Origin of the sequence: Eudoraea chungangensis (assembly GCF_029360665.1) — a bacterium.
In the GTDB taxonomy this organism is placed as follows: Bacteria; Bacteroidota; Bacteroidia; order Flavobacteriales; family Flavobacteriaceae; genus Eudoraea; species Eudoraea chungangensis.
The window spans coordinates 115343-230685 of record NZ_JARDUB010000004.1; the positions used below are offsets into that span (position 1 = coordinate 115343).

The window sequence follows — 115343 nt, forward strand, 5'->3', positions numbered from 1 at the left end:
CGGCTACATAGCCAGGAGAGAGTATTTCAACCCCTGCTTCGTTAAAGGCATTTAAAATATTCTTGTGCACCTCTGAATAAATAAATGGAATTTTTTTTGATTCTAAGGTATATACATTTAGCTCATAAGAGACATAATAATCATCTAAGCTAGTTTGTAATACAAAAGGTTTGGGTTCCTTTAAAATATGTATAGTATTAGAAGCTGCCTGCTGCAATAGAGCCTCAGCCGTCTCCCAAGGCAAATCGTATCCCAAAGTTATCGTAGTATGTAATATTACAGGTTCGTGTTTTTCATTGGTATAGTTCACGATGGTACCCGTTAAAATCTTGGCATTGGGAATGGTAACCTCTTCCTGTTTCGTCGTTCTAATGCGCGTTACCAGTATTGTTTTATCTATAACATCTCCTACGATATTGTCAATTTTTATGCGGTCATCTAATTGAAACGGTCGCATATAGGTAATAACAATTCCTGCAATAATATTAGCAATCGCGGAGGTTGATCCAAAAGAGATTAGCGCACCAATAAAGATAGAGATCCCCTGAAAAGCAGAGGAACCAGAACCCGGCAGGTATGGAAAGATTAAAATAAGTGCCAAGGCGTAAATTAGTATAGAAAGTATCTTGCCTGTGGGTTTAGCCCAATCCTTGTGAAAGTTTTTCAGTTTAAACTTTTCCAGTTCCACATCTATGGCAATTTCATTGATAATTCTGGAAAAATATCTTGCAAAAAATGCAATAATCAATATAAAGAATAGGGATGGGATAAAATCCACAAAGCCATAAAAAACATATTTAATAGGTTTAGAAATATACCCATAAAAGAGGTTGACAATATTCTCTGCCCATGGGAAAAAACTAAACATAAAAGGGGCATAAATAAATAAGGTAAGGGCTATAATTCCTATGCGAACAATATTCGATGCAAAAACAAATATATTTACCGTGTCTTTTGGAATAAAATATTTTAATACGTTTGTTTTCTTTCTTAAGAATTTACGCTCAATTTTAGACAACCTTACGGTTATCTTCTTGAAGAGCCAGTTTACCAGTCTTATATAAAGCACTAAAACTAAAAGTAAAAGGGCAAAATATCCAATTCGTATGGCCCATTCTCTGGGAGTTAAGTCTTCGGTTCCCTTTAAATTGGCTTTAATCCTGTTTAACCTAAACTCTGCCAAGTCTCTTACCGTAGTGCTATCTGTCCTAGCATCTTGAGGTGTAGTTACCAAAGCCAAATCCTCATTTAGCATAATCTGAATGAGTCCCTTATTTTCTTTTAACCACAGACTATCTACCAATGGATTATACCCTTTGGTTAATCGTTCTAACCTAAGGGAAGCTTCCTTAGCCCTAAATTCTGTTGAATAGGTATCCGTTCCATTTGAAATATAAAAAATAGTATCCTTTTTAATAATGACAGGAGAGGCCTCTTTTATTACTATTGGCTTTTGAGGGCTTAAACTATCTTGGGAAGCTAAAGCAAAATGGGATAGAAGAAATAGAAGGAATACTTTTTTAAATAACATATTACAGAATTAAGAACTTACTTTCGAGTAACTTAAAATGAAAATAAGGAAAAAAAAGACAAGACTAACAAGTAATAAAAAATAAGCCACTATTGAATCTAATAGATCCCTCAATTATTTTCTTACAAAAGAATGGCATTTGGAAAAAAAACGAAGAGAGCCTTCTGCAAAGATATTTTAGATTTTGAGTATTTCGAGCTGCTTGGAATCTCTTGTACTAAACTTTTGTTTTAGTTGTAGCCATAGCCATATCGCCAATAGAACTCTCATTAGAGGTTGATAAAATAGACTAAAATACTCTATATATACATTGATAGTTGTGGAATGCCAGAATTCATTTCCAAAGGCAATAAGATTTAATATTCCCCATATAAGTAAAAGAATAGCTAAAATATTATCAAGCCTTTTATTTCCAAAAAGAGCTATTCCATAACATATGTTTCCCAATGAAAAAGCAAAAATAAACAATCCAAAAAGGGCATATCCGAAGAGTCCGGCACTATCCATATTTTGCACCAATACCTGTTTAACAGTTGTTTCTGCCACCATATAAGACTGCCTTATACCGTTTAAATAAAAAAAGACAAACATCTGTCTAAAGATCTCAGTAAAACAGAAAACCGCGAAAAAAACAAAACCTAGTCCGGTAAAACCCGGAGATTTTCTAATTTGAAGCAGACAAAATCCCCACATAGAAATTAAAACGAACAGGCAATGAAGAATAACCCAAAAACGATTAGCTAAATAGGTTGTATTTTGATAAAGTAATAGTCTTTCTTCAAAACTTAAAGTACCTAAGTCAAATAAACTGGAATGGATGCCAAGAGTGGTTATGGCAGATAGGAAGCAGCTAACTATGGCCACTATCAAAAACTTTTTTGGTAATATCATATTATGCAGGTAATACTATTAGGTGTTCAGATGGGTCTTCAGTTTATTACAAGTCCTTTATTTTCGTTTCATTATTTTAGCTATTGCAACAATCCTTAGGTAAATGAAAAATACATTGAAATTATTCTGGGTATATTTATTTATTTCAGCGCCGGGATTTTTTATTTCTAAGCCTTTGTTTTCATGACGAAATTTTCCAAGATTCTTTTAGGAGAGGAGTATTTGTTTCAATCCAGAATAGTTACGCACGTCATTTTCTGGCTTTTCTACTACATTCTTTTCAGTTTGTTATGGGTAAAAGACGGCAATTACTTTCGTTCGTTTGAACTAGAGTTTATTTTAATGCCCCTAAGAATTGCCGCTTCATACATCTCGGTATATTATTTAATCCCCAGATTTCTTTTAAAAGAAAAAGTGGTCTCTTTTTTTGGTTTGTATGTTTTATTAATAATAATCGCAGGAATTCTACAGCGAATTTTAACCTATTTTTTTTATGATAGTTTTTTTTCAGAGACTTCAGGCCTTTTAAACATAGCTTCCTATGTACGTTCGATTATTTTAATAAATTCTACCGTCCTTTTACTTTCTTCTCTGAAAATGTTTAAAGTTTGGAGCGATGAAAAGAAAAAAAATGAAAATGCCACGGAAAGCTTTCTGGAAATAAAATCGAATAAGCGTTTTTATCGAATCTTACCCTCTAAAATAACCTATATAGAAGGTATGGGGAATTACTTAACCATCTATGCAGTAGATCGAAAACCGGTAATAAGTTATATGTCATTAAAGGAAATGAAAAAAAGTCTTCCGGCAAACTTTCTGCGGATTCATAAATCCTTTATTATCAATAAATCTTTGATTGATTCTTATAATAATGAGAGTGTAGAAATTGACGGTAGAATACTACCAATTGGCAAGTCTTTTAACGAAAGTCTCTAAATAGCATTTCCTTACAAGAATTCGCATAAATGCCATACTGACAAACTGAAACGCTTTTGGCTAAACTTCATTTTCATACGAAACTCATATCTAAAGGTCAAGAGGTTTTATGCGTCTTAAATAGCTAAGACATCACACCGCTATAATCTTTATATAACGAACGTATCCTAAGAAAAATATTACATAAAATATGGTATTTCGTCGATAGTTTAGGTAATAAATCCTATCTTCATCTCGTTAGTGGTAAACCAAACTATATTCTACTTATGCAGCGATCAAAAATCTATATCAGATTTTCGACCATTCTATTTAGCTTATTAGCCCTTTCCATAGGGGCTATTATTCAGGCAACAACTCCCGATTCCGTAGAGGAACCCATACAATATTCTGCTAAAGCTTATTTTCCATCTCAAAAGGAAAAAGAAGTTTTTGGTTTAAAAAAACAACAATTAGAAAAGGCTTTAAACAAGTATTTTAAAAATGCTATAGCAAGTGGTAAAATAGTTGGTGCAGGTGTTAGTATTGTTAAGGGAGACTCCCTTCTTTTTGCCAATGGTTTTGGGAAAAGAAATTTTAATAAGACCAAGAAGGTCAATGGGGAGACCGTATTTCGTCTCGGATCTCTCTCTAAAGGGTTTACGGGAATATTGGCGGCAAAGGTAAAGAATGAAGGGAAACTAGATTGGAATGATAAGGTGATTACTTATATTCCAGATTTTGAGTTAGGAGATGAAGCGAATACCGATAAAGTAACTTTTGGCACCCTATTATCTCATACTTCAGGCACACCATATCATAGTTATACCAACCTAATTGAAGCCGGGCTACCATTGTCTGAAATAGCTAAACGCTTTAAAGATGTTGAGCCAATTAGTGTTCCTGGCGAAATGTATAGTTACCAGAATGCCATGTTTGCGTTATCCTCGGAGGTTATGCTAAAAGCGACAGGAGATGATATTGTTACTTCCCTAGATGAAGGTTTTTTTAAACCTTTAGAAATGTGTTATACAAATATGACCTTTGAAGGTATGGCAGCTATTGAAAACGTAGCACTGCCACATTCACCGAGGGGAAAAGGGTATAGAACTTTGAAGCTTAGAGATAGTTACTATAACGCTGTTGCTGCAGGAGGAATTAATTCTAGTGCCTCGGATATGGCCAAATGGATGCAATTTCTGCTGGGGAAAAATCCGGAAATTATGACGTCATCAGCGATTGAAGAAGTCTTCAATCCAGTTATTGAAATTAAGGGCCATCAGAAGTATTACCAACGTTGGCCAGGGCATTTGTCTTCCCATTATGGATATGGCTGGAGAATTCATAACTACCTGGACAAGAATAATCAAGAAAAAATTATCTGGCATCATGGGGGTAGTGTTAACAACTATAGAAATGAAATTGCTCTTTATCCAGACAGTGATTTAGGAATCTGTGTATTATTTAATAGCAATAGCAGACTTTCTAAAACTGTAATTCCCGATTTACACGAAATTGTTGCGAGTATTTTTGAGCGTTCGGAATTCGAGATGGGACAGGGAGATAATGCCTCACTCTCGGAATCTACGAACTAAAAAAACGTTCTCCCTAATAATTACCTCTAACAGCTGTTTGTTAAATTATCTAATGACTTAGTATGGCTAGTCTATAATGATAGTTTTTAAATGTTCTGGAATAAGCACTTTAGATTTAGGAGAGAGTCTTTTAACATCTTCTTTAAAGGGTATTAACTTTTGTTCAATTCCGGCTTCTTGAGAAAATCCGTACGGCAATCTAAAATTATCCCAATGCGTTGGAATAATAATTCCAGGGTTGTTCGTGACCTTTAAGAGACGTTCATTGTACTTATATAAACCCAATTGTGATCTATTTACCCCAGCCAACAAAATATCTGGTTCTTGTCCTAATAATTCTCTTTCAATAAAGTTCATCGATCCCATAGTTAAAACACTGTGTCTTTTAAAACGTATTAAAAACATCAAGGACCCGCCCTCGATAAATTCAGATACTTTTAAAGGGGCCTCAGGAACTTCTGTATAGGTTCTTGAATCAATATAATGCTTGTCATTCAGGGCCGAATGTAGGGTAGGAATCACCTTAATCGAAAAATTTTCAAACTGATAATCTTCTCCACCCTTAACCGGATATAATTGCTCGTTCGGAATGCCGTAAGCGCGTAGTATGTTGCAGCTAGTTTCTGTTCCTATTACTTTGGCACCTGTTTTCTTGGCGATATAAGGTACATCTCCCAAATGATCAAAATGCGAGTGATGCGCCAATATAAAATCGGCTTTAGTAATTATACTATCAATCAAAAGAGTATCCGAAACATAAGCATCTGAGCGTTCCACGGTTTTTCTTTTGTCCTTTGGACTTACTCCGGGTCCAGTACCCAGTTTTAAGCGCGAAATATACGGATCAATTAAAACAGTTAAATTACCGTCCTGAATCTCCCATCCGGCAGCCCCGAAATACTTTAGGCGTAAAGATTCTTGCTGTGCCACTGCGGTATCACAAATACCCAAAGCAAGGAAGATAAGAACACCTAGCATCTTCGTCATTATTGTTGTTAAGAAATGTGCTTTTAACTGTTTCATATGCTAAATATTTATAGTAAGGATTGTATTAATGTCGATTAAAATAATACCTATTAATCCCATCCGAATTGGCTTCAATAATGTCTATAGTTTGATCGTTATTTACATCTACCCCAATAATATCGTAGGTATCTAGTTTTTCCCTGCTCAGTCTTCTGGGAGTCCAGCTTAGACCATCCCCATTATTGAAATAAACATAATTGGGACTCTCAAAATTTCCAACTACAATGTCTAGGGAATTATCACCGTTCAAATCTTCTAGGAAAATGGAGGAACTACTATTTTTGGAGGAATCGAAAATGACAGAATTACTATAAGATAGCTCCCCGGATCCGAAGTAAATCACATTTGGTTCCCCTATATTGGCCGTGACAATATCTAAATAACCGTCGTTATTTAAATCCCCTACACCAAGGGCACGGGTATTATCTTTACCGGTGCCAAAAGGCAGTTTTTCTTCAAACCCTTTCTTGCCATTGTTTAAATAAATATAATTGGGCTGCCCATCTCTATTTGCCAATACTAAATCTATATAACCGTCCTTATTTAGGTCTGCAATCTCTACGTCGATAGTAGAATCTTTATTATTCCCGAAAGATGTGTTTTCTATAAAATTTCCCTTCCCGTTATTCCAACAAATTTCATTAGGCTGTCCTCTATTCGTAATAACAATATCTACAGAACCATCCCCATTTAAATCGGCCAATGTAATATTTCTCGTAGAGGCATAATCCCTACCAAAATTTCCGTTTTTGACAAAGTTTCCCTTCCCATTATTTAGAAAAATTGTATTTGGTGCCATATCATTCCCCACCACTATATCCAAGTCTCCATCCTTATCCAAATCCGCAACCTCTGTAGCATAGGTAGTTTCTCTTTGGATTCCCAGATCTATTTCCACCGTAAAAATTCCTCGTCCATTATTAAAAAAAACTCGGTTTTGTCCCGGCCAGTGCCTCCCATTGGCGACAAGAATATCCATATCTCCATCCATATCCAAATCCCCGCTGGAAATAGAGGCCGTTCTCTCTTTATAGGTCCCAAGTATTAAACGGGGACTATCCAAAAACTCTATTTCCTGTGCTCTTAGGGCGCTTCCTAAAAACAACCATAGAAAACCTAATAGTATGTTTTTTACAGACATTATTCAGTGGTTAAGCAATAATATATTGCTCAAGTTAATTGTATTAAGGGATTTAAAAAAGTCTAATCAGAAAGAATCCAAATAATACGTCTACTCATAAGTTAAACCATAGCCAAATGGATATAGAGGGTCTTTAGAATCATATGGAACATCTTCTAGTTGGTTTTCCACAGCCTCCTTAGAGGAAGGTAGCTCAAATGGCAGTTTTCCTTGGGGTGTTTTTTCAGCAAAAAGTACTTCCATCAGAACCTCATCGCTTGTGCCAAACTCACCGAACAATGCAGAGGAAGCGGCTGATACCTCCGTTAGTATTGCCGCTCGTTCTAGGTTTACCACAACTATAGAGGGTTTTTGATTTATTAAATCCAGGATTTCTTTCTTTTCCTCCTCATTGTAATAAAGTCTTCCTTGGTGGAAGAAGCTTTCCAGAAAATAGTCAGAACGTTCGTCAAAAGGTGTTTGTAATCGTTTTAGAATTACATCTGCCTCCCCAGGTTCAGTAACGAAAATTACCTTTTCATTACTTTCCATATCGGTAAGCATACCTTCTGCATAAATCTTTGTTCCTTTTCTCAAAGGTAATAAGTCATTGTTTTTAAGCAAGACCATAGATTTGGCCTGGGCAATTCTACCTTTTTCGCGAAAATCATCCCTCCCAGTTATTTTGGTGGCTTTGCTGCTATCTACATAAGGGTTATCAAACAAGCCTAAACGAAACTTATCACGCATTATTCGCTTTACGGAAACATCGATTCTTGCCTCCGAAATAGTCCCTTCCTCCACTAAATCAATGATTAATTCTGGAATACTTTCCCCTCCAAATTGATCACAACCTGCTTCAATAACTTTTTGTACACGCTCTTTTGGAGATAATGCTTCCACCCCCCAAGCTCTGCCTTCACCCATTCTTGTTTTGGAAATTATATTCCAGTCCGTACAGACGACCCCTGTGTAGTTAAGGGAGTCTCTGAGCAGGCCTTGAATTATATCCTTGTTAAAACCAAATGCCACGTCTTCGCTGGTCTGCCCTACGGGAATTCCGTAATAGGGCATAATTTGGGCGGTATTCGCGGGGAATGCACCTTCTGTAAAAGGAATCACATGGTAGTCAAAATTGTCCCCTGGATATACCTGATTTTTGCCATAGGGAAAATGTGCATCTTCACCATCCTCCTGAGGCCCGCCACCAGAAAAATGTTTGGTCATACAAGCAACACTATTTTTGTTAAGAGAGTCGCCTTGAAAACCTAAAACATAAGCCTTGGTCATTATTGCAGATAGCGTGGCATCTTCTCCAAAAGTACCGTTGGCCCTACCCCATCTTGGTTCCGTCGCCAAATCCGCCATAGGGTGAAGCGCAAGGCGTATTCCTACTGCATTGTATTCTTGCCTAGCGATGTCTCCAAATTCTTGAACCAGAAGGGAATCTCTTGTCGCCGCCAAACCCAAAGAACTTGGCCATTTTGAAAATGCGGGAGTATATAGGCCGGCTCCGGGATTATTTTCCGTACCATGCCGTGGGTCTGTAGCAATTGTAATAGGAATCCCCAGACGAGTACGCTCTGCCATCTTTTGAATAGAATTGGCATAATTCGCCATTAGTTCGGCATCTAAAGAAGCTAAAACATTAAAACTATTCATCTTTTTTCTGGCAATCATTTCTGAATTTGACGGTAACATCATAGACATCATAAGGGTCATAGGGTCTGTAGAAATAACTGGCCTTTCCATTGGTTTTCCTTCGGGTGTGGTCCCAATCATATTGACAAACATGGAACCCGCCTTTTCTTCTAAGGTCATTTTAGATACCAAATCAGAAACACGACTTTCTATGGATTGGTTTACGTCTTCATATACATCGAGTTCTCCATTTTTGTTTAAATCACGGAAGGGCTTACCATCCTGACTTAACAATGGGGCTTCTTTTCCTAAGAGATCCAGATTTCTCTTAGAGACTATAGACTTTTTTATGTATACAACCGTTACTAGAATCAACGCAGTTCCAATAATCGCTAAAATACTGTATTTCAATATTTTAAATACTTTTCTCATAACTGTATCTCTCTATAAGGCAGTGAATTAATTTATTATGTTAATTTGACACAATAATACAAAAAAAATATTTAATGTGTCGTTATAATACAATAAGTTATATATTTACCTATGACCCAAAATTCTAATGCCGCTCTATTTTTAGAAAAAAAACTATTAGGTTCTCTTCCCGGGCTCTCCATAGATTGTGTGATTTTCGGATACAAAAATCATGAGCTTTTTATTTTACTACTGCAATGGAAACACGATAATATGTGGTCTCTTCCAGGCGGGTTTATCCACAAGGATGAAGATATGGATAAGGCGGCCTATCGTGTCCTAAAAGAAAGAACAGGACTTGATTCCATCTTCCTGAGTCAGTTTCACACTTTTGGAAATAGAGACAGAATTGGCAAAGAACACGAGAATAGTCTAAAAAAAAGACAGCTACTTCTTAAAGAATTATATAAAAACCAACCAAAAATAATCGAATGGCTAAATAAAAGATTTATTACAACTGGGTATTTCGCCTTAGTAGATATTAACCAGACCAATCCGAAACCAGACTTTATGACCATTCAGTGTGCTTGGCAATCTATTAAGTCTATTCCATCCACCATCATGGATCACAGAGAAATTATTGAAAAAGCCTTACAACAACTTCGGATTCAATTAAACTATCTTCCGGTGGGATTGTCCTTACTACCTACCAAATTTACTATGCAAGACCTGCAAAAGTTATACGAAGCTATTCTTCAAAAAAAATTAGAACGAAGTAATTTTCAGCGTAAAATGCTGAAACTAGATGTCTTGGTAAGACATGAAAAGCAAATGACCGGGGCAGCCAATAAGGCACCATATTTATATAGTTTTAACCAAGAAAAATACGACTTACTTTTAAAGAAGGGCATTGGGTTGAGCTTTTAAATTTTTCTCGGCCTTTTCCAATACATTTTTCTTTATCTCTTTTGAAAATTAGAAAGTTTATAGGTTTCTAAAATTAGGCTAATTCCATGCTCGTACAAACCCCATGTCCATTTCCAGAAACAATAGGCTATGTTCTGTGGGCAAGAGTGCACCACTTTCCATGGTCTTCCATGTTTTCCATTTAGCTTCTAATCCGCCAATAGGAATTATACTAACCCACATTTTATATGCCCTAGGCAGGCCAGAATCGTCCAATAGCCATAAATAGGAATCCCCAGGGGTATTGCCGCCAGTAGTATAGGTAACTAGTAGGGCTTCTTTACCGTTCTCCAATGTAACAAGCCTTCTTTCGGTCCCAGCATCAAAAACCTTGTGGGGAGCAACTAACCAAAAAGAATCGTTATTAAAATAAGCCATTGCCTTTTTAATAAACTCTTCTTTCTTGGAATCATGTAGCTGTTCGCCATTCCTAAGAACAATGCTATTTTTCGCTTTAAGTAGGTCCAATTGCACTACATAATCCTTCCAGCTAACCGTAACTATACCTTCTTTCTTATCCCACAAATAATGATTCCGTCCCTTAAATGTCCACTCCAGAAAGCGGGTGTTTTTATAGGCTTCATTATTTACAGCTTGGAGCATTTTAAGAGCTAAAAAATCGGCCTCTTCTGAGATTTCACTCTCGGGCATACTTTCATTATAGACAAGAAAAATACCGCTACAAAGGACTACTATTAAAACAATTAAAAATGCAATTGTCTTTCCAACTACTCTTAGATACTTCATAGGGAAAACCTCAAACATGCTTAAATTTTAGACTCTTTTCCTTTACACATCTTCGGAAATGCCTTTTGTCTTAATTATCTTCACCAGCACAAAAAGCAGATAGCCAACGGGTCCAAACATAAAGGTAAATGGAAGAATTAACGTATAAATCCACCGCGAAATATTTAACTTCCTGGCTTTCTTAACGATATAGGCGCCCACCAGCAAATCAAAGGCCAAATAATGAAACCAACCGGCCGCCACCGCGGCATCGTGCTGAAAAAGGGCTTTTACGTTTTCTAAGGTACTAAAGCTTTCTAAACTAAAATTTCCTAAGTCTCTTACTATTAAAAAAGTATAAACAGTTGCAAGAATAAGTACCACCCCATTTAAAACTATAGTTTGGGTATGCCGCCATGCCGGCAGAACTAAAAGTAATATCCACCCAAGGAGGACAAAAGTATTACCGAATGCAAAAATTTCTGAAGGTGTCATAGGATAGGTTTTGTTTGTATCAATTAGTATTCCAGTTCGCATCAATTACCTTTTGAATATGGGGGTAATGTTGATCGGTTTCATTTAGATTTTTGCGCATTTCTAAAAGCTGGTTCTTAAGGTCGGCAACTATTTCTGCATAATTTTCATCCCTATATACATTGTTCATTTCGTAGGGATCCTTTTTTAAATCATAAAGCTCCCATGCCGGAGGAGTGTGGTTCGTGAAATCATTTCCCCAACTCTCCTTGTTCCACTCCGAATCGGCCTTATCGGTATCTACCCAATATTTTCCATAATAAAATATAAGCTTATACTCTTTCGTCCGAATTCCAAAATGCGCCGGATTCTGATGACGGTGCGCCAAATGCATCCAATACCGGTAATAGGTTGCCTGTGGCCATGCCTCCGGCTCTTTACCCGTTTCCAGGATCACATCAAAACTATTCCCCTGCATATAAGCTGGTTTTTCACCTCCGGCCAAGGCAATAATGGTTGGGGCAAAATCGGTATTATTAATAATGGCTTCAGAACTGCTTCCCGCCAAGACTTTTTTAGGATAGCGAACAAAAAACGGCATACGCATGGATTCATCATACATCCATCTTTTGTCTATATAGTCGTGTTCGCCCAGCATAAACCCCTGGTCGCCGGTATAAATGATAATGGTGTTCTCCAATAAATTTTCTGCTTTTAGGAAATCTATGAGACGCTTAATATTATCATCAACCCCTTTAACACATCTCAGATATTTTTTGAGATAATCCTGATACACTTTACTTGTATATTCCCTTTCGGGAGGATCTATTTCCCATTTTACTAGCTCTTCAGCGCCAATATCTTGTGCGTTTCTGTACTTTTTATAAATACTGGTATCCTTCCAATAGATATTCATTGCCTGATTGCGAATAAGATTTCTATGGGAAACTGAGGAACCTATTATTCTCGTAAGGGAGTCATTACGTCCTCTTATTGCTTCAGATCCGTGATTTCCAATTTCATAAAGACTTTCGGGCTCTGGGATAAAGGTGTTTGCAAGATACGACTCGTATCGTGGGGCATATTCAAAATCGTCATGGGGAGCTTTATAATGGTGCATTAAAAAAAAAGGCTCCTCCTTATTTCGTATGTTCTTAATATAATTAATGGCTATATCTGTAATCTTGTCGGTAGAATGTCCTTTTGTTTGTACTAGGTTTTCGGGCCATGGTTTGTCGCCCCTTAATCTAAATTCAGGGTCGAAATACTTTCCCTGGCCGGGAAGCACCTGATAATAGTCGAAGGCAGCCGGTTCGTCATGAAGATGCCATTTCCCAACCATTGCCGTTTGATAACCCAAGGCCTTCAATTCCATAGGCAAGAATTGCTTTTCTGGGGCTATTTTACCTTCTAAGTCGATTACCCCATTAGTTTGCCCTCTTTGCCCTGTTATTATGGCGGCTCTGCTGGGAACACAAATGGCATTATTAACAAAGCAGTTGTTAAATACCATTCCTTCCGATGCAAGCTTATCTAAATTTGGTGTGGGATTAAGTATTGCCAGTCTACTTCCGTACACTCCCAGAGCCTGTGTAGTATGATCATCCGACATTATAAAAATAATATTTGGAGGACGATTTACTTCTTTAGAGGTACAGGCCGATAAAAACACAATAAAAAGGCCTAAAATAAAAATCTGTTTGTTAGACCTCAACAAGCCATCCTTGAATTTATCCTTCAAATGGATAGTTAATACCTTTGAAATAAAGATAAATATGTAATACTTTACCCAAGCCATTACTGAAATCTTATTTAGTTACTTCCACTCCCTTCCAAAAAGCAATATAACCTTTTATTCCTTTGGCCAATTCTGAGGTCTCCGGGTAATACCATGCAGCATCCGGATTCTCTTTCCCATACACTTCAAGGGTATAATAAGATGCTTCCCCTTTCCAAGGACAGGTGGTATGAGTATTGCTCTTTACAAAAAAAACTTCTTTAATACTTTCTGGTGGAAAATAGTGATTTCCTTCAATAACTACAGTGTCATCACTTTCAGCAACGACTTCCTTATTCCATATTGCTCTCATAGTTCTACTTTTTAATTTCAATTAATGTCTATTCTGTCAGATAAACCAAGTCTTCTATTAGCGAAAAGTTCCAAAGGAAATAAGCTCTTCCTTTTCCCCATTTAAATTCAACGTATTCCGCAAAGGCCTTCCCAGACCATCCCATTTTACTTCCATAATATCTCCTTGCTGTAATGAAATGCCTTCTCCAAAACTAAAGGCATCTGCTCCAAAAAAATGAATATGTGCCATCCCAGCTAGTCTATGATTTTTATACTTAAAATGATGGTATTCCAGATTTTCCAGACTATGGGACATATTCGCCTCCCCTGTACTTATATTTTTGGTCCAGAATACCGAATCCTTTCTATAGATACTGACTTTTCCGTCAATACTATCAAAAGATGCATCTATGGACAGTTCAGGTCCCACACTACAATTTCTAATCTTAGAAGGTGCCAGATACAAATAGTTTTTACGTTCCATTATGTGATCAGAAAACTCATTTGCTATCATCAACCCAAGTCGAAAAGGTTTTCCGGTATTATCCACAATATAGGCAGCCGCAACTTCGGGTTCCTCTCCCCCATCCTCTCCGTAGCTTGGTATTTCCAAGAGTGCATTATGAGCACGCAAAACGCTACCGTTTCCTTTATAAAACCATTCTGGCTGTACTCCTATTTCTCCTTTTTTGGGATGCCCCTCTTGTACACCCATAAGATACATTTTCATACTATCCGTCAATTCCTTTTCTGCTTCTGCATGGTGCATCTTCTCACGATTCTCTGCACTGGCCTTATGGGTTAAACCTGTTCCGGCCAGCATTAGTTTTAAGGGATTTCCTGGACAATCGAACGGAGGTAGCAGGGAATAATCAGATTCTCCCTGGTAAACGAAATCATAAGAGATTATACGGTCCGAAAGACAACTCTGTACTAAATCAGTAATATTGCCATTGTCCTCTATAGCCTTAGTTGCAAGGTCATATACAGAGCTATACCGGTCTAAAAGGCGTAAACTTGGTTCTTCCACCAGAGCAACACAGCGTCCGTTTATTCTATGGCTTAACTGAACTAATCTCATTTTGGAAATTTCATTAATTTAATAACTTAGAAGGCTATTACTATTACTCCTTTTAAGAACTTATTGAGGAATATACCAAATATCTTTCTCGAGGTCTACTCCGCCATTTAATTCTTCCTGCACTACCCTGTCTACAATATACACCCCAATTGTCGCCATGTTTTCGAAAGTATCTAATCCATTGTTTGGAAAGTTCTCCCTGGTACGATGAATATTAAACTTATTCGAAAATGTACGTCCAAAAGCTTCTTCCACTCCCTTCTTGCCGTACATAAATCCTAACATGCCACCCCAGGTAGCCGTAGGATTGTCTGAATCCCAACCAGATAAGGCACCAATTTTTATAGTTTCAACAAGGTCTCCCTCTCCGTAGAACAAACTAACCATACTAGCGGCAAAATTAATCCCCGCAGCAAAACAGCCATTACAGAATATCTCCTTAGATGTAATGAGGTATCCGTCTTCCTGATCTACTTGATATCTTTGGTAAACGGCATCTCTGGCTTCCTCCCAAGTATCTCCCGCATCATATCTGCTTTTTACAAAATCGTACATTTTAGAAGCATAAGAATCCTTTGGTAATACTTCCCTGGACCGATTAGCCATCCACATAATCTGATCTTTTTTACTTAAATCTTCTGGTACTGCCGAGGCTAATGAATACATGCTAACGTAAAATTCTGAAATCCATTGGGCATTTTCACGTGCCGTAGTTCTTATAGGTAATTCTGCCATTTTTAAGGCTATATCCACTCTTGTTGGAGAATAAAACCCAAAAATTTCTGTGGTAAGCTGTGCATCGATCATCTCGTGGTAGTTATCATAGATAGAATCTTTAGTAAGTGCAGGGTCGCTGGTAGCTGGAGGAACTACACCTTCTTTCATCATGTCTAGTGCTTTTTGATTTGCTACCCATAAATAATTCTCTTCCTCGGCCTTAATATGCTTTAGCCAACCTTCTTTTATTTGTTCTCCACTCAAAAAAGAAGTTTTTAGAGTATATAATAAATGTTGGTACATATATTCAATATCGGTATCGTCATCCGCTCCCCATACTTCATCTTCACCTCTAAAGACAAAATCAATATTCTCCGATAAATCGCTTGGAATTCCCTCAGACCAAATACTGGGTTGATCTGGAGTACCCCAATCTTCTCGCGTATAAAAATCTCCGGTTTTTATTTCTCCAATATTTCCAACCTTATCCATTTCCGTTACCAGGCCCGTCCAATTTGCAATACACTGTCCCAACCAAAAACCATATAGTTTTTCGGCATAGGCAGCTCTAGAAATCTGTATATCCGCAGGCTTGGGAGTATAGTCCTTGTAAACCAATGTACTATCATAAAGAGGGTTAGAAATCGTCTTATTCTCTTTCTTGGGGTTTCCGCAGCTAAATAGGTTAGCTGCCAAAGTGAAAATCAGAATTTTGTTTAGGAGGTTTTTCATACGTCTAAAATATTTAGTAAACTTGGTTATGATATATTCTATTTCTATTTAGTAGTCATTAATTCAATTCCCTTCCAATCATCTCCCAACTCTTTGGTAATCAGATGAGCAGAACGATTTAGAAATAATTTAGCCGTATGGTCCTGATCATTACGTTTAAAAATCCGCTGGAAAGTCACCGCCGCCATTGCAAAATCCTGATTGAAATATAAATCCATTCCTTCCTCAAATGTTTTTTTAGTAGCTAGTTTATGCTTATACAATTTGGGAAGGTCTCCATTTATACATTCAAATAGCTTGATGGGTTTTTGCTTTCCCTTTACTTTGACTGGTCCCAAATACCGAAACTCAAATTCTTCCGGATTGGTTAGGTTATCCTTGCATACCCCAGTTAATAAAATGGAGTTTCCGAAATGTTTGGAGAGTCCTTCAATGCGGGCTGCTGTGTTAACGGTATCGGCAATAATAGCGGCATCTAGTCGCTCTACATCTCCCGTAATACCCATGATAAGATTTCCACTTTGCATGCCAATCCCAACTTTTACTGGTAACCTATTCTTTTTTAACCGCTCTTTATTATAAGACTGAAGGGCCTGTTGCATTTCTACAGAAGCTCTTAAAGCATCCTGGGAACCGCCTGGAAATAAAGCCATGAATCCATCGCCCAAATACTGCATTATAAAGCCCTGATTTTTTCGAATAAAAGGGCCCATTCTACCATTAAATCCGTTTACAAACAGAAAGTTGTCAGTTGGGTTCAGAGTCTCCGAAATAGTGGTGAAATCTCTGATGTCCACAAAAACCACCGTTACTTCGCGCTCTACCAAATCTCCCAGAGCCACTTCCGTTAGTTTATCCTTACCTAAAGAAGTAATAAATTTAGAAGGCACAAACTTCTGACTTACGTCATGTATTTTTCTTATCGCTTCCTCTCTCTCCTGAGCCTCTTTTAGTCCCTTTTCATAAAGATGGGCACTTTCAATAGCCGCTGCAGACTGCAGGGCAATAGTGGTTAGTAATTTAAGTTCTGCCGCAGTAAAGTCTATGGGATCCTGATGCCCTAATATCATGATGCCAAGATTTCTATGTTTAACTTTAAGCGGGGCATACATTACCGACTTAAGATGTTTTATTGCCGGATTATTCGGTATTCTTTCGGGAGGTACTATGGCGGCGGTTCCTCTCAGAATCAGTTCCTTAATAAGGTCATTTTGTGCCTTAAGATTGGTTAGTCTGTTTGGATTATCGCCCAGAGAAGATACTTCGATAACCTTGTCTATTTCGGCGTCGTACATAAGAAAAAGACCATGTGTAATTCCAATAATCTGGGAGGCTTCTTCAAGGGCTATTTCAGCAATAGCCTTAGAATCTATAGTCTCGGAGATCATTTCGCTTAAACCATAAATCATGTTTATCTCCCGATAAAGTCCAAGAACTTCTTTCCCTATATTTTTCTTCTCCCATTCTTTTCGAAAAAGAAGTTGTAATGTTTCTAATACGAGTTTTCCGGTTGGTGAGGTAGCATAGAAAGTTCCTAGATCCATTTCTTCAAAATGAATCTGTTCGGAATACCCTGTCAGAATATCATCACCCCAAATCCAGCGCTGCTCAGTATCCTGAAAGCTAAATCTTACGTCTAACTGTTTGGAAAGATTTTCTAAAAGAAGTTTGGCATCTTTATCTCTCTTTAAAACATAGCGTAAGGCTTTTAATGCAGTGTTTAGCCCCATACTTTTTCTTAATCTTTAAGAATTTCTTCTGCTATTTCAAGCATTTCATCCGGATCGAAGGGTTTCGTCATATATTTATTTGCACCCATTTCCAGACCTTTCTGCCTATCTACTTCCTGTCCTTTAGCAGTTAATAAAATAATATAAACTTCATTTAAATTCAATTCTTTCTTGACCTTCTGACAGACCTCCATCCCATTCATCTTAGGCATCATCACATCGAGAAAAACCAAATTAGGCTTCTCCTCCTGAATAATTTCTAAGGCTTGCTCCCCATTCTCAGCAAAAAGTAATTCTACACCCTCATCTTCGAGGTCTTCAAGGGTCTGCTCAATAAGCATTCTTATATGGGCTTCATCGTCTACTATCAGCAATTTTTTATCCATGTCTTTTTCTTATGAGTTAGTCTTTTTATTGGTAAACAAAGAACATAACATTCTCCATACCTTTCTGAAATTTTAGTTCTTTTATTGTTTTCTCATCGCCATTTAATACGGAATTGAGCATAATAATATCAGGCTTTTGCGCAGTTGCTGTCTCTATTAGGTTATCCGGGTTTGCTTCCATTACCTTATAACCTCTTGCCGTTAAAACATCCGTTAAGGTTTTTACCGCAGAAACATCATCGTCGACCACCAAAACTTTTTTCTTGGATACTCCTTGCTCTAAAAGTTCGTCTACTTCATGAAACAATTTTTCTGTATCTATAGGTTTGGTGAGATACCTGTCTACTCCTATTCTAAGGCCTCGTTCTTTATCCTGCACTATTGATAAGATAATGATAGGGATGTCCATAGTAGCCGGATCATTTTTCAAAACAGCTGCCACATCAAATCCATTGATCTCCGGCATCATAACATCCAAAATAATTAGATCTGGTTTACTAATCCGTACCATATCTAAGGCTGCCTTGCCGTTGGCTGCTTCCTTTACCTGATAGCCAGCTTCTCCCAATTCTTGTCGCAATAAAGATCTAATCGGAGTATCGTCATCTACCACCAAAATGGTAGGTGTTTCTTCTAAATTCTTAAGTGAGGTATGTTTTATCTGTTTTTTAAGGCTCGTTAGAATTCGATCCAGTTGCATAGGCTGTTGGGAAGCTCCATCTCCCAGAGTAGGAATAGAAAAGAAGAAAGTACTGCCCACATTATACTCACTATTTAACCAGATTATACCTCCATGATGCTCAATAATCTCTCTACAAATGGGCAGTCCAAGTCCGGTTCCCTGAGGTTTGTCTGTAAGGGTATCCCCGGCCTGTCTAAAGCGCTCAAATATTTTATGCCTATCGTCGTCAGCTATGCCAATACCCGTATCCTGAATCTCAAAAATCACCTGTCCTTTGTCTTCATAGGCATCGATAGTAATCTTTCCTTTCTCTGTAAATTTTACGGCATTAGAAAGTAAATTAATGACCACCTGAATTAGTTTGTCTTCGTCTCCACTTATCAAAGGCAGGTCTTCAGGAATATTTTTAATTAGTTCCAATTTTTTTTCCTCGAACAAACTAGAAGTTGCCGATACTGCTCTGCCAATGACGTCTTGTATAAAAATGGGTTTAAAATTCCATTCCATTCTGCCAGATTCAATTTTAGCCAGATCCAAAACGTCATTAATTAAGCTAGTGAGACGTTCCCCCTCAGAAACCACTACATTTAGGTTTTCACTTACCTGTTTCATGGTACGTTTTATTTTCTGATCTTCTACATTAACTGCCGGGAAGATTTTATCTTCTAAACGTTTCCTGATTATTTTGGCAAACCCCAGAACAGAGGTGAGAGGAGTCCTAAGTTCGTGACTTACGGTAGATAAAAAAGCACTTTTAGCCTCGTTAGCATCTTCTGCTTTGGCTTTGGCAACCTTGGCATCTTCAAAAAGTTCTGCATTATGCAGGGCAACACCCACATTAATTGCAATAGTATTTAAAAGACGTTTATCTTCATCGTTAAATCTACTCTCCTGTTCTGTACTTTGTACACTTAGCACTCCAATAATGCTATCTTCTACTGGAATAGGAACTCCCAAATATGATATGGCCTGTTTCCCTGTTTGTTCAATACCACTTTTCTCATATTCGGCAGTGATATCCGTATCCTTATTGATTAATAAGGCTTTTCCGGTTTGAATTATTTTGGAGGTAAGACCTTCTCCATATTTCATTGGTTCCATATTATCTCCATCCTGGTAGGGGAAATCAATAATATTGGTAGCCGGGTCCAAAAGAGCCAAGTAGGTAATGTCGGAGTTAAACAAGTCTTTCATCTTGTTACCCACCAACTGAATTAATTCCTTTAATTCAATTTTTTCGGTAAGCGCCTTACTCACCTGATTTACAGTGGCTAATTCGTTAAGACGTTGGTTGGCTTCTCTGGTACGTTCTTCTACCCTTTCCTCCAATTCCTTTTGCTGCTTAATTAATATATTGGTACGTGTTTTTACAATAGCGTACACTATGGCTAAGAAACCTAGTACATACAATACATAAGCCCACCAGGTTCTATACCAGGGTGCCGCTATGCTAAAGTCAATTGATTTTTCTTCAGAAATATTACCATATACATTCTGTGCCTTTACTTTAAACGAATATTTTCCCGGGGGTAGATTGATATATTCCCGTGAACTTTGTTTACTCCATTCTGACCAATTTTCATCAAGACCTACCAATTGCGTACTGTATTGCATTTCCTTTTGTCCAATAAAAAGAGGGGCCGCATAACTAATGTTAACACTGTTATTCGCATAGGGCACCTTCAGATTTTGTGGCACCTCTATATTTCCTGCATATAAAGTAGAATCACCAGCAATAGAAAAGTTCCGGATTTCAACATTGAAATTAGGAACAAAGGGTTTGGATAGATCTCCTTCATATCGTATTACTCCACCTGGTCCAATAAACCATGCTAATTGCGTATTGTCGTCTTTCGTCTTCTCCAAATAAATATTCCAAATTCTATTATTCTTGAGTTCTTTGAAGGTTTCTGTATTAATTGAAAAGTCGCCATTTTCATCCTTGGATGCCACCATTAATCCGCCACCAACATCGAACCAATAATTACCCCTATCATCTTTTACTAATCCTGTTCCTTGCCTATTAAAGTCTATATATTCTTGAAAAAAGAAATCTTCTCTTTTCACAAATCGATTATCTTCCTCATTAAACGCATATACTTCCTCTACCTCGCTTGCCCAAAAGGCTATTTCATCATCAATTCTTCCAAAAAACATTCTAGAAGCAGGTAGGCCATCTTCCCTATCGTAATAAACAAACTCGGAAGCAGCGAAATCTAAATTTCCATCAACTATCTTGGGATAAAACCGTATTACCTGATTATCCTCTGTTGATTCTACCCACAAGCTTCCGTCACTAGCTTCGGTCATATTAGCACTACTTCTAATTCTTTCATTTGTTGAAGATTCCTCGTTTAATTGATTTTTTATCTCGTCGTAATAAAAACTTATAATACCCTGTTGATGAGAAACATATATGCGGTTTGGATCCGATTCGGATTGATATAGCACCCCTGCCCTAAAATCATAATCAATATTCTCTCGAATATAACGAAATGTCTTCCCCGTAATCTCGATAAGCCCCATTCCATTGGTCCCAAGGTAAAGTTTGTCATTTAACTCCAAAAAATTCGTCCCCTGCCCAAAAGTCCCCGGAATAGACTTAATCATCTTTTCTTTTTCATCTAAATAGGCAACTCCATCATTATTACTTAAGTACAAGACCCCATTAAATCTGTATACATCGTTTACAACATTTGTTGACAGGCCCATATCGGAGTCTATCAAGGTAAAATTGGAACTTAAATTGGATGTGGATATCCCATTTAACAACATCAACCAAAGAACCCCCCTCGAATCCACATAAACATAGTCTACACTACCATCCTGTAATCCATTTGCCGTAGTGTACTTCTGTATAAGTTTGCCATCATGACTCATTAAATACGCCCCATCGCTAAACGTATTTAGAATGTAGCTTCCATCATCTAATGCAACGCCAGGCAAATACAACCTGTCTTTAACATATTCATCTAGTTCCGTCTTAAAGGGACTGAATTTCTCGCCATTATATAGGTAAAAACCTTGTGTTCTTGTTCCAATTAGAAGATTTGTGTCATCATAGGGCAGGATGGAATAAATACGCTCACTTGCAAAAGCTTCACCACCCGGAACAAGTTCAAAAGTATCATCATCTTTTAAAATACAAAGGCCAACTCCCCAAATTCTGAGATAGTAAACATTATTTACTACATTACCTACATGATAACCATCTTTTGAAGTAATTACCTTCATCGTTTCGCCATCCCATGCGTATAGTTTAAACTCTGTACGGAATATAACACGCCCTTTGTAATAGTCAATTTCCCAAACGTCTTTAAATACGCGATGCTCTTCGGGGATTTCATCTAATAAAGTCTTATAGTGATATTCTCCTTTTTCATCTGTTTCTATATAACCCATTTCGCCCACACCTCCAACATGAATCACACCATTGCCATCTTTTCTTAAAGACCGAACACCACCTATTCTGGTGAGTTCTATAGTGTTCCAGTTTATACCATCATACTGTAAAATACCAGATCCATTGGCAAAATACATAACTCCATTATTATCTTCTAAGGCCCACCAGTTTGAAGGAGATGCACCATAGTCCTGGTATCTATAATTGGTGATTAAAGGTTTCCCCAGCTGTTCTTGCGCAAAACTGCTGCTAATGGATAAACAAAAAAGAAGGAAGAGAATAAAGGAGACAGGGGTTTTTAAAAGAGAAAACGTGGTCTTTTTCATATAGGTGGTTGGTTTAATTCTTATCTGATTAGGAGGCTCATATCTCCTATTCTCTAAAAATAGGGAATAAACTCCTTATAATATAATTTGTTAAAAAAAACATCCAGAGGTAATATCCCCAGAAAAATTTAGTTGCGTTTAACTATTCAAAAAAGCGTTTAAAACCATCCATTTTAAAGACGTCCATTCATCGGATAAAGTGACTTAGTTTTTAGTCGTACGGTTCTTTCTAAGGGCTTTTGCTCAAAAACCTATGAATTTTTGCTAGGGTAAAAGCCCTACTTTTTAAAAAACCTATGAATTATTACTAAGTACCTAAAGCAGTCAATTCTGCAACTTTGAATTCATAAATAACCCAAATCTCAATATACTATGAATACAGTTCTACTTAACAGACTTACTCTTTGTAGTTTTCTGATGTTCTTTAGTCTTTCGGTTTTTGCACAGAAGACGAAAAGCTCCCCTGCCCATGCCGATCTTATTAAGGAGGCGAATAAACGTATCAGTGACTACCAGGAATTATCCTCGATGGGATACGATGATGTTCAGATTTTTCAAGACCTGGGAAATGTAAACTTTCTAGTGGAAAACTTTGAAGCAGCCGTATTCTGGTATAATAAATTAATACAAATCAGTAAAGACGGTGTTATTGGTCCCGGATACTACGAAAGATATCAGTATGCGCTGGAACAGACCAACCCAACCACATCGGCCTCCTCCCTTCCACCAGGAAAGGATTGGTATACCTCCATTAAGGCAGATTATGAAAAAAGAAATAAATCGTATAAGGATTTGCCATATGGAGCATTGGAAACTGCATCTTTTGAAACCAATTCCAGGGATAATTCTACCCCTAGTCATGAAGATTTTGCAGCGCTCGATTTTACCGATGAAGAATTTAGTTACCCCACATCTGGTAAAATGGATCCTTTTGAAAATATCATGGAAACCGCCATTAGTGTTACCAAAGATGGGAATACCGCCTATTTCAGCAAAGGGATCTACATTGAACCTAAATTTGGAATCTTTTCTAAAGATCAATTAGTTCACAAAATATATGAGGCCAAACGCGTTAATGGTAAGTGGAGCCAAATTAGGGAAATAGCCCTGGCTCCCAAATATTTTTCGTCTATGAATCCTACTATTTCCGCAGACGGAAAACGCCTTTTCTTTGCCTCTAATATGCCTGGTACTTATGGAAAATTCGACATTTATGTTGCCGATAAAAATAAGGACGGTTCTTTTGGAGTTGCAAAAAACCTGGGAGAAAAAGTGAATACCAAAAAAGACGATCTCTACCCAAAACTTTCCAATGGTAATCTCTTGTTTTTTGCATCGAATGGCAGAAAAGGCTATGGTGGCCTAGACGTTTACATGGTACAGGTAGACCAAAAAAAGGTTGGAAAATCTGTAAACCTTGGTGCACCCATTAATAGTGTGCAGGACGATTTTGGGATCATGCTAGAAACCGATACTAATTCGGGTTATGTGATGACCAACAGAGGAAATGCGGATAAGAAACTACACAAAGTGGCATTCACTATTCAGCCAGACCGCGATAAAGAAATAAACACACAAAGAAATCAAAAGATTTTTAACGCCCTTCACAGCGATATTCAGATAGACTATTCGAACACAGTATTTGAAGACCAGTAATAAAACGCCATAGTATGATCCAGAAAAACTACTTTTTAAGAAGGGCATCTATCTTTGTTTTATTTAGCATAGCCCTAGGTATAAGCACAATTTTTGCTCAGGAAGGAATTCCTGAACTGAGCTCCAGTACTTCGTACCACAATCAATTGTTCTTTAACAGGTTTCTGATTAACCCTACTTTTTCTTTGGTAAGAGAAGACAAGTCTTACTTGAATATCTTACATAGAAACGAGTACGCCACCTTTGATGACAATAGACAAAACTATTTTATTGGGTTTAGCAATAAACTTAATAACAATACTGCTCTAGGGCTTAGTCTTTATAGCCAATGGTCTGGTGTAATACAGGAATTTGGTATTAATGCAAATTATGCCACTTCGGTTCAATTGGGAGAAAAGAGCAAGTTAACTTTTGGTACCAATGTCACCTATTTAACCGAAGGTATTGATTCTAACCGAGCTATATCTACGGTAGACGATCCCGAATTGCTAGGGTCCAGAAAAGAAAACAAGCTGGCCATACAGCCTGGAGTAACCTTGTCTATGGGACAATTCGATTTTGGTCTTTACGCTGAAGATTTGTTAAAATACAATCAGACCACCGATGAATTCTCTACCAATTTAAACGCCCAAAGTGTAAAAGCATCACTGCAGTATACACATGCCTTTATGGCCAGAACCGGCCTATTCGCCTTTGCCCGACTTATGCCTATGGTACAAATAGGCCAAAATTTAGACAATAGCATAGCCTATTTGGGAACGGTTTTGTTAGACCTTCCTAAATATGGATGGCTTCAGGCAGCAGTGGATGACGAATTTGGGATGTCTATGGGATTGGGTTTTAATTTAAGTAACAAACTTTCCCTAGGCTATTTAATGGAGAAAAACTTTATGCAGGATACGGGCAATCTGGGATGGAACCACGAGCTTTTACTCGCATATACCTTTAAAAATACAGGTCCTATTGGGGAGAAAGGGATAGTAATGGATACAGATCAAAACAGAATTGATGAAATAGTTCGAAATTACGAAGAGCAAATTGCAGCTTTAAAAGCCGAATACGAATCAGCGAATAATAAGGATCCTTACTTAAGAGAAGATATTGCTATGTTAGAACAAGAAAGTAAGGAGTTCGTGAAAAGCGAAAAGAGTACGTCTAACACTGAAATCAAATCTGATAATCTTGTAGATAATAGTAAAAAGAGCAAAAAGAAATCAAAAAAATCCGGTCTTTTAAAAGAGGATATAAACCTTGCTATGGCAGATGCTGAAGCCATGGGATATGAGAATACTTCAGAAATAAATTCAATGGTTTATGAGAACAGACTAATACTAGATCAGCTTATTCTACGACAAGACTCTATTGAAAAAGCGAGGAATCAGGACATGGAAAGAAGGTTTGAAACCATTGTCAGGCTTTTAAGAAGTGATGTAGAAAAAAAGAAAACGGAAAGTCCATCTGACTTTATAGCACCACAAAAGCAAGAAATGGTTGCAGAAGCAGCGCCACAACGAGTTAAGAAAACAGAACTAAAAGAAATAGTTGCAGAAACCAAGCCCGTACGTAGTATAAGGCCAGAGTATAATGATCCTAAAGACTTTGTAACTCCACCAATTAAAATTCTAAACCAGGCAGATATTGTTGGTGCCAAGACCGGATATTATGTAATTGCTAATGTTTATAGCAATAAAAAATATCTGGAAATCTTTGTTGAAAGCCTAAAGACTCAAGGGTTAAATCCAAAAAAATTCTATAATAGAGAGAATGGCTTACACTATGTTTATTTAGCCGATTATGAGGTAAAACAGGAAGCAGAAATGGCTTATGTATCTCATTTGGATGGAAAATACGCTGAAGAAAAATGGATTATGTCTGTAGAGAATCCTACTACCACGGCTCAGATTATGTTCGAAGATGAATGATTTGGGTTTCCGGACCTAACCTACAACTAGTCTCGCTGCGTTTATATCCACTAGAACTGAGGCTAGTTGCGTTGGTCCATTTGCTCTCAACCAACGACATCTTTCGATAATTATTGTTAAAAAAGAAGTGCATTTGAACGAAAATACGGACGAAAAGAGTAGGCTACATACAATTTTTGGTATATTTCGACAACCAAAGAATAAAAAAAGAATAAATAGTAACCCCAAAACCTTACCGTATGGAATCTAATTTTTACCTACAAAAATCTTCCGAGAATTGCTCCTTACCAACAGGCAACTCGCCAACTCTTTTTAATAACAATTTAAGCAACTGCTAAAGTCTATTTGGATTAATAGTAAAAGCGCAGACCGAGTATTTTCTATTCTCAAAACTTAGATTCTTTATCTTCCTAAACTACCCTTAGGAGTCTTGTATGCTGCGTTTTTTATGATATACTCTTTATGGTTGAGGTCTATAAACAATAGGCCAATTGACCAATAGGGGACAGAATGAATTTTTTAAAAACAAAATTTCACTCAAAAAAACTATCATCATGAAATCTAATATATTACGAATTATTGTTATCGATCATGACTTGCTTTTCCATCAGGCGTATCAGTACTATTTCGAAACCTATAAAGAATATGACTTAGCTGGTATTTATGGTAGCGTTAAGGACGCCTTGGAGGAATTTGAATTAACCAAACCAGATATTATTGTCTCGGAAGTAAATCTGCCTGAGGTAAACGGAATTGATGGCATTCAAATGTTCAGAAAAAAAGATCCAAATGTGAAAATTATTATGGTTTCGGCCGAGAATGATTATGAAGTAATAAAAAACGCTTTTAAAAGCATGGTGAACGGATACTTGGCGAAACCGGTAAGCATCAAAGGCTTGTACCACGCCCTCAATTCAATTAAGTATGAAGGTGCTGTTATTGGAAATGATATTGCCAAAAAGGTCATAGCCATGTTCCAACGAAAAAATTATAAATCGTTTTCTGAAAGAGAGAATCAGATTATTGATTATTTATGTCAGGGTGCCACCTATAAAACTATAGCAGAAAAACTTTTTGTAACTACCAGTGCCATCAACTTTCACATACAGAATATATATTTAAAACTCGACGTAAACTCAAAATCAGAAGCCCTAAACAAGCTCCAAGAATTAGAGTATTAAAATAAAAACAGATTTATCCCCGGGTATTGATTTTAATAAGGACTGCAAATTGAGGTTTAGAGTCAAGGACTTATAAACTCCCTAATAAAGATCATAAGGTTCCCCCAACCCGGGGTAATTTATAGCAGATTCCGTAATACTGTGATTAGCGTGTCTCAACTCCTTAAATAAAAGCCTTATTTGGACCTTTTTAATAGTAAATTGAAAACATTGCATAAAAAAGCCCTTGACTTCTCAAGGGCTTTGCAAATTTTATGAGTGCTAAACTATTCTTCTAAGAAAGGAATTCCTTCTAAAATACCGTATCTAATTGCACTTTGAATATAATTCTCTATCTGATAGAATTGAGCGGCCCTTTTGGCTCCGGACACTTTTTTGATCTTCTTGTAATACTGATCAATCAGTTTATCATGTGCTTTTCTTAGGGATATGGCCTCTTTTACCATAGCATCTGTTGCAACGCCATCCATAGTTTCGTAATTACTTACATAATCATCTAAAAGATCTACCCTTCTTTTTCCTAATTCCTTTCGACTTACCTCGTATTCGTCATAAAGTGGCCAAAAGGCATTAGAAGAATCCAGATCTAAAAATTCGGCTACCGCTTGTTTTTTTTCCATTCCAAAAATAGACTGCACAAAATCTACTTCCTCCTGATTACTCTGCGCATTTACCGCAACAGCAGATAAAAATACCAAAGCAAGACTTAATCCTAATATTCTTTTTAATTTTTTCATATATAATTCTTAATGGTTACTATTCTCTATTTAACTTGTGCTAAAATAAGGTATTAGGGACATTTAAACTACCCAGAAATTATATTTTTTTTGCCTTCCCAATTAGTTGTTTTGACAAATTTTTCAGCCTCCCCTTAGGTTAGACTTCCCATTGTTTTAGATAAAAATTATGTTAGGCTTTACTTTCTTTGTGGTGTTCTAACGCATCTTTTTCAGTACCTAAGACAATGGCAATCCATCTGGTCCGTGGATTTTGCTGCAGCATTATTTTAATGGCCATGGTAAGAGGTACAGATAAGAACATCCCTACAGTACCTAAAACAAAACCCCAAAATATCAAGGAAATAAAAACTATAAAAGTAGATAGCCCCAGACCCTTACCCATTATCTTAGGCTCTACAACATTACCAATAATCATATTTACCACCACAAAAACTACCACGGTACCAACGGCTCCGGGAACACCTAGTTGTATCAAGGCAAACATAACAGCAGGTAGAGCGGCAATTATACTTCCAACGTTGGGAATAAAATTCAATAAAAATGCTATCAACGCCCATAGAATGGCGTAATCAACCCCGAGGAACCATAGAGAAACCCAAATTAGTAAACCGGTTAGCAAACTAGTTAATGTCTTCATGGATAGGTAGTCTCTAATACTTTGCCCTATAACTCTTAGATAGTCGAAAGAAGATTTAGAATCTTTTAAAATGGCTTTGGATTTTATATCAATTTCATCTTGCTCGAAAAGAAGAAATAAGGACAAAAAGAAAATAGTTATTCCATTGCCCATAAAACCTCCCAGCTCCCCTAGAATTCCAGCTGTCACGCTCATTACCCGTGAAGGTTGAAGAGCATCCTCAACTTTATCTACAGACAAACTAAAGCCCATATCGTTTATAAAGCTTATGGCAGAAGTACCAAATTCTTCTAAACTCCTTTCGTATTCGCTGGCATTTTTTGAGAAAGAAGATACGGTTTGTGCAATAATCTCCCCAAATCCTACAAAAACACCCGTTAAGGAAAGAAAAACTATAAGTATAGCAATGCCTTGGGGCACTCCTTTTGATTGTAGATATCGTATGGGCCTGGCACAAATTATACTTATAAAAAGTGCCATTAGTATTGGGTTAATGATAGACTTAGCATAAATCATCCCCCCAATAATGATAACAAATGAAGCCCACAACAAGGCGGAAGGCATTTGCCAGAAGACTTTTCTACTTTTCATAGGCTTTGTTTAAAAGACATAATTTTAAGTAAAATACGGCATTCTTAATACAATCCCGGAAAAGAACTAAAGTTTTTGAATAATTTATAATAGACACGCCTTAAAAATCATAATAAAAAAGAGCCCATAGTCTACTGGCATTTCCACCTCTGCCATCAAGGTTCCATCGTCTTCCCCAGGCATATTCCACCCCCAGTCTTGCCCCATCTATAATCTCCCAAAAAGTATCTACGGAAATACTCATACTCTCATTATAATTTGTATCTGGTTCGTAACTGCGATTAGACAAATCTGCATATCCCACAGAGAAATTGGATACTAAATCTTCTTTCCAGTCCTTACCATAAGACAAGAAGCCCCCAAAAGAACTAAGTGCATCAAAATCTCCGGTGGCAGGATTATAAATTGCGTCTTTTCCTGTACCGCTAAAGGTGGTAATAAACCTAGAGATAGACTGTCCGTAGGTAATTTGATAAAGAAGCTTATGATCTTTCGAAAAATCAATAGAACCGGATAAAGACCCCCCAATACCAAATTTATAACTCACATTGTCTTCCGTATCGATAAGCGACAGGGTACTGGCCACCAGAGACAATTGTACGGCGCCTAGATAACCGGCTCTTTCTATCCTAGCGGTGAAATCAGGAACTACCTGCACAGTAGACAGGCCAACGGTATCCAATTCCTGATTGTCAAGATCAGGCTGCGAGTATTCCAGTGCCACCGCCCACCTGTCTCCTTTTTTTGTAGTACCACTATATCTAATTTGAGGTGTTCTTAGGGTAACACTTCCTGTAGGTCCATTTGGATCTACCGTTGCCGGCAAAGAAGAAACATTACTAAATAAAGACCAAGTCTGCCCAACTAAAAATCGGCCCATTTGTCCATAGGCATGCCTTATTCGATAGGCATCATTTACCCCCGCGAAGTCCGTTTCTAATCTAACAAACACATTTTGATCCTTAACTTTTCTTGTAACCTCAAAACCAATTCGTGATTGTCCCAAGGTACTATTAAAACTAGGTACTCCTTTGCGCTCGTCTCCTATTGGTATATAATAGGTATTAAAGGCATTTTTTACTGGTAAGTCCACAAAATCGTAGAGCACGGAAAAACGAACCGATCCTAAAATCCGCAATTGCATATTGCCATCTTTCGTCAGAATGTATAGTCCTCTGTCTGAAGTAATATCTGTTGGACTATTTTCTTGCCTTACCGTTGAGTCTTTTGCAAATATTTCTGCAGACTGACTAGACATATTGATAGTTTTTGTAGAATCCGCTTGTCCGGCTACCGTTAATGCCATCAAAATCAATAAACTAGATAAAAGTCGAAGTTTGGTTGTCATTGTTAATTGGTTTAAAGACCTAGGTAAATACAATTTTTACTAATATCCGGTTTACTTTGATCTAACCATAAAACACTACTTGAGAAAGTAACTTACTATCTCTAACTAGTACGTTCTAAACTGTGAAACAATCCAAAAAGATCAATATTTTTGAATGATTCAAAATCTAATTACTCAATTAGAACCACTTTGTATGGGTCTCGTTTTATTTCAAATTTAGGCATCGTATCCTCAAAAAAGCCATCTATTTGAAGTAGTAAAAAGGTATACTTTATTCTTATTTCTTCTCTTTTGTGACCTCATGGAAAAGGACGAACAGCCACTGAGAACATACGTAAATAGGCGTTTAACCCTTTATGATCTGATGTTTAGATTCTAAGCCTGTCCAAGACACCTAATACGGACTATTCCAATACATTACGGTAACTTCCTTATTACTCCGCGAGGTCTATTTCATCCTTTAAATCCTCCATTTTGGCTTTTACCCATTTACCTCCTTTACGAAGTTTTAAAGATACCGCAATGAACAATACTCCTATGGCAAAAGCAAAAAAGGCGATTAGGTACATTAGAGACCCCACGCCTAGCGCGGGACGAGCAAATATTATTAGTCCAAATATCACCGAGAGAATGCCCCCGGCTATGAGCCACCCTTCACCTTCTATTTCTTTTCGGAGCTGTATGGCCATAGAAATCCTGCTAACTCCTATAAATACAAACCAGAAGCCTATAGCAAAAGAAACAAGAAGCAAGGTAATTCCAGGAGTACTAAAGAGTATCAGTCCAAACACCAAACTAACAACTCCCTCTAGTAAAAACATCCATTTATCTTCCCGTTCTTTCCAACTACTAATGGCAGAAACCATGGTGAAAATTCCAAAAATGGCAATTAAAAGGGCGAACCACATAGTAAGTGCAGAAGCACTCCACAGCGGATTAAAAAAAGCCATTAAGGCAAATATAATTAGCAGTACTCCTTTGATTGTTAATAAGTACCAGTTTTTGATGAGAACATTTGACATTAGAGATAGTTTTTAGGGTTTGCGTTTGATTATTTCTAGAAAACGAGTTTTTCCTTCCAGAGCAGGAAGATATTAAATAATCGGCATAATAATCTAAAAACTTTTATGTAACCCAATGCCAATACTGAAGGTATCGTATTCCTGTTTAAAGTCATAATTAAAGTATGGGGCTAAGGCAAAATCATTTCCAATTTCAAAGGCATAATCGGTATTAAATCTAAAAACAATGATATTTTTATTTCTCTCGAATTCCAATCCAGGACCAAATCCTATGGTCCACCTCGGTAAAATTTCATAGCCTATTCCTAAACCAGTTACTATTGCCCCTTCCCTTTTAATTTCCTCTCCATCAAAGTTAACTTGGTATTTCGCTAACTCAAAATCTAACACAAAAGCTAATTTCCATTTCTCATTAAGCTTATAATAATAGTCAAAACCAATTGTGGGAAGGTAGATTTCCTTTTCTGGCTCCCCTTCTTCAAAAGCGGCAGGAATATGGGAGAATCCAAAAACAAAAGCTACTTCATGGGGTTTTTCAACCCCTTCTTTAATTTCTTCTTCCTCTTCTTGCCCAAAAGTTAAGTTGGTTAGGAAGACACACAGAATAGTGGCGAAAATTCGGAGTTTGCTAGTGTTGAAAATTATCAAAAGAATTGTTTTTATGAAATAGATTAGAAAGATATAAAAATAGTTAATGGGTTAGTGCCGATTGTTGTAAAAGCGCTTAGCTACATATCAAACCGCCTTCCAATAATAAAACGAAATTGTTGGGTAGACAAATCAAAGTCGTAGGGACTTAAGTCGATACTACGAAAATTAATACTACCGGTTATTCCTAAATAAAACGCTTTGAACTCATACCCCAGGGACATTTTGGTAAGAATTTGGGCAGCAGGCTGGCCTTATTTTTGTCCTGTACCGTCTAATTCTGTAGTTTCCACACGTTGGTATCCAAAACCTGGAGCAATAAAAACACCAAGCAGAAAGCGTTGTTTTACCACAAAATTATACGCATATCCCGCAGATACTCCAATAGCAAAATTTTTGGGATAAATTAGTTAGGGCCCTTGGTTCTAATTCCTGTTAATGAATTGATAAGAGTATAGAGAAAGTGGAAAGAAAGAAAGAAAGAAAAGACTTCGTAAACTGCACCTCATCTAAGCATGTTTAATCCTCAAGGCACTAAAATTGAATGTAAAATTTGAGCAATAAAATAATTATTGCAACTAATTAGCAAAAACCAAAAAAGGAGCCAAATGGCTCCTTTTCTATTATAAAATAGTTGCTTTTTATTCTGCTAATTTCTCTAAAGAAACAGCCATTGCTTCGGCATAAGTTAATATTACTACCTGACCAATACTAAGTTTTCCCATAAAATCTGAATCTTCCATTGGAATGGTTAAATAATTTCCGTTAGGACCCTTCACTGTAGCAAGCATTTGTGGTCTGTTTAAAATTTCAATAGTAACCAATGCTTTTACCATGGCACCAACAGCACCCGCCGGAGCCATATCATCTGGAGCTACTCCTTCTTCAGCAATCGCAACTATTGGATTTGCTTTTTCCTCTTCTGTAGGTTCTCTAAACTCGGCTTTTAAGTAAGTGTAGTAGTCAAATGCTATAGCATCACCTACAGCAATTTCATTAAAACGCGCAACCTCAGCTTCTGCTTTAACGGTAACTAATTCTCCATCTGGTCCTTTTAGCGTAATATTTCTAGTACCTTTATCAATAGCAGTAACCGTACCTTTTGTGCTTATTTTGCTTAATTTTTCTCTAGGCTCCCAAGTGGTATCTTCTTGTCCTAAAGCAATACCTGTTAGCATCAATGCCATAACGGCCAATACCGATTTTTTCATCAAATTCATTCGTTATTTATTTTTATTTGTTTTTAGTGTTTATACGTTTATAGTAAACGTTGCCAAAAGTAATTTATATCTGTTAATTGTACACCACTTTCACCAAATATTTATTAATCCAGCATAGATTACTGTTAATTACCAAAAAGATATTCAAGGGAGTTGTATTATTTGTTCTTCTCGAAGAAAAGAATCTTATCTTTTAATATGCTTCGCGACTAGGAAGTTTCCTGTAACGATAAGCTGCAATAGGAGTTAATCTGATCCAGGAGAAGATCCGTCTGGTCTGAATTTGAAAAATTTTTGGGGATTTTACTTCTAATAATATTGGCCATCTTCCTGTAGATTGCGATTACTTCCTCTATGCTATTTGCATTGAGGATAAGGCTTGCAGCCATACCTTTCCTAATTTTTACATTCTCTGTAAAGACTTTTGGATTGTTATAAACCTCTGCCAAGGTCGCCATAGCCATTACCTGAGGAATAGCACAAAACCTAAAAACACGGTCATTCCTAAGCATTTTTAAGTAGTCCAAACAATCTGTAGCGTGCACTAAAGCATTATTTACTAATTCATTTAGGCAGGCCAAGGATTCTTCCTTGCTTGGTTGTAAGGAAAAATCTTCTAATTTATTCGCGTAGATACTCCAGATTTCTTTAGGCCAGAATACCCTACGCTCGTCTAAATCTTCCTTATAATCTCTAACAATATTTGTTTTCTGTAGAAAAAGTCCCATTGCGTTAGAGCGGGCTTCCTCTAATTTCATACCAGAATTCTCTAAGCCTGAAGCAGAGAAAATCGAGGAAAGACCCATGCCTACCAAACCTGCCACATAATGACAATAGAGATCGTAATCTTTTATGGTATTGATTTTCTTATCCGAAAAATCGGCCATCCCTTCTCCCATTTTTGCACAAATGTCAGAGATTATGCTCTGATATTTTGGGTCTAGGCTGGCAAAAGCTTCAATTACCAAATGGTAATTCGCTAAAAGCTCTCTATACTCCTGTTTATCCCCTACTCCGGTTATAGACCACCCTGCCTCATAATTTTTTAAATAAAAATGTCTTAATAGTTCTATTTTGATATCGTTTTGCAAACTCATATCATCCTCGATAGAGTCTAAGGCCCTCAGAATTAGATAAAAAAGACATACCGCATCATCCAGGCCTTGAGGTAATTCTCTTATAACCACTGCAAAAGATCTGGAAACTTTATTTAGTGTATCATAGCAATATCTTAGACTTTTTTCCTTTTCCTTTGCACTATTTTGATAAGACTCATTGCTCCGTTTAGCCTCTAATCTAAACTTCATTAGGGCAGACAGTTCTTTGGGTTTAAAAATCGATTTCCGTATAGACATGTCTCAATATTAAAATGGCAAAAGCCGATTGTTAGTTAACTAGTTTGTTTACTTCAAAATCCACTTCCTCTAAATTGGGTCTTGGATTAATTTGTAAAACTGCAATTTCACTCTTCTTGGATGACTTACTATCCAAATGAATAATTTGCATTGGTTGAATTTTATTTGGGGCACTTGCTACTTTCTTATAATTAGAAAGCATGGTTGTGCTTTTCTCGGAATTGTCTACATTAAATTCTGTGACAAGGTAAATATAATGGGTCCTCTGATCTACCAAATATACTGTTTTGCCTTTTGAATCATCCTTTTTGTCCCAAATTGTAATTTTAAAACAATCTTTCTCTTCATACCTTTCTCTCTCCAATGGATCAAAACGCATATTATCTAACTCTATATTACCAAAATTACTAATTGAACTTCCGGAATTTACCAAGGCCATATTTTTTGGTGTAGCCTTCAATTTTCTAGTTTTACCATTGGCCGGAGTATAAATCTCAATTATACCCGTTCCTCCTTGTGTCTTTTCAATTACAATAGTAATTCCTTTTGCCTTTTCCGGTTGTTGAATTACGGTTTTAATTCTATCCACATCCTTAAACTGCCCCATTAATACAGCATATTTTTTAAGCTTGAATTTTTCATTGGAAGACCATTCTTTAATTTCTATGGTCATTTCCATATTCTGAGTCATTAGTTGACTCAAAGCTTCGGTAAACTCCTTTTTTGCCTCTTGCTGACTGCTTGCAGTAAGTAGACATAAAAAGGTAAAAAAAACAACATATACTCTATACATTCTCAACAATATTAAAGCCTCCGTACTAATGGGATTTCTAGCTAAATTTCAAATCTTCCATTAGGTTACTAATACCTCTGTGATACCACCCACCTTACTAATAATGAAAGATACGGAGAAGCCCAGCCACCACCAATTAATAAAAGTAGTAAAAAAGTGTTATTTCCGGTTTATTTATGGGCTATTCTTGAATGGTGAATTTGTTAGATGGGATTAGAAACTTAGGTTTCACGATTAAAATAATAGAAGGTACCAAAAATAGAGAACTAAGCAGGCACGCCAATATTGAAATAACTATCAAGCCTCCAAAAAATCTAAGAGGAGTGAAACTAGAAAAAATAAGGGGTGCAAAACCTACTACAACAGACAGAGCATTTATTATAATTCCCCGTCCGGTTGTTGTTAAAGTATTATATACCGCCTCCTGCTCGGTTATGCCACGGCTTCTTTCTTTTTTAAACCGCCATAGAAAATGTATGGTATAGTCTACCCCAATACCTATCATAATGGAAGACAAGAGGGCTGTGGCAATGTCTAAAGCAATTCCAAAAACTCCCATAAGACCAAAAAGTACAAGGGTGGCTATACTTATTGGTAAGGCAGAAAGCAGACCTCCCTTTAAGGATTTAAAAACAAAGCTCAAAAGAACAAAAACAATAAGAATAGCGATGAGCAATGATTTTAATTGCCCATCTACTACCACGTCTGCCAATTCTATATCAGTTAAACTGGCTCCAGCCGCATATTGCATATTTGGATCATTAGCAGTTAAGCTTTCTAGCCTTTCTACTACTCTCTTACTGGCAGAATTACTTCCATCTTTTAGGCTAATAATCATTCTGGCATTCTCATAATCATAATCCAAATATTGAGATAAATCCTCTGCCTCCTCTCCCATGCTAAAGATTTCAATGAACTGATAAATTTCGTCAGAATTTTTAGGTAGACGATGGTATCCTTCTTCTTCAGGAGAATAAAAACCTTTACTCAACTCCTTTACTAAGCTTACCGGAGAACTAATGTTTCCAACTGCCGGATCTTTCAATAGTTCCTCTTCGTAAGATTCCATACGATGAAGCACATCTGCAGACAAAACATCCCCAGTAAATAAAACAGAAATAAATTGAGAGCCTCCGAATTTCTCGTTGATTAAACTGGTAGATCTACCTACTTCTGATTTTGTAGAAAAATAGTTTTCAATGTTAGTATCCACTTTTAACTGGAGCACACCAAAGATGGATATTATGCTAATCAGAAGGGCCAAACTGGTTATTGTCCTAGGCCGCTCGCTTACCCATAAACTAAGATAATGCAGGCTTGTTTTTTTTTCTAACGTCCTTTTTCTAATATGCCGTTGCTCATCTCTTTTTGGTACAAAATAAGAAAGCATTGCAGGAAGAAACCACAAACTTAACCACAAGGCAAACGCAATTCCAGTAGCTGTAAGCACACCTAATTCTGCAGCAGGCTTCATGGTATGGCTTAAAAGACTCAGAATTCCACCTATGGTAGTTACTCCGGTAATAAGGATTGGCACTCTAAGATCGCTGTAAATTCTTTTACAAATGCTTTTCATGGGTAAGGAGGTAGTCTGGGCTAGTTCCTGGTAATGGGCGATAAGGTGTATCCCGTAGTCGTTTGCAATAGCGATAATCATAATTGGCATTATGATGCTAAAGAGAGAAATCTGCCAACCAAAAAGCGACATAGTGCCAAAGGACAGAATTATACTCATTAAGACAATTACAAAAGGCATAAATACACCTTTCCATTCTTTAAAGGAGAAATACAGCATTCCTACCATTAGAATCATGGCAAGAGGTAAAAGAAATATCAGGTCTTTCATTATATTTCCTTCAATAGAATAGCGAATAAATGGCAAACCGCCAAGTAACATTTCTTCTTCCCCTGGGTGGTTCGAAACAACCTCCTTAATCTTATCTATTATGAGATCGGTGGTGCTGGTGTTCTTAATTAAGACCAAGGAAGTCAGGGTAAAATCCTCAGAAAAAAAACGCCGAGCCATTATATTAGATTCTATTCTAACTTTGAGATCTTCTATTTCCACTGGCTCATACGGTAAACCTTCAAAGAAAGGTGTCATGGTTAAAAAGCCATCTTCCGAACGAATTTCCTGTACGGAAAAGGGAGAAATTACTCTATCAAGACCTGGGAGCTCTCCAAGCTGAATAGAAATCTCTTCTAATCGCTTTAGGGTTCTGTTGGTAACTACATCTTCAGAATGGAGCATAAGTAAAATCATCTCACTCCCGCCAAAAATGCTGTCTAGTTCTTGTAAATAAACCTTGTTTTTTATGCTGTCTGGCACATAGTCTCTTACATCAGAATTAACCGTAAGTTTTGGAATAAGTAGTAATGCCCCTAGCATTAGTGCCAAAGCCACGGATATAATCCAGAAACGGTACTTAATAATATATTCTTGCATGCTAATTTACTGAGGGAACAATAACCTCAAATTTAGTATTTCCATTTGGGTTTTAATTATACTAATGCGGATTAATTGCTGCTAAATACTGTATAAGCTATCTGGGTAAATATGGATATATGCCAGACTTTTTAAAAAAATTTAAGTTCCGATATTTAAATTTGCTTTATTAAGTAAATAAAGTTTTATACTTCGTAATACCTTACTATATTTGCACCGCTAAAAAATCGGTCGCGTAGCTCAGCTGGATAGAGCATCTGCCTTCTAAGCAGACGGTCACAGGTTCGAATCCTGTCGCGATCACTAATATTCCTAGAGTCTCAGAGGTTTTACACTTTTGAGACTTTTTTATTTGCAAACAATTTGCAAACACGTGAAGATTTATCAAATTTTAACATTTATTGAATCAAATAGAGTCAATAAAAATGGATTCTTCATTTTCAATTAATCTTCTTCTATCTTAGGATAAGACGAAATTTATTTCGTTCCAAATCCTTACCCTTAACTTTTGCGGATGGTTCCTGTTGGGTTTTTGTAGCGTCCCGATAGGTAAGCGTAATGCAAAAATCCAATAGGGTGCGACCTACTTCTTGGATGAAAAGTACTTCATCAAAGTTTACAAATTTTAGGAGCGAAGCGGATAAGGTTTGTTAAGCAAGAGGGTAACACGATAAAGCGGTGTTACGAATCATAAATCATTGATTTTCAATGTATCGAAAATAAAGCGCGAATATTTTTTTTCAAAAACTCAACAAACACCCTCTAAGACCGGGCACATACATAAAAGTTGAGGGAATACTCAAATGGACATTTCCGATTTGAATTATGATAAATGCCACTAGTGAAAGAAATAAACTCTTTATTGCAATTGAAATTTGAACTAGCTGATTTCAAGTTTTAAGAAATTGGACTAGTATGATTTTGATTGATGTTTTTAGTTCCCAATAATTATTTAGGTATTCTTAGAGTGTTACATTTTTTTTCAAAAATGAATAGTTCTTGAGAATAATTTAATTTTCTAAATGTGTTTTCAAAAGTTAGTATTTACTTTTCCTTCATTTCAATTTCTCCAATCATTACCTTCGCCACAATGGCCGAAGAAGGAAGAAACATAGTAGACACGACCCGTTGATCGATGACCACCTCGTGTTTATCCTTTAAATCAGCCTTGGATTGAAAAAAAGCCCCGTGTTCCCGCAATCGGTCTTCCAATAAAAAAGGTAACAGGGTACCTTCCTTGGCCCAGGATTTGGTTATTTCGGTTGAATTTGGAAATCCAGTTAGCTTTTTACCTTTCACCATATACTCCCCATTACCCAATACAACGTTGGCAAAAGAAGCTGGCCCATGTCCGCAACCTCCTATAACACCCCCATTGTCATAAACCTTAGCCATAACCGACAATAATTTTTGATTGTTGGCCACATCGAAGATCGGCCCATACCCACCTCCGACAAAGACCGCATCATATTTGGAATAATCCACTTGGTCGGGAGTAAGCGAACGATTCACCTTTTCCATAAAACACTCGTACTTTATGGTATAGCTGCTGATGTCAAGAGGATCCATGGAAAACGGGATTTCGCCGCCTTTTGGGGAAGCAAAATCCACTTCATAACCATGAGACACAAAAATGTGATAGGGGGGCGCCACCTCCCAAAGATTATTGCCGGCAAAATGTTTTTCAGGGTCACCCATGTCCTCCGTATTGGATACCAGGATCAAAACGCCTCCTTTAACATCATCCTCGCTATCACAGGAATGGAGTAGAAGACCAAGGGCCAGGATGTAAAAAATGATTTTCATGTCTTTTGATTTAATTTAAAGTAATCGTCATTATTTTAATATTTTCTAGAAAAGGTATGTACAGATTATTCATATAAGTAGATGGCTGCAGCCCCAGCCATTTTCTTTTGATTGTGACCTACATCCGGTATAATTTGTAGCCTCCAATTGAAAGTGGCATTCATTGTCTTGGCAGTTTCCTGACTTTTCCAATAGAAATATTTCCCTCTTTGCAGTCGATGTGTCCCCTGCTTATCTACCGTTGGGGAGCGTAGCATAAGCCCTCCAGTTTCATTTTCGTTATCTAGCTCTCCAAGAAAAAGCACCAGTTTTTTTCTAAAGGATTGCTTCAAATTCTCTTCTTGTAACCCAATATTTTTTATCCCGAACGGAAAGTCTTCTGTAGAATCCGGTGGGGTGTAGGAACCTGAGTTCGAAGCAAGGATTCTGTTTGCTTTTGAGTGTGGGGCAAACAGGGCAAAACGATGTAAGATCTGTCCTCCGGCCGAATGTCCAAAAATATCATATGCCGTTTGCGAGGATCCAACGGCAATCGCGACTTCTTCAAATAATCGATCAAAATCGTCATAGATCCATTCCCCGGGTGTCAAGTTTAACTCGTACTTCACTTTTTCTTCATTCAATTCAACAATATTCGAATTTTCTTTAAATGTGACACTTTCCAATATATTTAGGTTTGAAACAATTCCCCCTAAATGATAATCCCCGTATCCGTAGTTCTTTTCGGCATACGACGGAGAAATAATCAATACGCTATGCTTTTCCGAAGCTTCGATCCACGAATCCCTATAATCATCCCCATTTCTGCCAGACCCCGGGATAACCAGTAAAATTTTGGACTGAGCAGTAAAGTTTTTCGGCTTGTGATAGTACACTCTAATGGTATCTTCCTGATGGCCTAAACCACCCATTCGTTCGAAATATCCTGACCCCTCGTTAATTCTTAGTGCGGGATGGTTTTGTGTTTTAAGGAACTCTTTTTCGGCTATCGATGCCTCATTAGTTGATGATTGCCCATGGGTTTGGTTTAACAATCCAATTATTGCACTTGCCATTATAGGAATTAATTTCGTTTTCATTTTTCCTCTAGTTTAAAGTAATAGTTTAATTTCTAGTTTCAGTTTCAAAGAAACACCGTACTTTGCTCTCTAAAGCGGATTTTCGACGGATCGGCCTTACTGCCATCTATATGAGCTAGAAATTCTGATTTTTGAAACTTATCATTGGATTGGACCTATTCATATGGAGTTGATGAATGTTCGTCGCCCGAAGTATTTACCGGGCTAGTTTATGTTTACTTTTGAGAAAGTTTACACGCCTTATGAACCGATCAAAATCCAAATGGGTAGATACCCTTCTTCAATCGAGATGGCAAAGTCATATTTTGTTCTGGGTTTTGGGTTGGATTTTACAGGCTCTTGTTTCTGGCACTCCCTATGGTAGTTACTCTAGAACCTTTATTCACACTGGCATTATGCTGCTGCCACAAGTACTTGCCTCTTATTTACTGGTGTACTATCAAGTACCTCATCTATTATTTAAAAGAAAGTACCTCTTATTTGGTCTATCATTCCTTATTTCTGCTTACTTTTTTAGTGCTCTTGCCCGCATCATGGTCGTGCACATTATAGAAGAGATCTACAGAACCCCTCCTTTTAGACAAGAACCGGTTTGGGAAATATTGACGGATTTAAGAGAGCTGGTAAGGCCCAATTTTTTTAGGGTATACTCGGTGGCTTTTACAATGCTTATTATAAAGCTTTTAAAGGAAAATTTTGAAGAAAAAAGTAAGCGAGAACTTTTGGAAAAGAAAAAGATTACGGCAGAGCTTAAATTTTTCAAGGCCCAGATACATCCACACTTTATGTTCAATACCCTGAACAATCTGTATGTACTCACTTTGAAGAAGTCAGACAAAGCGCCTGAAATGCTCCTAAAGCTTTCTGAAATATTGGATTATATGCTATATCAATGTAATGATCAATTTGTTTCCATAGAAAAAGAAGCCAAACTAATTCAAAACTATATCGATTTGGAAAAGCTGCGATATGGTAGCCGGTTATCATTGACCTTGAAGGAGGAAATTGATAATTCGAAAACCCAAATTGCTCCCCTAATTTTAATCTCCCTTATAGAAAATGCATTTAAACATGGAGCAAGCGGAAGTTTGGTCGATCCAGTTATTGAAATTGAATTGACCGTTAAAGACAACATTCTTCTATTTTCTATCTTTAATACCAAGAATAAGCTAACACAGGAAGATCAAAATAACCACAAAGAAGGGATTGGTTTGAGCAACACCAGAAGTCAGTTGCAATTGATTTATCCTGACAAGCATTATTTGGAAATTGATGAAAAGGATGAATCCTATATGGCAACTCTTAAAATAGACATGAACAAATGAGCATCCATTGTTTAATTATTGATGACGAACCTTTGGCCGCCGAGCTGATTGCCGATTATGTAGGGAAAATTCCGCTATTAACCTTGGTTACGACCTGTAATAATGCCATAGAGGCAATCGAGGTTATCAAGAATCAACAGATTGATCTGCTGTTTCTGGATATCCAAATGCCAATGATAACGGGAATAGAATTTTTGAGGTCACTAATTAACCCGCCAAAAGTGATTTTCACAACGGCTTATCGCGAGTATGCCCTTGAAAGTTATGAGTTAGATGTGGTAGACTACCTATTAAAACCCATTTCTTTTGAAAGGTTTTTTAAGGCTATAAATAAGTACCAGAGCACAGTTGAAGTTAAAATGGCAAAGTCGGCAACCACAGATGAGCCCGAAGACTATATGTATATCAATGCAAATAAAAAACATCATAAAGTACTGTATTCCGACATTCTCTATGCGGAAAGTTTAAAAGATTACTTAAGAATACATACTGTTCAAAATAGCATTACTACCAAACAAAAGATCAGCGACCTCGAAAAATCATTACCGTCCTATTTCCTCCGCACTCATAGATCTTACATCATAAATACTAGAAAAATTACAGCGTTTACTGCACAAGATGTGGAAATTGGAGCTATTGAGATCCCCATCGGGATCAGTTACAAGCAACAAGTTAATGCGGCATTGAAGCAGTAGTTGATAAATTAACCTTGGATTAACACAATTAAAAAATGGAGATAATAAAGGAAGAATTGACTTGGAACGACTTTTTAAAAGTTGAAATAAGGGTTGGAACAATCATATCAGCGGAAAAATTTGAAGAAGCTAGAAATCCTGCCTATAAAATGATGGTTGACTTCGGAGATTTTGGAATGAAGAAAACTTCCGCGCAAATCACCAAACTATATACTCCTGAAGAAATCGTAGGCAAACAGGTAGTTGCAGTTGTAAATTTCCCTCCCAAACAAATAGCAAATCTTATGAGTGAATGTTTGGTTTTAGGGGCTGTTGGAGAGCAGAATGAAGTTACGCTTATTCAATCAGAAAGAAAAGTGCCAAATGGAACAAGAATCGGATAAAACTGTGCCCAGTAAAAGTAATATGCCCTTGGTGAACCAAAACGTTGTGACACATTTAAAAAATTAGACGATACAAAAACCTTCAACAAAATAAACCAGCCAAACGCTTGTGTCTCATAAAATTAAACATATGGAATATCCGGATTTAGATTTAAAAAATATAGCATTGATTACTATTGATACCCAAACCGATACTTTGGAAGGACAACCTCTGGAAATTCCTGGAACGTCTGCTGTTTTGCCTAATATGGCTTCTCTTCTAAAAATCTTTAGGGATCTCAAATTACCAATAATCCACATTGTGAGAATCTATTTGCAAGACGGTTCAAATGCTGAACTATGTAGAAAAAAAGCCTTGGAGGAGGGTCAGGAAATACTAATAAAAAATTCTAAAGGTTCGCAAATTGCAAAAGAGCTATTCGACGAAAAAGTTATGTTAGACCCAGACTTATTAATGAACAATAAAATTCAGAAAATCAATGACGATGAAGTTGTAATTTACAAACCTCGATGGGGTGCATTTTACAAAACACCATTGGAAAAATATTTAAATGACAAAGGTATAAGTTCCTTAATCTTTACCGGATGTAACTATCCTAATTGCCCAAGAACCACAATATATGAAGCTAGTGAACGCGACTATAGAATCGCGTTGATTAAAGACGGCGTTTCAGGCCTATATGAAAAGGGAGAAAAGGAAATGGAAAACATTGGCGTCAATTTACTATTAACTAAAGAAATGATTAACAAAATGATATGTACCATACCAGAGGGGTAATAAAGCACGTTTATATGTCAGTCGCCAACAGTGAATCTAATGAAAAGCCCTGGTTCAATCCCTCAAAACAACTCTTTTTTTACCTTCTCCAAATAACTATCACTTACAGGAATTTGTACATCTCCCAATAAAATATCTCTTCCTTTTAAACCAGTAACCCAATTACGGTTTACTATATACGAACGGTGTACACGGATAAAAAGTGAGCTTGGAAGCACTCTTTCCAAGGCCTTTAAGGATTGATTACTCATAATCTTTCTATCAATTGTATGGTAGTGGACATATTCACTATCACTTACTATATAGCTGATATCGCTAAACTTTAATTTGTGTAGGTTGTAGCCCGATTTCACAGTAATAGTTTCTTCGTTAGTTCTAGTTTGCCCTGCGGTTTTTGCCTTATTTATTGCCTTTAAAAATCGCTCAAATGTGATTGGTTTTAACAAATAATCCAGGGCGTTTAGTTCATACCCTTCAAGGGCGAATTCGGAATAGGCGGTTGTAAAAACAATCTTGGTGTCTTCAGAAATCATTTTTGCGAAGTCTGTACCCTTTATTTCGGGCATTTGTATATCTAAAAACAACAAATCAACCGAAGTCTTACGCATGAGGCTTATAGCTCCGACTGGGCCTTCAACACTACCTACCAATTCTAAAAAATCTAGCTTTGCAATGTAACTTTCCATTAAAGTCCTTGCTAGTTCTTCGTCATCTACCACCAAACATTTAATCTTTCCCATTAACTCTAATTACTAGTTTAACTATAAAAGTACCATTATTGTGAATATGTAATGTGTGTTTTTGCGGATATAAGATTTGCAATCGACGTTTCACATTTTCAAGTCCGATTCCGCCAACTTTGTCTTTATAGATTGTTTCCTTGGGAATGCTATTTTCTATTCTTAATTGTACTTCCGCATTAGTGGCCTTTATGGCTATTTTAATAAATGTGCCCTGCCTTTTTTCAATATTACTATGCTTTAGGGCGTTTTCCATAAACGGTATGAAGAGCATGGGTGCAACCATAATTGTGCCATCCTGAATGTCAAAATCTGTACTAATTGGAAAGGGTCTACTGCTCTTTAATGCGTATAGTTTTATATAGTTCTCTATATAGGTTATTTCCTTTGATAAGGGTACCCTTTCCTGTTCACATTCATAGAGTACATAACGCAGCATATCCGACAAGTAACTTATACTTTGCTGTGTTTTATCGGAATTGATTACGGAAAGTGCATAAATATTGTTCAGGGAATTGAATAGAAAATGCGGATTTATCTGTGATTTTAATAGCTTGAGTTCTGTCTTTAAAGCTTCGTTTTTGTTCTTAACCGTTTCTTTATCTTTTTTTTGCGCAAACCAGAAGGTCTCCAGAAAGGTTCCAAGAATATAAGAAAGTGCAAGTATTAAACTGTGAATGAAAAATTTGGAAGGCGCCCTATTCGGAGGAGGTAACTGCGGCATACCACGAATTTCTGCACCAAGTGGCCGTGGAGGTGGTCCACCAACAGTATAACGATAAGAGATCCAGGCAAAAAGAACAATCGCAGCAATAGAAATCAAAGTGAAGTAGATATACTTTTTCTTAAAAAGCAAGGCAGGTGCTGTGTAAAAAATCAAACCTGCCAGTAAAATAGTTTGAAAAACAAAAGCCAAACCATTGGAGGCTACAAACCTTGTGTTTGCACCGTCAACGAGCCATAGAGCTCCCCATATACCAAGCCATAATAAAACCTGAAAATAAAACCTCCTTGATCTGGTCATGGCACAAATAAAAGCAAAATAAAATGAAGTATTTCCCAAAAATGATCATACTAACCCCCAGAACTATAGGCTTAACAGAAGAAGTATAGGTATTCACTTAAAACAAATGGTCATTCGCTGATTTGGTTCATTTACCATTAGACTTATGCCCATCTTTGAAATGAAATAAGTATTCTAAAAATAAAAAGACATGTATAACAAAACACTAAAACTAGGATTATTAATTATAGTAATTGGGCTTTGCGCATCTTGTAAATTAAACGGTCAAAATGACAACGGCAAACACCAGAGAAAAGAGCGCCCTTCCATTGAAGAACTTTTTGAGCATATGGACACAAATGAAGATGGTAAACTCTCCAAAGAGGAAATAAAGGGTCCTTTGAAAAATGGCTTTGACAAAATCGATACCAACGAAGATGGTTTTCTTTCCAAAAAGGAAATAGAAGACGCTCCCAAACCTGAAAGAGGACAAGCTAGACCACAGAGATAATAATGATATTTAAAAACAAAAACACCGTACTATGAAGAAAGTAATTTATTTCCTTTTGGTATCAGCAAGTATAGTATTTATTTGCTGCAGTAGTGACAATGAAAATGATGTATTGGACATGATTGATGAAGATAATAGTGAAGAGTTGGTCACAGAGCTACATAACGCTTTTGGAGCATTCAATGCTGAAGCTGTAACCGTATTTATAGATGGCTCTGAGGTAGTAATAGAAACTACGGGCCTACCCAACCATGAAACAGTGTATTGGGGGGAAGGCAACGAGCTTTTCCTACAGGAGCCGGAAGTCGCCAGAACTCCAAGTATCATATCTAGCAACAATAATGCTGTAACAATCCGAATAGATGCAACACCAAATCTTACAGGCAATACAGTAGATACACAGCTAAGCACTATCGGTATCGCCGTAAGCGGTGCGTCTATTTTCAATGATCAAGAAGGCAATGGTCCATTGAATCAGGCGGCGGCAAGCCTGGACTGGACTGGTGCTCATATAGGTCCGGGCGTATATCACTATCATCTAGAACCAAAGGCATTTAGCAATGATGATGAAAACTTGGTAGGAATTCTACTAGACGGTGTTTTTCTCTATGGAAGAAAATGTAATTCAACCGGAACCTACCCAACTGATTTGGATGCTTCAGGAGGCCATACCACCGAAACACAATACACAGAAGGTGAAGAAGAATACCATTACCACATAATTAATGAAATATATTCAACAACCGGCTCCTATTTGGCTTTTGCAGGTCCCTATCAGGGATATTAATCTACACTATGAAAAGACTATGCCTTGTTTTACTCGCTTTAACATTACTCCATTGTAAGGAAAAAGCCAGCTCGGTAAATAATGTAACCACTTCCTTGGTAGCTGAGGAAGTATTGGTGGTATCCCCTATGGAAGTTCCAAAAAAGGAATTGGTCTTAAATCAGAACAAAGGCATATGGTATCATAACGGACAGCCCTATAATGGCTATTCTTTAAAATACCATCCCAACGGAAATCTAGAAGAACGATGGGGGTTTTACAAAGGAAAACGTGAAGGAATTGCAAGAAGATGGTCTCTAGACGGGGTCCTTAGGGTGGAGTATAATTATCATCAAAATAAAATAGTAGGACCATATAAAGCTTGGTGGGAAAATGGTCAACTAGCGGAAGAATCATATTATGTAAATGGCTTAAAACAAGGCAGCGAGAAGCAATGGTATCCCAACGGACAACTTTCTAAACTACGTCATCTTAATGAAGGTAAAGAAGTGGGTATGCAAAAGGCTTGGCTAAAAAATGGAAAATTATACGTCAACTACGAAGTAAAAAACGGACGAACTTTTGGCATGAAAAGAGCTAATTTGTGTTATCAATTAAAGGATGAAATTATAATTAGAAATGACAAACTATAGCCTAGTATTTATTGGTTTACTTTTATTTTTTACAAACTGTAAAAGGGAAATAAAGAAGGAAACAGCTGCCCTGGAGGCAATGAATAGAGTAGAATACCTGCCATATTATAATGAAGAATCCTTTACCCCACGCTGGTTACGGCCAAATAGTGAGGAAGAGCAGGCATTCCATAAAATTCCAAATTTTAAATTAGTGAATCAATTAGGAGATACAGTCAGCCAAAAGACTTTTGAAAACAAAATTTATATTACCAATTTCTTTTTTACCACTTGTCCGGGCATTTGCCTGAAAATGACTGGTAACATGAACCTATTACAGGAGGAGTTTAAGGGAGATGATGCCATTCTGCTATTGTCGCATTCGGTGACACCAACAATAGATTCGGTCCAAGTCTTAAACACCTATGCTGAGAAAAATGGAATTATTGCAAACAAATGGCACCTCGTTACGGGCGACAGACAAGAAATTTATAATTTAGCCAGAAATGAATATTTCGTGGAAAACGATTTGGGTATTCCTAAGAACGATAATGACTTTCTACATACCGAAAACTTCCTTCTTATTGATAGGAATAGTCATATCAGAGGTATCTACAATGGATTAAATAGGGCGTCTGTTTCTCAATTGATCACCGATGTTAACACATTGAAATCGGAGTATTTAAAATAGATCTTAGTAACATTATAATCCATGGGAAACTCAAATGCCCTTAAACTCTTAGATAAAATTCCCTTAGGTTACTCTACAGGCGTGTACTTAGATAAAAAATACGGCCTAACAAAATCGACATTTAACAATGGAAAATCTTTAAAATTTTATGCCAAAGAATTGGGAGGTAAGGATTTTGTTAGTTTAAATTATTACATTACACAAGATAAGGAGCTATTAAAACCCTGTGAAATGTCGGAACAAAAAGTGATGCACTTTTTACGAGAAGTGAAAAAAATCCCCGAAGGTAAAAATTACGGCCCCGAGAGTGGAATTATATAGGAGAAAATCCTTGATTTAGCTTAATTTTGTAGAATGTAAAAAGTGAGGAGCTAAAGTTCTATTTACTAACAAAAAAAATACCGCATGAAAGATTATAAAAAAGCATATCTCGCTGGAGGTTGTTTCTGGGGGATGGAAGATCTGTTTAGAAAAAGACGAGGAATTATAGATACAGAAGTAGGATATCAAGGAGGGCAAAATGAGTATCCAACCTATAGAAATCATCCCGGGCATGCAGAAGGGATTGAAATTACTTATGATCCGGCGGTAACTTCCTTTAAAGATTTATTAGACTTTTTCTTTAGAATTCATAACCCTACCACCATAGACCAGCAAGGCAATGATATTGGATCTAGTTATCGCTCTGCCATTTTCTATCAAAATGAGGAAGAAAAACAGATAGCGGAAGACATGATTGCACTGGTAAACCTTTCAGGAAAATGGGACGGGCAAGTGGTCACAACCTTAGAATCATTTAGCCCTTTTTGGCCCGCCGAGCCTGAACACCAAGACTATTTAGTTAGAATACCTAACGGATACACTTGTCATTTTGAAAGAGACTTCGGAAGTTTTATAGAAGATAGTGTACTCAAATAGCGAGGCAGCAGAAATTAATCTAAAAATTAATTTAGTAACTGCCCCGCAATTGGCAACTTTCTAATACGCTTTCCACAGGCTGCAAAAATAGCATTGGCCAGGGCCGGAATGGCTGGCGGCAATGGGGGTTCCCCTAAACCTCTGGGTGGCAAGTTGTTCTTAATAAAATCTACGCGAACATCAGGTACATCTTTCATTCTAATCCAAGGATAGTCGTGAAAATTAGATTGTACGGTAGCCCCATCTCTAAAAGTTATCTCCCCATATAGTGCGGCACAGAGTCCTTCCAATATTCCCCCAACTACCTGGGCCTGGGCCCCGGATGGATTTACTATAATTCCGCAGTCTACCACAGCGTCTACCCTTAAAATATTTAGGTTTCCATTTGCCTCTACCTCTACCGTAACCACTTCGGCTATAAAAGACCCCGCGCCTTTACGGGCAGCAAACCCCCTACCCTGACCCTTGGGCAACGGTGTTTCCCAATTACTAATTTGCTTTACCTTTTCAATAACATGGAGAAATCGATTGTTATCAAATTCATAATCTCCCAATACAGGAACCATTCGTGCGGGCCCTAAAAAGGCAATAAAATAGTCTATTGGATCTATTTGTTGCATATGAGCAAGCTCATCCAAGAAGCAGTGAACTGGGAAGGCATTTGCGGAAGCTGCCACCGCACGCCATTGGCCCAAAGGCACATCACTTAGAACATGACCATATTCCAATTGAAGATTCGGTACAAATCCGGCAGGAAAGTCATATGCATCAATTTCAGTACCCGCCGGGCGGCCATCTCTACCCAAACTCGTTTTCCGTGACGCATTCGCTAAAATATGTTGCCAGCCTATCACCTTTCCCTGAGAATCTAAGGACACGGACATTTTATGAACACTTCCCGGGCGATACCAATCGTGTTGAATATCGTCTTCTCGGCTCCATGTAAGCTTTACAGGTTTGCCAAATTTTTTAGACAATACAGCAGCATCCATGGCATAATCTCCATAATATCTTCTACCAAAACCCCCACCTATTCTGGGCAGGTGTATCTTTATTTGCTCTGGTTTTAATTGGAACAATTTCATCAATCCGTTTTCTATGGCTTGAGGATTTTGTGTAGGCACCCAGACTTCACAAAAATTATCCCTGAAGTGTACGGTACAATTCATAGGTTCCATAGGAACATGGGCCAGAAACGGAACTTCATAGATGGCTTCATGATTTTTTGCAGCTTTTCTTCTTGCCTTATGGATATCTCCATCTTTCCTTTCTATTTTGGTTTCGCTTAATTGCTTATAAAAACGCTGAAAAAGTTCTTCTGAATTTTCCTTCCGTAAACCAGTATTATCCCACTCTACCTCCAGTTTTTCGGCCCCTTTAAAAGCCGCCCATGTTGTATCGGCCACAATAGCAACTCCATTAACGAAATTGGGGCTGTTCGCTTCTAAGAGTCGGCCTCCATAGTCCTCATTGTTGAGTTCTATGACTTCCAGGACGCCAAAAACGGACTTTGCCGACGCCTCATTATAGCTTTTAATCTTTCCCTGAAATACCGGGTTCTTTCGGACGGTTGCGTATAACATTTCGGGTAGACTTATATCTATCCCAAAGCTCGTTGTACCATTTACAATATCCTTTACGTCAGTTTGAGGAGTTGGTTTACCAATTATCTTATAGTCTTCCACAGGCTTAAATGCCACTTCTTCAGGCAAATCTACCAAGGCGGCTTTTTCGAGCAAGGCCTCAAAAGGCATCGACTTTCCAGATATTTTATGAAAAACACGATTATTATTGGAGATAAGCTCATTTGTTGGCAGTTTCATATGTATAGATGCCGCCTCTATTAAGGCATATCGGACCTGGGCCCCAGCCTTACGCATTAAATCCCAATTGAGAATAATGGCATAACTACCTCCCGCCCACTGCTCCTCATATTTAACATCAAAGTCTGCCTGTTCAATTTTAACCTTGTCCCAATCGGCTCCCATTTCTTCCGCTAAAATCATTGGTAGGGCAGTTTTAATTCCCTGTCCAATTTCCGGATTTTTGGCTGTTAAGGTAACCCAGCCATCCGTATCAATTCTTATAAGGGGTGAAAATGCATATTGGGTAGCGGCCTCTTCTTTCCGGTAACAAGACTGTAATTGTAGACCTACTATTAGAGCTCCAGTAGCCGAACTGCTTAATTTTAAAAAAGTTCTTCTGTCCAGGTTATTTTTCATATTTCTTCTATGTATTGCCTTTAGACTTAGAAATTTCCCAAAGACGCAAACTTATCTCGTCAGGTATCATTGTTTTATATTTTTTGCTGCCAAGCTTATGGCTTGCTTAATTCTGGAATAGGTGCCACAACGACAAAGATTTGAAGACATAGTATTATCTATTTCAACATTAGACGGATTAGGATTGTTGACAAGCAGCGCAGCAGCATTCATTATTTGGCCTGCTTGGCAATAACCACATTGAGGTACATCTAGTTGTATCCATGCCTCTTTAATCATTATTTCTTTCTCTTTCACTAGGCCTTCAATGGTTGTAATCGCGCCTCCATCGGCATTTTCTATAGCCATTGTGCAAGATTTTATGGGACTTCCATTGAAATGTACTGTACATGCTCCGCAGACTCCTTTCCCACAACCATATTTGGTCCCGGTAAGGCCTAACATATCTCGTATTACCCAAAGTAATGGAATATCCGGACTAGCTTCCACAGAAATACTTTCTGAATTAATCGTGAGCTTATAAGATGGCATTTGCTTCTCTTTATAAATTTCTGGAGTTATATGTCTCCGTTTTCGGAATAAAACTAGGCATTCCGAGTATCAGAATACGCGGTATGCAGTGAAATGTCGGTAAAAAGGTAGTGAATGGTATTAAAAACTTCTGGTCTTAATTAAATGGGTAACTTCTTTTATTAATTTTCTGCTTACCCTTCGGCTACTCCCATCTTTTAGAACAACATCAAGCGTATAACCAGAACCTTTTTTTAGTTCCAATACATAGTTTAGATTTATTATGGTAGATCGGTGAATCTTTTTAAAAACATCAAGAGGAAGAACATTTTCAAAATATTTAAGCGGTTTCCGCATTACAAAAATACCTTCAGAAGTAAATAACTTGGTATAATAATTCTCAGAAACCAAATAGTAAATCTGATGCGTTTCACAAAACACAGTTGTATTTCCGCGGGCAAGTTTAATCCGCAGGGGTAGTTTTTTGTCCGGCATGGGAGTGTTCATAAACTTGTCGGTGACAAACCATACCAAAACGATATCAATAAAGGTCCAGAAAACAAAAAAATAACGAAATACACCAAATCTGCATCCATCCTGTCCCAGATAGGGGCTAAAAAAAGCGCTTATCACAAAAAACCAGCCAAAATGTAATGCGACGGTTATTGCACTCAATCCTAGTAATGCCAGATCGCGGTGACGTAATCCCTTGGTTTTTTGTTGAAAGAAGTCCAAGACAAAAAAGCCAAAGACCCACGGAGTCCAGACGACTAACTGCCATAAGATTACTTTGTGGAAACCAATCTGGTCTCGGAGCTCAAATTCTCTCCAGAAAATAAGACTTGCCATGACCACAGCAATAACCAAGGGTAAAAAACTGAGCTTTCTATTTCTCTTTACGAATGAAATCACAAAACATTTTTGAGATATTTCTAAAGTAATGAAATGTAGTTTCTCTGGAACATAACACTATGTTAAACCAAGGAATATTTTATTCTAAGATAGATTGCACGCCATTTTCTAAAGTGTACAACGTCTTTATTTCGCTTTCTGTCAACTCTTTATTAAAAATAGACAAATCGTCCATATATCCAATATAGCTAAGTCCCAGAAAGATGTTAGACCTATCCAGATCCCATGAAAAAGGATCTGTAATACCTTCTCTTAGGCCTTTTAGTTCTCCGTTAATATATAGGCCTGCCTTCCCGTTAGTGGTGTTTAATCCGGAAAAGTTTATTAGTATATGCGTCCATTTCCCTTTGGCAAAAGGCGGATTGCTCACAGGCGCAAGTTGGGGTAGAAAAAGGGCATTTTCGTCTTCCAAATTTTCTGGATTCCAAATATTTCTATCACCTATGACTCCCAATCTAAAATCGCGAGGGTTATTCTCTGTAAAATCTACCCATATGGCCGCATCATTATAACTCACATCTGTAATCTGAATAGGATCACAGAAACCCGGTTCCAGGTCGGTGGCAGGGTCCAGGCTTAACCAAAAAGAAATGGCCCCATTCCAGTTTTCCCCATTGTAGGCAATGTTCCCGGCACTGGGGTAATAGATATATCCTTTACTGCGTTCGGTAAATTGTAGGCCAGCACCGTATTTTCCTTGCCCAGCTTGTCTGGTAATATCCGGCTTGTGCAAACCTACTTTGGAAGAATCCAGGAATTTTCGATTAGTTACGGTATATATAAGTGAGTCTCCCAAGGCAAAATCGGCATTCACTCCAGAGTCAAAAGAAGCATAGAAGGTAAGGGCCTCCTTTATACTTTCTACCACAGGATCTTTTTTAGCCTCTTCTTTTTGAGCCGTTTTCTCCTTACAGGAAGACAATCCTACAAAACAGAATAGGACGAGTGGAACCAGGTGCTTTAGGAGGAATTCTTTATGCATAATTATACTATTTGATGGATTAAAATCTAAAATACATAATTAATAAGTAGGTTTAAAGTATTTAAAAACATTCTGACTTATAACTTAAGAAACGGGATAATCCACACCAATAGATTGATGTATCAAAGAAAGCTTGCTGTTCTTTTTCATAGATAGTCCTTTTAGGTTATTCCAAAAAATCCAGTTTCAGAGATTATTCTTTACTTTTAAGAAAAACAACTCGTTATGAAGACCTGTATATATCTAGTTGCTCTAGTCCTTTTGATAAATATACATCCTAACCTTTGGGGACAAAATACTACTGCGCCCGACAGTCTCTTAATCGAATATGGAAGACTCCCCAACGATTCTACCAAGGTTAAAACGCTGCAAGAGCTTTTTAACTGGTATATTGATAGGGATTGGAATTTAGCCATGCAGTACAATACCGAGCAGTTAAAACTTGCAAAGGAGGTCGGTTTTAAAAAAGGCTTGGGTTTGGCTCATATGAACGCTGGCGTTTTGTATAATTACTCAAGTAAAACAGATTCAGGAATCGCGGAATATAAAATTGCCCGAGATATCTTCAGGAAGATAAAACACTACCGTTTAGAAGCATGGACCATAAAAAATCTGGCCGCCAGCCAGTACGATAAAGGCAACTATAATGAGGCTCTTGTTCTCTTAGACAGTGCCTTTGTAACGTTTGAGAAGAGTAATAGTGATCCGGCAGAATTAAGCTCTTTTTACAACATAAAAGCCTGGATTAATTATATGAAGGGTAATTATAAAATAGCGACAATTGACGCATTAAAACAATTGGAATACCTAGAAGATAATAACGGTAGCAAAAAAGCCGAAGCGCTATACCAATTAGCAGCCTTAGCAACCAGTAGAGGGGATTACCAACAGGCTATTTCCTACAACCTTGAAGCAGCAGAAATTTATAAAAAGAATGACGACTTGGCATTTGAATTACAATGTTTAATGGATGTTGGCATTAATTATAATAGTCTTGGAAATTATGCAAAGGCTGTGGAGTACTTCGAGGAATGCCTGCCGAAGGCAGAAACACTGAAAGACATCTTTTTTAAGCAGGGCATTCTACATGATTTAGGAAGTAGTTATGTTTATTTAAATAAACTAGACGATGGTATAAGGCTTCTTCAAGAGGGCGTTGAATTAGCAAAAATTATTGGTAATGAAAACAAATTAATGGCGGGCTACAATGCCCTTGGCTACACCTTTAACAAAAAAGAAGACTATGTAAAGGCTAAATTCTATTACGATCAGGTCATTAGTAGCATAGACAGTACAGATTCTAAAACTACCCTGTCTTTTGCCTACTTAGGCAGATCTACGGCCTATGAAAAATCCAATAATTATTCCATGGCCCTAAAGGACTTTAAGACTTATAAAAGCTTAACGGACAGCATTTATAATAGCACCAAGTCACAGCAAATAGAAGAACTAAATACGATTTACGAAACCGAGAAAAAAGAACAACAAATATTATTGCAAGAAAAGGACATAATGGTATTAGAAAAAGAGGTGCAGATTAATTATCAGCAAAAAATACTATTAGGTGGGGGCTTGGGGCTCTCTCTCTTAACCATAGGTTTCGGTTTTTATGGTTTCCGACAAAAAATAAAACGGAACCTGGTAGAAAAGCAAAGGATAGATGCCGAGCTGGCGTTTAAAAAGAAGGAACTCACTACCCACGCCCTTCATCTGGCTAAAAAGAATGAAGTACTTGAGAATATAAAGGCAAAAGCAAAAACCTTAAAAGAAAAAGAAGGAGCACCTGGTTATCAAGAACTCATTAAAACTATCAAATTTGATCAGCAGGATGATAAAAACTGGGAAAGTTTTACCCAATACTTTGAACAGGTTCATAAAGATTTTGCCGCGGATGTGAAGAAAAAATATCCCCAAGTTACCAAAAACGAACTCAGGTTTATGGCCTTGATGAAGATGAACATGTCATCGAAAGAAATTGCAAATATTCTAAATATCTCTATCTCAGGGGTAAAAAAGGCCCGAAACAGACTGAGAAAAAAGCTCGGAATTACCCCTAATGAATCCTTGGAAGGCCTGATTATAACGATTTAAAGGTTTATCATATTCTCAGCTAAAGTCTTGAATCAGTAATAAAATAAGGTGCTTCAAGAGTGTCCCCCCTTTGTCACCCCTGTTTTTTTTTATTCCCAATTTTCACAAGCTAGGTTTGTGTCATCATTAAGTTGATAAACCGTTTTGTGGTGTCTTGTTCGGTCTAGGGCTGCAGACCAAATCCGAACAGGAACGCACAAAACAAAATTGTTAAACCACAAAACAAAAGATTATGAAAACGGAAAATGTTCCTTTCAAGAAACTAGCCCTATTTTTTTTATTGGCAATTGCCATATCCTGTGGCAAAGATGATTTGGAAACAGTTATCGAACCCCCCGCAGGTCCTATAGCCACAAACCCATGTGATGATCCTTGTGCCAACCCTAATGAATGTCCAGACCAATGTGAAAACACAGCCACAGGATTAAATCGAGATTCTTTTATCCCAGAGGGCACAGTTACCGAAACAACAGATGGTTACCAGGTAGATGGCAAACTTACTATCCCTTTGGACTCTATAGGAGAAGTAATCTTCGATAATGCCGACATTGATGTTTCCTTTAACGATGATGGCAGCTTACAAAGTCTGGTTGGAAATGTTGAAGTTCCTCCTTTAGAAAACTTTTTTGAATTTGCTGAACCTCTACAAGCAGAGATTGGCTTTTTTTCAGGTAAGTTTTTAAATGATAATCGTAACTACGAAATTGTTTTAAAAGACGAAAGATTCTATTTTGTCTTTAATATACAGGCCAATATAGAACTCAAAATTGGAGTCAATGACGACCCAAATGCTACCAAACCTCTTTCCATAAGTCCGGGAAGTGCTGGAATTGTCTTGATCACAGATTATACAGATCCTATGTTTTTCTTCTCTCTTGGTGGGGGCGTTGCCGGTGGAGACGGAGAAGATAACAACCAAAATGGGGACAATAACAACGGGAATAACAATAATAATAATAGCAATGATGGCCGATTATTGGGAGTTAGCTTTGGCGGATCTTTTGGAGGCAATATTGTATATGTCCCAACCAATCCCGTAGATGACGTAGTCAGTTTTGGCGCCAAAACCGTTGTGGGAGGGTCTGCTTCCTTTTTTAAGATAATTGAGATGAGTGGCCTTTTGTATGAAAATAAAGGTTTTAGCGTGGATGCAGATCTACGGGATCCCTTAGCCTCCGAGTTTGGAGTAGGCTATCGATCTGGTTTTAATGGTTCTTTGGACCTGGCCCTTGAAATTAATTCCTTTATCTCTTTTGGTTTTCCTATAGCCGAAGGGAGTGCTGCAGTGGTTGCAGAAGCTTCCACCGCTAGTGGAGTGCAGGCCAGAGCATTTATAAATGGAATTGTAGATCCCGATTTATCGTGGTATCCAAATTTCATTCCTATAAAACCCGACGGAAGCTTAAATGCAGAAGGTTATGTAAATCAAAATGGAGAATTTGATATTGCGGCAGCCGGAAGCTTTAGCATTGAAACCCCTAATAACACTCAGGAAATTGAGGGCTCTATTCGCCTTTCCAATCCGGCATTTGAAATTGGCGGAAAATATACTAAGAACGACCAGGAATGGTCCGTAAATGCTGCAATAAAAAAAGACGAGAGCGAAGTTCTGGTGAAAGCACCAAATAACTTTGTAACTGGCCTCGATGTGGAGATTTCTCAAAGAATTGATTCTACTTTAGCGGTTGCCGAAGACGCCCTTTCTAATTTAGAGCAGGCTACTTCCGATTATGAATTTGAACTTAGCCTTCGAGGATTACGCCAGGTTTTACCAACCATCATTTCCAACGCCTTACAAACCATAGATGAACAGGTAGATGAAGGCATTGCCGAAGGTCGAAGAAGAGCACGAGCAGAACTTGATGATCGCGGCAGAGTTCTTTGTAGTGATAATATACCAAGCATTGTTAATGGGATAGTAGACCGGTATAGGAATGCTTTGGTACGTATGCGAAATGCAGTAAACAATGAAAACGATACCGAACAGACCAGAACAGAACTGGAGGCTTCTTTACGGCAGCTAGCAAATTTGAATCGCGTAAATGAAACCGTCACTGCTGAGATAAGAAGTGACTGGAAGTTTACAGGCTGTGTAATCCCTTTGGCAACAAATAGAGATGTTTCTTTAAATTTCGAGGTATTAACCAATACCCAGGTAAATCAACTGAATACAGCTGCGGATAATGTAAAATTTATTGCCGAGACGAGTGATATTTTAGTTAGTGCCCAGGCCATTTTTGATGCGGTTCCCACGGAAGAAATTCGCGATCGCTTAGATCAAATAAAGCAAGACATAGGTACACAGGTTAGAACCTATTCTAATTTTTCAGGAGTTGGCTTTGTTAAAAACCACAATACCAACGAATTTAGTTTCTTTGTTGAGGAAGGAGATAACAGGAGAAATGTAGCGAGTTTTAATCCCTTTGACCCGAACGCCATAATTAAAATTCTGGTGCCAGAATTATAAGGTAGTAGTATAAAATATGCCTAAAAGAAGCTCTTGAATATTCTTCAAGAGCTTCTTTTGTATTTCCGTTTACAGTAAGTACTCTGGAAAAAAGATAGAACAATAGTAATACTTGGTTCGTTTAACTGAAAGAGTATAAATATAGCTGCTCTAACTCTGTTCGACAGGTACCCTAGTCTATTCTTTTCGTAAACTCTTTACCGGATTCGTATGCGCCACTTTTAAGGTTTGATAACTTACCGTTATCAAAGAAATTCCTATTAAAATAATTCCAGCTAACACGAATATCCACCACTGCATGTGAATATGAAACGCAAAACTTTGAATCCAGTTATTTAAAAAATACCAAGATAAGGGTATGGCTAAACATAGAGCTATAAATACTAGCTTAATGAAGTCTTTGGACAACATTTCAAACAAACCAATAATATTTGCACCCAAAACCTTTCGTACGGCAATTTCCTTTATTCGCTGTTGCGTGGAAAACATAGCAAGACCAAATAGGCCCAAGCAAGAAATTACAATGGTAAGTACTGCAAAAAAAATTGCCAGACTTTGCACCTTCTCTTCATCTTTATAGGCCATTTCAATTACACTATCCAAGAAATGATAGTTCATAGGGAGACTACTAAACTGCCTATGTACTTTTCCCATATGTGCAATAGCTTCTTTAGTCTTCCCCGCGGTAGATTTTAAATAAAACAAATAGGTCTCTTTTGGTCTGCATCTAATAATCAAAGGCGTAATTGGATTATGCAGAGAAGTAAAATGAAAATCCTTAACCACACCTATAATTCTACCTCCTTCTTCTCCCCAGAAACTTAGAGATTTGCCTAAGGGATCCTTAATTTTCATAACTCTTACGGCCTCCTCATTGATAATGAAGTTCAGCGTATCTCTTGAATAATCCTCGGAAAAATTCCTTCCCTCTTTAATGCTAATATTTAACATCTCCAAAAGCCCAAAATCTACGTCGAGAATAGAAAACCATTTTTGACCAGTATCGGGAGTCATTCCTTCCCAAACGGGGTCCGAGGTGGTTCCATTCATCTCAATAAAATTACCTCCTGCGGTACTAACCTCCTTTATTCCAGAGAAACTTAGCAGTTCGTTTTTTATACTCTGGGAATGAGCGTAGCTTTCCAAATCCATTTCCATATAAAAAATATTTTCCTTAGCTATCCCTAGATTTTTGTCTTGAATGTATTCTAATTGCAAGTATACTACCATAGTAGCCGTAATCATTACCATACAAAGAAAAAACTGTAAGACTACTAAACCCTTCCGCAATCTGAGCTCGTTGGTATTCACTTGCAATTTTTGCATTAAGGCTTCGGTACTCTTAAATGAAGCCAATGACAATGCAGGATAGATTCCAGAACATAAAATAGTTCCTATGGTTATGGCTCCAAAGACAAGGTAAAGATTAAGGTTCGAAAAATTTAGAGTAAGTGTCTTTTCGGTTAGCGCGTTAAAAAAGGGAATCGAATTTATGGTTAGGGCCATTGCAAGTATTACAGATATGCATACCAGCATTGTTGATTCTACAAAAAACTGACCTAATAATGGTCTTTTCCCTGCTCCAATCACCTTTTTTATGCCTACTTCTTTGGATCGTTTAATGGCAGCGGCCGTGGTTAGATTAATAAAATTAAAACAGGCAATTAGTAACGTAAAAACCGCAATAATTCCAAATAATATAACATAATCGATTCTACCGCCTACAACCTTTCCATTCTCAAATTTAGAATACAAATAGCGGTCCTTAAAAGGCTGTAAAACTAAAGTTCTCCATTGGTCGTCACCGATTCTTTGAGGGATATCTCTTATCTTCTGATTTAAAAGTATAGTTTCGGTATTCTCTTTCTGAAGTATAAATGTCTTTACCCATGTATTACCCCAACTTTTGTTGTTCATTGGAAGAAAATTATCTAAGGGAATTACTGCGTCGAATTGTACAGTAGACTGTTCAGGTATTTCATTGAATATTCCCGAAACACGGTATGCCTCGGCATGCCGATTTAGATTTAGGCTAACTACCTTTCCCAAGGCATTACCTTGAGGAAAATACCTAGTGGCCAATTTTTCCGAAAGAACAATACTTTTTAAATTATCCAAACAAAAGTCCTTGTTACCTTCTTTTAAAGGAAAGGAAAAAATATTAAAAAAACCTTTGTCCGCCCCTCGAACCTTAAGTTTAAATATCTTATCCCCCAATTTTAAATTAGCCTCCCTATTGGCCGTTATTCTCACAACACTTTCAATTTCCGGTATTTCAGTAGATAAAGCCTCCGCCACAGGGTAACCCGTGCCATCCCAGATATTGTCCGAATCCCCCGGCGAACTTACTCGGGTTAAAACCTGACTAATTCGATCTCCTTTGTCATGAAAGTTATCCTTGTCATATTCATCCAATATCCATAAGGAAATAAGCAAGGTACACCATATCCCTAAAGAAAGACCCAGGACATTAATCAAGGTAAATCCTTTTCGTTTTTGAAGGCTTCTGAATGCCATTTTAAGGTGGTAGAGCAGCATGTTGTCTATATAGTTTAAGATAAAGAGTTACATCGCTTTAATGATCAAGGTTCCGTACGTCACTATTAGACTATTCCTGAATTATGCCAAATTTATAAAACACTTATAAACAATGTTTTATGAAAATAATTTTATTAAATAGTTGACAGAGTGTAAAATTTATTTACAACATATGTCTAATAATTTTACAACTTTATAAAGAACAAACGAATTTTGTAGACTAAACCTTGGTACTATTAAAAATCTATGCTGAATATAAATATACCCAGGAATGAAAATAGCTTATGCACAAATAATTTATCCAAAAGAATTAATATTTTAAAATATATATGGTCTCTACATAACCGACTTATTCCACCTTGTAACTAATAAATAGCCTCCGTGTTTTAGGGCTTACCTATCTTTACACGAGAATTTGAAATCACTATTAAAAATCAATTTTACGTTTAGTATGAAATATTTCCATATAAAAATATCTATGCTTTTAAGTCTATTCCTCCTAATGGGATGCCAACAGAATAAACAGACAGAGAAGCTATTTTCGGAGCAAAGAATCATACAAAGTGCCATCCAGGGTGAGAAAAGTAAGGGCCAAAAAATAGTCTATTCAAATAGTCCTGAAAAAATAATAAATGCTAGCTTTTCCCTTAAAGGTAAGAATGCAAATTCATGGCGAGTTGAGTATACTTCGCAGAACGAAGTAAAGAATAAGGACAGTGTAGCGTTCTTTGTTTTTTTTGAACCAATAGCTAATTTTATTGGTATTGCTCAGGATACACTAATACTGACTATGGAACATATGGAGATTGTCTATTCCTTAAAGGGCCTTAGTACCAAAGCTCTGGAAGGGAATAACGAACCCCCGCTGGCAGATGTAGTGACAACTTTAGGATATGCCATAAATTTAGGCTGGACAGATCTTGCAAATCATGTTCTACCCGATTTGCAGGGCGATGAATTGCCTCCTTCTCTATTTCAGAAGATTGGGCCTGGGAAAGTTTATATGACTCCAGTAGCCAGATATAGCCCTCCCTTTAGTTTGCCTTTTGGATATTACACCAGCCTTAAAGATACTATTGTAAAACATCAGGTAGGTGTTTTGGAAGGTTCCGAGATCTACCCTGAACACCAGACCCTGTATCCTGCATTGGCACAAGGAAAAAACAGTTTTGATCCCAAAGATAAATTATTTGGTTTTTACACTACTAGCCCTAGCCATGACGCCTATTCGGAGGACAAATGGAATGCAATATGGTTCAAAGAAAATGTGGCCCACGCGGCTAGAATATATGAGGTTAAGAACGCTGAGGGTTCCATTATTAGCGGGCAGTACCTCGTTTGCTTTGAAGAAGCGAGCAATGGGGATTATCAGGATTATGTCTTTTTATTAGAAAATATTACCGCAGTTGCAATTAAGGATTCGGAAGAATAGCTTAAAAATTCTTACGCTCTTTTTTAAAAAATAACAGCCGGCATCAAGTTGTTGAACCTGCAACTCTTAGACACCGACTGTATTATTTCTTTTTACAATGCGTATGGCCCTTCTTGATCTCCATTTAATTCACGTATTACCAATAGTCCTTCTGTGGTAAAATATAGGATTCGCTGAATAGTAGCTCCGTTAATGTTGATTTTACAAGCTGCCTCGATTCCCTCACTGGCTACCTCGGTGTCCTGTTCTGTTTCCCAACAATTAAAATCTGCAAAACCTTGATTTCCACTTGGCAAACTAATAAAATAGGGATTGTAATAATTACGTCTGCTATACGTACTGCCGTTGGTATCATTAGAGTAATAATAGGAAGAGGTTACTTCACCATTGATTACCCTAACATAGGGGGCCTCAACATAAATACCTACTTGCTGCAAATATCGATCTCTTCGAACCGCCGCCTTGATTCCTTTACCAAATAATGGGAAGGATTGACAACTTACATCACGACCTTCAGGTCCAATGAAGGAACCATCTGCAAAAGAGTCATTTACGCCATTATTTTCTGAAAATTCTTCGTTAACCACCCACCTTCTATTGGAACCATTGAATTGTCTGTATTCACCAATAGGGTTACTAGGGGTACTTCGGATGTTATCCGGTTGGTAGTCTATTAGCTCATATTGGGTACCATCTTCATTGAAGATATAGATTTCATCCAGAAAGTTCCGTAAAGCTGCTCCAACACTACTAAAAGTTGTAGCACCCAAAGGCCCACTAGGGTCAGTAATACTGTACGGGTCTGAAACATCCCCTGTTGAGGCATTAAATATGGCATATTCTGTGCCAGCCCCATTAAAAATGGCTGTATATTCATTATTTAATTGTGTAGCTGCTCCTATCCCATCTTCAAAAAGGTCTACAAGGTTGGAATACAAGATGGGTGGCAAAACCCCTTTTAAACTGCATTCCACAACCTCCATTTCCGTGGAAATATTCGTCCCAACCTGTTTTGAAGGATCTTCCAAAGAATAAATTTCATAAGAGAGGGGTAATCCCGTTCTTATATCCGTACTGGCGGCCAGCATGTCGGCTAAGGCACTAATACTAGTTTCGCCTAGTCCTGAAAAGGTATTTTTGGAGTCTCCTCCATATGCGATTACCTTGATTTTAAGGTTTTCCATCTTCTCCATGCTATCGGTCTCTAAGTTACCCGATATTTCTTTATCGAAACTCTTGTAAGAAGCATCAATCTGGGTGTTCATTACTTCCAAGGAAGAGGTAGACTCTACGAGCATATAGAAAATTCTTCCATAGGTTACTTTTTTAATGTAAGTAGCGGGGTTGTCTGCTTGTATAAATCTATCCAAATCACTTGGTGCTACGCTAGGATCAAAAACATCCTCATAGCTAGTCGGAAAATCATAACTTACATCGTAATAAGACTGGTATAGCTTTATTAATACCCTATTATACGTTTGATCCTGACTAAAGGAGAGTTTTCCTTCTGCCTTTACACCGTAACCTTCGAAGGAAAGCCCCATTTGTAATGCCACCTGCTTTTCTGAAAACACATTTTCATAATCCAGATCAAAATTAGCCGGCACTACCCCGGTACTACCTGCAATAATATCATTCATGGCCTGTCTAACCTGAGACTCGCTCATTTCGGTAAGATCCTGAGAGGCTTCGGGGTTCCCGTCATTCAGATTATAAGATATACTGCCTCCGGCCCTTTTTAAAGGGATCCCTTGGGGTTTTACATTATTTATAGTTTTGCCTTGTAAAAGAGCACCGGGGAATATTTCACTGGCTACCCCACCCAGGGTTTGAAAATCCCCTGTGCCGTCCGTAACGCTGACCGTTCGGGATTTACAAATAAAGCGAAGCGTCTCTGCCTCTGAACCAGTTCCAGATGTATAGTCATCCGGATAATCTTCGCCCTCTGCCAGAGTCACGTCAGATCTAGACTCGGGTACTTCTTCAAATTCTCCTCCCTTTGCAACCACAGCATTAAAGTCTGTCGCTACAGGATCGTCTTGCGTAACCGGATCATCAACTGGAGGTACCAATTCATCCGAATCACTACTGCAGGAATAAACTAGTAGTAATATTAAACTAAGGTTTGTAAACATTTTTAGAATAGAAAGTCTTGTTTTCATAATTTCTTGCTTTAAAGATTCAACGGTATAAAACTATCTGCAAATCAAGCTTCTACCTAATTTTGTCCATGGACAAACTATGGACAGCAGTCAAAAAGGATGGTGTACCGAAGTATGGACAAGAAGTAATTCTATGAGACTATAATTGCGTAAAAAAGCCAATAAAATCAGTACATAAAAGATATTTTGTTATTCTATAAAATTTCAGTAATACTGGACAAAGTAAAGAGCTCTTGACGTTTCTTCAGAAATCCAAATTCCATATCAAACAGATTTTTAAGGTATCTTGTAGGTATTAAAAAGTAAAGGTATGAAACCACTAATCTGTTATTTTCTAGTTTTAACAAGTTTTACGCAGTTTATATATTCCCAAGAAATTGAGAGAATCGATAGTCTCTTAAACGTTTACAATACCACTAAAAAAGATACGAATAGCATAAAAATACTCGATCAATTATGGATGTATTCCTTAAATAATAATATTGACTTAGCCAAAGAGTATGCCAATGAGATGGTTATTCTCTCTCAAGAACTAGAGTATCCAAAAGGGATGGGAATTGGGCATACCAATCTTGGCCTAACCAACTCGCAAATCAGCAACTTTAAAGAAGCAGAATTAGAATTTCAAAAAGCCTTAGATATTTTTAGGAAACATAAACTTCCAGAACAAGAGGTAAGGACTGTAATAAGAATGGCCAACGACTATTTTTATCAATCTAAATACGAGCGCGCTATTGAATACTGTGATTTGGCAGAAAATGTCTTAACAAAGCCGAAGGATTCATTGCAACTTGGATCCGTTTTTATACTAAAAAATGCAATTTATTTAGAACAGGGTTATTTTGAACTTTCCTTGAAATACGGCTTAAGGGCTGCTAAAATTTTTAAAAATCAAAAAGATGAAATTGGTTATGCAAAAACCTGTTATAATATTGCCTGTGTTCACGAGTCTTTAGGTAATAAAACAGAAGCTCTTCAGTACTACTACCAATCTATTCCGGTATTCGAAAAAAATAATATTCTATACACTTTGGTTTTGGCCCATCAAGGACTTGGCATCCTTTATACCAGAGACCCAGTGCAAAAGGATAGCGCAGAGGTCAACTTGTCAAAAGCCTTAGAATTGAGTCATAAAATGGGGGATTCAGTACTAATTTCTACCTCGCTTAACGAATATGGCAGATTAAAATTCGTCCTTAAAGAGTATGAGTCGGCTAAAGAAACCTACCTAGAAAGTTTAATTATAGCAAATAAGATGGATTCTGGCTTTAGCAAACAAATTATTTTATTAGATCTAAGTGAAGTTCACCTTGCCTTAGACAATTATGATCTTGCTTTAGCAAATTCCATGGAAGCCCTCAATTTATGTCAAGAATTAAAGATCGACGTCGGTATTAATCAAGCATATGAAAATCTTTATAACATATATAAAGAAAAAAACGATACCAAAAACGCCCTGAAATATCTTGAAAAATATAAGCAAACAAACGACAGTTTATATAGTGTAGATAAGACAAATAAAATAAATGAATTAGAGATTCAGTATCAAACGGAAAGAAAAGAGGCAGAAATAGCCTTACAAGAAGAAGAAATAAAAACGCTAAATGAAAAAGCCAAAGTCAACAAACTTACCAAGGGTCTATATGCAGGGGGAATGGCCTCTGCGATTGCCCTATCTGGACTCTTAGTATTTGGTTTTCAGCAACGAATCAAGAAAAATAAAATAGAGCGGGAGAAACAAGAAGAAATATACCGACAGGAAATTGAACACAAAAAGAAAGAATTAACCAGTCAGACTTTGCACCTTGTCCAAAAAAACACTTTTATACAAGAATTAATGGAGAATTTAGACAATATTAAAAATTCTCCTGACACCTTTAAAACGGAATTCAGGCGAATGGTTATGTTACTCAAAAAGGAGAACGCTTCCGATAAAGATTGGGAAGTTTTTAAGACTTATTTTGCCGATGTTCATAACGATTTTGACCAAAAACTCAGAACCTTTTATCCAGGTATTTCAGAAAAAGAAATCCGATTAGCAGCGTTTTTAAGAATGAATTTAACCACCAAAGAAATTGCCGTTACCCTAAATGTAATGCCAGACAGCGTCCTCAAGTCAAAATACCGGCTTAAAAAGAAACTAGGTCTCCGTAAAGAACAGGATTTAAGTGGTTTTTTAAATAGCATATAATTATTAAAAGGATCCTTCAAAAACTATGTTTCTTTAAAGGATGTAAGCAGTAATCCTTTAAAAACAGCATTGGCATAAACGTTTTATTGGCGTTTTTAATAAAGAAAGCTCTAAAGAAATAATACTTTTATGCCAAAACGAAATAATTCCTTGGCACTCTCTCGTAAAGCTCAACGAAATATAGGCAGAATTATCCCTTTTGGCATTATCTGGCTTTTAGGGGGTTGGCTTCAGCTATTTATCCAAGAAGCCGCCACACAAAATCAAAATCTTAATCCTTCAGCCTCTATCACCGTAACCCTTGAGGTATTTGTTTTTGCAAGTATTACGATTACTCTGGTAGGCCTTTTAGTTGGCACTATAGAAGTGCTTTGGCTGGGTAATCTGTTTGATAAAAAATCTTTCTCGCAAAAAATACTATACAAGACAGGTTTTTATAGTTTTTTTCTAACCCTTACCATTCTTATTCTATACCCATTAGCCGCTAGTTTGGAGTTAGATGTTTCTATTTTCGATAAAAAGGTATGGGAAAAGTTTGTAAACTTTCTCAGCAGTATAGAACTGGCTTCCACACTAGTCTCCGTTGCATTCAACCTTTTTATGTCTCTATTTTACTTTGAAATAAGTGAAAATCTGGGGCATGGGATTTTAATGAATTTTTTCACTGGCAAATATCATACCCCTAAGGAGGAGCAAAGAATATTTATGTTTTTAGATATGAAAGCCTCTACAACCATTGCCGAGAGTTTGGGTCATATCCAGTACTTTAAACTATTAAAGGCATATTACGAAGACTTTTCAGAAGCCATAATTGAATATTCCGGGGAAGTTTATCAATATGTTGGGGATGAAGTAGTAATATCATGGAAATATAAAGAAGGTATTAATAATAACAATTGTATTAAGTGTTTCTATCAAATGAAAAATGACTTGGAGAAAAAGGCAGATTATTACCTTTCAAATTTCGAAGTTATTCCCACCTTTAAAGCTGGAATTCATGCTGGCAGGGTTACAACAGGAGAAATTGGGGCTCTTAAGAAACAAATTATATTTACTGGAGACGTGTTAAATACTACTGCCCGTATTCAAGGTCTCTGTAATTCATATGCAGTGGATCTATTAATTTCAAAGACGCTGCAAGAAAAATTAGAACCGGATCCTTCTTATGAACTAATATCACTAGGATCTGATTTTGTAGAAGGTAAAAAAGAAGCAATCGCCCTTTTTACCATCCAAAGAACGTCAGATAAATTATGAAACAGGTTTTTAAAAGAAAAAATCTTCATTTGCTAATTTCTTTGGTAATAGTTCTTCCGGCTGCTCTTATTTATGGTCTTTTCCCATCAATTAGCATTCCATATTTCTTAGACTTTGAAGTAGAATCTGTAGATCTTAAAAGTATTTTTAGAGCTATTATGGGGCTTTATATAGGAATAACTTTGATCTGGCTTTTAGGAGTCTTTAAAAGTAAGTATTGGGATTTAGCCACCCTTTGCAATATCGTCTTTATGGGAGGAATAGGGTTAGGACGACTATTGGGAGTGTTTATAGACGGGATACCCTCACCGGTCTTTTCCTTGGGTATAGTTGGAGAACTAGGCTTGTCTTTTTTTGCCTATTACCAATGGAGAAGATACTCTGAATAAGGAACACTCCTTTAAATCCAGGCTCTAGCGAGAATATTTATGCAAATTTTATGAGAATAGTCTTTTTATTTTCTTTCAGGAAGAGTACATTTGAAATTGGTTTGGATTAAAAAATGAGGATAAGGAGTAAAATTCTGCTTTGGTGCTCTGCATTAATACTTTCTTCGGTATTATTACTGCCGATGGTTTTTCAGGTTTTTCATATATTAGAAAAACATGAGCACAAAGTTTGTGAGGATGTAAATACACATTTACACGAAGTAGCCCTGGATTGCTCCCTATGCGACTTTCACCCTGCGTCCTTAGACTATACGCTAGCAAAATTGCCAGCTTTTTTTACACCCAAATTATTTTATACCACGGTGGAGCTATTTGTTGTGTTTACGCTCGACAATTGTGTTCTTACGAACAAACAGCTGAGAGCTCCTCCCCTTTTGTCTTAATTCCAAAAACAAATGTTTATGATAATTAAGACATCTAATGCGCTACTACGCCTTATTATTACTGTTATTTAGTAGTATTTCTATTTACTCACAAAATTGTAATAATACCCTACAGGGTACTATTACAGATCAACACGATGGTACTTTACTGGTGGGGGCACTTATAATTGTGAGTGAAACTGGTCAGGATGTTACGACTAATGAAAATGGTGAATATGTCATCACTAACCTATGTGATGCGAAATATTCTCTTCAGATTTCACATCCCTTTTGTAACACCAAGGGATTTGAAATTAGAATTAGTCAAAACACCCAGAGGAATTTTAAATTAGAGCATCACCTGGAAGAACTAAATGAGGTAATTGTAAAAGGCAAGGCGAATTCTAACAATACCAGTACTAAGTTAGTTAACGAGCTTTCCGAAACAGAAATTGATCGTTATAGTAGTAGTACTTTTGGAGATGCCTTGAATAGTATTAATGGTGTTTCTTCCTTAAATACGGGAAATACTATAGTGAAGCCTATGATAAACGGACTACACAGCAGTAGAGTAGTAATCATAAACAACGATGTTCGTATGCAAGATCAGGAATGGGGCGCCGAACACGCGCCAAACCTAGATGTAAATATGGCCTCAAAAATTACGGTGGTTAAAGGATCCGGAGCTCTGCAATATGGGGGAGATGCGATAGGCGGAGTGGTTATTGCAGAAACAGCTAAGGTTGCCGTTAAAGACAGTCTTTTTGGAAAAACAATCCTTAGTGGTGCAACCAATGGAAGAGGTGGCGCACTAACAAGTAGTCTAACCAAAAGCTTTGACAGCGGTTGGTATACTACACTCCAAGGTACGCTAAAACGATTTGGAGATTTTGAAGCACCAGACTATGTTCTAAGTAACACAGGACTTTTTGAAAGAGACTTTTCTGTGCGTGTTGGACTTAACCGTTTTGATTTTGGGGTTGAAGGGTTTTACTCCTTATACAAAAACGAGATTGGAATCTTAGCAGCATCCCATTTAGGTAGTGCTCAGGATCAGGTACGGGCCATAAATAGCCCTGTGCCCTTAATTATCAATGATTTTACCTACAATATTATACCTCCTAAGCAAGACGTTACTCATCATCTGGCGAGAGTCAAAGGCTATAAGAGGCTTCATAATATAGGTAAACTGAGTTTGCAATACGACTTTCAAAAGAACAACCGTCTGGAATTCGATGTTAGAAGAGGTGCAAATAGAAATGAGGCATCTATTGATTTACAGCTAGATACACATACTTTATTACTAGACCTCGACTACAAACTCGCAGATGAGTTTCGTATGAAATCTGGAATAATGGGAAGGTATCAGAATAATTTTGCGAACCCAGAGACTGGTGTACGAAGGCTAATTCCGGATTATGATAAATATGAACTAGGAATATATACTTTGGGGGAATATTCCCTTAACGAGCAGTGGCTATTCGAAGCCGGCTTACGATTCGATTACGCCTATATGGATGTTTTCAAATTCTATCGAACTTCGTTTTGGGAATCTCGGAATTACGACGAATTAATTCCTGAAATCATTGTGGAAGAGTTCAACAATCAGATTTTGACCAATCCACAGCCAAGCTTTAGTAATCTATCTGCAAGTGCGGGCTTTACGTATGATATTAACTCTAAGTATAAGCTATTCTTTAATTATGCGCTGAGTTCTAGAGCTCCTAACCCCTCTGAATTATTTAGTGAGGGACTGCATCATTCTGCATCAAGGATAGAACTTGGTGATCTTCTTTTCGACTCTGAAGTAGGGCATAATATTAGCCTAAGTTTTCAGAAGAAAAAAGAAGCCTTTGGCTTTTCAATTAGCCCTTACAGCAATTCAATAAACAATTTTATTGTGCTAGAGCCAACAGGAATTTCACAGACCATAAGGGGTAATTTTCAGGTTTGGGAATACAGACAAACCAATGCGCAGATGCTGGGGATTGATGTAGATGCCTCGTACGACTTTTATCGCAATTTTGGCTTTTATAGTCAATTTGCACTAGTAAAAGGGTATGATGTTGAAAAAGACGAGCCTCTCATAAACCTCCCAGCCGCAAATTTTAAAAATGCCTTAGTATACCAGAATCCAAAGATTAACAACTTATGGCTGCAACTTCAAAGTGAATACGTTTTTCGACAAAATGAATACCCCGACAACAATTTTGAGGTGTTTGTTCCAGAAACAGGAACCACAGAATTAGTAGATGTAAGCACTCCACCGAATGCCTATCATCTGTTAAATTTTAATTCTAATATAGACTTTACTTTAAACCCAAAATCAACACTTTCAGTTGGTTTAACTATTGCAAATATTTTTAATACCTCCTACCGAAACTATCTGAATAGACTACGATATTACGCAGATGACCTCGGCAGGAATTTACTATTGAATATTAAATTGAATTATTAAATAAAAACAAATTTTAAATAAAAATTATATTATTATGAAAGCTATAAAATTTTTATCCATTATCGCACTTACAGGACTTGTGTTAACTTCTTGCTCGGATGACGATGATGCTCCGGAAATCATCAATGAAGAGGAGTTAATTACCACCATGACGGTTACGCTAACACCCAGTACTGGAGGCACAGCAATTACTTTGGTTACAAGAGACCTTGACGGAGATGGTCCTGATGCTCCTTTTATAGACGTATCTGGTAATTTAACAAGTGGTGCAACTTACAATGGTAGCATCGTCTTATTAAATGAGACAGAGAGTCCTGCGGAGAATATTACGGAAGAAGTAGAAGAAGAAAGTGACGAGCACCAATTCTTTTTTACTCCCGGGGGCGGCTTAGATGTAACTACTACCTACTCTAATTTTGATACAGCCGGCAACAATTTAGGGACAGAATTTAGTCTGGTTGCCGGAGCGGTAAGCTCAGGTACTTTGAGTTTTACCCTAAGACATGAGCCAACGAAACCAAATAACGACTTAAGCGACGCTGGCGGAGAAACAGATATTGAGGCTACTTTTGACATAGAGATTCAATAAGAAAAATCATTTAATTCCATTAACCGCTTCTTTTGATGTTTAATAAAAGAAGCGGTTTTTTTGTGTTCTCTTTTTGTTTCTGCAGCGGCCCCTATCCAAAGTTTGATTAAAGAAATTGGGGATTAGGTTTTATTAAAAAAAACTCAAGAGCCTAAAAGAAGAATCTTGGGCCAACATTTTTGCTCCAAAGCGTTAATGGAAAAAGTTTATACCAATCTGATTATAAAGAAAGTCCTTTGGAATAAAGAACTTCCTTTTTTAATATATTCTTATTGATGGCTTTTTTCTTATCTTAACCATCTATAAGCTACTATTGGTAGCAATAGATAAGACCATTAGCTAACTAGCAACCAATAATTTAAAACCCAATCCATGAAAAATTTCTTTCTATTCCTTTTTGCCTTCTGTTTTAGTACTGTATTAGTAGCACAAAGCAAGCTTCTGGAGAGTTTAAGTATGAAAAGTGAGCTCTTAAATACGGAGGTAAAGTATTCTATTTACTTACCTGATGGTTATGAAGATTCACAACGATACTATCCTGTAGTTTACCTTTTAAATGGCTATACAGGAGACGAAACCAGTTGGATAGAGGCAGGTAATATGCAAAGAATTACCGACCAAGAAGTAAATGCAGGAAATATTCAGGAAATGATAATTGTTATGCCCGATGGAGACGACAGATTATACATGAACAGAACGGATGGCAGCTATCCGTACGAAGACATGTTTATAAAAGAATTACTCCCATTCATAGCAAGTGAATATCGTGTTCGAAAAGGAAAGCGTTATACTGCCCTGAGCGGGCTTTCCATGGGGGGTGCAGGATCCTTAAAACTAGGTTTAAAATACGACAAGATATTTGGTGTACTTGCGGCGTTTAGCTCTGCTGTTTTTACAGAAGAATCGGTGACAACTTCCGAGCAAGATGCCATGAACGGGTATGTATCTAAGGCAATGCCGGATATGGTTGGTCTTAAAGGTGAAAAACGTCTAAACAAAAGCTATGAAGAGTACGACGTCCTTCATTTGGTGAAGACTAAAGACCCCGAGCTATTAAAATCCGTAAAAATATACTTTGATTGCGGAGATGATGATTTTCTTACCCTTGGAAATGCGGAATTACACAAGCAACTGATTTTAAAACAAATTCCACACGAGTACCGTGTTAGAGATGGAGCACATACCTGGCCTTTTTGGAGAGAATCGCTACCCATTGGTCTAAAATTTATAAGTGATTCCTTTTGGAGATAGTTATATAATCCTCCAGAGGCGCGGCTCTGTTAATCTCTTAATCCAGGATGGGGCGTGTTAGTCTTAAAAGACTTCATCTAGCCAATGATTCACTATTTTATAATAGTCCTTGTGAACTTTTGCCCAATAAGGAAAATCCGATTCCCCAACATAGTACATAGAGTGATTGGCATCTTCTAAAAGAACCTGCTGAAAATTTAACCTGGCATCCGAATTAATATGAGTGGCAATTATAGCATGACTTTCGGGGGGAATTATTTCATCCTTTGTACCTTGTAGCAGAAGTAAGTCTTGCTTTATTTTATTAAAATATGGCAAGGGGGAATACGTTAATTTAGGGTCTGTCACCACTTCGTCTAAATTTGGCACCCAGACACTTTCAAACCACGGCTGCTGTTCTTCCAAAGCCAGTCTTTTGGTCAGTTCTTCCTTAGAGATCGTACCCCCAATATATTGAAAAACCATCTTTTGCATCTCTGCCGCAACTTCCACTTCTTCTCCTAATTTAGCCCTGTTATTGTTTTTCCATGCATTGATGTCGCTTTCTAGCAAACTAGATCCTGGGCAACTAACTACTATGCCAGCATGAAGTCCGGGTAAAACGGAGAGTAGATATGGCACCTTTGTAGCGCCCTGGCTACTACCTTTAATGGCTATACTATCTAAACTTATGCCGGTAATCTTGGAAAAATATTCTATTGACTTTGTATCGTCGGAAAGCAATTCTTTCATGCTTGCAACCTGCCAATTTCCACTAGAGTTACCAGTACCTCTTTTGTCGTAATGAAAGGTTGTATATCCTCGCTGGGCAAATAATATTGCCTCTGCTCTTGATCCACTACGGTCACCACCCCCAGAAGAGGTTAAGAAAATTAAACCTTTACCATTAGGTTTATTGGGTGAATATATAGTGCCTTCAAAGTCTAATTTCATGTTGCTAAATCGTATGTCCTGAACGGAATAGGTCTTAGCGGTGGTTGAAGGGATCTCCAAAAGCTGGTAAGGAAATACTTCTCCATTCACCACCAAAAGCCCTTTTAGCTCTTCTGTTATAGGGTCCCATTTGTTTTTAAATTGATAGGTATATCGATCACTTTGAAGAAGAAAAGACAGAGAATCTTTATAAACCTCTATATTCCGTGCAGGGATTCCAATAGCATTCTGTTGTAAACTACTGAAGCTTACCATCCAATCATCCGAATCCCTTTGAACTTCCAAACTAAGATCTACCTTAAAATTCCCCTTTTGAAAAGTACCTGAATAAATACCTGGCCTAATTCCGTCTTCTACCTGGCAAACTCCAGTAAAAACAGCAATTGTAAGTACCAAAAGACATAAGTGATATTTCATATTATGCTATTTAATAAAGTAAGGAAGGTCTTATAGTTACAAACACCTCTCTTAAAGGAGACTACTACAACGGGTTTATGTTACAATTTATTCAAAAATTTATTCTACCAAATTGGCTTAATACTCCGATCAATAAGGACTAACACCAATTTTACAATTAAAAAAAATAAAGGATTCCTGAATACTAAAAAAATATTTAGGATATTGTAAAGAGCAGCAAAATACATAAACCTTTGGTTATGCTATTGTTGTAGTAATGGTACTTTAAACTAACCTAAACACAATTATGGAATTAATTATAAGTAATTTAAATAAGACTTATGCCAATGGTGTACACGCCTTAAAAGATGTGAACTTAACCATACCCCAGGGGATGTTTGGCCTTTTAGGGCCAAATGGAGCCGGGAAATCTTCGCTAATGCGTACCCTTGCTACCTTACAGGAAGCCGATTCAGGAAGCGCTACCTTCGGAGACATTGATATACTAAATGACAAAAAAAAGGTTAGAGAAATATTAGGCTATCTCCCGCAAGAGTTTGGAGTTTACCCCAAAATAAGTGCCATCAATATGCTTAATCATATTGCTAGTCTAAAAGGAATAGCCAATAAAGGTGAACGTAAGAGCCTTGTAGAGTCTCTTTTAGTAAAAACCAATCTTTGGCAATTTCGAAATCGGAGTCTGGGCACGTATTCTGGGGGTATGAAACAACGCTTTGGCATAGCGCAAGCTCTTATCGGAGACCCTAATCTTATTATTGTAGACGAACCTACTGCAGGTCTGGATCCGGCAGAAAGGGTTCGCTTTCACAATCTTTTAAGTGAAATTGGCGAAAATACTGTGGTAATACTTTCCACGCATATTGTAGAGGATATTTCTAACCTCTGCAGTAATATGGCCATTATCTGTCTTGGGGAGGTAGTAGCGAAAGGGAATCCCAGCGAATTAACTAAAGAAGTTGCTGGTAAAATTTGGAAAAAACCTGTCGATAAAAATGAACTGGCGGCCTATCAGAAAGATTTTCAAGTTATTTCCACCCATTTAAAAGCCGGTCAGACCATTATTCATGTTATTAGTGAAGAACAACCCCACGCCTCATTTGAAAAAAGTAAAGCGAATCTAGAAGATGTCTATTTTGCGGAAATCACTTCGCGCATGGAGGCCATTGTTGATTAAGTTCCATTCACTAAAACAAAAAATAATGTTTAGACAGATATATTTATTTGAATTAAAGTATAGACTAAAACGACCGGCCACATGGGCATACTTTGGAATTCTCCTGGTTTTCGGATTGATTGTAGCTATTGGGGGAAATGGACCAGTCTCTGAAAAGGTCTTTGTGAATTCCCCTATTGGTATAGCTACTATGCTTATTACCATTAGTATTTTTGGAGTAATGTTGGCAAGTGCTATAATGGGTGTTCCTATTTACAGGGATATAGAACATAAAACAGAAAATTATTATTTCACCTATCCCATTAGTGAAAAAGGATACGTTCTGGGTAGGTTTTTAGGTTCCCTTACCATCCTGTTTTTAATTAGTCTTGGATTTCATGCTGGGCTTATTGCTGGTTTTGCTATTGGTCCTTACGCAGGGTATGTAGAACCAGAACGATTTACAGATTTTCATTTGTCCTACTATTTACAGCCAACATTTATCCTTTATTGGAGTAATTTTTTCGTTTCGGGAAGTATCTTTTTTGCCCTTGTAGCCCTAACCAAGAGAATTATGCTGGCTTATGCCGGAGGAGCCATACTCTTTATCACCTACCTGGTTACCTTAACGCTTACACAAGATATTGAGAATAAAGATTTAGTAAGTCTTTTTGATCCCTTTGGCTTTGGCACCTATTCAAATGTCATCGATTACTGGACCCCAGAAGAACAAAATACCAAAACAGTTCCAATTACCGGAATGTTAGTATGGAATCGTATACTTTGGGTGGGGATAGGCCTACTTGCCTTGCTATATACCGTATTTAAATTTGATTTTCAACGTTTCCTCAACCGAAAATACAGCACTAAAAAAGTTAAAATACAGAATGAGACTGTAAATGTAAGTGCTGTTTTGGAAAGAATTCCGAGCGTAGAAAAAGTATACTCTAAAAGTTTAAACCTTAAAATACTTCTGGATTTAGCGAAAATGGAAGTTAAAAATATTGTAAAAGACAACTTCTTTATTGCAATATTAATAGCGGCAACGCTTTTTCTGTTTTTTGATGGTTGGTATGGCTTTCCGCTTTATGGGACTCCTTCCCTCCCTACAACTTATTATATGTTAGAGGTGAAGGATTTTAACTTTATCGTCCTGATGTTTGTTCTAATTGTCTTTATGACAGGGGAAGTGATGCATAGAGAACGAGGTGTAAACTATGATCAGATTTTTGGATCCCTTCCTATTCCAAATGGTGTGATCTATGGTTCCAAGTTTTTAGCGCTCATTTTTATCAGCTTTTTGTTGGTAAATTTAGTCTTAGTAAGTGGGGTTTTTAACCAAATCACCAAAGGGTATTACGACTTTAAATTCGGTATGTATTTTACAGATTTATACCTTATTGAGTTTCCGAAGTATATCACCTTTGTAATGCTCGCATTTTTCGTGCATTCGGTGGTAACAAAAAAATTTATTGGCCATGTGGTCGCCATTGCCATTTGGACCCTCCTTTTTGCCATAAACAGTTTTATGGATGTAGACAATAACCTGTATTTATATGCCTACGCACCCGGTTACACAATATCAGACATGAATGGCTTTGGGCATTTTGGAACTGCACTTTTTTGGTTTAGAATATATTGGCTGGCGTTCGGTGGCTTATTGGCGTATTTAGGTTTTCTACTTTGGAAACGAGGTACAGATACTGGAAGAAAATCCCGGTTACGCTTAGCCAAAGGGAGGTTGAACAAGGCTACCATCTCTACTATGATAATACTGGCGGCAATCTGCTTAGGTAGCGGACTCTACATAAATTACAATACGAAAACTATAAATAACTACCAAACCGAAAAAGCCGGTACCATAGCCAGTGCTGAATACGAAAAACAACTTGGCAAATACAATAGAATTGATCAGCCCAAAGTTGTGGATGTTAAATTAGAAGCGGATCTTTTCCCTGAAAATCGGAGTGCGACCATAAAAACAGTTTACAAACTAGTAAATAAATCAATCAGGCCCATAGATTCGTTACATTTAAATTGGGGTAGTCCGGGAATATTTCACAAGGAAGTAGAAGCCTTTAAGATAAATGGAAGAACGCCAGTACTTGGACGGAAATATGAGGATTTCAATTATGAAATATATGCATTGGGCACCAGAATGAACCCAGGAGATACCTTGGTTATGGAGCTTACCGTTACAGGCAGCTTTAAAGGCTTTCCCAATGAAGGAAGTGGAAGACAAATAGTCTACAATGGAACTTTTATGGATAATTCATTTTTTCCTTCGTTTGGATATGATACGCAAGAAGAACTGACAAGTGATCAGGACAGAAAAAAATACGAACTCCCAACCAAAGACTATAGCCTTCCCTCACAGAACGATGGCTGGGGCCTTAAAAACCTTCTTTTCAATGACGATGCAGACTATGTTACTTTCGAAGGGACAGTCAGTACAGCCCCCGATCAGTTGGCTATAATGCCTGGGTATTTGCAAAAAGAATGGGAAGAAAATGGACGTAAATATTACAGCTATAAAATGGAAGGCGACCTAGACTTCTTTTATAATATTTCTTCTGCCAGATACGAAATATACAAGGAGGTTTGGACCGGTAAAAATGGCAAAAAAGTGAATATTGAGATTTTTCACCATCCCGAACACACCTATAATATTGACCGCTTTGTTAAGAGTGTAAAGCATTCCTTGGATTACTTTTCAGAAAATTTTGGTCCTTACCAATACCGCCAAATACGGATTATGGAATTTCCGCGTTATGCTGGTTTTGCCCAATCATTTCCCAACACAGTTCCTTTCTCGGAGAGTTTTGCCTGGGTAGGAAATTTTAGTGACCCTGAAGATTTAGACTATGCCTATTTTGTTACCTCCCATGAGGTAGCCCATCAATGGTGGGCTCATCAGGTAACTCCATCAGCAACTAGGGGTGCCAATCAAATTTCAGAATCAATGGCCGAATATGCAGCCTTGATGGTAATGAAAAAAGAATATGGTAGAGATGCCATGCAACGCTTCCTAAAAGAGGAATTGGACGATTACCTAAGGGGTAGAGCCAACGAAAGTAAATTTGAAAAAACACTACTAGACAATGATAATCAGGCATATGTCTGGTATCAGAAAGGTGCACTTATTCTATATGCCCTGCAAGATCTAATAGGGGAGAAAACCTTAAACAAAGGTTTTGAGCGTTTTGTTGATTCTGCATTGTACAGACAAAAAGCACCTTTTGCCACAAGTCTGGAATGGTATGATTATATTAAATCGGTCACCCCAGATTCTATAAACTATTTTTTAGAGGATAGTTTTGAAAAAATAACCCTTTATTCTAATAAAACCAGTGAAGCCATCTATAAAACCTTGGAAAATGGTAAATATGAAATCACTATTAATATAGAAAGTTCAAAAAGTTATTTCGACGGGAATGGAAAGCTCTTGGATTCCCCTCAAAATCCAAATCTCATAGAGATTGGTGTCTTTGGTGAGGACAAGAAAAATAAGGCTGGGATGACCATTAAATCCCCAATAATCCTAGAAAAGAAGTGGATAAAACCAGGGAAAAGTAGTTTTACCTATGTAGTAGACAACCTGCCCTTTAAGGCTGGAATTGATCCATATAATAAGATGATAGATAGGATTCCGGACGACAACCTGGTGACTATTGAGGAATCTTCCGATTAATCACAAAGAAGTCTTATCTACTTTTATTCCTAAAAATATATTACCAATAATAAAACCTAATACCATGAAACCATCCAAAAAGTCGCGCAGAGAATTTTTAAAGAAATCCTTAACAGCCTCCGCAGGAATAAGCATTGTGCCAAGTTTTGCCATAAGTGGTCTTGGACATAAAGCGCCGAGTGACAAACTAAATATTGTTGGTATAGGGGTTGGCGGGAAAGGAATGCACAATCTAAATGCCATGAATTCTGAAAATATTATTGGCTTATGTGACATCGATTGGAACTTTAGCAAACCTTGTTTTGATTTATTTCCAAGGGCAGCAAAATTTTACGATTGGCGAAAAATGTTCGAAGATCTGGGTCCTTCTATCGATGGGGTAGTTGTAGCTACTGCAGATCATACCCATGCAGCCATTGCCGCCACTGCTATGACTATGGATAAACACGTTTATTGTCAAAAGCCACTTACCCACTCAATCTATGAGTCGCGATTATTGACAAAATTAGCAGAAAATTATAAGGGAGCTACCCAGATGGGAAATCAAGGTAATTCTGGCGATGGAGTACGACAATTATGTGAATGGATATGGAATGGAGAAATTGGAGAGGTAAAGGAGGCACATGCCTGGACCGATCGTCCTATCTGGCCTCAAGGACTGGAACGTCCGAAGGAAAAAATGCCAGTTCCAAAAAATTTTAATTGGGATCTGTTTATTGGTCCGGCCAAAAAAAGGCCTTATCATGAGGTATATACCCCATGGAACTGGAGAGGATTTTGGGACTTTGGCACAGGGGCATTTGGAGATATGGCTTGCCATGTCATGGATCCTATTTACAGGGCTTTAAAGCTCAAGTACCCCATTGCTATCTCCGGGAGTTCTACCAGCTTAAATACAGAAAGTGCTCCGAATGCGGAGAAAGTCCGTTTCGATTTTCCCGCCAGAGAAGCGATGGCAAAGTTGCCACTACCAGAAGTGCAAGTGCACTGGTATGACGGTGGGCTCTTACCAGACAGGCCAGAACTACTCGCTGATGGGGTTCCTTTATTAAGAGATGGCTTAGGGGGATGTATGTTTATCGGGACAAAAGATACACTGATATGCGATAGTGGTGGATTTAACCCAAGATTATTATCCGGAAGGGTCCCAAAGGTAACCCCCTACCTTCGCAGAATCCCCGACATGGTAAAATATATAGACGGACCTCATGAACAGGACTGGATTAGGGCGTGTAAGGAATCCCCTGAAAATAGAGTTAATGGATCTGCCCATTTTGGGTATGCAGGTCCCTTTAATGAAATGGTCCTACTGGGAGTTCTTGCCATTAGGTTACAAGGACTCAACAAAACCCTCGATTGGAATGGGGAGGCCATGCGCTTCACCAACATTTCAGAAAACGATACCATGGAAGTCATAGAATCTTTTCATTTCGATCGCAAAAATGGAAATCCCAACTGGGATGTTAAAAGACTTGAGATAAATGCCTACCAAGCTGCTCGGGAGTTCATTAAGCACACCTATCACAATGGATGGTCTTTACCTTCTATGGGCTAACTATACTGTATTAAGACGGAATTATTAAAATCCTAATGAGTGAGGTTATATATAATGGACATATCCTAATATAAAAAACTATAAAACGCCAGACATAGGTTAAATCTTAGTCTATAATAAAGGGTACTTAGAAGATTATTTCAATCTTTTAATTTTTAAAAGTAACTGAAAAGTGCCACAACGCCGTTGTAAGAAATTATGCAAGAAAATATTAAAGAAGCACCTAAACCCAGATTTATCCAAAGACTTGTTCTGTAGTTTTTCATTATTTCCCTGTTGTTTATAAGTAGTAAAATTCCAAAAATAACTAGCGGTAAAACAAAAACATTGAATACCTGTGATACAATTTGCATTTCTATAGGATTAGCACCAAAAACAGGAACAATAAGGGCAAACAAACAGGCAATAGCCGTTATAACCCTAAACTGCCGGGAGTTTGTATCTAACTTTCCAGATTGATAATCTGCTAGAAGGATAGGCGCTATTAACAAACACGGGAAAATGGAAGACAGACCTGCACTAAGCGTTCCAAAGAAAAACAGGGTCAGTGCAAACTTTCCGGCTATGGGCTCCAAGGTATTTACCATATCCAACACCTTGGTAACTGGCTCCCCTTGATGAAAAAGAGCTCCACTGGCCACGGCCATAACCGAACCACTTATTATAAATACCAGTACAGCAGCTATAATGGCATCTTTTTTCTGCTGTTTTAAGTTATGAATCGTCCAACCTTTACCCTGTACAAAGAGCGGGCGTGATAAGAATGTAGCCGCCGCCATGGTAGTACCAACAAATGCTGCCACCATCATTTTGCCACCTTCAACTGCAGGAATAGAAGGCACAAGACCTTGTAAAACCTCTATTGGCAATGGATAAACCATAAATAAAGACACAAGAAAAGAGAGCCCCATTATGGTAACAAAGACTACCAAAATTTTTTCAAAGAAAGTGTATTTACCTACGAGTAATAAGGAATACATGACGGCTATAACTACAATAGCAATGATTAGAACACTCTCGTACCGTACTCCTTCCAATTGGGGAAAATAGATAAGAAATATTTCAAAAAGGATATTTGCTGAAATACCCAAAATACCCATTAAGGAATTCCATTGACCAAAAGATATCCCAACAATAATAAGGATAGCGATAATTTTACCACCCCTGATATGCTTTTTAAAACTAAATAAGGCCGTTTCACCTGTAATCAGTGTATAATTACCATAAACATACATTAACAAACCAGAAAATATACAACTTATCAGGAGTACCCATAATAATTGCATCCCATACGTACTTCCTGCCACTATCATTGAAGTAACGCTTCCGGTACCAATAGTATATCCTATGGCAAATATTCCCGGGCCAAAAGCCAAAATTAATTTTAGAAACTTTTTGAAAAGAGAATTTGAAGGTTTGTTTTCATTCATAATCAATGTCTAGTGAGTAAACCAGGGGATATTATAGTATCGGAGAAAACTCTTTGGATTTATAAAAAAGTTCCTCTTCTATTAATTCCGTAATTCGGCAATTAGTGCCAAGGTAGAACTAACCCTTTTCTCTAAAGAAATAAAATCCTTATTCGCAAGAATTTCCTTACTGATAAGTTTTGAACCCATGCCAACGCATACTACGCCAGCATCGAACCATGCCTTCAAATTAGCCTTATCCGTGCTAACTCCGCCGGTTGGCATTATACTTGTCCATGGTTGTGGACCCCTAATTGCCTTAACAAATCCAGGTCCGTAAATATCGCCAGGAAAAAGTTTTATTATTTCGCAGCCCATTTCTTCTGCCCTATTTATTTCGGTTAATGAACCACATCCAGGTGACCATAATACCTTACGCCTATTGCAAACTATGGCGATATCTTCTCGCATAGAAGGTGTTACAATGAAATTGGCACCCATCTGTAAATAAAACGAGGCCGCCGCAGCATCCGTAATAGAACCAACACCCATTATTAGTCCGGGAAGCTCCTCTAGCGCATATTTATTAAGCTGAGAGAAGACTTCAAAGGCAAAATCTCCTCTAGCAGTGAATTCTATTAGTCTAGCACCTCCTTTGTAGCAAGCTTTTAAGACTTTCTTACCCAATTCTACGTCGGGATGGTAAAACAAGGGTACCATTCCCGTCTCACGCATTACGTTTGCAACCTGAATCCTTGTGTACTGTGCCATTTAAAACAATTTATCTTACTACTCTTCCAGAAGCATCGCCCCCCATTAATTTTTGTACCTCATCTACGGTAACTAAGTTCGCATCGCCTTTTATAGTATGCTTTAAACAAGAAGCGGCTACTGCAAAATCTAGGGCATTCTGATCGTCCTTAGGATACTTAAGCAAACCGTAAATTAGTCCTCCCATAAAAGAATCACCCCCACCTACTCTATCAACAATATGGGTGATTTGATACTGTCTGGTCTCATACATTTTCTTGCCGTCATATAACACTCCTGCCCAAGTATTATGAGAGGCTGAAATGGATCCCCTAAGTGTTGTAATCACCTTTTGTGCTCTTGGAAATTTTTCCATCATTTGTTTACAAACAGATAAAAAGGCTTCCGCCTTTACGTCGTGTCCTTGCTTCGTTATGTCTAATCCTTCTGGTTTAATATTAAAGTGTTTTTCAGCATCTTCTTCATTACCCAAAATTATATCACAATAGGAAGTCAATTCTGTCATAATTGCCTCCCGGTCACCCCCATATTGCCATAATTTGGCACGATAGTTTAAGTCTGTCGAAATAGTAATTCCCCGTTTACTGGCTGCTTTAACTGCTTCTAAACAAACATCTGCCGCATTTTGGGATATTGCTGGTGTGATTCCCGTCCAATGGAACCATCCAGCGTCCTTAAAAACTTCGTCCCAATCTATCATCCCTAATTCAATTTCGGAAATAGCAGAATGTGCCCTATCGTAAACTACTTTGCTTCCCCTACTTACAGAGCCAGTTTCCAGAAAGTAAATACCAAGTCTATCTCCTCCGTAAATAATTTTTTCTACGCCAACACCTCTTTTTCGCAATTCCATGAGGGCACATTGCCCTATGTCATTGTTAGGCAATCGTGTAACGAAGTCTACGGGTACACCATAATTTGCCAAAGACACGGCCACATTAGATTCTCCACCCCCGTATATAACATCAAAACTGGTTGTTTGGGAAAACCGCAAAAAGCCTGGAGGGGCCAAACGCAGCATTATTTCTCCAAAGGTTACTACTCTTTTCATCTTAGTCTTATTTTTTATACTAAATTCCTAGCGCCTGACCGCCACCTATTTGGATTGTCTCGGCCGTAATAAATGAGGCGTCGTTACTTGCCAAAAACGAAATAACGGAAGCTACATCTTCTGGCTGACCCAACCTCCCTAGCAAGATATTGTTTTTCCATGAAGCAAAGACCTCTGGTTTTGTTGATTTTATTTGGGCATGAAATGGAGTGTCTATGGTACCTGGAGAAACGGCATTTACCCTTATCCCATATTCAGCAAGATCTTTTGCCAAAGCCCTAGTTATAGAATGAACACCCGCTTTTGACGTCCCATAGATTCCTGCTCCCGGTCCACCGGCCGTCCATGCGGCATTGGATGTAAAATTAATAATTGAACTGTTTTCTCCTTTTTTAAGATAAGGTATTGCCGATCTTGAAGCAAAAAATACAGAATCCAGATTAAGTGCCATAACTTTTCTGTAGAACTCGGTAGACATTTCTTCAAACCTCGATCTGCCGCCCAATCCGCCGGCATTGTTAACTAAGACATCTATTCGTCCATATTTTTCTCCTATTTTTTTAATATTTGCGCTTACCGCTTCATCATTGGTAACATCAAAACCATAGTATTCCGCATTTATTCCTTCTTTGGCAAGTTCTTCAACTCTTTTAGCACCTATTTCATCTTCAATACCGTTTAACACAACAGTATATCCGTCTTTACCTAGTCTTTTTGCTACCTGGAAACCGATACCTCCGGTTGCTCCTGTTATTACTGCTACTTTATTCATTTAGATTCTTGTTTTATTTTTTGTTATATATTTTTTAATCAATTTATTTTCTCAATACGCTCTGGCATCTACTATTTTCACTTTTCTGATAAAAAAGAATATTGCTAGGACTGCAAGAATTACAGAAATTGTGATTGCCACAAATGCGGGTATATATGAGCCTCCTTTTGTAATTTGTCCAATGAACCAATTCATTATCATTGGGGATACTGCAGCAACTGTACCGGCTAATCCGGCTAATGTCCCTACAGATGGCCCGCTTAATAAATCGCTTGACAATGTTTGGATGTTACCGATAGCAAATTGAAAGCCAAATAAGGCAACACCTGCCAGATAAATGAAGGTCATAAAATTCGTTTCTTTAACGAAAAGAATTATACCCACGAATCCTATGATTATTAAAGCACTTCCTAATACAATGCTTAATTTCCTTCCCACATCCACTGAACTTCTTTTAATGGCCTCTTCCGTAAACATACCACCTAAAATACTGCCAGCAGCGGCCATCAAATAGGAGATCCACATGGTATTACCAATTTCTTCAATACTTAGATTGAACTTTGAATTGAGATAGATGGGCATCCAGCCAGCAAAGAACCACCAAATAGGTTCAATAAAGAAACGGCACGACAGTACGCCCCAAGATTCCTTGAAACCCAGTATTTTTGCTAAACTCAAACTCTTACCTTCAGTTTCCTCAGTTTCAACCGCATTTCGCGCATTATCACTTAAAATGAACTCACGTTCTTTCTCAGCAATCCATGGGTGGTTTTTAGGGCCAGTTTTATTCAATATTAACCATGGAATAACCCATAGTAAGCCAGCAAGTCCTAGTATAACATATGTTGCCTTCCAACCAAATTTCGAGTAAAGGAATACTATAATGATTGGTGCTATTACGTTCCCTATAGATGCACCAGAATTGAATATGCCTTGTGCCAGAGCTCTTTGCTTGGCCGGGAACCATTCACCATTACTTTTTACGGCACCTGGCCACAATCCTGCTTCTCCTATCCCCAAAAGACCTCGAACTAAAGACAGCGATATTATGCCTTTGGCGAAGGCATGAAAAGCAGCTGCAAGAGACCAAACAATAATAGAGAGAGTAAATCCTATTCGAGTTCCAATCTGATCGTACAATCTTCCTGAGAGAAACTTACTTAAGGCATATGCCGCCATGAAAATATTTAAGAGAAATGCATAGTCGGATTTGTCCATTCCTAAATCCTCCCCCATTTGTGGCCACAACAGTGCAAATGCTGTTCTATCTATGTAATTAATGACAGTTGCAACAAAGATTAACCCAATAATCCACCATCTTAGTCCTTTAACTTTCATATTTTCTTTATTTAAAAGGGTTTGGTGCTAAAATTATCCACAGAAACACCTTTAGCTATAAAATCAGATTCCAGATTCGTTAGCATTTTCAAGACTTTTCAATAATATAAGGAGTAACTTATTCAATTAAAGCTGAAAGATTCTCATCGTAAATTCGATTTGATAAAATTTCCCTCCAACGGTAATTCATGTGATCATAAGTATTTTGTTAATACTCACAATATTATTCTTCATTTATATTATAGCAATATTGGTACAACATTTTAAAGTGTACCTTCATTTTTTCTTTTGCCAAACGTGGGTTTTGTTGTTCAATCGCGGAATAAATATCCTCGTGTTCCTGCATTCCTTTAAAGGCCTGGTCTACATCACAGACATGATATTTTTCAAAATTGGTTAAAATACCCGGAGTTATAATAAGCATTAATCGATTCATAGTCCTATTACCAGAAGCTTTAGCAATAGCTAAATGAAAAAGTAAATCTTCCTGTACTGCATCTTCACCATTTTTCACCTTAACATTATACGCATCCAGATAAGTCCGCATTGAAATGAGATCATCCGCTGTACGTCTTAATGCAGCCAATCTTGCAGTTTTTAATTCCAATAGTATTCTAGTCTCCACCAAGGATTTAAAGTTAGGATCTTCTAAAGTCAATATGTCCTCTATCATTCCATTCATAGCGGTAACGCCAATATTTGCTACAAAAGTCCCACTTTGAGGGATAGACTTCAATATTCCATAAAATTCTAAATTTTGTATGGCTTCTCTAACATTACTTCTACTTACACCAAACTTTTCTGAAAGCGATCTTTCCGAAGGCAACTTATCCCCAGGTTCCAGATTCTTGTAATTAATAAGATTACGAATCTCAGAAATTATAGTGTTTTGAATTTCACGATTCTCACTTTTAGTAAAGACTTCTAATTTCATAGATATCAATTTTTAATTCAAAATTGGTTAACCAGACTAGTTCGCTAAATTTAGAACAAATAGATCTAACATAAAAACTACTTAGTTTTAATTAAGGAATACCGGCCCTTTTAATAGGCCGGTATTACCTATTGTAAAAAACTAACTCAAACAACTATTATTATATTCTTTCATTTCTAATCAATTTATCTCCAATACAAAAACTCTTAGCTCGATGTACATTTATTTAGAGAGACGAGCTGAATATTACAACTAGTACCCAGCGTTTTGCGTAATCACACCGTCGGTTGCAAGAATTTCTGAGATAGGAACAGGAAATACATAGTAATTAGGATTTACAGCTTCTCCAATTTCAGCATCAACAGCTCCTGTTCTCACCAAATCAAACCACCTATGTCCTTCAAAGGCCAACTCTAGTCTTCTTTCATCTAGAATAGCCTGTCTAACCTCAGCTTGCGAACTTGCCGTTCCTGTTAAACTATTTAAACCTGCTCTCGTTCTTATGTCATCCAGCAAGGGAAGCACTGTTGAAGCCGGAGCACCATTTTCGTTGAGGGCTTCTGCATATAATAGAATTATATCTGCTAACCTCATTTCTATCCAGTCATGTTCAGCACCTAGGCCTCCATCTTTAGGAAATTTTATAGCGGTAGTTCCCTCTGCACTAAGCGTAACAGCTCTTCTTAAATCGGTTCCTCCACCATTTAGATCACTGGCATCAAAAGCAGCAACTAAATCAGGGTCTACAGGAAAATCAGATTTGGAATCATCTCCAACAAACCAGTTCCAGAAGCGAGACGCAAATGCATATTCATCTACTATAGAACCTACTATTTGTGTTGAAAAAATAATCTCTGTATTACCAGCCTCGTAGGCGGCACCAAAAATTTCACCATAGTTGGGTATTAAGCTTATACCCGCCGCTGCAGCTCCATTTACAACTGCGGCTAGATGTTGTTCAGCACTTCCATAATTACCCATGGAGGCATATACTTTCCCTAATAATCCCTGAGCTGCAAGTTTGGATGCTCTACCATCTACAATTTCAACTCCTAAGGCTGCTATAGCATCGTTCAAATCAGGAATGATAACATTGTTGTAAACCTCAGTGGCTGGTTGCCTTACTAAAATTGAGGTATCTGTTAGGCTTGGTTCAGCCGATAAATTTACCGTAACATCTCCAAACACCTGCACCAATTTAAAGTAAGCCAGGGCTCTCAAAAATTTAGCTTCTCCTATTTCCTCAGCATCGGAAGAGTTTTCAATTACAATATTCGCACTTAATATTGATTTATATGAAGCCGTATAGAACGGGCCAAAAAATTGATCCTCCATGTCTGTTAAATCACTATTAAATCTATCAAACGCAGGATATGGCTCTTCGAACATAAAAGCATTGTCCGATCTAAATTCGCCCATAACAGCCATTGGTGTAACAGATGCAAGCTGGTAGTAATACGCTGCGTTCAAAACTCCAGCAAAATCTTCCAATGAATCTGAACTAGCGATGTTTGGCGGGAATTGATCCAAATCATTATCACATGCTGTAAATAACAGCAAGGATCCTAATACTAATCTATATATTGTTTTCATTTTTTACTTATTTAAAAATTAACATTTAAACCAAACGTATAGCTTCGAGCAATAGGGCTTGCACCAACCTGTACTCCGTAGGTAGTTGGACCCAAATAACCACCATTTGTAATCTCAACACCTTCAGGGTTATAAGAGGTATAATTACTGCCCCACAGATATAATAAGTTAGTGGCTGCAACGTATAGTCGTACAGAATTAATGCCTATCTTGTTTATTACATCCGGATCAAGTGTATAACCTATTGTTAAATTTCTCAGCGCTACGTAAGAAGCATCTTGTATCATAGCGTCTGTTTGCCTTCTGTTCCCTATGTAAAACTCTCCATTGTTATCCGCAATACCGTCATCGTTAACATCGAAAGTATCTACCAGTCTTCCACTCCATTGTGACTCATAATAAAGTGGGTCTATGTTATAGACCTCACCTCCGTGAGATCCCTGGAATTGGAAGGACATATCAAAATCATGTAATTTTATTGAACTATTCAATCCCCAGTAAAAATCAGGAGTATTTTGACCTATTTTTACCAAATCTCCGCCATCCTCTACACTTTTTGTATTGTCAATAACACCATCTCCATTTTGATCAACCACATAGGATTCTCCAGTGGTATTGTTTGGATGTCTTGTACCATCTTCTAAATAGATCATTTCAACATCTCCAATGGTCTCCAATCCCCACATTTCTCCAATTTCTCCACCTACATAATTTCTAAATACAGGACCTCTACCACTTTGGCCATAAATCGTTTGAGGTAATTCTTCTAGACCACCCAAATCTGTTATTTCTGTATTTACGGTTGATAGGTTAGCTCCCAGGCTCCATGTAAAATTCTCCTTACTGAATATTGTTGTATTCAAGTCAAATTCTACACCTGAGCTTCTTACATCCCCTGAATTCAAGACTATTGAAGTAGTACCAAGTACCTCAGAAACACTTTGATTAATCAACATATCCTCAACGTCCGAAGTATAATAGTCTACACTTAATCGCACACGGTTACTGGCAAAGCCTAAATCAATCCCGTAGTTTCTCTCTGTATTGGTTTGCCATGTCAAATCTGGATTAGCCACATTCGACGGAATTAAGAATCCTGTTCCATAAATAGTTGCTTGCGGCTCTAGTAGACTAAGTGCATCGTAAGAACCTAAAAATGATGTGGTTCCTAAAGACCCTGTACTAAATCGTGGCTTTATTAAACTGATGGCATCAGAGTTGTACCAAGACTCATTATGTATATTCCAACCTGCCGAAAGCGCCGGGAATGTTTCATACCTATTATTCTCTCCAAAACGGGAATCTCCATCTCTTCTAAGGGAAAAAGAAAATAAGAATCGATTATCATAGGCATAGTTAACTCTTCCAAAAAGACTTTCCCTTACCCTAGTCTCATCTCTTTCTGTAACGGTAATATCCGCCGGATCAAATAAATTGAAATTTTGAATGTCCGTATCTGGTACATTAACGGCATTCAAAGCAGTTCCATTTAATTTGGTAGTTTGAAATTCAATCCCACCAACAGCCGAAATATCATGTTTACCATATGTTTTGGCAAAATTTAAAGTAGTCTCACTTACAACAGTGCTTACTTTTAAATCTGTTTGATCCATATAAGTCTGACTGGTTCTAGCCCTGGAGTCAAATCCAAGTAGTCTATGCTGATAGAATTGTGTGTCCGTAATATCTCCCCCTAATACGGTTTTTATATTGAAGCCGTCAATAAATTCATATTGCAAAAAAGTGTTAACATTGGCGTAATATGTTTTTTGCCAACGATCTGTATTATCCAGTTTAGTCGCGGGACCTGCATCTCCAGACCCTCCAATACCATTATTTGCTCTTCCATAATGCCAGTCTTGTGCCGACATCCCTGGCTCTAACTCATAAATACTGCTCGCTTCATAAGTTGATCCTCTGTAACCATTGTCGAATGGTGCCAGGCCAAGAGCTTGTGCCTCTTGATCTAGCTGCTGAACAAATGCAATAGACTCTTCCGTGTGGTAAACCGGATGTACACCATAAGCTCTTAATAAATCTCGCATGTCATGACCAAGTATCTTTCTATTGGATGTAAATCCATTAAGACTTATTCCTGTCTTGAACTTCTTACCCAATTTTGCCTCAATATTTGCCCGAGCATTCATCCTTTCAAAACTTTCGGTGATCATTATTCCTTTTGTATTTTGATAGCCAACGGATGCAAAGTAGTTTACATCATCGCTTCCTCCAGTTACACTAAAGTCGTGACTCGTTGAACTACCATTTCGAAATAACCAATCTTCCGGACTTATGGCACCAGGCGAATTTTCGTAAGCGTTTAATCTGTATTCCACAAATTCTGGATCTATTTGTGAAAGATCCCAATTTCCTGCGGCAATCTCATTTCTTGAAATAGCAGCCCATTCTGGACCTGATTTAAGAATATTTTTACGGTATTTACTAGAGAAACTAGTAAAATTATTGTAGGAAAAACTAGCTTTCCCTGTTCTTCCTTTTTTTGTGGTTACCAAAATAACCCCATTGGCACCCCTAGAACCGTAGATGGCAGCCGATGCAGCATCTTTTAGCACTTCTAAACTCTCAATGTCGTTTGGATTAACTGTTGATAGATCTCCAGAAATTGGATAACCATCCACAACAATTAATGGGTTAGAATCTCCACTAATAGAGGAGGCTGCCCTAACCTGAATTTTTGGAGCAGCACCAGGAGAACCATCCTGCTGTTGAATCAAAACACCAGGCAACTTTCCACCTAAGGCGTCATCCACCCGAGTGGCTTGTATTGCCGCGATATCACTTCCGTCTACCTTGGCAACAGCACCCGTCAAAGATGATTTCTTACGGGTACCATAACCAATTACAATTACTTCATCAAGCTCTGAGGTGTCTTCCTCCAAGCTTATGTTAACTGCAGTTTGATTAGTAATTGCAATGGTCTGTGAAGCAAATCCGATATACGAAAATGTTAATGATTCGCCACTTGTAACACTGATAGAGTAATTACCATCAAAATCTGTCTGCACCCCCCTCGTCGTGTTCGTCACAACAATATTTACGCCAGGAATTGGAACATCATCCGAGGCAGACACTACCGTACCCGATACGGTAAATTCATTTTGAGCCATTAACGGAATGCTAAAAACCAGCAATCCAATTAAGGCCAAGTACGTTTTAAATTTCATTTGTCATCGTTTTATTATTAGTAGTAAAGTTTAGTCGATATATAAAAATATACCTTGATAGAAGTTGTAAGTAACTTTATCGATTTTCAACTCCAACTAAAAACAATTTTCATGGAAAGTCAGCAAATTTTGCTATTTTTGAAAATATGTTTATAGTAAAGTATAACATGTATTGAGTATTACTTCCTTCCAAAATGAAGTAATAAAATTTAAAAGGATAGGCGTGCACCTGTCCTTTTTTTTGTTTATATGGGAACTAGTTTCATAAGATCGTTCAGTTTGTTTATTAGTTAATTGTTAATTCATGTATTTATTGGTTCACCACACTGGTTTACCAAATTGGTTTACCAAATATATGTTATTTCTTCGTTAAAAAAAATTTAATTAAAAATTTAACATTCTCGGCTATTAAAGTTTTGAAAATGAGCACATGACATTCTTTTTCGTTCGCGGTTACATGTTATAAACACCGCCATTGATATCAAGGGTAGCGCCTGAAATAAAGCCATCATATTCTGACGCCAAATATAAAACCGCTCTTGCCACATCATCTGCATTACCGGCCCGTTTAATAGGAATATTCGCTGTTGTCTCTGCCGCTGATTCTTCCGTTGTATGGGTATTATGGAAGGAAGTACCCAAGATAAGACCAGGAGTAACTGCGTTGACCCGTATTCCCTTTGGACCCAACTCTGAGGAAAGCGCCCTGGTAAATGTTAGTATGGCACCCTTGCTGGTGGAATAGACCAACGAACCTGGATGTCCTCCCTTGCGCCCGGCAAGCGATGCCAAATTAACAATACTGCTGTTCTCATTTTTTGCCAGATGTGAAACGGCAGCTCTAGTAACAAACATCATAGAAGTGAGGTTGATATCCATTACCTTTTGCCAGAATTCCAATGTCATTTCACTTAACATTCTTCGTGCCACAAGTGAACCGGCGTTGTTAATCAATATGTCTAATCCTCCAAACGCTGCCACCGTTTGTTCAACCAAAATATTTGCATCAGCTTCTTTTGTTAAATCTCCTCCAATAGCCACCGCTTTTTGTCCTTTACTAATAGCATAAGAGGTCAATTGCTCTGCCGTATCGGAACTGGAAAAATAGTGAATGGCAACATTGGCGCCACTATCAATAAGGTGTTTGGTGATTGCCTCCCCAATTCCCTGAGCACCCGCAGTAATAAGTACGTTTTTTCCGGTTAATTTAATGTTCATATTCTCTAGATAAAGCTTTTTTTTCCAATCCTGCACTCATTAGGTTTTCCTAGAAGAATCTACCTGGGTGCAGCTATTTTTGTTTCGATCCTATTTATCTTTAAAGTAAGATACCGCCTCACCACTTAAAAAATCTTCTCTTACCGGGCTAAATGTGTCAATTAACATCCCTTCTTCCAAACAGACTGCACTATGCAATAAATTAGGTTCAATGTAAACCCCATCTCCTGCTTCAACAATTTTCTTTTCACCATCAATTTCAAATTCAAACTTTCCGGAAACGCAATAGGTAGCTTGGGTGTGAAAGTGTTGGTGAGGAGCGCCCAATGCTCCTTGCTGGAACTTCACTTTTACCATCATGATTTGGTTATCATAGCCTAAAAATTTTCTCGATACTCCTCCTCCAAGTTCTTCCCACTCTAATTCTTTTGAAGTAATATACTTTTCACTAAATCTTTGCATAATTTAACTGTCTTTTCTATTTGAAATTTTCAGGACCTGTCTATTAACAATCCTGCCTACCGCTCTTTAATTTATTATGTTTTTTCTCTACCCTTGTTACTAAGATACTGGTCTCCCAATATGTCATACTCTTTAATACTATTCTACCCTTTCCTGCAACTTAATTGCTAGCACTTACCAACAGACCTCTGCCAAATGCCCGTCCTGCCTGAAATATTATGCTTCATCTTTTCATCGAATAATTAGACAAATTCTAAGATCATTATATATTAGGTTTCGTACCAGGACCTACTGTCGCTTCTCTAAACCATACTTCGGTATAACAGCCATTCTCATACTGCTTGGTGATATCACCATTATAAGTTTCTGCACCCGTAGACCAAACCATATTTGTTTTAGGGCTTTTGCCGTTGGTTTGGTTATACGCCCCTTGTTTAAAATATCCGAGTTCTCCACTATAGGCCGTTGCACGTTCGGTTCCATCTTGCCCAATAGGCACAAAGAGTTGCTGCACTTGAGCGGGTAGATCCGATTTTTCCTGAAACTCGGAGACGATAAGGTTTTTAGTAAAGGTTCTGGTCTTATGTCCTTCACTGGAGAATGTAAGATACATGATACCCTCGTATACATTTACCTCATAACTAAATTCTTCCCCCAATTCTATACCATCTTCCGGTTCCGGAGGATAGACATTTGGCCCCGTCCCAACAACCGACAAATCATTTCCCCATACTGCGGTGGAAAAGTCCCACCTTCCAGAATTATCATTATCTGCGGTATTGATTTCATAGTTCCAAAATACAGATCCTTTATTATGGCCTGGAAATTTTTTATAAAATATCTTTAATGGCTCATTTTCATGTCCTTCACCACTGTGAATTTGGCCAATAACCGTTGCAAAAGAAGCCGGAACCCTGGCATCACCGGAAACAGAAACTTGCATTACCTTGCAGGTCCCGGTTAATTTACCCCCTTGTTCTGGCGTCCAATCTCTTTTTTCATGCAATTCAGTTCTTGTATTGCTAGAGTTTTTCGTAGTTACTCCTGAATTTGGAGTTTTATAGACCACCCAGCGCCTTGTACCGTCAATAACGGTATAGAAAAAATCTTTATGTTCGTAGTTGCTGATATCTTCAACCTCAGTCCCGTCTCCCATCCATATTTTAAACTTATCCATAAATGGAATCACCTCATTAGGATAGACCGTTTTGGCGCTCAAGCCATCATTCGCTTGAAAATACCCGCCATTGGATATAGCGTCCTCGCTGATTGTAATATTTGCCTCTTTAAACCAAACTTCCGCATAATTCCCATCTGCATATTGTTTTTCAATATCACCCCCATGGGTTTCGGCCCCAGAACACCAGACTCTGTTTACTTTAGGATCTTTACCGTTCGTTTGGTTATAGGTTCCCAATTTAAAAAATAAGCCCTCATCGGCATATGCCGTTTTACGTTCTAATCCATCCTGACCAATAGGTACAAATAATTTCTTAACCTGTTCTGGTATGTTTGAGCGTTCCGTATATTCAGAAGAAATGAGATTTTTAGTAAATGTTTTGGTTTCATGACCTTCGCTAGTAAAAGTTAGATACATCATTCCATCTTTAATCTCAACCTGATAACTGAATTCTTCACCTAAAGCAATCCCATCCTGTGGTTCTGGCGGATACGTATCTGCCTCCGTCCCTACTACAGAAAAGTCATAGCCCCAAACAGGATACGAATAATCCCATCTACGGGAGTTATCATCCCCGGCAGTATTGATTTCATAATGCCAGAAGACGGAACCTTTGGTATGACCAGGGAATTTTTTATAAAATATTTTTAATGGTTCATTTTCGTGGCCATCTGCACTATGAATTTGGCCAACTACAACAGAGTACGTAGCCGCCACCCTTGCATCTCCTGTAGCGGATACCTGCATTACTTTTAGCGTAGCGTTCATTTTGGCCTCCGTTAGCGGTGTCCACTTTTTTAATTGGGCCAGTTCAGTTCTTGTATTATTGGAAGTGCCATGAGTATTTCCCGCATTAGGTGTTTTAAATACTACCCAGTCAGCCTTCTCATCACTGGCAGTGTAAAAGAAATCTTTGTTTTCATAATCTGTTGCCTTACCAACATTAGAGCCGTCCCCTAAAATCAAATTCCAGTGTTGAAAAAAGGGAATAATATCATTTGCTTTTTTTGCGACAGTAGTACTCCCATCGGCTTTTTCAACATTTTGTTTATTACTTCCATCGCCGCAACTATTTAAAAATAAAACTGCCACTCCGCAGAACAAATAATGTATTAAAGTTGATTTATAATTCATTTTACAGTCTGTATTAATCACATGTTAATGTAGGAATGGTCCTGTGTTAGCTTTTGAAAAAGCTCTTTTTATTTATAATAATTGGTTTACCAGTTTGGTTTACCAAAAATACATATATAAATTTGATTAGCAAATTTTTAACATAAAATCGATCTACAGTATTACAAATTATCCATGATCAAGGATTTTATAAACCAATTATTGGCTTAAGCTAATAATAAAAAGAGGCATACTATTTTTCGTAGACTATCTTTTTATTGCTCCGGAAGTATCTCCATCCATCAAATTTTTTACATTATCCAAGGAAACCATATTTACATCCCCTGGAACTGTATGTTTGAGGGCACAGGCGGCGGAAGCAAAAGCCAAGGCCTGTTTGTCGTCATAGTGTAACAGACCATAAATTAGACCCGCGGCAAAGGCATCCCCGGTACCAACGCGGTCTATGATGTGCGTAATATTAAGCATGTCACTTTTAATATACGCTTCCCCGTTCCACATCTTCCCTTGTATTTGGTTATGGGAAGCACTCAAGGTTCTTCTTGTTTTTTTAATCACTTTCCTGACATTGGGAAAAAGGTTGATGAGCGCTATGGCCAAATCCTGAAACTTATCTTTCGGTTCACCTAGGCCGAACATTTCACGAATACCTCTGCTACTGCTAATCACTACATCACAGTGCTCTACCAAGGTAGGAATTACCTCTTGCATTTTTTTTCCGTACTTCCACATATTATTTCGAGAATTGATGTCTCCTGAAACCATAATACCTAATTTATTTGCTGTTTTTATGGCTTCTAAACAACTTAAATAAGCCCCTTCCGAAATGGCCGGCGTAATTCCGGTCCAATGAAACCAGTCGGCATCTTTAAGTACATCTTCCCAATCTAACATGGAAGGCTTTATCAAGGAAAAAGAGGATCCTTCTCGTTCATATATTACTTCGCTAGGTCTGTGAACGGCGCCTTTTTCAAGAAAATACTTTCCCAACATATTGTCACCATAAATAACATGTTCCGTGCTTAGCCAATGTTTACGTAAAAACTGGGTGGCCGCTTTTCCTAAGGCATTATCAGGAAAACGCGTAACATGGGCTGCCTTCATTCCAAGATAGGCACAGGATATGGCCACATTTGCCTCCCCTCCGCCGTATACGAGCTCGAAAGAAGTGGCCTGCGAAAATTTTTTATAGCCTGGTGGGGACAAACGCATCATTACTTCCCCAAATGTGATTACTTTTTTAGGCATATTTTCTAATACATTAACTTAAGTGGTAGATTTTCCTCAACTATTAATTCTCCAGAATTTTCAATAATATTATTGGAGTGTATATTGTTCTTGGCACCCCATAAACGTGCCACCAATTTGACCCTATTATCTATAAATTTATTGTTATATAGACTAACATTTATAATCCCATAGGTATTGAGCAGAATTCCATTTTCTTTTCGAGTTCCACATTTTGTGAAGGTAGAATTTGTCACTTCCAGATTCCCTCCCACCGTAGACTCATCGTAACCCCCTCGATAATAATCGATTACATTTTTAGGAATCCCTTCAAAATAACAATCGGAAATTATTATGTTTTCCGCATTATAATCGCCTCGGTCGTCATTTTCCTGGGAGAGCTCAAGACCATTATTACAATTTAGCAGTTCCGTAGACTTCATTGTAATGTATTCTGAAAAAGCAAATTTGTATCCTTTCAGGACATAGTCAAAGTTTACTATTTTAGAATCTACTACCTCTAAATTGTACAGACTAGACATATTTTCTCTAAGCGGGGCAAATGCGAAGTTCTCCCCATTCCCTTCTAGTATAACGGCTACTAAGGTGAGTTCACCTTTTGGATTCATTTCGAATGCAGGAGTTTCTGCTTTTCCGGTATACCTCAGGATAGCCTTATTACTCTTGTCTGAAGAAGCTATGGTTATTTTCTTACCAATTTTTAATACTGAGTTTAGCTCATATCGGTCAGCTGTCAAAAGGATTGTATCACCAATGGCAGCATTCTCTATTGCCAATTCCAGTTCTGAGGTGGAGCCTGCATAAAGATTATTGGCACTATTATTCACAGTAGTCGACAGTGGGTACCATCCTGGGCCATATTGGGAGGTATCCATAACATTAGTCTGTTTTTCTGGTACTCCCACAACGGCTCCGACGGCATTCTTCTCCCGTGAGTTGCCGAAGAGATCTTGTGAAATCAATTCGAATTCAAAACCATTATATGTTTCCATATTTGGTTGATCATTTGTTGGGATTAAAATTTTATCCTCTAGTGTAAAAAGAGAAAAATCCTCTTGCTTAAATGCTGATTCGTGTCGGAAGAATGTCCCCTGATTATTTATCAAATTGCTCTTAAAAGTGATACCGTCTAACGAATCGTGCGCAACTACGGGTTGTTCATCTGCATGTTCATTATAAATAAGATTATTCGCTACAATAGTCCGAATGGGCCTTTCTGAGCGGATTTCGGAAGCCGGCAACACATCTCTTTGATCAACATTAGAACCCACACCAAATTGCCAAGGCGATGTGCAATTAATCCAAGAATTATACGCCACAACGACATCCGTCACCTGTATGTACCGATTCAATGGGGATTTTGGAATTCCGTTCATCACAGCAAGCGGACTTCTGAAAACCTTTCCTTTTAGATTATAGAAATAATTATTGGTTACCCAATGCCCAGTCCCGATTAAACGTACACCGCCTATTTGCTCAGATTCGGTATCTCCTATAAAGTAGTTACTATCAATTATACAATAGTTCCCATGTCTCGTAACCAGCGAGCCTTCACTTTTGTAAAAAATATTATTCCGGAACTCATTAAAATTTGTTTTACTTGAAATAACCTCAACTTCACCATTACATCTTTCAAAAAAATTATTGGCCACCAAGGTATAACTAGGTGCCATGGAAGTAAAACTGTTTCCAAGCTGAATGGTCTCTGCACTTGGCCCACCTTTCGGTGGTCGCGGTCCAAAATAATTGTATCTTATTTTATGGTAATTCTTTATATTTTTATTTCCTGCCAAATCAACCCTGATGGTAGGTCCTCTATTAGATTTTCCAGCTAGGTAGCAGTGATCTAATTCATTATGGCGACCCTTAAACTGCACCCATAGATCTGCGTAGTTTCTTTGTGATTTATTGAAATCTATTATCACACAATCGGTTATCCGCGAATGGTTGGCCACCGTATCTTGGTTAATTGCGAATTCGATAACTGCTTCGGAAGGAGATGAACCTCCAGTGAAGAATAAGCCATTAACCTTCAGGTACTCCCCCCCTAGTTTCAAATCGGATTGTCCTACAATAAATACCTTCCCGGGAGTCTCTGCTTTTAAGGTTATTGGCGCTTGTTTCGTTCCATAACCGAGTAATCGGATTTCAACATCCTTCCAATAGCCATTAGCCATAACAATTTCAGTTCCAGGAGTTGCATTGTCAATAGCACTGTTCAATTCAGTAATATCTTTTACATATATACTTTTGGAACCCTGTTTGTTATCACAAGAAAATAATAACAAAATTATGCTTAGTAGCACGAAATATCTTTTTATCATTTCAAAATTTTCTAACATTATAGAATAATAAACTCATTACAACTTATGGTTACCAGTATTTTCTGGCCATATATTTTAAGATGGTATCTACAATTTCTTCTTCCGAGTAAGTCATATCAATAGTCAAGGCCCACTTTGGGATTTCAAGTGTTTCAAAATCCGATTTAAGTGCTGAAACGGGTCGATCAGAAGCACTATTTATTTTTAATCGCTGGGCAGCATTTTCAAAAGTATCGTTCATAAATACCCAATCTAGTGGATGGTCAATATTTGCAGTTAACCTTTGACGATGTTCTTTCTTCAATATCGAACATGAAACTACACAACCCTTTAGAGTCGATTCCCTCACTATCAATTCCTCGACGGAAGTCAACCATTTTTCTAAATCTATATCCGGCGGTAGGTTTCCATCCGAAATATCATTTTCCATAAAAGGTCTGTCAACATCAAAGAATGGAACTTCCAGTCTTTGTGCTAATTTCTGACCTACAACGCTCTTACCTGTACCGCACACTCCAACAAGGATGACTATATAATTATTATTTGCCATATTATATTTAAAATTGGTTTACCAGTTTGGTTAACCAAAAATACTTATATTTGTAAGACTAACAAATTTTTAAGACAAAAAGCAGTAAATATTCTCTAGAACTAACCACAGAAGTAAATGACTAAGGCCGATTACAACAGAAGAAGATTTATGAAATTATCCGCCGCAACTTTGGCGGCTGTTCCTCTTATGGGGTTTGAAAACACCGTATATAGTACCTTAACACCTCCGTCTCAGGACATAGAGGTATACCTATTTTCGAAACACCTACAGTTTCTAGGTTTTAAGGATATGTCGGAGGCCGCAGCCGAGATGGGTTTTAACGGACTTGATTTGACTGTACGTCCAAAAGGACATGTTTTACCCGATAGAGTAACGGATGATTTACCCAAGGCGGTAGACGCGATGAAGAAATTTGGATTAGCTCCTAAACTCATGACAACCAATGTAGTGGATTCAACTAATCCAGTACAGCTTCAAATTTTAGAAACTGCCAGCAAATTAAACTTCACACATTATCGAACAGGTTGGTTAAAATATCCGGAGGATAAGAATATAGTAGCAAGTCAGGCAATCTTCAATCAGCAGTTCCGTAACCTAGCTATTGTAAACAAAGAATTAGGATTAATCGGTGGATATCAAAACCATACCGGCAAGCACGTTGGTGCGCCTATTTGGGACCTGCCGCCCATTCTAGATAATGAAAACAATAAATTCATGGGGTGCCAATATGATATTAGGCACGCTGTGGCAGAGGGAGGTGGCAGTTGGGAACTCGGTTTAAAACTGGTTGCTCCGTTGATAAGATCTATCGTTATTAAGGATTTTAAATGGGGTAAAGTAGATGGCAAATGGAAACCTATAAACGTACCGCTTGGTGAGGGTATGGTAGATTTTACGAACTATTTTTCCTTACTAAAAAAATACAAAATTAAAGTACCTGTTTCCCTGCACCTAGAATACGATTTGGGAGGAGCGGAGCATGGAGCTTCTACTATTTCAATGGATAAAAAGGAAGTCTTCAATCAAATGAAAAAAGACCTTTCTTTTTTACGTGCTAAATGGGCAAACGCCTAGTAAGTTACCAAACAGTATAATATGACTTCCATCTCAGATACAACAAGAAAAAAATTAAGCTCGGTCAGTACGGCAACCATCGCCACATGTCTCTTTAAGAAAGGGCTTAAAAACCAGTTTATACAGGATGTACGACCTTTAAAAAAAGGAAGAGACAATATGGTTGGCGAAGCTTATACCCTACGGTACATACCCGCCCGTGAAGATTTGAATCCCATTACAGTATTCCAGGACCCCAAGCATCCCCAACGCATCGCCGTAGAGCAATGCCCCAAAGGTCATGTAATGGTCATTGACAGCAGAAAAGACGCCCGCGCTGCATCTGCTGGATCTATTCTAGTTACTCGACTGATGATTAGAGGAGCTGCAGGAATAGTCACAGATGGTGGTCTCAGGGATTCGGCAGAAATTGCTTCCTTAGCCCTGCCATCCTATCATAAAAAGCCCTCGGCTCCAACTAATTTAACTCTTCATCAGGCTATTGATATAAATGTTCCTATTGGTTGTGGAGATGTAGCAGTTTTTCCGGGAGATATGGTGGTTGGAGACGATGACGGTGTCATAATTATACCCCATAAATTGGTTGAGGAGGTGGCAGAGGAATGCGTAAAAATGACACTTTACGAAGAGTTTGTTATGCAAAGGGTGGGAGAAGGACAGGCAATAATTGGCCTATATCCACTTACCGACTCAGAATGTAAAAAAGATTTCTCGCGATGGTTAGAAGACAAAAATAGTTAGTTAGGCCAGTAAGCTTAGTCCATTGTGAATAAAAAGCACAACGGACAATCTTTAGCCCCCTTGATCCAATAAGTCAGGACAGATTAATTTCTATTTAACCATCTATTGAAGAAGCTCTCCCGACTCTATGGCCTTATGGAAATTGGCCTTAACTGTAGGATAAAATCTAAAAAATCGAAACCCATCCTCACGCTTTAAGACAACTTCCACACGGTTTTCTTGGTGGTAGTTAATTTCATGTACTACAACCTTCTCCCCTCTGAGTTGCTTATAATTTGCAATAGCTCCCCTTTTAAGAATAAAGTTAGCTCTTGGAAAATTGATATACCTGTATTCCGGAGATACTCCTTTTCCAAGGGTAAATACCTCTCCCACCTCAACATTAGTATGGCTATTTTGTCCAAAAAGAGAAAAGGCAGAAAATAACAATATCATAATTATACCCTCTTTAATCATAGAAAAAATATTTATTTATTAATATATAGGTTGTTTTTTATGAATTTAATAATTTTAAATCAATTTTCCTTCCAATAAGTTGTTAAAGTTTAAGAGCATAAAAAAGCTAAGTGGTTTGGTCGAAGAAAATTTAAATGCACTTAAATATCTGTTCAGATTTAGAAATTCTAGTAAATTCCTATGGAGGTGCTTCTAATAACAGTATTTTATATCTTTAGCGCTTATAGTCTGCAACCTAAATGACAAAACCGGCCCATCTAAAATATCACCTACTTGTTCTTTTTTTTGGACTAATGGTATTTTCCAAGCTTAGTGCCCAAGAAAAAGTATTGGATTCGAATAAAGTAAGTATTTCCTATGGCTCTAAAGGCTTTCAATTTAAGACATTAAACGAACGATTTATGCTTAACATTGAATCCAGGTTTCAATTTAGATTTGCAACCCCCAGCGATCAAAATCCTCTAAATTTTGATGATTTAAAGCTAGACAGTCCCCTTTTTAAAATTAATAGAGCACGGCTTAAAGTTGGCGGCAACGCTTTTGAGCCTTGGTTGAAGTATTATTGGGAGTACGAAATAGGACAGGGAAATCTTTTAGACTTTAGATTAATGATCGAGAAATGGTCTTTTCTTAAGCTTAAGGTAGGCCAGTGGAAAACCTTTTACAATCGTGAAAGAGTTATTTCCTCTGGAAAACAACAAATGGTAGATCGCTCTATACTTAACAGACCATTTACACTGGATAGGCAGCAAGGAGTTTCTATCTATGGGAGGTTATTCGAAGAGAGTACCGCGGATATTTCTTATTTTTTATCGGTACTCACGGGTACAGGCCGCGGTAGTTTTGAAAACGACGATGGTAATTTAATGTATGTAGGACGCCTTCAATGGAACTTTTTAGGTCGAGAACTAGCCATGGTCGGTTCTGATGTTAGCTATCACGAAAAACCTACTGCCCTCTTGGCTATTGCCGCAGTCACTAATCGCAGTCAGTTTACTCGTTTTTCTCAGGCAGGTGGAGGACAGTTGGAAGGGTTTGAAGAGGGTATTGCCGGACAATACCGAGTTAAGCAGGCACTTTTGGAAACCGCTTTTATGTATCGTGGTTTTTCATGGCAACAAGAATTGCATTTCAAAAACATCTACGACCATGTTAATTTAACAGAAACAGATTTGTATGGGAACTATGTACAGGCGGGATATTTTTTTAATAATACCTTCGACTGGTTTCCAAAACCCTTAGAGATTGCAGGCAGACACTCGTTTTACGTGCCAAATAAGTCCTTTTCACAGGTAAGAGAGGTGGAATATGCCTTGGCTGCAAATTGGTTTTTTGCAAAACATAGAAACAAACTAACCGCAGAGTTTACTTTCTTTGATTTCCAAAATATCAGTACAGATGTTCCTGATGGTTGGCGATTTAGGGTGCAATGGGATATTTCCCTTTAAGTACGTAAGATCACAATGTCTTTTTCATTCAGGGTACTCTACCCTGAGATGATAAATATTCGTGAGCTTTTGTTTTAATACTTTCTTTATCTTTTCAATTTCCTTAAATGTAATATTGGCATTTAAGAATTGTTTATTGTTCATTTGCCCAGCAATGATCTTATCAATAAACTCGTCAATCACCATATAGGTAGGGTTATTCAAGCTTTTAGAAGCTGCTTCAACTGCATCAGACATCATGAGTATAGCAGTCTCTTTAGAAAAGGGAATAGGCCCTGGATACTGAAAACTGGCTATTTCAACATCGGGATTATTCTCTTGTTCTTTTTTGTAGAAATAATAAACCAAACTTGTTCCGTGATGAGTTCTAATAAAATCTATTACCCTGTCAGGAAGATTATTTTTACGTGCCATTTCTATCCCCTCAATAACGTGGTCAATTATTATTTTGGCACTTTCTACTGGAGCAATATCGTCATGAGGATTAACATTAGTGATCTGGTTCTCGGTAAAAAAGGTAGGGTTATTCATTTTACCAATGTCGTGGTAAAGAGCACCCACTCTTACCAACATAGCGTTGGCACCTATTTCATTTGCCGCGGCTTCCGCCAAATTAGCCACCTGTAAAGAATGATGAAAAGTTCCTGGTGCTTTATTTGACAGCTCTTTTAATAAACGTGAATTTGTATCGGAAAGCTCCAATAGGGATACATCCGATACCATCCCAAAAACCTTTTCGTAAATATAAATCAATGGCTGAGCAAACAGGGTAATCATACCGTTTAAAAAGAAAAATCCAAAAATATACCAATTCACATTATCCAGACTTCCTTCATGTATAATATGAAAAGCAAAATACCCGACAATATAGATTAAGGTAATCTGACCGACGGAAATAAACAGATTGGCCCTTTTGTACAACTCAGAAACCGTTAAAATAGTAACGATACCAGCAATTATCTGTAAAAATATATATTCAAAACTGTTGGGCACAACAAAGCCCAGTATCAATACTGTTAAAACATGCACAAAAAGTCCGAGACGGGCATCAAAAAACGTTTTTAAGATTAAGGGCATAATACATAAAGGGACCACAAAAACATAGGTCTCATTGTATTTTACTACCAAGGTAGTTACCAAGACCATTAAAAGAATATTAAAGAATATAAACGTAACTTTGATATTATTTCTAAAGACTTCTGGCCTGTATTTTTTTAAAAACAACAACAGCATCATTAGCACCAGGGCCACAAGAATAGTATATCCAAAAAGGATAAAATAATAATTATTATCTGTCCATAATTCCGATTCGTATTCTGCTTTCAGAGAATCTAATATTTTTAGATTTTCCGCTTCCACAACCTCACCTTTGGCAATGATCAATTTTCCTTCATCTACATTACCCCGTGTCAGGGAAATTTCAGAGAGGGCTTCTTGGAGTTCCCTCTTTGTTAAACCTTCATCATAGGATACGTTAGGCCTAATTATTTCGAAGAAAAAAGATTTATATTCTGGCTCGTAAGCCTTAAGACTCTTTCCGCCTAAAACTTTGGAAATGGTGTCGTTTAAGCTCCCCATCTGGTAAAGTTCACTGCTATTAAGTCTTTGTGCTTCAGAATTCTGGACCAGATATATTCTGTCTTTTAAAATCCCATCATTGGCCTGCACAACTATTCCACGGCTATAAATAGAATCTAACAAATCTTTTGCGACAGATTTTAAAATAGAGAGGGATCTTGGGTTAAACTTGCTGGGGCTAAAGACCTTAGTAAAACTACTATCAAAATTATCATATACCTCTTTAACGATAACATGGTCGTAAACAAAGTAGTCTATTTGCTGTGATTCAATTCTCGACCTCTCGGTAAGCATATCCTCTTCTGTCTTCTGAATGGCAAAATCAAATGGTGCATATAGATTCTCGTACTGCCAAGGTTTACCTTTTTGAAACTCGTATTTAAACTTGCCTCCTCTTGGGAAAAAGAATACAATGCATCCAACAGTAAGAAGGTAAAGTAGGTATTTGTAAATACGCGACCGATTCTTATAAACGCCATCTAAGGTTTTTCCCATGAGAAAGTATATAATTCAAAAATAGAAAATAATAGTGTTACCCTCTCTCTTTTGAGGATGAAACCGGAGGCATTGCACATAATTTTAGTAATTTCGCCAAATAATTTATCACTATATGAAAGAGGTAGTAATTGTATCAATGGCTAGGACACCTATTGGCAGCTTTTTAGGTTCTTTATCTAGTATCCCCGCTCCAGAACTTGGTGCCATAGCTATAAAAGGAGCTATGGATAAGATTAATCTTAAGCCAAATCAGGTAGAAGAAGTCCTCATGGGTCATGTGGTTCAGGCAGGAACTGGACAAGCACCTGCCAGACAAGCGGCTATATTCGCGGGAATACCAGAGACTGTTCCCTGTACCACAGTAAATAAGGTTTGCGCCTCAGGGATGAAGGCAATTATGCAGGCTGCCCAATCTATAGCAATGGGTGACACCTCTATTGTTGTTGCGGGAGGCATGGAAAATATGAGTCAGATACCCCATTACTTACATATGAGAAAAGGACAGAAATTTGGCGGTGCCAGTCTTCTCGATGGGATGCAAAAAGATGGCTTGGTAGATGTTTACGATCAAAATGCCATGGGGGTCTGTGCCGATTTATGCGCAGCGGAACACAATTTTACCAGAGAAGATCAGGACAAATATGCAATACAGTCTTATACGAGGTCGGCAAATGCCTGGAAAGAAGGAAAGTTTGATGAGGAAGTAGTTCCAGTTGAAGTCCCCCAGCGCAAGGGAGAACCCCTTCAAATTTCAGAAGATGAGGAATATAAAAATGTTTTTATTGAGAAGATTCCTGCACTTAGAGCAGCATTTACAAAAGACGGTACCGTAACTGCGGCAAATGCTTCTACCATTAATGATGGAGCGGCTGCCTTAATTCTTATGAGTGCGGAGAAGGCTGCAGAATTAAACTTAGAGCCTCTGGCGAAAATTAGAAGTTATGCTGATGCTGCTCAGGAACCAAAGTGGTTTACAACCGCTCCTGCAAAGGCCTTACCAAAAGCACTTTCAAAAGCTGGCATATCTATAGAAGAAGTTGAATATTTTGAATTTAATGAGGCTTTTGCTGTGGTAGGATTGGCAAACATGAAACTCCTGGGATTATCCGATAAAAACGTTAACATTAATGGGGGCGCTGTTTCTTTGGGACATCCACTTGGCTGTTCAGGGGCAAGAATAGTAATTACCTTAATGAGTGTGTTAAAACAACAAAAAGCGCGTTTAGGAGCTGCGGCTATTTGCAACGGTGGAGGTGGTGCTTCTGCCATAATTCTTGAACGAATCTAAATTAGGTTTTACCGGCTCAATGCACTACGGAATATGTCATCTCAGTTTAATACCTATCAGACTTCAGGCAGAGGACTATGAACCTATGATTTCCCAACTACTATATGGAGATCACTTTAAAATTCTGGAAAAAAGAAAATACTGGAGCAAAATAAGGGACGCTTTTGACAAGTGTGAGGGGTGGATTCGCAACGATCAATTTACAACGGTTTCCAAAGAAGACTACTATAAAATAAGGGAAAACAAGACATATGTATCCGACCTTCTGAGTTATATAAGCAATGAGCAACACCAATTACTACCGATTATAATAGGTTCTTCTCTTGCCTCTACTAAGCTTTTAAAACATCATTATGAGGGTTCCTTTACAACAGAAAAAGGACCTAAGGACCTTTTTGTAAAAACGGCAATGTACTACCTGCATGCGCCTTATTTATTTGGTGGTAAAACTCCTTTTGGGATAGATGCCTCAGGCCTGTCTCAAATGGTTTATAAAATCCATGGTTATTCTCTTTTACGAAAAGCTTCAGAACAAGCAACACAGGGGGAAGCCCTAAGCTTTATAGAAGAAAGTACGCCCGGTGATTTAGCGTTTTTTGACACCAAAGAGGGGGAAATTAATCATGTAGGTCTTATTATGAAAGACAATTATATCATTCATTCCTTTGGTTCTGTTCGGATAGACAGATTAGACCATACCGGGATTTTTAATACAACGCTTGGCAAATACACCCATAAACTCAGAGTGATAAAAAAAATCGTATAAAAAAAACCCATTAGTTTTAAGACTAACGGGTTTTTTAAAATGGTTTAGAAAATTTATTCTCCTAAGAGTTTTTTAACTTTCATAAAGTTTTCTGTATCCCCTAACGCACCATAAATATTCTTCAATTGTGTAAGGACACTTTGGTTTCCAGGATTGGTTTTTAAACCTTCCTCTAAAATAGTTGCTCCTTCTCTAAAAAGGTCGTCTTTTTGTTTCTTTAACTCGTCGTATCTGGCAATATCTGCTTTAGAATTACCAAGACTATTCATTTCATCAATAAAGGCATTTCCTTCATCTACGTAGGTGGTAGATAAATTCAATTGGGCATTAACATAGCCCGGATTAATTTCAATGGCTTTTCTGTAAGCCTTACGAGCTTCCTCAATATTACCCTGCTGCATATTGATTACTCCAATATTATACTGTAAGTCTGGATTATTTGGTTCCATAGCAGCAGCTTCGGACATTAGCATTTTAAACTTGTCTTTGTCTCCTAATTTAAAGTGAAGATTAGCCTCGTTTAAAACTAAATTAACATCATCTGGGTTACTTTTACGGGCTTTAGAAAAGGCTTCAAGCGCTTTTTCGTCCTGGCCGGTTTGGGTGTAAATCAATGCCATATTCTTAACAATCTCTGCTTGTTTAGAAGGTGTTTTCTCGTCAATAGGATCCTTATAAGCCCCAGATTTAATCATTAAATCTCTTTGGGTTTTATCCATTTCTTCCACCTGTCCATTGGCAACATTCGTAGCTTTGTATACTGTACCGCTTCCATCGTATCCAACGTCCATCAACTCTTCGTAGTAACCCAAGGCTTTGTCATAGTGTCCTCCATTTACGGCACTACTGGCAGCATAGTACAAATAGACGGTATCCGCAGGACTAATCTTATAACTCATATAAAGTTTATCAGAAGCCTCTTCGAATTTTTTATTCCCATTGTCTTCTACTGCTGAATTCACTAAGTCGGCAGACAGGGCTGCTACTCTTTGTGAGGTCTCATCCGTATACTTTTTCTTGCCGTTGGCTTCTAGGTCTAACACTTTTTGAAAAGAAGTTGCAGCCTCATTAAAGGCACTGTTATCTCCTTTATTTGCTAAATCTGCATAAACCTTCCCTCTCATAAAGTAATAGTCTGCTTGCACCTTTTCATCGGCACCACTCATCATGCCTTCAATACCATCCAAACTGGCCTTGGCAGAAGCAGTATCCCCACTTTTCAAGGCTTTATCGGCAGCTTTCAATTCTGCTTTTTGTGAAAATCCAACCATTACACAAAAAATGGTCATAAGAAATAATAATTTAGTCTTCATCTTGTATTTATTAATATTAGTGTTTATTGATTTTTAGTTTTCAGTTTCAGTGTCTGTATCGGTACTACTATTATCAATAGCTGTGCCATCTTCCGTTTTAACCTCGATATCTCTAATGTCTACCTCTTCTAAATTATCTTCATCCTTCATTACTTTGGCTACTGCCGCAATAGAATCATTATCCTTTAGATTAATCAGCTTTACTCCCTGTGTTGCCCTTCCCATAGTACGCAGATCGTCAACACTCATTCGGATGGCAATTCCAGATTTATTTATGATCATTAAGTCATCAGAGTCTGAAACATTCTTAATGGCAACGAGGCCGCCAGTTTTCTCAGTTATCGATATCGTTTTTACTCCCTTTCCACCTCTATTCGTGATACGGTAGTCATCTATGCTGGAACGTTTTCCAAAACCGTTCTCAGAGACCACTAAAATCTCATCATCAAAATTATGAACCGATACCATTCCTATTACCTCATCGTCTTCAGAGGCAAGACTTATTCCTCTAACCCCAGAGGCATTTCTACCCATAGGTCTGGTTTTGCTTTCTTCAAAGCGTATAGCTTTTCCAGATTTTAAACCTAAAAATATTTGACTGGTCCCTGTAGTGAGTTTGGCTTCTAAAAGCTCATCATCTTCTCGGATATTAATGGCGATAATACCATTTTGTCTAGGTCGTGAATACTGCTCCAGGGAAGTCTTTTTCACAGTACCCTTTTTGGTGGCCATGATTACGTAATGACTATTTACATATTCTTCATCTTTTAGATCCTGGGTACAAATAAAGGCTTTCACCTTGTCGTCTTTTTCTATATTTATTAGGTTTTGAATAGCCCTTCCTTTCGAAGTTCTACTTCCTTCAGGTATTTCGTATACTCGCATCCAGAAACACTGCCCTTTTTGTGTAAAGAACAACATATATTGATGGTTGGTTCCTACAAATAACTGCTCTAAAAAGTCTTCGTTTCTGGTCGAAGAAGCTTTTTGTCCTACACCCCCTCGATTTTGGGTTTTGTATTCTGAAAGAGGGGTTCTTTTAATGTATCCGGCATGAGAAATAGTTATTACTACCTGTTCATCAGGAATCATATCTTCAATACTCAAATCTCCTCCTGCAAAATTGATCTCCGAACGCCTTACATCACCGTAACGCTCTTTTACTTCTAAAAGCTCGTCTTTAATAATTTGCATCCTACGATCTTTCTTATCTAAAATATCTTTTAGATCCGCAATAGTTTTAATAATCTCTTCGTACTCGGAACGCAGTTTATCCTGCTCCAGGCCGGTTAACTGTCTCAATCGCATTTCTACAATTGCTCGGGCCTGTATCTCGGTCAGTTTAAACCTTTCCATTAGATTAGCTCTGGCCTCGTCTGCATTCGAAGAAGCTCTAATTAATGCGATTACCTCATCAATATTATCAGATGCAATTATTAATCCCTCTAAAATATGTGCTCTTTCTTCTGCTTTTCGCAGTTCATAAGTGGTTCTTCTCACTACCACTTCATGACGGTGTTCCACAAAATAGTGGATAATCTCCTTCACATTTAGTAGTCTTGGTCTGCCTTTAACCAAAGCGATATTGTTTACACTAAAGGAAGACTGTAGGGCAGAATATTTATAAAGCGTATTTAGAACTATGTTTGGAATAGCATCTCTTTTTAGGATGTAAACAATACGCATCCCCTTTCTATCAGACTCATCCCGGATAGTTGATATTCCTTCAATTTTCTTATCATTCACTAAATCTGCCGTCTTCTTTATCATGTCGGCTTTGTTGACCTGATAAGGAATCTCTGTGACAACAATACACTCTCTTCCTTGTATTTCCTCAAAACTTGCTTTGGCACGCATTACTACACGACCTCTCCCTGTATGAAAAGCTTCCTTCACCCCGTCATAGCCATAAATAATCCCACCTGTGGGAAAGTCAGGAGCTTTAATATGGGTTATAAGTTCGTCGATCTCAATGTCATTGTTATCTATATAAGCAATGGTTCCATCCACCACTTCCGACAAATTGTGAGGAGGCATATTGGTCGCCATACCCACCGCAATACCAGAAGCTCCGTTTATTAGTAGGTTTGGAATCCTAGTAGGAAGTACCGTTGGTTCTTTTAAGGAATCATCAAAGTTTAGTTGTAAATCAACTGTTTCCTTATCAATATCGGCCAGCATTTCGTCTGCAATCTTTCGCATTCTGGCCTCTGTATAACGCATTGCAGCCGGGCTATCCCCATCAACTGAACCAAAGTTTCCCTGACCGTCAACCAACATATATCGCAAACTCCACTCCTGAGCCATCCTAACCATTGAATCATAGACAGAGGTATCTCCATGTGGGTGGTATTTACCCAAAACCTCCCCCACTATCCTGGCAGATTTTTTATGTGCGCTATTGGAACGAACTCCCAATTCATGCATCCCGTAAAGGACTCTTCTGTGTACAGGTTTCAACCCGTCTCTGACATCAGGTAAGGCACGTGACACAATGACCGACATTGAATAGTCAATGTAGGCAGATTTCATTTCATCTTCAATATTGATAGGTATCAATTTTTCACCTTCGGCCATAGGAAAATCTTATATTTTAGTTGTAATTAAATTATCGCGGCAATATACACAAAATGATAGCCTTGAAAGGGATTTCCAAGGAGTTTATTAAAGAATTTATCAACAGGGAATGCCGGGGTATTCGTTAATAATTAGGTTGTTAATTTTTTTGTAAATCAATGTTTTTTTCGTCATTTAGTTCTAGTTTAACGAATATAGGTATGGTATTTGCCGTTCTTAAGTAGAGATTTACTAATTTTATTACAGATAAGGATCATATATGGATGATAATTTTTCACCAAGAGTAAAGGATGTAATTGCTTACAGCAAAGAAGAGGCATTAAGGCTAGGTCATGACTTCATTGGCACAGAACACTTAATGTTAGGCTTACTGCGTGATGGAAATGGGAAGGCAATTAGCATCTTGGATGCCTTAGACGTGGATTTAGATCACTTAAGAAGAAAGGTTGAAATCTTAAGTCCGGCTAACCCAAATTCTGGGAGTATTCAAAAAGATAAAAAGAATCTGCATTTAACTAGGCAGGCAGAACGAGCGCTAAAAACAACTTTTTTAGAGGCTAAACTATTTCAAAGTTCCAGTATTAATACGGCACATCTGTTATTGTGTATTTTAAGAAATGAAAACGATCCTACTACAAAACTACTTCACAAATTAAAAGTAGACTATGATGGGGTGAAGGATCAGTTTAAATCCATGATAACCAGCGAGGATGATTATATAGACTCTCCAACTTCGGAATCTTTTCCGAGTGACTCGGATGAGCCTACAGAAGGTAAGGAAAGTTCTTTTGGCGGATCTTCTAACCAAAAAGGCAGTAAGAAGTCCAAAACTCCTGTTTTAGATAATTTTGGAAGAGACCTTACCAGACTCGCCGAGGATAACAAATTAGACCCGGTTGTAGGAAGGGAAAAAGAAATAGAACGGGTATCTCAAATATTGAGTAGACGTAAAAAGAACAATCCATTATTGATTGGAGAACCTGGCGTAGGTAAAAGTGCTATCGCTGAAGGTTTGGCACTTCGAATTATTAATAAAAAGGTTTCCAGAATCCTTTATGGGAAAAGGGTAGTTACCCTAGACCTTGCTTCCCTTGTTGCTGGCACAAAATACAGAGGACAGTTTGAAGAGCGAATGAAAGCGGTAATGAATGAATTAGAGAAAAATGACGATGTTATTCTTTTCATTGATGAAATTCATACCATTGTTGGTGCCGGGGGTGCCACTGGTAGTCTGGATGCATCCAATATGTTTAAACCAGCCTTGGCCCGAGGAGAAATTCAATGTATTGGCGCTACTACCTTAGATGAGTACAGACAATACATCGAAAAAGATGGTGCCTTAGAAAGGCGTTTTCAAAAGGTTATGGTAGAACCTACCACAGTAGAGGAAACCATTGAAATTCTCAAAAACATAAAAGGTAAATACGAAGACCATCACAATGTTAACTACACGGATGAAGCATTAATAGCTTGTGTAAAGCTTACTAATAGATATATGACTGATAGATTTTTGCCAGACAAGGCCATAGATGCCTTAGACGAATCTGGAAGTCGTGTCCATATAATTAACATGGACGTCCCAAAACAAATTCTTGAATTGGAAAACCAACTAGAAGATGTAAGGGAATTAAAAAATAGTGTAGTTAAAAAACAACGCTACGAAGAGGCTGCTAAGTTAAGAGATGATGAGAAAAGGCTAGAAAAAGAACTTTCTATAGCACAGGAAAAATGGGAAGAAGACAGTAAACTGCACAGGGAGACCGTGACAGAAGAGAATGTTGCCGACGTAGTATCAATGATGAGTGGAATTCCGGTGAATAGAATAGCACAGACGGAAAGCAACAAGTTGGCCGAATTACCAACCCTGATAAAAGGAAATGTAATTGGGCAAGACGAGGCTGTTGCCAAAGTAGCCAAAGCAATTCAGCGGAATAGAGCGGGCTTAAAAGATCCAAATAAACCTATTGGCTCTTTTATATTTCTTGGCCAGACAGGAGTAGGTAAAACACAACTCGCTAAAATATTGGCAAAAGAATTATTCGATTCGGAAGACGCACTTATTCGAATAGACATGAGCGAATACATGGAGAAATTCGCTATTTCACGGTTGGTAGGGGCCCCTCCGGGATATGTTGGCTATGAAGAAGGAGGCCAGTTAACCGAAAAGGTTAGGCGTAAACCTTATTCTGTAATCCTTTTGGATGAGGTTGAAAAGGCGCATCCAGATGTTTTCAATATGTTATTGCAAGTTCTGGATGATGGTTTTCTCACCGATAGTCTAGGAAGAAAAATTGACTTTAGAAATACCATTATTATAATGACTTCTAATATTGGTGCCAGACAGCTAAAAGACTTTGGTCAGGGGGTTGGTTTTGGAACTGCTGCCAAAAAGTCTCAGGAAGGGGAACACCAGAAAAGTGTTATTGAAAATGCCCTGAAAAAAGCATTTGCTCCGGAGTTCTTAAACAGAATAGACGACGTGGTGGTATTTAACGCTCTTGAGCGTGAAGATATTCATCAAATAATAGATATTGAACTAAACAAGTTGTTTGAGCGTATCAAAGATCTTGGCTATGATTTAAATCTTACTGAAAAAGCAAAAGATTATATCGCAGATAAAGGATTCGACAAACAGTATGGAGCAAGACCTTTAAAAAGAGCTATACAGAAGTATATAGAAGACTCTTTGGCAGAAGAAATTGTTAATTCTAAACTAGAAGAAGGAGATAGTATTTTCATGGACTTTGACAAGAAGAAAGAAGAATTGACTATAGAGATAAAAAAAGCCAAAAAGTCTTCAAAAGCCTAAATTATTTGTAAGAATTTGACTATAAGGACACAAGTGATTTGTGTCCTTTTTTTTTGTGAAATTTTTAAGACGTAAGAATAAGCATACAAATACCAAAATATCCCAACCGTATAAACGATATATAGGCGTTTAATCTATTTTATTTCTAAATATTTTAACAAGCATCTACTTTCGCTAATGAGCACACTAAACTATATGAAATGAAAGTCGGACCGACGAAGAAGAAAATCGTAGTCAAAGAATACCAACTAGATATAGGTACCATCCAGGTATACGAAAATTTTATGGTATCGATTTTTGACGAAGGGGCAACACTCACCTTAGAAAGAGCATATCAGATCATTGGAATTTCTGAAATCCATTTTAGAGATACCAATTTTGGAATAATCAGCCTGAGAAAAAATTCTTATGCAGTAGACCCCATAATTTATAGCTACTTAAGAGAATTAAACAATCTAAAAGCCTTTGCCATTGTCTCCGTAAAGGAGGTAGACATGCACAATTTCAAAATCGAAAAACTCTTTTATAAAAAGCCCATGAAGTTTTATATTGACTATAACAATGCCTTGGCTTGGGTATTGCGAAGAGTTAAGTCTAAATAGAACTCATCAGTCTTTCTTAGCTGGCTCCTTAGGCGATTGCTCGGGTCCAGCGAGGAGCTCTTTAAATGCCAATCCGAGCGTATTAATAATGG

The 115343-nt window shown here is 37.6% G+C and carries 90 protein-coding genes and 1 tRNA gene (2 of these 91 running past the window's edge); 37 read left to right on the top strand and 54 right to left on the bottom strand.

Translation table 11 applies throughout. The features are described 5' to 3' along the window. Both PXG98_RS10540 and PXG98_RS10545 read right to left on the bottom strand, forming a co-directional pair. On the bottom strand, positions 1-1531 hold the 5' portion of the coding sequence (locus PXG98_RS10540; RefSeq protein WP_276390936.1) for a mechanosensitive ion channel family protein. 140 nt of this gene lie to the left of the window's left edge; the window shows 1531 of its 1671 coding nt (coding positions 1-1531); the start codon lies at positions 1529-1531; the stop codon falls past the left edge of the window. A gap of 177 nt (positions 1532-1708) precedes the next feature. Beyond that, positions 1709-2422: a hypothetical protein gene (locus tag PXG98_RS10545; protein WP_276390938.1), complete on the bottom strand. Its 714-nt coding sequence runs from the start codon at positions 2420-2422 to the stop codon at positions 1709-1711. A 183-nt stretch (positions 2423-2605) separates the two neighbouring features. Here PXG98_RS10545 and PXG98_RS10550 point away from each other — a divergent pair, with 183 nt between their 5' ends. Next, positions 2606-3358: a LytR/AlgR family response regulator transcription factor gene (locus PXG98_RS10550; protein WP_276390940.1), complete on the top strand. Its 753-nt coding sequence runs from the start codon at positions 2606-2608 to the stop codon at positions 3356-3358. Between the two features lie 266 nt (positions 3359-3624). Continuing rightward, complete coding sequence (locus tag PXG98_RS10555; RefSeq protein ID WP_276390941.1) at positions 3625-4929, top strand: serine hydrolase domain-containing protein; 1305 nt, start codon at positions 3625-3627, stop codon at positions 4927-4929. Between the two features lie 66 nt (positions 4930-4995). Here the strand turns inward: PXG98_RS10555 and PXG98_RS10560 are convergent, their stop codons facing one another. From PXG98_RS10560 to PXG98_RS10570, 3 genes are all read right to left on the bottom strand, one after another. Beyond that, a complete protein-coding gene (locus PXG98_RS10560; RefSeq protein ID WP_276390943.1) occupies positions 4996-5952 on the bottom strand; it encodes an MBL fold metallo-hydrolase in 957 nt (318 codons plus the stop codon). Positions 5953-5980: 28 nt separating this feature from the next. Next, complete coding sequence (locus PXG98_RS10565; protein WP_276390944.1) at positions 5981-7096, bottom strand: FG-GAP repeat domain-containing protein; 1116 nt, start codon at positions 7094-7096, stop codon at positions 5981-5983. A 90-nt stretch (positions 7097-7186) separates the two neighbouring features. Beyond that, positions 7187-9148, bottom strand: a complete 1962-nt coding sequence (locus tag PXG98_RS10570; protein WP_276390946.1) for a glycoside hydrolase family 3 protein — start codon at positions 9146-9148, stop codon at positions 7187-7189. 111 nt (positions 9149-9259) lie between these two features. Between PXG98_RS10570 and PXG98_RS10575 the strand changes: the two genes are divergently transcribed. Next, positions 9260-10054, top strand: coding sequence for an NrtR DNA-binding winged helix domain-containing protein (locus tag PXG98_RS10575; RefSeq protein ID WP_276390947.1), 795 nt, complete (start codon positions 9260-9262; stop codon positions 10052-10054). Positions 10055-10132: 78 nt separating this feature from the next. On the opposite strand, the gene PXG98_RS10580 is transcribed toward PXG98_RS10575, so the two are convergent. Genes PXG98_RS10580 through PXG98_RS10620 form a run of 9 tightly spaced genes read right to left on the bottom strand, consistent with a single transcriptional unit; the run spans position 10133 to position 22421 of the window. Then, on the bottom strand, positions 10133-10858 hold the full coding sequence (locus tag PXG98_RS10580) for a hypothetical protein (protein WP_276390949.1): 726 nt from the start codon (positions 10856-10858) through the stop codon (positions 10133-10135). A gap of 24 nt (positions 10859-10882) precedes the next feature. Continuing rightward, positions 10883-11356 (bottom strand): ABA4-like family protein, encoded by a 474-nt coding sequence (locus tag PXG98_RS10585; protein WP_276390950.1) that lies wholly within the window; start codon positions 11354-11356, stop codon positions 10883-10885. Next, positions 11334-13091, bottom strand: a complete 1758-nt coding sequence (locus tag PXG98_RS10590) for a sulfatase family protein (protein ID WP_420909566.1) — start codon at positions 13089-13091, stop codon at positions 11334-11336. The genes PXG98_RS10585 and PXG98_RS10590 overlap by 23 nt, the downstream gene beginning before the upstream one ends. 10 nt (positions 13092-13101) lie before the next feature. After that, positions 13102-13383, bottom strand: a complete 282-nt coding sequence (locus PXG98_RS10595; RefSeq protein ID WP_276390954.1) for a DUF427 domain-containing protein — start codon at positions 13381-13383, stop codon at positions 13102-13104. Positions 13384-13440: 57 nt separating this feature from the next. After that, positions 13441-14445 carry an AraD1 family protein gene (araD1, locus tag PXG98_RS10600; RefSeq protein WP_276390955.1) on the bottom strand — a complete coding sequence of 335 codons (1005 nt, stop codon included), beginning with the start codon at positions 14443-14445 and terminating at the stop codon, positions 13441-13443. A gap of 60 nt (positions 14446-14505) precedes the next feature. After that, positions 14506-15894: an ADP-ribosylglycohydrolase family protein gene (locus PXG98_RS10605; RefSeq protein ID WP_276390957.1), complete on the bottom strand. Its 1389-nt coding sequence runs from the start codon at positions 15892-15894 to the stop codon at positions 14506-14508. Between the two features lie 44 nt (positions 15895-15938). Beyond that, on the bottom strand, positions 15939-17624 hold the full coding sequence (locus PXG98_RS10610) for an adenylate/guanylate cyclase domain-containing protein (protein WP_276390958.1): 1686 nt from the start codon (positions 17622-17624) through the stop codon (positions 15939-15941). Positions 17625-17632: 8 nt separating this feature from the next. Beyond that, a complete protein-coding gene (locus PXG98_RS10615; protein ID WP_276390960.1) occupies positions 17633-18010 on the bottom strand; it encodes a response regulator transcription factor in 378 nt (125 codons plus the stop codon). Between the two features lie 25 nt (positions 18011-18035). Further along, a complete protein-coding gene (locus PXG98_RS10620) occupies positions 18036-22421 on the bottom strand; it encodes a response regulator (protein WP_276390961.1) in 4386 nt (1461 codons plus the stop codon). Between the two features lie 372 nt (positions 22422-22793). Here PXG98_RS10620 and PXG98_RS10625 point away from each other — a divergent pair, with 372 nt between their 5' ends. The 3 genes from PXG98_RS10625 (at position 22794) to PXG98_RS10635 (ending at position 27180) form a co-directional block, all read left to right on the top strand. After that, on the top strand, positions 22794-24077 hold the full coding sequence (locus PXG98_RS10625; RefSeq protein ID WP_276390963.1) for a TolB family protein: 1284 nt from the start codon (positions 22794-22796) through the stop codon (positions 24075-24077). Between the two features lie 14 nt (positions 24078-24091). Then, entirely contained in the window at positions 24092-25999 is a 1908-nt protein-coding gene (locus PXG98_RS10630) for a PorP/SprF family type IX secretion system membrane protein (protein ID WP_276390965.1), read from the top strand. A 554-nt stretch (positions 26000-26553) separates the two neighbouring features. After that, a complete protein-coding gene (locus tag PXG98_RS10635; protein ID WP_276390966.1) occupies positions 26554-27180 on the top strand; it encodes a response regulator transcription factor in 627 nt (208 codons plus the stop codon). 266 nt (positions 27181-27446) lie between these two features. On the opposite strand, the gene PXG98_RS10640 is transcribed toward PXG98_RS10635, so the two are convergent. The 10 genes from PXG98_RS10640 to PXG98_RS10680 all read right to left on the bottom strand — a co-directional run bounded on the left by PXG98_RS10640 (position 27447) and on the right by PXG98_RS10680 (position 37980). Continuing rightward, positions 27447-27917: a hypothetical protein gene (locus PXG98_RS10640; RefSeq protein ID WP_276390967.1), complete on the bottom strand. Its 471-nt coding sequence runs from the start codon at positions 27915-27917 to the stop codon at positions 27447-27449. Between the two features lie 172 nt (positions 27918-28089). After that, positions 28090-29148 carry an AI-2E family transporter gene (locus PXG98_RS10645; protein ID WP_276390968.1) on the bottom strand — a complete coding sequence of 353 codons (1059 nt, stop codon included), beginning with the start codon at positions 29146-29148 and terminating at the stop codon, positions 28090-28092. 100 nt (positions 29149-29248) lie between these two features. Then, on the bottom strand, positions 29249-30496 hold the full coding sequence (locus PXG98_RS10650) for a DcaP family trimeric outer membrane transporter (RefSeq protein ID WP_276390969.1): 1248 nt from the start codon (positions 30494-30496) through the stop codon (positions 29249-29251). Positions 30497-30930: 434 nt separating this feature from the next. Then, on the bottom strand, positions 30931-31518 hold the full coding sequence (locus tag PXG98_RS10655; protein ID WP_276390970.1) for an HdeD family acid-resistance protein: 588 nt from the start codon (positions 31516-31518) through the stop codon (positions 30931-30933). Positions 31519-31611: 93 nt separating this feature from the next. Next, positions 31612-32166 carry a hypothetical protein gene (locus tag PXG98_RS10660; RefSeq protein WP_276390971.1) on the bottom strand — a complete coding sequence of 185 codons (555 nt, stop codon included), beginning with the start codon at positions 32164-32166 and terminating at the stop codon, positions 31612-31614. A 254-nt stretch (positions 32167-32420) separates the two neighbouring features. After that, the gene (locus PXG98_RS16525) at positions 32421-32573 is read right to left on the bottom strand and encodes a DUF4421 family protein (protein ID WP_420909568.1); all 153 of its coding nucleotides are present in this window, start codon (positions 32571-32573) and stop codon (positions 32421-32423) included. 234 nt (positions 32574-32807) lie between these two features. Next, positions 32808-33386, bottom strand: coding sequence for a hypothetical protein (locus PXG98_RS10665; protein WP_276390973.1), 579 nt, complete (start codon positions 33384-33386; stop codon positions 32808-32810). 209 nt (positions 33387-33595) lie between these two features. Beyond that, positions 33596-34741 carry a squalene synthase gene (locus PXG98_RS10670; RefSeq protein ID WP_276390974.1) on the bottom strand — a complete coding sequence of 382 codons (1146 nt, stop codon included), beginning with the start codon at positions 34739-34741 and terminating at the stop codon, positions 33596-33598. 31 nt (positions 34742-34772) lie between these two features. Further along, positions 34773-35534: an outer membrane lipoprotein-sorting protein gene (locus PXG98_RS10675; protein ID WP_276390975.1), complete on the bottom strand. Its 762-nt coding sequence runs from the start codon at positions 35532-35534 to the stop codon at positions 34773-34775. A 181-nt stretch (positions 35535-35715) separates the two neighbouring features. Further along, a complete protein-coding gene (locus PXG98_RS10680; protein WP_276390976.1) occupies positions 35716-37980 on the bottom strand; it encodes an efflux RND transporter permease subunit in 2265 nt (754 codons plus the stop codon). Between the two features lie 229 nt (positions 37981-38209). Between PXG98_RS10680 and PXG98_RS10685 the strand changes: the two genes are divergently transcribed. Beyond that, positions 38210-38283: transfer RNA gene (locus PXG98_RS10685), tRNA-Arg, on the top strand. A 741-nt stretch (positions 38284-39024) separates the two neighbouring features. Here the strand turns inward: PXG98_RS10685 and PXG98_RS10690 are convergent. Together PXG98_RS10690 and PXG98_RS10695 are read right to left on the bottom strand one after the other, a co-directional pair. Then, positions 39025-39786 carry a type 1 glutamine amidotransferase domain-containing protein gene (locus tag PXG98_RS10690; protein WP_276390978.1) on the bottom strand — a complete coding sequence of 254 codons (762 nt, stop codon included), beginning with the start codon at positions 39784-39786 and terminating at the stop codon, positions 39025-39027. A 65-nt stretch (positions 39787-39851) separates the two neighbouring features. Beyond that, entirely contained in the window at positions 39852-40865 is a 1014-nt protein-coding gene (locus PXG98_RS10695) for a hypothetical protein (RefSeq protein ID WP_276390981.1), read from the bottom strand. A 242-nt stretch (positions 40866-41107) separates the two neighbouring features. Here PXG98_RS10695 and PXG98_RS10700 point away from each other — a divergent pair, with 242 nt between their 5' ends. The 4 genes from PXG98_RS10700 (at position 41108) to PXG98_RS10715 (ending at position 44046) form a co-directional block, all read left to right on the top strand. Continuing rightward, positions 41108-42190: a sensor histidine kinase gene (locus tag PXG98_RS10700; protein ID WP_276390982.1), complete on the top strand. Its 1083-nt coding sequence runs from the start codon at positions 41108-41110 to the stop codon at positions 42188-42190. After that, positions 42187-42885 carry a LytR/AlgR family response regulator transcription factor gene (locus PXG98_RS10705; protein WP_276390984.1) on the top strand — a complete coding sequence of 233 codons (699 nt, stop codon included), beginning with the start codon at positions 42187-42189 and terminating at the stop codon, positions 42883-42885. Before PXG98_RS10700 ends, PXG98_RS10705 begins: the two co-directional genes overlap by 4 nt. 35 nt (positions 42886-42920) lie before the next feature. Next, a complete protein-coding gene (locus PXG98_RS10710) occupies positions 42921-43268 on the top strand; it encodes a tRNA-binding protein (RefSeq protein WP_276390986.1) in 348 nt (115 codons plus the stop codon). A 130-nt stretch (positions 43269-43398) separates the two neighbouring features. After that, on the top strand, positions 43399-44046 hold the full coding sequence (locus PXG98_RS10715; RefSeq protein WP_276390987.1) for a cysteine hydrolase family protein: 648 nt from the start codon (positions 43399-43401) through the stop codon (positions 44044-44046). A gap of 62 nt (positions 44047-44108) precedes the next feature. Here PXG98_RS10715 and PXG98_RS10720 read toward each other — a convergent pair whose 3' ends face one another. Both PXG98_RS10720 and PXG98_RS10725 read right to left on the bottom strand, forming a co-directional pair. Then, positions 44109-44786, bottom strand: coding sequence for a LytR/AlgR family response regulator transcription factor (locus PXG98_RS10720; RefSeq protein WP_276390988.1), 678 nt, complete (start codon positions 44784-44786; stop codon positions 44109-44111). Beyond that, complete coding sequence (locus PXG98_RS10725; RefSeq protein ID WP_276390990.1) at positions 44773-45810, bottom strand: sensor histidine kinase; 1038 nt, start codon at positions 45808-45810, stop codon at positions 44773-44775. Before PXG98_RS10725 ends, PXG98_RS10720 begins: the two co-directional genes overlap by 14 nt. A 190-nt stretch (positions 45811-46000) precedes the next feature. On the opposite strand from PXG98_RS10725, the gene PXG98_RS10730 reads away from it, so the two are divergent. The 6 genes from PXG98_RS10730 (at position 46001) to msrA (ending at position 49307) form a co-directional block, all read left to right on the top strand. Continuing rightward, on the top strand, positions 46001-46300 hold the full coding sequence (locus PXG98_RS10730) for an EF-hand domain-containing protein (RefSeq protein WP_276390991.1): 300 nt from the start codon (positions 46001-46003) through the stop codon (positions 46298-46300). 31 nt (positions 46301-46331) lie between these two features. Then, the gene (locus tag PXG98_RS10735) at positions 46332-47087 is read left to right on the top strand and encodes a YHYH protein (RefSeq protein WP_276390993.1); all 756 of its coding nucleotides are present in this window, start codon (positions 46332-46334) and stop codon (positions 47085-47087) included. Positions 47088-47095: 8 nt separating this feature from the next. Further along, the gene (locus PXG98_RS10740; protein ID WP_276390995.1) at positions 47096-47719 is read left to right on the top strand and encodes a toxin-antitoxin system YwqK family antitoxin; all 624 of its coding nucleotides are present in this window, start codon (positions 47096-47098) and stop codon (positions 47717-47719) included. After that, positions 47706-48389 carry an SCO family protein gene (locus PXG98_RS10745; protein ID WP_276390996.1) on the top strand — a complete coding sequence of 228 codons (684 nt, stop codon included), beginning with the start codon at positions 47706-47708 and terminating at the stop codon, positions 48387-48389. The genes PXG98_RS10740 and PXG98_RS10745 overlap by 14 nt, the downstream gene beginning before the upstream one ends. A 21-nt stretch (positions 48390-48410) precedes the next feature. Next, complete coding sequence (locus tag PXG98_RS10750; protein WP_276390998.1) at positions 48411-48710, top strand: peptide methionine sulfoxide reductase; 300 nt, start codon at positions 48411-48413, stop codon at positions 48708-48710. An 84-nt stretch (positions 48711-48794) separates the two neighbouring features. Continuing rightward, on the top strand, positions 48795-49307 hold the full coding sequence (gene msrA / locus PXG98_RS10755) for a peptide-methionine (S)-S-oxide reductase MsrA (RefSeq protein ID WP_276390999.1): 513 nt from the start codon (positions 48795-48797) through the stop codon (positions 49305-49307). Between the two features lie 26 nt (positions 49308-49333). Here msrA and PXG98_RS10760 read toward each other — a convergent pair whose 3' ends face one another. The 4 genes from PXG98_RS10760 to PXG98_RS10775 all read right to left on the bottom strand — a co-directional run bounded on the left by PXG98_RS10760 (position 49334) and on the right by PXG98_RS10775 (position 53933). Beyond that, entirely contained in the window at positions 49334-51529 is a 2196-nt protein-coding gene (locus PXG98_RS10760; protein ID WP_276391001.1) for a xanthine dehydrogenase family protein molybdopterin-binding subunit, read from the bottom strand. A 66-nt stretch (positions 51530-51595) separates the two neighbouring features. Next, on the bottom strand, positions 51596-52060 hold the full coding sequence (locus tag PXG98_RS10765; protein ID WP_276391002.1) for a (2Fe-2S)-binding protein: 465 nt from the start codon (positions 52058-52060) through the stop codon (positions 51596-51598). Positions 52061-52180: 120 nt separating this feature from the next. Further along, complete coding sequence (locus PXG98_RS16480) at positions 52181-52951, bottom strand: LytTR family DNA-binding domain-containing protein (RefSeq protein ID WP_276391003.1); 771 nt, start codon at positions 52949-52951, stop codon at positions 52181-52183. A 79-nt stretch (positions 52952-53030) separates the two neighbouring features. Beyond that, on the bottom strand, positions 53031-53933 hold the full coding sequence (locus tag PXG98_RS10775) for a LamG-like jellyroll fold domain-containing protein (RefSeq protein ID WP_276391004.1): 903 nt from the start codon (positions 53931-53933) through the stop codon (positions 53031-53033). A 225-nt stretch (positions 53934-54158) separates the two neighbouring features. Here PXG98_RS10775 and PXG98_RS10780 point away from each other — a divergent pair, with 225 nt between their 5' ends. Both PXG98_RS10780 and PXG98_RS10785 read left to right on the top strand, forming a co-directional pair. Next, on the top strand, positions 54159-56024 hold the full coding sequence (locus PXG98_RS10780; protein ID WP_276391006.1) for a tetratricopeptide repeat protein: 1866 nt from the start codon (positions 54159-54161) through the stop codon (positions 56022-56024). Positions 56025-56256: 232 nt separating this feature from the next. Next, the gene (locus PXG98_RS10785; protein ID WP_276391007.1) at positions 56257-58491 is read left to right on the top strand and encodes a hypothetical protein; all 2235 of its coding nucleotides are present in this window, start codon (positions 56257-56259) and stop codon (positions 58489-58491) included. A 177-nt stretch (positions 58492-58668) separates the two neighbouring features. Here the strand turns inward: PXG98_RS10785 and PXG98_RS10790 are convergent, their stop codons facing one another. Next, on the bottom strand, positions 58669-61008 hold the full coding sequence (locus tag PXG98_RS10790) for an ABC transporter permease (protein WP_276391010.1): 2340 nt from the start codon (positions 61006-61008) through the stop codon (positions 58669-58671). Between the two features lie 472 nt (positions 61009-61480). On the opposite strand from PXG98_RS10790, the gene PXG98_RS10795 reads away from it, so the two are divergent. Then, positions 61481-62461, top strand: coding sequence for a hypothetical protein (locus PXG98_RS10795; RefSeq protein ID WP_276391011.1), 981 nt, complete (start codon positions 61481-61483; stop codon positions 62459-62461). A 92-nt stretch (positions 62462-62553) separates the two neighbouring features. On the opposite strand, the gene PXG98_RS10800 is transcribed toward PXG98_RS10795, so the two are convergent. Continuing rightward, on the bottom strand, positions 62554-64623 hold the full coding sequence (locus PXG98_RS10800) for a thiol-activated cytolysin family protein (RefSeq protein ID WP_276391013.1): 2070 nt from the start codon (positions 64621-64623) through the stop codon (positions 62554-62556). Positions 64624-64933: 310 nt separating this feature from the next. Between PXG98_RS10800 and PXG98_RS10805 the strand changes: the two genes are divergently transcribed. From PXG98_RS10805 to PXG98_RS10835, 7 genes are all read left to right on the top strand, one after another. After that, complete coding sequence (locus PXG98_RS10805) at positions 64934-66814, top strand: tetratricopeptide repeat protein (protein WP_276391014.1); 1881 nt, start codon at positions 64934-64936, stop codon at positions 66812-66814. A gap of 129 nt (positions 66815-66943) precedes the next feature. After that, a complete protein-coding gene (locus PXG98_RS10810; RefSeq protein ID WP_276391016.1) occupies positions 66944-68071 on the top strand; it encodes an adenylate/guanylate cyclase domain-containing protein in 1128 nt (375 codons plus the stop codon). Further along, complete coding sequence (locus PXG98_RS10815) at positions 68068-68460, top strand: DUF4345 domain-containing protein (RefSeq protein ID WP_276391018.1); 393 nt, start codon at positions 68068-68070, stop codon at positions 68458-68460. Before PXG98_RS10810 ends, PXG98_RS10815 begins: the two co-directional genes overlap by 4 nt. Before the next feature lie 113 nt (positions 68461-68573). Then, positions 68574-68903, top strand: coding sequence for a hypothetical protein (locus PXG98_RS10820; protein ID WP_276391020.1), 330 nt, complete (start codon positions 68574-68576; stop codon positions 68901-68903). 37 nt (positions 68904-68940) lie between these two features. Beyond that, positions 68941-71340: a TonB-dependent receptor gene (locus tag PXG98_RS10825; protein WP_276391021.1), complete on the top strand. Its 2400-nt coding sequence runs from the start codon at positions 68941-68943 to the stop codon at positions 71338-71340. Between the two features lie 34 nt (positions 71341-71374). Next, entirely contained in the window at positions 71375-71929 is a 555-nt protein-coding gene (locus PXG98_RS10830; RefSeq protein ID WP_276391023.1) for a type 1 periplasmic binding fold superfamily protein, read from the top strand. Between the two features lie 372 nt (positions 71930-72301). Next, a complete protein-coding gene (locus PXG98_RS10835; protein ID WP_276391025.1) occupies positions 72302-73180 on the top strand; it encodes an alpha/beta hydrolase in 879 nt (292 codons plus the stop codon). Between the two features lie 63 nt (positions 73181-73243). On the opposite strand, the gene PXG98_RS10840 is transcribed toward PXG98_RS10835, so the two are convergent. Then, positions 73244-74530 (bottom strand): alpha/beta hydrolase family protein, encoded by a 1287-nt coding sequence (locus PXG98_RS10840; protein ID WP_276391026.1) that lies wholly within the window; start codon positions 74528-74530, stop codon positions 73244-73246. A 286-nt stretch (positions 74531-74816) separates the two neighbouring features. Here PXG98_RS10840 and PXG98_RS10845 point away from each other — a divergent pair, with 286 nt between their 5' ends. The 3 genes from PXG98_RS10845 (at position 74817) to PXG98_RS10855 (ending at position 80929) form a co-directional block, all read left to right on the top strand. Further along, a complete protein-coding gene (locus PXG98_RS10845) occupies positions 74817-75704 on the top strand; it encodes an ABC transporter ATP-binding protein (protein ID WP_276391028.1) in 888 nt (295 codons plus the stop codon). A 25-nt stretch (positions 75705-75729) separates the two neighbouring features. Next, the gene (locus PXG98_RS10850; protein WP_276391030.1) at positions 75730-79374 is read left to right on the top strand and encodes an ABC transporter permease/M1 family aminopeptidase; all 3645 of its coding nucleotides are present in this window, start codon (positions 75730-75732) and stop codon (positions 79372-79374) included. A gap of 64 nt (positions 79375-79438) precedes the next feature. After that, positions 79439-80929, top strand: a complete 1491-nt coding sequence (locus PXG98_RS10855) for a Gfo/Idh/MocA family protein (RefSeq protein WP_276391031.1) — start codon at positions 79439-79441, stop codon at positions 80927-80929. A 155-nt stretch (positions 80930-81084) separates the two neighbouring features. Here PXG98_RS10855 and PXG98_RS10860 read toward each other — a convergent pair whose 3' ends face one another. From PXG98_RS10860 to PXG98_RS10930, 14 genes are all read right to left on the bottom strand, one after another. Continuing rightward, positions 81085-82359, bottom strand: coding sequence for an Nramp family divalent metal transporter (locus PXG98_RS10860; RefSeq protein WP_276391032.1), 1275 nt, complete (start codon positions 82357-82359; stop codon positions 81085-81087). A gap of 81 nt (positions 82360-82440) precedes the next feature. Next, complete coding sequence (locus PXG98_RS10865; protein WP_276391033.1) at positions 82441-83109, bottom strand: bifunctional 4-hydroxy-2-oxoglutarate aldolase/2-dehydro-3-deoxy-phosphogluconate aldolase; 669 nt, start codon at positions 83107-83109, stop codon at positions 82441-82443. A 10-nt stretch (positions 83110-83119) separates the two neighbouring features. After that, on the bottom strand, positions 83120-84160 hold the full coding sequence (locus PXG98_RS10870) for a sugar kinase (RefSeq protein WP_276391035.1): 1041 nt from the start codon (positions 84158-84160) through the stop codon (positions 83120-83122). Between the two features lie 19 nt (positions 84161-84179). After that, entirely contained in the window at positions 84180-84932 is a 753-nt protein-coding gene (locus tag PXG98_RS10875; RefSeq protein WP_276391037.1) for an SDR family NAD(P)-dependent oxidoreductase, read from the bottom strand. Positions 84933-84983: 51 nt separating this feature from the next. Beyond that, positions 84984-86270 carry an MFS transporter gene (locus PXG98_RS10880; protein WP_276391038.1) on the bottom strand — a complete coding sequence of 429 codons (1287 nt, stop codon included), beginning with the start codon at positions 86268-86270 and terminating at the stop codon, positions 84984-84986. A 223-nt stretch (positions 86271-86493) separates the two neighbouring features. Beyond that, complete coding sequence (locus PXG98_RS10885) at positions 86494-87204, bottom strand: FadR/GntR family transcriptional regulator (RefSeq protein WP_276391039.1); 711 nt, start codon at positions 87202-87204, stop codon at positions 86494-86496. 252 nt (positions 87205-87456) lie between these two features. After that, the gene (locus PXG98_RS10890; protein WP_276391042.1) at positions 87457-88797 is read right to left on the bottom strand and encodes a RagB/SusD family nutrient uptake outer membrane protein; all 1341 of its coding nucleotides are present in this window, start codon (positions 88795-88797) and stop codon (positions 87457-87459) included. Positions 88798-88808: 11 nt separating this feature from the next. Then, on the bottom strand, positions 88809-91982 hold the full coding sequence (locus PXG98_RS10895; RefSeq protein WP_276391044.1) for a SusC/RagA family TonB-linked outer membrane protein: 3174 nt from the start codon (positions 91980-91982) through the stop codon (positions 88809-88811). Positions 91983-92435: 453 nt separating this feature from the next. After that, positions 92436-93200: an SDR family NAD(P)-dependent oxidoreductase gene (locus PXG98_RS10900; RefSeq protein ID WP_276391046.1), complete on the bottom strand. Its 765-nt coding sequence runs from the start codon at positions 93198-93200 to the stop codon at positions 92436-92438. 90 nt (positions 93201-93290) lie between these two features. Further along, positions 93291-93662, bottom strand: coding sequence for a cupin domain-containing protein (locus tag PXG98_RS10905; RefSeq protein WP_276391047.1), 372 nt, complete (start codon positions 93660-93662; stop codon positions 93291-93293). Between the two features lie 262 nt (positions 93663-93924). Further along, positions 93925-95976, bottom strand: a complete 2052-nt coding sequence (locus tag PXG98_RS16485; protein WP_338150239.1) for a polysaccharide lyase family 7 protein — start codon at positions 95974-95976, stop codon at positions 93925-93927. A gap of 246 nt (positions 95977-96222) precedes the next feature. Continuing rightward, positions 96223-97224 (bottom strand): sugar kinase, encoded by a 1002-nt coding sequence (locus tag PXG98_RS10920; RefSeq protein WP_276391049.1) that lies wholly within the window; start codon positions 97222-97224, stop codon positions 96223-96225. 5 nt (positions 97225-97229) lie between these two features. Beyond that, positions 97230-99566, bottom strand: coding sequence for a chondroitinase-B domain-containing protein (locus PXG98_RS10925; RefSeq protein WP_338150240.1), 2337 nt, complete (start codon positions 99564-99566; stop codon positions 97230-97232). Positions 99567-99597: 31 nt separating this feature from the next. Beyond that, a complete protein-coding gene (locus PXG98_RS10930) occupies positions 99598-100098 on the bottom strand; it encodes a shikimate kinase (RefSeq protein ID WP_276391053.1) in 501 nt (166 codons plus the stop codon). Positions 100099-100215: 117 nt separating this feature from the next. Between PXG98_RS10930 and PXG98_RS10935 the strand changes: the two genes are divergently transcribed. Together PXG98_RS10935 and PXG98_RS10940 are read left to right on the top strand one after the other, a co-directional pair. Continuing rightward, entirely contained in the window at positions 100216-101175 is a 960-nt protein-coding gene (locus PXG98_RS10935; RefSeq protein ID WP_276391055.1) for a sugar phosphate isomerase/epimerase family protein, read from the top strand. Positions 101176-101196: 21 nt separating this feature from the next. Next, positions 101197-101916 (top strand): ribonuclease activity regulator RraA, encoded by a 720-nt coding sequence (locus PXG98_RS10940; RefSeq protein WP_276391057.1) that lies wholly within the window; start codon positions 101197-101199, stop codon positions 101914-101916. Positions 101917-102018: 102 nt separating this feature from the next. On the opposite strand, the gene PXG98_RS10945 is transcribed toward PXG98_RS10940, so the two are convergent. After that, on the bottom strand, positions 102019-102372 hold the full coding sequence (locus PXG98_RS10945; RefSeq protein WP_276391059.1) for a hypothetical protein: 354 nt from the start codon (positions 102370-102372) through the stop codon (positions 102019-102021). 239 nt (positions 102373-102611) lie between these two features. On the opposite strand from PXG98_RS10945, the gene PXG98_RS10950 reads away from it, so the two are divergent. Then, positions 102612-103820, top strand: coding sequence for a porin (locus PXG98_RS10950; protein ID WP_276391060.1), 1209 nt, complete (start codon positions 102612-102614; stop codon positions 103818-103820). Positions 103821-103844: 24 nt separating this feature from the next. On the opposite strand, the gene PXG98_RS10955 is transcribed toward PXG98_RS10950, so the two are convergent. Further along, on the bottom strand, positions 103845-105893 hold the full coding sequence (locus tag PXG98_RS10955) for an HD family phosphohydrolase (protein WP_276391062.1): 2049 nt from the start codon (positions 105891-105893) through the stop codon (positions 103845-103847). A 115-nt stretch (positions 105894-106008) separates the two neighbouring features. On the opposite strand from PXG98_RS10955, the gene PXG98_RS10960 reads away from it, so the two are divergent. Further along, positions 106009-107184, top strand: a complete 1176-nt coding sequence (locus PXG98_RS10960) for an acetyl-CoA C-acyltransferase (protein WP_276391064.1) — start codon at positions 106009-106011, stop codon at positions 107182-107184. After that, positions 107171-107950 carry a C40 family peptidase gene (locus PXG98_RS10965; RefSeq protein ID WP_338150241.1) on the top strand — a complete coding sequence of 260 codons (780 nt, stop codon included), beginning with the start codon at positions 107171-107173 and terminating at the stop codon, positions 107948-107950. The genes PXG98_RS10960 and PXG98_RS10965 overlap by 14 nt, the downstream gene beginning before the upstream one ends. A 53-nt stretch (positions 107951-108003) precedes the next feature. On the opposite strand, the gene PXG98_RS10970 is transcribed toward PXG98_RS10965, so the two are convergent. Further along, the gene (locus PXG98_RS10970; RefSeq protein ID WP_276391066.1) at positions 108004-109263 is read right to left on the bottom strand and encodes a tetratricopeptide repeat protein; all 1260 of its coding nucleotides are present in this window, start codon (positions 109261-109263) and stop codon (positions 108004-108006) included. 33 nt (positions 109264-109296) lie between these two features. After that, positions 109297-111840 carry a DNA gyrase subunit A gene (gene gyrA, locus PXG98_RS10975; RefSeq protein WP_276391068.1) on the bottom strand — a complete coding sequence of 848 codons (2544 nt, stop codon included), beginning with the start codon at positions 111838-111840 and terminating at the stop codon, positions 109297-109299. Between the two features lie 259 nt (positions 111841-112099). Here gyrA and PXG98_RS10980 point away from each other — a divergent pair, with 259 nt between their 5' ends. Continuing rightward, positions 112100-114649: an ATP-dependent Clp protease ATP-binding subunit gene (locus PXG98_RS10980; RefSeq protein WP_276391070.1), complete on the top strand. Its 2550-nt coding sequence runs from the start codon at positions 112100-112102 to the stop codon at positions 114647-114649. Positions 114650-114849: 200 nt separating this feature from the next. Beyond that, positions 114850-115251, top strand: a complete 402-nt coding sequence (locus PXG98_RS10985; RefSeq protein WP_276391072.1) for an STAS/SEC14 domain-containing protein — start codon at positions 114850-114852, stop codon at positions 115249-115251. 6 nt (positions 115252-115257) lie between these two features. On the opposite strand, the gene PXG98_RS10990 is transcribed toward PXG98_RS10985, so the two are convergent. Continuing rightward, a protein-coding gene (locus PXG98_RS10990; RefSeq protein ID WP_276391074.1) for an NAD(P)H-hydrate dehydratase crosses the window boundary here: on the bottom strand, positions 115258-115343 show its end. It continues 1459 nt past the right edge of the window; the window shows 86 of its 1545 coding nt (coding positions 1460-1545); the start codon falls outside the window, past its right edge — the gene reads right to left on this strand; its stop codon occupies positions 115258-115260.

Bases quoted from the DNA above. Each gene is read 5' to 3' on its own strand.
- PXG98_RS10575 (WP_276390947.1), top strand. From the start codon at position 9,260: ATGACCCAAAATTCTAATGCCGCTCTATTTTTAGAAAAAAAACTATTA.
- PXG98_RS10855 (WP_276391031.1), top strand. From the start codon at position 79,439: ATGAAACCATCCAAAAAGTCGCGCAGAGAATTTTTAAAGAAATCCTTA.
- PXG98_RS10835 (WP_276391025.1), top strand. From the start codon at position 72,302: ATGAAAAATTTCTTTCTATTCCTTTTTGCCTTCTGTTTTAGTACTGTA.
- PXG98_RS10615 (WP_276390960.1), bottom strand. From the start codon at position 18,010: ATGGATAAAAAATTGCTGATAGTAGACGATGAAGCCCATATAAGAATG.
- PXG98_RS10815 (WP_276391018.1), top strand. From the start codon at position 68,068: ATGAAACAGGTTTTTAAAAGAAAAAATCTTCATTTGCTAATTTCTTTG.
- PXG98_RS10895 (WP_276391044.1), bottom strand. From the start codon at position 91,982: ATGAAATTTAAAACGTACTTGGCCTTAATTGGATTGCTGGTTTTTAGC.
- PXG98_RS10950 (WP_276391060.1), top strand. From the start codon at position 102,612: ATGACAAAACCGGCCCATCTAAAATATCACCTACTTGTTCTTTTTTTT.
- PXG98_RS10935 (WP_276391055.1), top strand. From the start codon at position 100,216: ATGACTAAGGCCGATTACAACAGAAGAAGATTTATGAAATTATCCGCC.
- PXG98_RS10700 (WP_276390982.1), top strand. From the start codon at position 41,108: ATGAACCGATCAAAATCCAAATGGGTAGATACCCTTCTTCAATCGAGA.
- PXG98_RS10745 (WP_276390996.1), top strand. From the start codon at position 47,706: ATGACAAACTATAGCCTAGTATTTATTGGTTTACTTTTATTTTTTACA.
- PXG98_RS10955 (WP_276391062.1), bottom strand. From the start codon at position 105,893: ATGGGAAAAACCTTAGATGGCGTTTATAAGAATCGGTCGCGTATTTAC.
- PXG98_RS10850 (WP_276391030.1), top strand. From the start codon at position 75,730: ATGTTTAGACAGATATATTTATTTGAATTAAAGTATAGACTAAAACGA.
- PXG98_RS10925 (WP_338150240.1), bottom strand. From the start codon at position 99,566: ATGTTAGAAAATTTTGAAATGATAAAAAGATATTTCGTGCTACTAAGC.
- PXG98_RS10550 (WP_276390940.1), top strand. From the start codon at position 2,606: ATGACGAAATTTTCCAAGATTCTTTTAGGAGAGGAGTATTTGTTTCAA.
- PXG98_RS10560 (WP_276390943.1), bottom strand. From the start codon at position 5,952: ATGAAACAGTTAAAAGCACATTTCTTAACAACAATAATGACGAAGATG.
- msrA (WP_276390999.1), top strand. From the start codon at position 48,795: ATGAAAGATTATAAAAAAGCATATCTCGCTGGAGGTTGTTTCTGGGGG.
- PXG98_RS10545 (WP_276390938.1), bottom strand. From the start codon at position 2,422: ATGATATTACCAAAAAAGTTTTTGATAGTGGCCATAGTTAGCTGCTTC.
- PXG98_RS10730 (WP_276390991.1), top strand. From the start codon at position 46,001: ATGTATAACAAAACACTAAAACTAGGATTATTAATTATAGTAATTGGG.
- PXG98_RS10725 (WP_276390990.1), bottom strand. From the start codon at position 45,810: ATGACCAGATCAAGGAGGTTTTATTTTCAGGTTTTATTATGGCTTGGT.
- PXG98_RS10860 (WP_276391032.1), bottom strand. From the start codon at position 82,359: ATGAATGAAAACAAACCTTCAAATTCTCTTTTCAAAAAGTTTCTAAAA.
- PXG98_RS10970 (WP_276391066.1), bottom strand. From the start codon at position 109,263: ATGAAGACTAAATTATTATTTCTTATGACCATTTTTTGTGTAATGGTT.
- PXG98_RS10790 (WP_276391010.1), bottom strand. From the start codon at position 61,008: ATGGCATTCAGAAGCCTTCAAAAACGAAAAGGATTTACCTTGATTAAT.
- PXG98_RS10705 (WP_276390984.1), top strand. From the start codon at position 42,187: ATGAGCATCCATTGTTTAATTATTGATGACGAACCTTTGGCCGCCGAG.
- PXG98_RS10845 (WP_276391028.1), top strand. From the start codon at position 74,817: ATGGAATTAATTATAAGTAATTTAAATAAGACTTATGCCAATGGTGTA.
- PXG98_RS10640 (WP_276390967.1), bottom strand. From the start codon at position 27,917: ATGAAAAAATTAAAAAGAATATTAGGATTAAGTCTTGCTTTGGTATTT.
- PXG98_RS10650 (WP_276390969.1), bottom strand. From the start codon at position 30,496: ATGACAACCAAACTTCGACTTTTATCTAGTTTATTGATTTTGATGGCA.
- PXG98_RS10680 (WP_276390976.1), bottom strand. From the start codon at position 37,980: ATGCAAGAATATATTATTAAGTACCGTTTCTGGATTATATCCGTGGCT.
- PXG98_RS10665 (WP_276390973.1), bottom strand. From the start codon at position 33,386: ATGAATTTGATGAAAAAATCGGTATTGGCCGTTATGGCATTGATGCTA.
- PXG98_RS10795 (WP_276391011.1), top strand. From the start codon at position 61,481: ATGAAATATTTCCATATAAAAATATCTATGCTTTTAAGTCTATTCCTC.
- PXG98_RS10960 (WP_276391064.1), top strand. From the start codon at position 106,009: ATGAAAGAGGTAGTAATTGTATCAATGGCTAGGACACCTATTGGCAGC.
- PXG98_RS10570 (WP_276390946.1), bottom strand. From the start codon at position 9,148: ATGAGAAAAGTATTTAAAATATTGAAATACAGTATTTTAGCGATTATT.
- PXG98_RS10775 (WP_276391004.1), bottom strand. From the start codon at position 53,933: ATGCATAAAGAATTCCTCCTAAAGCACCTGGTTCCACTCGTCCTATTC.
- PXG98_RS10900 (WP_276391046.1), bottom strand. From the start codon at position 93,200: ATGAACATTAAATTAACCGGAAAAAACGTACTTATTACTGCGGGTGCT.
- PXG98_RS10810 (WP_276391016.1), top strand. From the start codon at position 66,944: ATGCCAAAACGAAATAATTCCTTGGCACTCTCTCGTAAAGCTCAACGA.
- PXG98_RS10750 (WP_276390998.1), top strand. From the start codon at position 48,411: ATGGGAAACTCAAATGCCCTTAAACTCTTAGATAAAATTCCCTTAGGT.
- PXG98_RS10695 (WP_276390981.1), bottom strand. From the start codon at position 40,865: ATGAAAACGAAATTAATTCCTATAATGGCAAGTGCAATAATTGGATTG.
- PXG98_RS10760 (WP_276391001.1), bottom strand. From the start codon at position 51,529: ATGAAAAATAACCTGGACAGAAGAACTTTTTTAAAATTAAGCAGTTCG.
- PXG98_RS10780 (WP_276391006.1), top strand. From the start codon at position 54,159: ATGAAGACCTGTATATATCTAGTTGCTCTAGTCCTTTTGATAAATATA.
- PXG98_RS16485 (WP_338150239.1), bottom strand. From the start codon at position 95,976: ATGAATTATAAATCAACTTTAATACATTATTTGTTCTGCGGAGTGGCA.
- PXG98_RS10875 (WP_276391037.1), bottom strand. From the start codon at position 84,932: ATGAATAAAGTAGCAGTAATAACAGGAGCAACCGGAGGTATCGGTTTC.
- PXG98_RS10595 (WP_276390954.1), bottom strand. From the start codon at position 13,383: ATGAGAGCAATATGGAATAAGGAAGTCGTTGCTGAAAGTGATGACACT.
- PXG98_RS10710 (WP_276390986.1), top strand. From the start codon at position 42,921: ATGGAGATAATAAAGGAAGAATTGACTTGGAACGACTTTTTAAAAGTT.
- PXG98_RS10645 (WP_276390968.1), bottom strand. From the start codon at position 29,148: ATGAAAAGTAGAAAAGTCTTCTGGCAAATGCCTTCCGCCTTGTTGTGG.
- PXG98_RS10890 (WP_276391042.1), bottom strand. From the start codon at position 88,797: ATGAAAACAATATATAGATTAGTATTAGGATCCTTGCTGTTATTTACA.
- PXG98_RS10675 (WP_276390975.1), bottom strand. From the start codon at position 35,534: ATGTATAGAGTATATGTTGTTTTTTTTACCTTTTTATGTCTACTTACT.
- PXG98_RS10940 (WP_276391057.1), top strand. From the start codon at position 101,197: ATGACTTCCATCTCAGATACAACAAGAAAAAAATTAAGCTCGGTCAGT.
- PXG98_RS10620 (WP_276390961.1), bottom strand. From the start codon at position 22,421: ATGAAAAAGACCACGTTTTCTCTTTTAAAAACCCCTGTCTCCTTTATT.
- PXG98_RS10715 (WP_276390987.1), top strand. From the start codon at position 43,399: ATGGAATATCCGGATTTAGATTTAAAAAATATAGCATTGATTACTATT.
- PXG98_RS10590 (WP_420909566.1), bottom strand. From the start codon at position 13,091: ATGGCTTGGGTAAAGTATTACATATTTATCTTTATTTCAAAGGTATTA.
- PXG98_RS10825 (WP_276391021.1), top strand. From the start codon at position 68,941: ATGCGCTACTACGCCTTATTATTACTGTTATTTAGTAGTATTTCTATT.
- PXG98_RS10765 (WP_276391002.1), bottom strand. From the start codon at position 52,060: ATGCCATCTTATAAGCTCACGATTAATTCAGAAAGTATTTCTGTGGAA.
- PXG98_RS10605 (WP_276390957.1), bottom strand. From the start codon at position 15,894: ATGAAAAACCTCCTAAACAAAATTCTGATTTTCACTTTGGCAGCTAAC.
- PXG98_RS10555 (WP_276390941.1), top strand. From the start codon at position 3,625: ATGCAGCGATCAAAAATCTATATCAGATTTTCGACCATTCTATTTAGC.
- PXG98_RS10885 (WP_276391039.1), bottom strand. From the start codon at position 87,204: ATGAAATTAGAAGTCTTTACTAAAAGTGAGAATCGTGAAATTCAAAAC.
- PXG98_RS10655 (WP_276390970.1), bottom strand. From the start codon at position 31,518: ATGTCAAATGTTCTCATCAAAAACTGGTACTTATTAACAATCAAAGGA.
- PXG98_RS10580 (WP_276390949.1), bottom strand. From the start codon at position 10,858: ATGTTTGAGGTTTTCCCTATGAAGTATCTAAGAGTAGTTGGAAAGACA.
- araD1 (WP_276390955.1), bottom strand. From the start codon at position 14,445: ATGAGATTAGTTCAGTTAAGCCATAGAATAAACGGACGCTGTGTTGCT.
- PXG98_RS10785 (WP_276391007.1), top strand. From the start codon at position 56,257: ATGAAAACGGAAAATGTTCCTTTCAAGAAACTAGCCCTATTTTTTTTA.
- PXG98_RS10565 (WP_276390944.1), bottom strand. From the start codon at position 7,096: ATGTCTGTAAAAAACATACTATTAGGTTTTCTATGGTTGTTTTTAGGA.
- PXG98_RS10930 (WP_276391053.1), bottom strand. From the start codon at position 100,098: ATGGCAAATAATAATTATATAGTCATCCTTGTTGGAGTGTGCGGTACA.
- PXG98_RS10635 (WP_276390966.1), top strand. From the start codon at position 26,554: ATGAAATCTAATATATTACGAATTATTGTTATCGATCATGACTTGCTT.
- PXG98_RS10625 (WP_276390963.1), top strand. From the start codon at position 22,794: ATGAATACAGTTCTACTTAACAGACTTACTCTTTGTAGTTTTCTGATG.
- PXG98_RS10920 (WP_276391049.1), bottom strand. From the start codon at position 97,224: ATGCCTAAAAAAGTAATCACATTTGGGGAAGTAATGATGCGTTTGTCC.
- PXG98_RS10800 (WP_276391013.1), bottom strand. From the start codon at position 64,623: ATGAAAACAAGACTTTCTATTCTAAAAATGTTTACAAACCTTAGTTTA.
- PXG98_RS10870 (WP_276391035.1), bottom strand. From the start codon at position 84,160: ATGAAAAGAGTAGTAACCTTTGGAGAAATAATGCTGCGTTTGGCCCCT.
- PXG98_RS10830 (WP_276391023.1), top strand. From the start codon at position 71,375: ATGAAAGCTATAAAATTTTTATCCATTATCGCACTTACAGGACTTGTG.
- gyrA (WP_276391068.1), bottom strand. From the start codon at position 111,840: ATGGCCGAAGGTGAAAAATTGATACCTATCAATATTGAAGATGAAATG.
- PXG98_RS10670 (WP_276390974.1), bottom strand. From the start codon at position 34,741: ATGTCTATACGGAAATCGATTTTTAAACCCAAAGAACTGTCTGCCCTA.
- PXG98_RS10865 (WP_276391033.1), bottom strand. From the start codon at position 83,109: ATGGCACAGTACACAAGGATTCAGGTTGCAAACGTAATGCGTGAGACG.
- PXG98_RS10980 (WP_276391070.1), top strand. From the start codon at position 112,100: ATGGATGATAATTTTTCACCAAGAGTAAAGGATGTAATTGCTTACAGC.
- PXG98_RS10720 (WP_276390988.1), bottom strand. From the start codon at position 44,786: ATGGGAAAGATTAAATGTTTGGTGGTAGATGACGAAGAACTAGCAAGG.
- PXG98_RS10690 (WP_276390978.1), bottom strand. From the start codon at position 39,786: ATGAAAATCATTTTTTACATCCTGGCCCTTGGTCTTCTACTCCATTCC.
- PXG98_RS10945 (WP_276391059.1), bottom strand. From the start codon at position 102,372: ATGATTAAAGAGGGTATAATTATGATATTGTTATTTTCTGCCTTTTCT.
- PXG98_RS10805 (WP_276391014.1), top strand. From the start codon at position 64,934: ATGAAACCACTAATCTGTTATTTTCTAGTTTTAACAAGTTTTACGCAG.
- PXG98_RS10840 (WP_276391026.1), bottom strand. From the start codon at position 74,530: ATGAAATATCACTTATGTCTTTTGGTACTTACAATTGCTGTTTTTACT.
- PXG98_RS10880 (WP_276391038.1), bottom strand. From the start codon at position 86,270: ATGAAAGTTAAAGGACTAAGATGGTGGATTATTGGGTTAATCTTTGTT.
- PXG98_RS10740 (WP_276390995.1), top strand. From the start codon at position 47,096: ATGAAAAGACTATGCCTTGTTTTACTCGCTTTAACATTACTCCATTGT.
- PXG98_RS10985 (WP_276391072.1), top strand. From the start codon at position 114,850: ATGAAAGTCGGACCGACGAAGAAGAAAATCGTAGTCAAAGAATACCAA.
- PXG98_RS10735 (WP_276390993.1), top strand. From the start codon at position 46,332: ATGAAGAAAGTAATTTATTTCCTTTTGGTATCAGCAAGTATAGTATTT.
- PXG98_RS10630 (WP_276390965.1), top strand. From the start codon at position 24,092: ATGATCCAGAAAAACTACTTTTTAAGAAGGGCATCTATCTTTGTTTTA.
- PXG98_RS10610 (WP_276390958.1), bottom strand. From the start codon at position 17,624: ATGGGGCTAAACACTGCATTAAAAGCCTTACGCTATGTTTTAAAGAGA.
- PXG98_RS10585 (WP_276390950.1), bottom strand. From the start codon at position 11,356: ATGCGAACTGGAATACTAATTGATACAAACAAAACCTATCCTATGACA.
- PXG98_RS10820 (WP_276391020.1), top strand. From the start codon at position 68,574: ATGAGGATAAGGAGTAAAATTCTGCTTTGGTGCTCTGCATTAATACTT.
- PXG98_RS10905 (WP_276391047.1), bottom strand. From the start codon at position 93,662: ATGCAAAGATTTAGTGAAAAGTATATTACTTCAAAAGAATTAGAGTGG.